The organism is Legionella sp. PATHC035 (assembly GCF_026191115.1).
Taxonomy (GTDB): domain Bacteria; phylum Pseudomonadota; class Gammaproteobacteria; order Legionellales; family Legionellaceae; genus Legionella.
In genome coordinates this window covers 979676-1095018 of the sequence record NZ_JAPHOT010000001.1, presented here as the reverse complement: position 1 = coordinate 1095018, position 115343 = coordinate 979676, and the positions used below count along the sequence as shown (strand labels likewise).

Sequence of the window (115343 nt, the reverse complement as noted above, 5' to 3'; positions counted from 1 at the left end):
AGAGCAAGGAGTACGACAAATCGAATCTACTCCAAATCTGGATGCCCCTGTTAAAAATCATATAAAAAGCCAGTTTACTGGAGAGGTTCAGGAAATCATTCAAGAGAAAAAGAACAACTCGAACCCCAACAAGCGTACAGTACGTTTACTGATGATTGAACTATCAAAGTTATTTGCTGAAAAGTCTCAATCCCTCAAGCAGGAACCCAATAAAAACGAACTTCATGAAGAAGAATCAGTTTTGGTCTGCAGTGTTACCTCTTAAAAAATTTAATCCAGTTTTTTAAGATTCAAGTTGTTCTTATATCTCGAGTCATTCCCGTATCGGCAATCCTGCGACGCTCACTATGAGGGTTTACATGTAATCCTCTGCAGTTATATAAAGGCAGAGGATATTTTAATGGAGAGAGCTATGAAGATTTTTACCCGCCAGTTTTTGGGAGTTACATTTGCCTTATCGTGCATCACAAGTTCGTATGCGTCCAGTCAATCGGATACTGATTCTTGGCATGCCAAAGCCGAGCAAATGCTGGAGCACGCAGTAAAGGTTCCAACTGTAGTCGGACAGAATCATGTACCGGAGTTAGCACAATATTTTGCTGATCAATTTCGTGCAGCAGGGATTCCTAATCAAGACATCCATATTATGCCTTACAACCAAACTGCAGCATTGATTGTGCGTTGGCGAGCCGCGATTCCTACTTCTGAGAAACCTATTATGGTTATGGGGCATATGGATGTTGTTGAAGCAAAAAAAGACGATTGGTCGATGGATCCATTCACTTTAGTTAAAAAGGATGGTTATTATTATGGCCGTGGAACAATTGATATGAAAGACGGTCTGGTAGCAACCACAGTTGCCATCATGAAGCTTAAGGCTCAGGGTTTTCAAAATAAACGCGATATCATCGTCTTTTTTACCGGAGATGAAGAAACAGGTGGTGTTGGTGCACAAAAAGGAGCCACTGAATGGAAGGATTTGCTGAATGCCGAATTTGGATTAAATGCAGATGCTGGTGGTGGAGCATTTGACACCAATAATCATCCGCTTGGATTTAAGATTCAAACTGCTGAAAAAACATACACTGATTACATGTTCACAGTCCGCAATTCTGGTGGACATTCTTCGAAACCCAGGGCCGATAATGCTATTTATCAACTGGCTGATGCTTTAAAACGTTTGGAGGCTTATCGCTTTCAACCGATGATGACTGAAACCACACGAGCTTATTTTGCGGCGAGAGAAAAATCAGAAGCGAATGCGTTAGGCGAAGCCATGAGAGCCTGGTTAAAAAACCCCTCTGATGGCAAAGCAGCTGATATCATTGAAGCGGATCCTGGCGAGGTAGGGCTAACACGTACTCGTTGTGTTGCAACCAGATTATTTGCTGGGCACGCCAATAATGCTTTGCCACAGCTAGCCCAAGCAACTATAAATTGCCGCCTTATGCCCGGTGTTTCACCTGATACGATAAAGAAGGAGCTTGAACAAATTGTTGCTGATCCTAATATCGTAGTCACTCGATTGGATGAGCATGTGGCCTCTCTAGATTCTCCATTGCGACACGATGTCCTTAGTGCCTATAGCCAATCCATTCATGCTCGTTTTCCTAATGCACCGATCATTCCGAGTATGAGTACAGGAGCAACTGATGCGCGACCCTTTCGTATTGTTGGGATTCCTGTTTATGGCGTCAATGGCACTTGGGTGATCAGTCCTGAAGATTTACGTGCACATGGCCGAGATGAGCGCTTACCGGTACAAGCGTTAAATGATAATGTGGATCATTGGGTACGAATGCTGACAACCCTAGCCGGATAGAGACTGTTTGATGGGCGGCTTTAGTCTTATTATTGAAATAGGGTGTACTTTTTCTGTTGCAATGGCATTGTTTTGACACGATATGATTATGAAAATAAATAAAGCAATCCCTATAAGTTTGGGGCTTGCTATCAAGGCTTTGCTGGGAATTTTATTGCCCATATCATTAAAGAATATCCTGTTTCATGAAAAGCAGCGACGAATAGAGCACGTTTTATGAACGTAGAATTGGCTCATAAAGAGGATCGGCCGGGATTCTGACGAAAAGGGCCATTTGCTGTACATGCTTAGCTCATCTTCTATGCAACGCGTAATTTCTCATGGCCGTTATTTAAATAGAATAATAAAGTGCTTGATTTTTAAGAACTCTATGTTTAAGTTCGTACAGACTATCTGCATTAAGGAGAATAAAATGTTCGGTTTTTTTAATACGGAAAATAAATGGCGTGCAACCATGCAAGTAGCAAATGGGCTTGCTCTGATGATGGCTGCTTATAATTTATTCTCAGACCCGGATACTGCTTGGGAAAATGGTTTTGACATAGCAATGTTTGCGCTTAACGTAGTTACTTTTAGCAGCAATGATAACGCGTTAACCAGCATAGGAAATTCTGCACTTAATTTTACAAGTTTGGGTGCCGTTTATGCAGGGATTACTTCGGGTTGTACTGCGAATCCGACGATAGTCAACATGGGCAAGGCAGTATTAAGTTTGAGCAATGCCGTCACGAGTATTTGTTATAAATATGATCCAAATCAAGACGCTGCTTCAGCAACCCCCACAAAAACCATGTAATCGAAATAGGTGGGGCTGAAAAGCCCCAAGTGATTGCTAAGGAAGATATGGAGGGAGTGATTTCCTCTACCCCCTCTCCATAGGGGAGAAGGGGTAGCCCTAAACCACTTTTTCTAAAACTCTTAGGGCGATTGACTGAAAATCAAGAAAAATCAATCCGCTTACAAATAAATCATATTCTCTATAAAAAAATCAGTTGCAATGAAAATTTTGAGCTATATTAAAAATACAGGATTTGAACAAAAACAAATAAGGACAAATCATGGGCTCTCTTCTGCTATTAGGTTTAGCAGTAACTTTTACCTATTTTCCGCAACTGCCGTTGGCGTTTCCACAGGCTCAAGCCATAGTAAAGGATGATGTTCGTTTAATTAGCGAAACAGCGCGGTTTTCGGTGCAAATTAACGATCAATCATTAAATGACATTCGGTTAATGTTAGCTCATGAAGCACCTCACTTAAATCCACTCGTGATCAATAAGGTACTTACTTCTTTAAAGTGTGCTATTGAATATAATGTGGATCACAATAATATTTTAACCATTATTGATTATTCATTACCCTCCAACGAAAAACGACTGTGGGTATTTGACTTAAGTGCCAAAAAGTTATTGTTTCATACCTATGTATCCCATGGCATTAAATCCGGTACCTTACTTACCAATTATTTTTCAAACAAGTTCAATAGCAAAGCCAGTAGTATAGGGGTTTATCAAACACAACAAGCGTATTATGGTCGCGATGGTCTTTCATTACGTTTAGACGGCTTAGACCGTAATTTTAATGATAATGCATCAGGTCGCTCGGTTGTAATGCATTCTGGGTGGTATGTAGAAGAGCGCTTTATCAAAAGATATGGAAGACCGGGGCGAAGTTGGGGCTGTCCCGCCCTTCCTTTAGAAAATTCTCAAGCAATCATTAATACCATAAAGGATAAGTCTTTATTGGTTGTTTATTATCCAAGTGATGCCTGGTTCGCAAAATCAAAATTTCTAAATTGTGATAAAAGTCCCTCCCCGCAATATACAAGTAATCCGACAATACAGGTACCTACATCTGCTCCTGATGAACATCGTGATGCAATCTTTTTTGTAGGGAGTGGGTATAAAGGCAAGCGTACTGAAACGAATCCTGTTGCAGTCATTTCCGCAGATACTTATCAACGTGTATTTCATACTACAGCGCCGTTATCACGCATGTTGCGTCGGCAAATCAATAATGCAGAATATGTGGCATTAAATGCTCAAGAGTTTAATTACTTGGCGAATCACAATAATCCAAACGATGCTGCTCAGGATGACGGTATTCGCGCTATCCGTTTTGTAATACCCACTCTTAAGGTCGTCCGAGGGGGATATTATGAAACGCAAATGGAAATTGTTGATCTAGGTAAAATCAAACAAGTTAAAGTAAATGGTGATTCAGCTCGCGAAAATATAACGGTTTATTTTGAGGGGAAACCTTCAGTCAATTTAAACCCGTCTGATGCATTTATTCGCTGGGTAGGACTATAAGTTTTACTGTCTTAGGCAAACTGCTCACGTCATCTCGAGCCTAGCAAGGGATCCCCAGGGGTTACTATCGTGCTCTTCGATAAAGATCCCTTGCTAGGCTCGAGATGACGTGGGATGGTTGTGACAACGGGTGTTTGATTCTATTTACTTTTTATCGGTATCATCCAGCTCAAGCCACATAGCATTTAAAATGGCAAAACAACACGCTAGACCAGTACCCAAAATCCAGGAAAAATACCACATAATAACCCCCTAATAGGCTGTATCTCGATTTTTAGTAACGGTATCTTCTGTTACTTTTCCGCGCAACACTCGATAGACCCAAGTCGTATAAAGCAGTACCACAGGTAAAAAGATAACAGTTGCTACCAACATAATAAATAAAGTTAAATGGCTTGAAGAGCTATCCCAAACCAGCAAACTTTGTTCTGGATTTGATGAAGAGGGCAGTATGAAGGGAAACATACTCACACCCACAGTGGCAATAATTCCAGCAACAGAAAGAGCACTACATATAAAAGCAGTTTTAATATGTTTTGCTGCAAAAAAGGCTAACAAAGCGCCAATAATTCCAACTGCCGGCACCAATAAAGTGATGGGTAGGTTTTGGTAATTCGAAAACCAAGCCGTTCCTTGACGAATAACCGTTTTGTAAAGCGGATTGGATGGACCATCATGGACTTGAGTTCCAGTCACACTGTAACCATCAATACCATAATGAAGCCAAAAACCAGCACCAATAAAGACCAATAAGGTCAATAGTGCAGCTATTTTTCCTGCACTCATGGCACGCTGCTGTAAGTGTCCTTCCGTCTTCAAGTTAAGGAAAAAAGCACCGTGCATAGAAAGCATCAATACCGACAAGATGCCACATAACAGGGCAAAAGGGTTCAACAACCCCAAAAAACTGCCCGTATAAAAAGGTCGTAAATATTCATCATAATGAAAAGGAACGCCTTGCAATACATTGCCTATCGCAACACCAAATATTAGTGAAGGTACGAAACCACCGACAAATAACGCATAATCCCAAAAAGTACGCCATCGATAATTGGTTAATTTTGAACGGTATTTAAATCCAACCGGACGTAAAATGAGTGCCAACAAAACCAGGAGCATTGCAAAGTAAAAACCCGAGAAAGAGAGGGCATATAAAGCTGGCCAGGCAGCAAAAATTGCCCCACCACCTAGAATAAACCAGACTTGATTCCCTTCCCAGGTTGGCCCGATGCTATTAATTAATACACGCCTCTCGATATCTGTTTTAGCAAGCCATGGCAGCCACATGGCAACACCTAGATCAAAACCATCCATGATTGCAAAACCAATGAGTAATACACCGAGCAGAATCCACCATATAATTCGTAATGTTTCATAATCCAATGGCATTTTGAATCTCCTAATGAGCCATATTATCTGGGCCAAGACGGATGTACTTCACCATCAAGAAAATTTCAACTACAGCGAGAATTGTGTAGAAGAGAATAAAACCGGTTATTGAGGTTAAAACTTGAGTCGCACTCAAACTCGAGGTACCCATCGCCGTGGGTAAGATATCCTGAACTACCCAAGGTTGCCGTCCGTATTCTGCGACTACCCACCCCAACTCTGCAGCAATCCAAGGTAGTGGAAGTGAAAAGAAAGCGGCACGTAAGTACCAGCGGGTAGTATGTAATTTACGCTTCATGGATAAGTAAAAACCTGTTGCGAATAAGAGGATGAAGAAGAAGCCACAAGCAACCATAATTCGGAAAGAGAAAAATAAAGGCGTTACTCGGGGTTTCAAATCTTGTGCTGCTTGATTAATTTGCGCCTCAGTTGCGTCAACTACTTTTTCAGTATATTTCTTTAAGAGCAGACCGTAACCTAAATATTTACTGTGTGCAGTAAAATCTGTTTTTGCTTGCACATCATTAGGATTTTTTTGCAATCGGGTCAACGCTTCATAGGCGAGCATACCTTCTTTGATTCGTTGTTTCCCCTGTTCTATTAATTCAGAAATTCCTTCCAGGGGCTCTGTGAAAGAACGCGTTGCGATGACTCCCAATACGAAGGGAATATCCAAGGCATAATTGGTTTTCATCGCGTGTTCATCGGGAATACCAAAGACGGTGAGAGGGGCTGGAGCTGCTCCTGTATGCCACATCGCTTCTATTGCTGCGAATTTCATTTTTTGATTTTCATTATCTAGACGGCCACTTTCATCACCTAATACAACCACCGCTAAGGCTGATGCAAGTCCAAAGCTTGCAGCAACGGTCATTGAACGTTTGGCAAAATTGATGTTTCTACCGCGTAATAAAAAGTAAGCGCTAATGGATAAAACAAAAATTGAGCCAGTAACATACCCAGCACTTATGGTATGAACGAATTTGGCTTGTGCCACTGGATTAAACATTACTGCCGCAAAATCAGTTACTTCCATACGCATGGTTTGGAAATTAAATTCCGCACCAACGGGGTTTTGCATCCAGCCATTAGCAATCAAAATCCATAGCGCAGAAAGATTTGTACCTAAAGCCAATAACCAGGTACAAACCATATGCTGGACGCGACTTAATCTATCCCAGCCAAAGAAAAACAAACCCACAAAAGTAGCTTCCAGGAAGAACGCCATAAGTCCTTCAATTGCTAATGGGGCACCAAAAACATCGCCAACATAGTGAGAGTAATAAGCCCAATTGGTACCGAATTGAAACTCCATGGTTAACCCGGTAGCTACGCCTAAAACAAAATTAATGCCAAAGAGAATCCCCCAGTATTTAACCATCTGTCGCCAAATATCGCGACCAGTCATCACATAAATGGTTTCCATGATCGCTAAAATTAACGACAAGCCCAAGGTGAGTGGGACAAAAAGAAAATGATAAAGCGCAGTTAGAGCAAACTGTAAACGGGAAAGATCGACCAGGTCACTGCCAGGAATCATTGCTCACCTCACATTGATGATTAATAAAAATCTTTAAATCCCCAGTTGTTTTAGAAAATATTGAGGATTTTCCTAAGTTATTGTTTTTTAGAAGAAAGATATTCTTTTGTTTGTACCGAACCTAAAAGCCACTGTTCATTGCTTTGATGTGGTTTTTCCACACCCTTAAAGCAAACAATCCATAATAAAATCAATAAGCTAAATTTAATAATTAAGGTGATTAGAATATCACGAGTGAGCGGCTTAATCATGTGCTTTAACCCTCTTCTCTTGACTCAGCATTCCAAATTTTAAAGATTCTGCAATCAATGTGGCTTTTTGAACGAGTTCCTCAGCAATCTCTTGAGGTAATTGATTTACCGCCTCTTCCTGAAATAAATTCAACCAACGGCTAAAGTGGGTCTCTCTGATATCGGTACATTGGTTTAAGAGGATATGCTTTTGATAGGCATTACCGTGATACTCATTGGTTTTCAACATAATGCTATTCCAAAATTGACACAACAGCGGGATATGTTTATCCCAATCAACTTGTGCCACATCATTAAAAATAGGAGCGAGGATCTCGTCTCTTTGTACTTTTTGGTAAAAATGAGTCACGAGTTTTTCAATATGAGTTTTATTCAGCTGAGTCATACTACTATCCGCTGATATAAATAAAATAATCATACTTAAGTTCCATTTTAAATACAACTTTAAAATAGTACCAAATCTGATTATTTTTTTCTTGCCCTCATGAGCTCAAGCAAGGCCAGTGCATTATTGTGTTGTTCATCTTGAGCACTGTATAACAAAGTAATGGTTTGATTTTTGGCTTTATCAATAATTGTTTGGAGTGATTCTTCTTTATCTTCAAGTTCCTTTGCATAACGTTTTTGAAACTCTTCCCATTTTTCGGGTTTATGATCAAACCATCGCCTTAATTCGTGACTTGGAGCCGTATCTTTTAACCATAAATCCACTCTTGCGTCCTCTTTTTTAACTCCGCGAGGCCATAATCGATCAACCAATATCCTACATCCATCTGAAGGCTCGGCTTGTTCATAAATCCGTTTGATTTTTATTTTGTTCATCGAATTCTCCCTGAGTTATTTGGAGTAATGGATAAAGTTCGACTTTGTTTTGAACGATATCCTCTAAACTAAATTGTTCTAAAAGGTAAAGAATGCCTTTTGTGCATCAAGGAGGAGCTTGCGTAATTTACATGTGGGGGCGATGCAACAATTTGCTTTATCTTTGTTGAAACACGGTACGAGATCAAAGTGCAGTTCAAGTTGCAAAACCAGGGCTTTCAAATTAATGTCGGCAGGATTTTTAGCCATCATAAGGCCGCCATTTTTTCCTCTAATTGTTTTAATAATTTCTAGTTTAGACAAATTATGGATTATTTTTATTAAATGATTGCGTGAAATAGCATACACACAGGCGATATCATCAATAGTGCACGTATTTTGTTTTATCGCGATATAAATCAAAGCGCGTAATGAATAATCAGTAAATTGAGTCAGTTGCATGATTCATCCCAACACTAAAAGAGGCCTATTATTTCTTTTAATTAGATGTATTTTAAATGCATATTTCAGGCGGCAAAAAATTGACAAACCTATTATTTTTGAAGCATATATAAGCTATAATTTAATATGGTCATTAGAAAATAGGGAATTATCATGAGCAGAAATATTATGAGTAAAATCATATGCACTACGGTTTTTGCTCTCGGCCTATTTACTGCTGGGACAAGTTTTGCACACGGTGGTTGGCATGGTGGTGGCTGGCATGGCGGTGGTTGGAACGGGGGTTATTACCATGGGGGCTATTATCATGGTGGCGGTTGGCATGGTGGTTATTATGGCGGCTGGGGAGGTGGCTGGTGGGGACCTGGTGTTGTTATAGGGGTTCCATACTACAATAATGATTACTACTATAATGATTATTGCCAAACTGTTCGGGTATGCAATAGATACGGACATTGTTGGTTACAAGAATCCTGTTATTAATTTGCAATCGTGATTTTTAACCGACAGAGAGGACGGTACACGAGATCATGAGCTCATGTGCCGTGTGGAGATGCCGGTAATTAATTTTTTTAAATGGATTCGCGAAGGGCCAACAGCCTTTATCTGATCAACCCTACGATTTATCTACTCTATGTTCCTTCAATACATTTAAAATAAATCCTACTATAAAAATTCTGAATCGATAGAAAAGCTTATGGTATCTATTGGTGAAAATTGATACTATTTTGTCTTTTCTGCATCTTGGTTTTGAGTCAATTATGGATTACACATTAGAATATTTGAAACACGTGGACTGGGAGCGTATTGCTTTTGCTGTATTTTTGATCTTTTTTGGCTATTTCCTTGCAAAGAAAATGAGTCATTTGATTGAAAAAATAATTGAAAGTAGATTCTCAAAGCATCACGCCATGTTATCAAGTCGCGTGGTCTATTACGGCTTGTTTTTGCTTTTTTCAGTTTCAGCATTGCACGAACTTGGGTTTAAACTAACTATCTTGTTAAGCACCGCAGGTTTGTTTACTGTAGCCTTAAGTTTTGCTTCGCAAACTGCCGCATCCAACCTCATTAGTGGAGTTTTTCTTTTGTTTGAACGTCCTTTTCAAGTAGGGGATGTCATTTCCATCAAAGACATTAAAGGGACAGTAGAAACAATCGACTGGTTATCAACTAAAATCAAAACCAGTGATAACCGATTGATCCGTATACCTAATGAAGGTTTGATTAAATCAGAAATTACCAATTTAAGTATTTATCCGCAAAAACGTGATGAGATAGTACTTCGAATTGATGCAGTACATGATGTCACTACGATTAAATCATTACTCTACAAAATTTGTGAAGAATGCAGCTACATTCTACCCAAACCCAGGACTCAAATTTTATTATCGCAGATGATTGATAGGGGGGGGGTTGAGCTCAAAATCTTGTATTGGTCAAAAAACGATTTGGCTATGGTGCGCGACGAAGTCCTTTCTGCAGTTAAAACCACATTTGAACGAGAAGCAATCACTTTTGTAAATGAACGAGTCTTTGTGGCGCCTATTCCTTCTTCATCGACACCACTGCCTTTATAAGATCTATTTACCCTCATTGAATTAGCATGCGGTGATTTTAAATGCTCCGATACCCGTATACTTCATATATGCCGGGTTTCGGCGTTCTCCAATCAGAGCATTTTGACTTAAACCGCGAACTGTAAAACGGACTTTTTGGTTTAGTGAAACGAACTGGAATAAAGTTCACTTATGCCTTGATCTTTTTTTGATCAGGTCTCGTTTTATTTTGCCTGGATTACAAATCCGAAGCCACTTGCGAGTCACGCATACTCGGTGTATGTTGAATATGAATGGATTGTAAGTTGGGAGTTGAAATGGAATCAACGATCGAAATTATTGGCTATATTGCTTGCTGTTTGGTTTTGGCGACTTTTTATGTCAAAAGGATTTTGACATTACGTCTTGTTGCAATCTGCTCCAATGTAGCATTCATTCTTTATGCTTTAGGGAGCACGCTTTATCCGATTTTTGTTCTGCATGCTTTATTATTGCCTTTGAACTTATATCGGATTTTTGAAATCAAGAGAGGCTCATCGCGTTCTTAATCATTTGTCAGTGGTATGGGATGGTTCTTCTGAAAACGGTGGAATGTACTCAAATAAATGGTTAAGAAAATGTAAATAATCGTTGCAAGAAGCTAAAGAGAGATGAGCGATTTGTTATGATTAACATTTGGATCATTATGACAATGATCGATGGAGAAATATGCCTTATTTAAAATACCGAGATAGTAGTAAATTTATAATTGAAGCCCTATCTCTTGAGCCAAACCGTCTCGGAATGAGAAATCAGCATGCGGACCAAAGCAGACCATTGGACGTCAGATTAAATGAGGAATTAACTGCAGCAGATAAAACAGCAATTGACTTATTTGATTTGGAAGAAATGATGGAGTTTTTGTTATTGAGCGAGGACCATGGACAAAATGCACTAACTATCCGTCCAAAGCCTAGTCTTTTACTCTATCAAGAAAAAGATGTCCAGGATATTGTGCGGCTTCTAAAAGTGCTTTTCGAGCAATTTAAAATTGCTTTAGAAAAAAGGGGCGTGCCAGTAGATAATTTCACGGTAACTCTTAATAAAAATGAACTTGTTGTGTGCAACAATTTTATTAAGGCACTGATGAGTAATAACTTATTTCCTAAAACAAACCTCCCGAATCAACAACTTGAAAATCAGTCCCCTCGTTTAACTCCTTTTACTACAAAGCCCTCACCATCGGCCCGTAACGATAAGAAAGAAAAAGAAGTTGAAGAGAATGCGGTGGAGTATGAATCAGAGGAAGTAAGTGGATTTAATCCATCTCCTTTTTCATTGACTAAATTTTTTGGTTGGGATTCCTAGTCTGAGTATAGGCACGCAGTTCACTCATCCGCCCTAAAGGGCAACTTCTCCCCCTGGGGAGAATGGAAATAATAGCAAGAGCAAATTGAGATGCATCTAGCCTCTCTGAGATTGAATTATTTATTTCTCTTTTCATGCTCAAGTAACCATTTTTTACGTGCGATCCCACCACCATAACCTCCCAGATTACCACTGGAATTAATGATTCGATGGCAAGGAACAATAATTGCAAGCGAGTTTGCACCATTCGCATTGGCTACGGCTCTATATGCGGTAGGTTTATCTAATGCTCGTGCTTGTTCTGCATAACTTCTGGTCTCTCCATAGGGAATCCGCGTTAAAGCATGCCAGGCCATTTTTTGAAAAGGACTACCCAGCATATGTATTGGGGTATTGAACTCTTTTAGGGTCCCCTCAAAATAAGCGTTGAGCTCTGCTTGAATAGAATGAAGTGGGGGGGCCTCTCCTGGGATAATGGCTGCGTTCATTTTTTTTCTCAGCCGTTCGACTTCTCGTTCTAGTCCTCTTCTATCTACGAATTCCAAAAGATATAAGGCCTCTTCATCCGCTACTGCAAGCATTGGTCCTAACGGTGAGTCAAACCAGGAAGCTTTTAAAACGATATGATGCTTGTCTAATTGTGAAGGGGCTGCACCCATTATTTTAGAAAAGGCATCACGAAAACCACTACTGGACTCATATCCCACATTCACTTGTGCTTCAATCACTATTTTACCCTCACGAATTTGTTTCATGGCAATACCCATTCTTCTTGCACGTGCATAAGCAACAAAGGTTATCCCAAAGCGTTTTTTAAATTGTCTCCGTACAGTGGATGTATCAACTCCTAACGCTACAAAGTCTTTGTCTTTCCATCTCTTTTCAGGATTGGCTTCTACCGCCGTAACTAATTTTTGAATTAGATGCGAAGCCTGGTTAGGATAGGACATCGGTTGGCAGCGCGCACAGGGCCTATATGAAGCAAGGAGCGCCTCTTGCACAGTATGAAAAAATTCACAATTTTCAAATTTAGGTTTTTTTGCGGGACAAGTTGGTCGACAAAATATTCCAGTCGATTTAACACCTACAAAAAATATGCCTTCATATTTGGAATTTTTAGCAAGTAATGCTTGGTAATACTCATTCTTTACCGAATTAGATAACATGGATCGCTCAAATCAGTTGTTTCATTTCTTACTATAGCTTTTTTAAAAAAAATGCGGCCGAAATTCAGGCATTGAATTAAATGGAAATCACATGATAGCACGATAAAGTATTGACCGGCTGCTCGCAAGCGCAGGGGTATGTGTTTTGTGCTCAAATTCGCTTTAGGTTGGGCCTTGGCCCAACAAAAGACGCTACACTTTTTTAAGACCACTGTAACAAGTCGGGCTTTTAATTTCTCCTTGAACGGGCAAGGTGATTTGTGTCATTCCACAATGGTCCGTTCTATAAAAGGGAATATTCAAGGATTTCATACGTGCTAATGTTTTAGCATGTGGAAAATGAAAGCGATTGTCAAAACCCAAAGAAGCTATTGCATAACGGGGAGCAACCTCTAGTAAAAATCGATAAGAAGAGGAGGTCTTACTCCCATGATGGGGAACAATTAAAACATCAGATGCGAGTTCGTCTCCATAGGTTCTTATCAAATAATCTTCGGCGGTCTTTTCGATGTCGCCGGTTAAGAGTACTGTTCCAGCTTCTGTACTTATTTGTAAAATACACGAATTGTTATTTTTATTTTTAAAATGAGTAGTGATAGGCAAAAAACGAAAATAGACGTTATCCCATCTCCATGGCGGGTAGTCATGACATCGCACCCCATGATTATTATAATAAAAAGGTTCATTTACTAATCGTTGCGCTACGAGTACCCCCTTCTCCAGCGAGTTAAGTCCGCCCCGGTGATCTTTATCTGGATGGCTAATCACCACAGCATCAATTTTATTGACTCTTAACGTTTTAAGATAAGGCAAAATCACCATTTTTCCTAAATCATTTCCTTGGAAAAATCGATCTCCAGTATCGTAGATCAGAACATGATTTTGAGTCCTGACGACTACTGCCAGTCCTTGGCCAACATCTAAAATATCAATCACAGCTTCCCCTGGGGAGCGTATCGTTTGATGTGGAAAAACGGCGAGTAGAACCCACAGTGGTGCAATCCATTGAAAGGGCTTAATTGGCAATAAGACCCACATCAACAGTACTCCCATCAGGATAATAACCCATTCCATACCTTGAATGGATCCATTGATATTAATGTGTGCCAAATGCTCAATTAAATTTAATCCTTTAAATAATAAGGCAATCAGTAAGGCCAACAGTTTCATCAATAAACCAGCAAAACTCCAAGAGCAGAACGTCATGGTGATTAATGCTAAAGGGACAATCAGTAGACCAACCAAAGGAATAGCAAATAAGTTTGCAATAAATCCATTTATGGAACCATAAGCATACCAGTATAGGGTTAAAGGCATGAGTCCAATCAAACAACTCAATTGTATGGCTAAATTTCCTCTATAACCTTTTAACCTCCAGCGCTGTTGTGTCAAAAGCAAACAAGCAACTGCGATGAATGAAAAATAAAATCCCTGCATGAATACTGCATGAGGCTCAATACATAAAACCCCAAACAAAGCATAACGCCATGTTTGCCAGGTAGAAAAGCGCAATTTTCCCAAGCGATAGAACGTATAAAAAAAACAACCGATTAATGCTCTTTGTACCGGTGGGGCAAATCCTGCTAAAAAGGCATAACATACCGCAGCCAAGAGACCCATAACGCTGGCTACGTAAGGGGCAGGAATCAATAAGCAGCAGCGCGCGCTTTGACGCCATAACCAGCGAACCAGCCAATAAATCATCCCGGATATCAATGCAATATGCTCCCCAGAGATTCCAAAAAGATGAGTTGTGCCTGTGCGTCTAAATAAATCCCAATTTTCTTGGCTAATATGGCTTGTTAAATTCAAAGTTAAGGCTTCAACAACACCTGCTGTCGATTGATCTGGAGCTAATTGGGTGAGTTGATTGCTTAAATACTCGCGTAATCGCAGCCAACTAAAATTAGAAGGTGATTCGGCAAGCAGTTTGTTTTCTTGGGGAAGAATATAACCAATCCAAAAGATATGCCGTGCTGCGAGCGAGCTCACGTAATCCATGCTTCCAGGATTAAGATAATTGCGTGGCCTTTTCAATTTGACCGTGAATCGCCATCGTTGTCCTGAATGTAACTTGGGGGCATTTTTATACCACGATAATTGAATTAAACCTTGTGCAGGAAGATGATCGTATTGTTCAAGAGTTAATAAAAATTGTGTTTTAGTAAAATCTTGAGTAGGAATGGACGCAATGGTTCCTTCTATGGTGACTTTAGGTATTACTTCAATAGACTCCTCTTGAAATGCTGCTCCAGAGGACAATTGTGTGGTTGGTATGTGTTTCGAGAGAGATGTAAGTGTTCTTATTCCTTTGGGTAAAACCAAAGATTGGTGCAGCCAAGCGAACAAGAGGCCAAAAATAAAAAAAGCAATTATTGAATATTTTGGACTGAGGTAAAAAATCAGTAAGTTGACTAGAGGTAAGAAGTAGTTTGAGGTGTATAGATAGAGAATGCCTAAAAAAAAGCAAAAAATTTCCATTTTATTTTCAGTTGGACTTTCCGTTGCGATGGATAGTAGAGAATAGGCTTTTCTTTGTAAAGTAAATTTTTTGGAACTTTTTTTCCGCCGGGGATAATGTTGCTATTACTTTTTATTAGAGTGTGTTGACAATTGATCCTCGTAGCCTACCTGCCTCGGCTTGTTCGAGGCATCCAATCAAAAGTTCAATTAAGAGCAAATTTTTCTTATTAGTCACGTAGGCGTGGGAAATCAATTGCCAACACGCCCTAGGATAATCACCCCAATACTCTTTATAAAATTTAAGTGGGATTCCAACAAATAGTTTGTGCAGTTCCTGATGAATCGACCGCAGTTTTTGTGTTGGCCTGATCTACAGTCATACTGGCACAGGTCGTATCTTCCGTTTGGCTGCCTATGGGGGTTGCCGTCAGCGTGTAGGATGTTGGACCTAAATTCGTTAGGGTAATACTGTAAAAGCCTTGTGCGGATCTTTGTGGAAAGGCGGGTAGTGAACCGCAAGCCGCATTATAGGAAAAATTTTGAGAATAACAGCGTTCAAGAGTGATCTGATCTTGCGCCAGAGTAGCTATCGCATCTGAACGGCGTGATTTTAGTAAAAAACTTACGTAATAAGGATAGGCGATTGTAGCCAGTATGGCCATAATAAGGATGGCCATCATTAATTCGATTAAGGTAAAGCCTTGCCTTCGTGTTTGATTCATTTTGGTATCCTTATTGCAGTTGCCACCACCCTGTTTTTCTTTGAGAAGTATTCGGGTTCAATATAGTCGATTGACTGCCATTCGCTTGGGTAATGAGCAGAACGGCATAATTATTTTGATTCGCTACAACAGTTGGTGCATTTGCAAAGTTATTGGATAATTGAATGCCTACAACCCCTGAGTATAAATATTGATTAGTAGGCGAACCACTGGCACTAACACCGGTAATTTGCGGATTAGGAAATGACCCTCCTGTCTTGAAGTTCAGTTCAAGCAGCATCGACGAAAAACTGGTTCCGCACGATTGTGGTGGGGTATTTAACGTGCTAATAAAGGCTCCATTGAATAGGGTGGGATTGGTAACAATACGCTGTCCTGAGGTAATCATATCAGTAAACCATCCAAATTGATTATTCCAGTTAACTGGAGTGGATGATGCGGTAACAACTGGGACGGATAAACCCGAGGTTGACGTAGAAACTAAATTCAGGGTTTGTTGTTGGAGATTAGTCCGGGTATAAGTAACACTTGATTGCGGTTTATCCAAGACACCATAAATTGTCTGTGTTTGGGTATTGAGCAGATCAGAGGTCTGGAGTAGTTGTCCGGTACCAAACATAACGAACAATCCGGGGATGCGTGGGTAATTAGGATTAAGGGTTACTACCGGCGCGGTAGTAATGGATTGGGCTGTGCCGGAAGAGTTTCTTGCTTGAAACAACAAGCGCACAGTCCAATTGGCGGGATTCGGATCGCTTACATTGACTGACCACATATTTCCTTGTAAATCTCCGGCATAGACATTAGTTATAGGAACTCCTTGAAAGCCATTTAGGTTGGCCACTGCAACTGAGGATAAGCCTTGCGGCGTTGAACTGCTGCATGTACCGGGCACCGCATTACACAGATTGATCTTACTGATCAAGGCACCTGTTTGTGGATTGATCGCATACAATATTGCTGTGTTGTTTGGATTGTTGTAGCCATTACCAAAAAAGACCGCAAAAGTAGCCGGGGTTGCACTGCTTGAACCAATTTGAGCGATTTGTGGTTGGCTGTAACCTAGGCCCATATCCGTATCAGTGAATTCCCAAAGTACCTTTTGAGCCAAATTGCTTTCACTAACAAAATTGATAGGATTGGTAATATCCAATCCAAAAATACTGTTGCCACCTCCATTTTCACTGCTAACCAGCACAGTATGCCAGCTGCTATCGGAAAATTGTACATCTGCTGATTGAGGTGAGCCATCCACATAAAAACGATGACTTAAGTTGTAAAGAGGAGAAGTAAGATAGACAAGATTATTAAATACCCCATTAGGAATAAAAGCGAATACCTCCTGACCATTCACGGCATTAAATGCATGCAACATCCCATCGTTTGCCCCAACATACACCATTGGCGTACGATTCGCTTGGGCCTGGGCAAAGGAGAGATAGCTTGAACTGGTATAAGGTGCTGATGGGGGGCCTACATACAAGACTTGGCTGTCTATGATATCACCAAGAATATGGGAGCGATTTCTAAAGCTTCCACCGTTGTGGAGCTCCAGGGCGGTATTACCACGCAGATACTGCAACCTTTGTTGGCCTAATGAATCTGAAGGTTGAAGCGCGGTTTGTTGGCTGGTGCTTATATTGGCCCATTCAAAAGGAACACCGGTATTGGTTGCCGGATTCCAGGTGGCAATAAATCGGTTGGATGACCATCCTGAACCAGCGACTAGAGTATCGAGTAGCGGTTGTGCATTCCAGTTGGTAGCTCCTGTTAAAATCCCTGTTGCCGGATCAAGAGGTAGGGAAACTAAACTTCCTGTCCAGTCGAGATAAGGGCTATCATTGGATACAAAACTGGCCTTATATTCCACACTGTTTGTACTCAGTTGGGTAGAACTTACTGATGCTGCAGTGGTTGTATAGGAACCATTTTGAATCGAAATCATAATGGAGTTCAGATCATTAACCAGATCGGTTGAGCTGGTGGCTGGGTAGTAGTTGGTGGTGCCTCCAGCGACAGCCATTGCCGTCAGTGTAGACGCTGCTTGGGGGTTTAATGAGGGATTTACTCCAGCCCCAAGGCCTATGACATAGGTTGGAATTCCATTTTGTTTTAGTGTAGTAATCGTATTTAGGGCATCGGTCAAGGCTTGGCAATTGGTACTTTTAAGCGAGCCATCTGCATTAAAGGTTGCAGTAATACCATAGCCCGTCGCAGCGGCACTGCCTAAGGGAGGCCATAGTTTGCCACTCAGATCTTGAGTTGGAAGACCATCAGAAATCAAAATAACGTATTTTTTTTGTGGGCAACCATTGCCACTGGTAGTGCCCAATGTGGTGAGGTATGAGTTAGCTTTTGTGAGCAGGCCTGCAATTGGTGATTGCACGGCTGACGCTTTAATTTCTTTGGTTGACGAGGAATTTGTTTCAGGCTGTAAGTAAGGCGTAAATACACTAATCGCATTGTTGATACTCGTCTGGGTTGGCGTTGTTCCAGCACTCGTCATAGGAACCAAAACGTTTCCTGTGGTAGCAGATTGGCTGCCGTTATATCCAAAACCTCGTTGAGCATAAAGCACTTGTGGGGAAAAGGGCACAAATCCCGCGTTGGTTGGGCTTGTACCAAAACCACCAATGTTAGGTAACGATTTGGAGTAAGAAATTAGCACGTTGCCACTGTTGTAATTGCTGATTGAAAAGTTAGGTGGATAGGGGGTCGCAGGTGAAGGTCCATTGTAGGTAAGAAATACTCCTGGGAGGCCAGAGCTCGCATAAAGTACGTCATTAATCGAAGGGAAGTCACTTGATGAACCAATTTGCATGTATAAGTTTGAAGAGACTACTGAAGAACCATAAAAGCTGGCGATTGAGCTGCAGTTACTTTGAACGGTTGAGGATGCAGTAGAATAGTTGTAGCAGGGGTTTTGTACGTAAGTATTCCCTGCAACCTGTGTGTTGGTGAATGAAAAATTACTGCTTTGAGGAGACATATAATAAACCCAGGTGTTGTAAACGCCGACACCACTGACACTGTAGGTTTCCAAAGCAAAGTCTGTGGATTCCATGTAGGTGTTGATAATGGCTTGAATGCCCGCTTTCGCCACATTTAAGCGGCTGGGGCTATTATCGACCAACACACCACTTTGATTGACGGTATAGGGTGCTTGCCCACTACTATTAGCTGCTTGGATTGGAGGGGTAAACCCTGTAGGTACGGTATAATTGATAGGGGAGCTGGAATTAGTCAATGAGGTTAAACCGCCAGTAAGTGAGCCGGAGCCTGTCATGATGGCACCAGCCAAGTTCCCATCCATGGATTCGGAATTTCCAATGGCAATTAATATCTGTGGATGAATCGGACTGGCTAAGATCAGTGGGACTTGAGGGATATTCAAGGTCGGTTGGCTCGCTGCAATGGCAAAAGTTGACAGCAAGATTAATAATAAAATCTTGAGTCCTTTACCAAAATATCTGCTTCGTGCATTGTTCATAATCAATCGTACCTATGGTTGAATTTGTACCGTCGTTTGTAACATGACCGATGTGTTTCCATTCGCGCCTAAAGAACGTGCTGTAATCCGATAAACGTAAGTCGGCATTTTCATATTTTGCCCCGGCTGAATAACCGAGGGCAGTTGTTCTATAATATAACTTGCTTGGGAATTGGAATATCCTTGAAAACTGGGAATTACTGATGTAGAACTGGACCAATTGACTGTGGTCCATAATGGTGGATTATTAGGATTTAATAGGTACAGTCCACTGTTGTTATTTAAAAAATTGTTTGCTTTGTAAGTTCCATTCAGTAAATTATTAACTGCCTGGTTTAATGCGCCTTCCGTTTTTTCCAAACAGATTTCGCTATCGGTAGCATTCGCTGCAATTCGTGTCTGTGTGGTATTGAGTGACACATCTGTAAGTGCCAAAACAGTAAGCATAATCAGCAAGATCATGGTGATGAGCAGAATATATCCTTTTTCATTTGCCGCGACATTCTTCCAAGACAGTTCGTGTATTGAGGCATGCTTATCCATCGGACCTTTTTGATTACCGTATTGTTCCCTAGATTTTTTATTTGGCGAAATAAGTTTCATGATCCCGCATTCCTTAACGCAATATTGACTTCATATACATGACGAAGACGATTATCGTTTGGTACAGTAACTACAGTATCTAAGACCGTGTATTGAGTGGTATTTTGATTACCTGAAGCAGCCTGCCCTTCAATTAAAAAACCCAGACGAATTGCATAAACTTGAGCCCAGTTTGGGACTGCGTCAGCAGTGACATATTGAGAGATTGTCCCATTGCCACCTATGCCATACTGGACTTTCATGACGTCAACACCAGGAACCAGCGGTTGAATAGTCCAGCCGGTCTGAGTCAGCGTTCCCCGCATTAATGAGCTTTGTCCACCTTGTCCTTGTCCTACAAAAAATGCAGTTTGTTGTAAGGGAATGAACTGAGAGCCAACCTGATAATTAACACTAAACGTAGACGTAGAATTGTCATATTGTCCTGAGCCTGCCGCATGGGAAATGGATGTACCAGCTACTCCAGTCATGACAAATACAGAGGATTTAACACAATCAGAGACCGCAGCAAATTGACCCGCAGCAAGGCTAAGACCGGTTGTACTTTGCACTGTAAAGGAACTACTGCTTGAGTCAATGGCCGTTACTGAAACAGGAAAACTCCCGGGAGCTGCGCCTAAGACAACCAAAACATCACTGGTATTTTCTACGCTTCCTGCCAAAGAGGAATCCAGAGAAGGTGTCCAATCACCCGCATTCGCGTCGTTGCTTGGGTTGTCCTGAGTAATGGAAATGGTTGTGCCATTCCGATTATACCCAGCGATGAGTGTTGGGTTCACATTCAGTGTTCCAAGCGGACTGGAACCGCCACCATTTAAATTAGACATTGCCGTACTGTCTGAACCACATCCTACAAATCCAGTGGAGCGAATAATCGGTACGACTAAGTTAGCAATCGCATTTTCGGTACTTTGAATCAGTGCTTGGGAATTGGTTGTTCTATAGACTTGTGTTTGAGTGACATAGACTTCCATAACTGCATAACTGAGTAGGAGACCTATCGCAGTGGCAATCATTAATTCGACTAACGAAAAACCTTGTTGATATTTGGTATATGTATTCATAATTGACTTTGTACGCTTAGTTGAACATAGTTGGGGTTAGTTGGCGATGGAGTACTGCTTGCCCCAACTTGATTTTGTGCCAAGCTATCGTCCCATTGTACCGTTACCGTAATGATCGTATTTCCTCCCGTCCCTGGCGCAGGAGCAGAAGTAATCGAACCGCTGCCATTAGGTAGCCTGCTCACATCAAAGCTTAACCAATACCAGGTATCATATGAAGCTAATTGAGCATTCGAACACGGGGATTGATTGCACATCACTCCAGGAGCTGCTGGAAGAGTAGGTGAGCCACTACTGTTGATATTACTGATATTGTAATTGCCATTGATCGCAGCCTGAGTATTTGCGCGAATTTTATCAAATATGTCATAAATACATTGTACTGCCTGTTGTTTGGCGTAACTCGAGTTATTGGCTTTGCTCGAAAGGATTAACATGCCTGCTATCCCTAACATGCCCACCGCCAAGATGACAAAAGCAATAAGGACTTCAATTAAGGACATTCCTCTTTGTAGCGTGTTATGTCTTCCTGAACCATTCATAAAGAGTCTCCATTAAGGGCATGCAAGTGCGCTGTTGTCCCAGACAGCTTGCCCGGGTGTTGAACCAGATTGGACAAATCCAGTTGCTAACACTTCTATGGAGCGTGCAAAAGTTCCACCTCGACTGTCACAAAATTTGAAATTACTGGGCGTGGAGGTTAATCCATGCGGATCAAAAGTTACGCTTGCCACCGTGCCTGAAAGTGTCGGATCTGAGGGAAAAAATTGTTGGCTTTGCAATAAGGTACTTGCACCTGCTGTAGGCTGGGTTACAACTATCCATCCAGATCCCCAATTTCCGCCACACGTAGTAGATTGCGCTGCTCCGAACGGGCAAACGATGACATTCATTGATTCATTAAGGGCATTGTTGCGCGCATAATTCAATGCATTCACAAACATATCGGTGTAAGCGGTTAAACGATTGTTCATGAGCATATTACTTAACGCAGGAAGCGCGATAACTAACGCAACACAGAGTACCAATAAGGTTACCAAAAGCTCAATTAAGGTAAAAGCTGCCTTTTTAACTAACATGGGTATCAGTCCCTTGTAACTAAAGCATGTCCACTATCTATTAGTTTAGGTGAAAGCTAAATTTTTTACCAAGAATTAGCGCGTTTAAAATGAATAAAAGGTGCAATACATGTGGAGTAGTTTTCGCAATACTTCCTGACTTATAGGTCGCGTCATCCTGGGTAGAGAAGGCTCCCCTACCGGTAGCCCTTATTGGAACAGGATATCCCCCGCCAAGCTTCGGTATGCCCTAAATTGTAGCCCATCTAATTCGCAGCCCTTATGGTCGATCGTGTGAATTCGAAACAGACTCCATAACCAGAAACATAATTGGTGGGGTTCAAATAGGCTTTTTTCCTAATTCCATTCAACAAATGTCCCCATATCCTGTCCAGTCTTTTGTGGTAAAGGCTTTTTTTTGTTTTGAGCAAAAATAGGCTGTTTACTGCATTGGATTGGTTTTTTAAAGGTTTTTAATGCATCCTCTAAAGTGACAAACTCATAGCCCTTTTGTTTATACAAATTGATAATATCAGGCAAAACATATGCATTAAGTAAATTTGCATGAATCAGTAAAATTTGTGACCGCTGATTATCGTGATGAAATTGGCTGTGCTCTTCGGCACGGAGCGTTTGTTGCCAAATAAAGTCGATATAAAAGGGTTTCAATTCTTCGAGATAAGCGCGTCTATTGAGCTCAGGTACGGATAACAAACGCTGATTAAAGACGAAATCTTTGGAATCTATGGTAATGGGCGCAACATGGTAATTTTTTTTGGCAAGATAGCACAGGATGTCTTCTTTTTTTTGTCCAGAGCTCATTGCTAAATAGGGGTAACGAAAATATTTAGGTTCAGTCAAAACAGGATGCAAAATATGGTCTGCTCCTTTAATTTCTTGGATATACTCTTGAGTGCTCATCTTATTTAGATTCGCATGCGAGAACGTGTGGTTGCCTAATCCAAAGCCTGCATCACGAAATTTACGGAGTATTTCCCAGCTGTCTTTGCGCACTTCTCTGGCAATAATAAATCCGGTCGCAGGAACTTGTTCCTTGGCCATAGTCTCGATCATCATATTCAAATGAAAATTTCGATATTCACCAACAAAAGGCAGATCATCAATGGTGATGGATACTGTTTTTTTGGATACTGCAGGTAATTTTTTCGAAAGCTCTGTTTTTTGTTCGCGATCCTCCTGGGATTGCTTTACTGAATGACTGAGGTCATGATTTTGATTGTCAGCATCTGCGGAAAAACTATCTCCCAATGCAAAACTGAGATTTTGACTCACCATTAAAAACATTAGGGAGAATGATATTTTTTTGATAATAAATTTAATTTTCATTAGAGTACGGCACAAACAAATTCGAGAAAGATGGCATTGTAACAAAAAATTAACTTAAATGGCTTATCTGAAGTGAGGCAGCGATTAAAATATTTAAAATAAGGCGACTCAATAACAATAATGCAGTCACCTTATTTTGATGATTAAAATAAAAAAGGCTCTAGGAGTTCAATGAGTTAGCTGTTAGTCACGCTACTCTTATGTTCCAGTTCTTCCTCATCTTCTTCTTCATCTTCTTTCTTGCTTCTGTTGTAGAAGCTTAAAGAGCCTAAAGCAGAGGACAGGCCGCCTAAGTATCCTTTAGCAGGTTTTTCAGGTCCTTTAGTTTCCTTTTTAAATTCTTCAACGACCACTTTTAATGCATCTAAACGACAAGAATGGATCATGTCTATAAGTAAATTAAAAATAGATTGTAAATTGAACTCGGGATTGAATTCAGTGATTGCTGAAAAAATATGGGCAGCACGAATCGCCTTTTTACCATTACTTTTCGGTGCTACGGTCATAAATTGAATGAATTGAGTTGCCGATGTAACCAGTGCTTCAACATCCTGTGGACTGACCTCATCAACAGCAAGAATTTGCTGTAATCCTTTCTTTTTCTTCTTGCCTGTCAAAATAACCGAGTTCTCTTCATGTGACATGTATGAAGAGGCATATTCATTCTTAATTTGTTGACGCACCAGATGCATTGAACCAGCCAGAATCGCCGTTTTTTCAGCTTCATCGATTGGCGCAGTTTTTAATGATTCTCTAATTGCATTGAGAAAATTAAGCTGACAGATACGCTCTTTTGACTTTAACTTTTCAATTTTTGCAACATTTTTATCTGCCAGTTCGTCTTTGATCAACTCATCAAGATCAGCATTGAGTTTTTCCCAGCCGCCAAATCGATTGGTTGCAGAAATTGGTGATTTTTTGGCTATTTTGAATTTAACCAGGTCAGTTTGCCCATCCGTAGTAAAAGAGGCAACGATTGCACGCTGAGCATCTTTTTCCAGCTTATATGAGGTTTGAATCAGCTTACTTAAATTATCTGTTGGGACTGCAGTCAACATGTGATCTTTTGCAAAGCCTTTACGCGAATCATGTTCTATAAAAATCTGGTTTAGAAATGTATTTAATGCAGTATGGAATTTAGCATTTTGGTATAAGTCAGGTTTGTCTTCGGCTTTGACTTCATCACCAATTCCCATCGCATCCTTTAAGCGATCATTGAGTAAGCCAGATGATTCCATTACTCCACGATTATTTTCGATATCTTGCATTACCGTCAGCATGGCACCATAAAACACGGTTGAGAGATAGGCTAAATTAGGAGATTTTTCTTTTGCTTGCTCTTCGAGCTTAAGAAGTATTGAGGTGAGAAATTGAAGTTCATATTTTCTGTTGGGGTTAGTAAGATCTTCAATTTTTCCCTTACTTTCGCGTTTCAATATGATATCTACGGTATCATCAAAATGTTTTCTTAATTCACTTAGTTCCTTTAATACAAACGTCATGTTAGTCTCCAAATGTCCAATGGATAAATAATGTAAGATCTTCTTACAAGGTCTCAGTGTAAACTAAAGTAATCCGCTCGTCATGTATTTTCATTATACAATTTATCCTTTATATGAAAATATTATAAAATTCAGTATCTTAATCCCCATATTTGGCCCAAAAGTTGAGCTATTTTTCATCGCAAAATATAAAAAATTTGTATTAATTTAAATAATGAGTAATATTTCTGTCATTTTTAACAAGGGCATTAATTCATGCCCTCTTGATGAAAGACATAGAACCTGAGTTTGTATCAATTTAATACATAGTGCTTGCTTGTGACAGGAAGCTTTTTTAATGAGGTCCGTTTTGAATATCGAACACGATAAACAGTTGCAACAACAATTTTATAATAATGCAGTGTTTGCATTACTCTTTCTACTTGTCTGTCGAATCATTTCGATGTGCTTTATTCCTTTGAATGATGTTTCTGAATCGCGTTATGCAGAGATTGCCCGTAAGATGCTGGAAACCGGGAATTGGGTCACTCCACTACATGATTATGGAGTACCTTTTTGGGCGAAACCCCCCTTGTCGACCTGGCTTTCTGCTTTTTCAATGAAGCTTTTTGGAATTAATGAGTTTGCTGTTCGTTTACCCGGTTTACTCTTATCTTTGGCCACCTTATGGCTTGTGTGGGACTTGGCTAAAAGACATAGTGGATCTTTTATTGCAATGATCACCACTTTAGTTCTAGCAGGAACATTATATTTTTTCCTTGATGCTGGAACGGTGATGACTGATCCGTCTTTGGTCTTTAGCATTACGCTTGTCTTAATTGCATTTTGGCGTGCGGTGGTTGATGGCAGCACATCTTGGTCTTATGTTTTTTTTATAGGCCTTGGGCTCGGATTGCTGGCAAAAGGTCCGGTTGCTGTTGTTTTATCAGGAATGCCAATCTTTTTTTGGGTTTTATTGAGAAATGAATGGCGTAATTTGTGGCAAAGACTACCTTGGATAAAAGGTATTCTATTGATGTTAGCTATTGCACTTCCCTGGTATATTTGGGCAGAGATTCGTACACCTGGGTTTTTAAATTATTTTATTGTGGGTGAGAATTTCAACCGATTTTTAAAACCGGGATGGAGTGGCGATAAGTATGGTTATGCGCATAAGCAGCCTTGGGGTATGATTTGGATTTATGCTGCAAGTGGTATTTTTCCCTGGTGTCTTTTAGGTCTTTCCTGGTTTATTAAATACCGACATAATCTACGTAAAGTATTCATAGATAACGATGGATGGTTGAGCTATTTCTTTCTTTCTACGATAGTTCCTTTATTCTTTTTTACGTTTTCCAGTAATATCATTTACACCTATGTTTTTCCCATCACTCCTGTTTTTTCGGTGTTCTTTGTAGAATATTGGCATCGAGTTGGCGTTGTAGTAAAAGCCCAGCAGCTTTTTATTCGAGTTTCTGTTGTTACCGGGGTAATTTTCTTGGTGGCAACCCTTGCATTTAATGCCATGCCACAAGGCGTTTCCAAAACACAAAAATTTGTAGTTGCCGCCTGGCTAAAGCAAAAACCAGTCGCAGGAAGTTATCTTATTTATTGGGATTATAAAGCAGATTTCTCAGCACAATTTTACTCAGGCGGCAGAGCGAAATTTGCTTTGAGTGATAAAAGACTTTGCGGCTTATTGAGCAATGGTCGAGAAAATTATTTGGCCGTTGAGCCTCACGATACCCACAACATTTCTCCTGACTTATTTTCAAAGATGGTTCTCGTGCAACGTGTTTATGCAGGAGATAAACCTTTATTTTTGATGCGGATTCCGGCTTCAGTAAAAGAAACCTGTGCAGAGAGAGCAGGAAAGTGATAAACAGTAGATTACCTAAAGAGAGTAATCCCCTATGTTAGCAAGAAATCCCCTCTACCGCTTTGGGAGAGGGGATAGGGTGATGGTTTATTTGTCCCAATTAAGTTCCTCATTCGTGCCAACGACCACTTTTTCCCCCACCCGTCACCCCGAGCTTTCCCAGGGATCTCCATGGTTGGCACACCGTTACGATAGGAGATTCCTCGTTGCACTCAAGAGTAGGAAATAAAGGATATTTTCCCTGGAATTCATGGCAGTGACCTAAGCGTTTGGCCTTATTGCGCTTAGGTGAAGGCTAAGTTTGTTCAATAAAGATACCAATTCATTTAGAGTTTTGATATAATCGGGCGCAATTTTTAAGCCATAAGGAGTAACTGTGTCGCAATCTATTACAGTGAATTCAAGCACTTTTGTGCCTCGTGGTGACTTAATGGCCTGGGCTGTGTGTCTGTCAGCTGGCTTATTTTTTTTATATGAATTCTTTCAGCTCAATATTTTCGATGTAATCAATCAGCCTTTACGCGATGATTTTGGTATCGATGCAACTCAATTAGGCTGGATGTCCAGCGCTTACCTGTGGGCAGATATCCTATTTCTCCTTCCAGCAGGAGTCATCCTGGATCGTTTTTCTACGCGAACTGTTATTCTAAGTGCTATGTTTATTTGTGTCCTGGGTACGGTAGGATTTGCACTAACTCACTCATTTATTTTGGCCTCTTTTTGTCATTTTCTCTCTGGAATAGGGAATGCGTTTTGTTTTTTATCCTGTGTGGTATTGGTATCACATTGGTTTCCACCAAGGAGGCAAGCACTTGTCATAGGCTCTTTGGTTACGATGGCTTTTGTTGGTGGAATGATGGCTCATACTCCTTTTGCTTATCTCTATGAATTATTTGGATGGCGTAAGGCTTTATTAATTGATGGTGCAGTTGGCGCTATTTTGCTTCTTTGGATTTATTGGATCGTAAGCGATAAACCTCAAGACGCACCCATCAAAATTAATACCAACGAAGGACAAGTATTTTCCGGATTTATTCAAGCATTATCTAACTCTCAAAACTGGCTAGCGGGATTTTATACTTCTTTTCTTAATCTACCTATTATGGTTTTATGTGCTTTATGGGGAGCCAGTTATTTACAAGTGGTGCATCAACTACCTGAAATGGCCGCCAGTAATGTGATTAGTCTGATTTTTATGGGGAGTGTCATTGGTTGCCCATTGGCTGGATGGCTGTCTGATTCCCAAGGAAGTCGTAAACCCCTAATGATCGTGGGAGCTATTGCGACGCTTATCACGGTTATTCCTCTGTTCTTGGACATCGCTTTATCACAAACGACTCTGAGTATTATCTTTTTTGCTTTAGGATTTTTTACAAGCACACAAGTAATTTCCTATCCTTTGGTTGCTGAAAGTAATTCCACTGAAAATACGGGGGCTGCGACAGGTATTGCCTCAGTGATTATTATGGGCGGCGGTGGCGTAGGACAAGTGCTTTTTGGTTGGTTAATCGCGCATCATGCTGGTGCGGCAGTGACAACGTATTCTGTGGCTGATTTCCAATACGCCATGTGGATATTCCCAATTACTACGATTGCGGCTTTAATTGCCGTGTTATTAACCCGCGAAACATATTGCAAGCGATAAGTGAGGAGTAAAAATGCAAGTGGTGGATGAGTTTCAAGGATATAGTGATCTAAAGTCGTCACTACTGCCCTGGATGGTGTGTTTTGCTGCAACCTTATTCTTTTTTTATGAATTCATCCAGGGGAATATGTTTGCGTCCATCGCTGCAAACATCATGCAGGATTTTAAAATCCAAGCGGATAAAATGGCTTGGTTATCAAGCATCTATTATCTTTCGAATGTATTGTTTCTCTTTGTTGCTGGAATGGTCCTTGACCGTTTTTCGATTAAAAATACCTTATTAGTCGCGATGTTTTTGTGTGTAGCCAGTACTTTTCTTTTGGCTCACTCTCATTCCTTTTATTTAGCTTTGTTTTGTCGATTTATCACCGGTATTGGCAGTGCATTCTGTTTCTTGGGCCCTGTGCGTTTGGCATCTCATTGGTTTCCTCCAAAGCGGATGGCTTTGGTCACTGGAGCTATAGTCACTATGGCAATGGCGGGTGGTATGTTGGCTCAATATCCTTTGACCAAATTAGTGATTCTAGTTGGATGGCGCCAAGCAGTCCAAAATGTGGGAATTCTCGGTTTTGCTATGCTGGTCTTAATGTTTTTTTGGATAAAGGAAAGGCCCCAACACACAGTAAAACAAATCGCTCAACCCATTAACGTTTTCTCAGCTGCTAAAAAAGCCTATTTTAATACTCAGTATATACGGGCGGCGTTTTATGCGAGTTTAATGAATATGGCCATCGCTGTATTTGGTGCGATGATGGGTACTTTGTATTTAGTACAACGATTGGATATTAGCTCTGCCCAGGCATCAATGGTGAATGGCATGTTATTTTTAGGAGCGATCATTGGTTCGCCGCTGGTTGGTTGGATATCTGATAAGATGGGTTTACGTATTATGCCCATGAAAATAGGGGTGCTTGCTTCCTTACTGACTTTGCTGGCGGTACTTTATCTGCCCGTTTCTTATAACGTCATGGCAATTTTATTTTTCTTGCTTGGTTTTTTTACCTCAGCACAAGTGATTAGTTATGCGCTAGTCGCTGAGAGTAGCCCACCTGCAATGACCGCAACAGCAGTCAGTGTGATTTCGATATTGACTCAGGGTGGTTACATTGTGTATCAAAATCTATTTAGTTATTTATTGACGAATCATAGCGGAATGCAATTGGTTAATGGAACACCTGTTTATCTACTGAGTGCCTATCAATATGCAGCAATTATTTTACCAGTGGGCTTGTTAATTGCCTTGTTCATGCTTTTTGGTTTAAAAGAAACACACTGCCAACAGATTAAGGACTGAGATGACAGGGCGAGTTTGTATATTACTCATGGATTCTTTTGGGATAGGCGCTAGTTTGGATGCGTCTCGTTATGGTGATGCAGGTGCCAATACTTTTGTTCATATCCATCAAGTGTGTGAACGGGGGGAGGGCGATAAAGCCGGGGTACGTCAAGGACCATTAACTTTGCCTAATCTGGCCAAATTAGGGCTATATCATGCTGCCCTGGCCAGTAGTGGATTGCGCTTTGTTGAATTATCTGCTTTTCCTGAACCTGTAGGTTATTATGGCTATGCTGTAGAGCAGAGTTTAGGCAAAGATACTCCGAGTGGGCATTGGGAGTTAGCTGGAGTTCCAGTGACGTTTGAATGGGGTTATTTTCCTGAACAAGCTTTTTGTTTTCCCAAAGAATTAATTGATACCTTAACTCAACAAGGTGGTTTACCAGGAGTACTGGGCGAGAAGCATGCCTCTGGAACTACAATTCTTGAAGAATTAGGTGAGGAGCATATGCGAAGTGGTAAACCCATAGTTTATACTTCTGCTGACAGTGTTTTTCAAATTGCGGCTCATGAAGAAAGCTTTGGTTTGCAGCGCTTATATGACCTCTGTGAAATTGCCCGTACTTTAGTCGATGAATATCAGATTGGACGTGTGATTGCGCGTCCATTTATAGGACAACCAGGAGCATTCAAACGTACTGGGAATCGCAAGGATTATGCTACTTTGCCGCCAGCAAAAACATTACTTGATTATTTAAAGGAGGCGGGCCGTGAAGTAATCGCTCTAGGAAAAATAGCTGATATTTATGCGCATCAGGGGATAACACAAACCATTAAGGCTGATGGTAATATGGCCTTATTTGACGCCACTTTGGCTGCGATGAACACTGCTCCCGAAGGAAGTTTGGTTTTTACTAATTTTGTAGATTTTGACTCTTCATTTGGGCATCGACGTGATGTAATAGGTTATGCGCATGCCCTTGAGGAGTTTGATGCGCGTCTACCAGAGCTTGATGCTTTATTAAGGCCTGATGATCTGATTGTTATTGCGGCAGACCATGGGTGCGATCCTACTTTTCCTGGCTCCGATCATACCAGGGAGCATATTCCAGTTTTAGTCTATGGGCCAAGCCTTAAGAGCCGTTTTATTGGTCGTAGAGATACTTTTGCAGATGTAGGGCAAAGTATTGCGCAACATCTGGGATTAGAGAATTTACCTCATGGCGTCTCTTTTTTAATCTAAGCTGTAGATTGGGTCCTTGGCTCAACAAAATTACACTCCATTTGCATTTAAAAAATGTTGGGCCAAGGGCCCAACCTACAATTCAGCAAAGCTTCCGGGATCAACGGATGAGTTCTGGCGAATTCCTATTAAGACATAGCTGCTTGCTCCGCTACGACGGTGACCGGTTAGCATGATTAATTACAATTTATCATTTTAAGCCCCTTGTTTTTTTGTTTATCATCCCCATGTATGCTATTCCGGTTTGATTTGAGGATTTAATTTTGGAACAATTTCGTGGGACAACTATACTTTCAGTACGACGCGGAGATCAGGTAGTTATCGGCGGAGATGGTCAGGTAACTTTAGGTAATACCGTGATGAAAGGTAATGCACGTAAGGTGCGGCGCCTCTACAAAGATCAAATTATTGCGGGTTTTGCTGGCGGTACTGCGGATGCGTTTACTCTTTTTGAACGTTTTGAGAGTAAGCTGGAAATGCATCAAGGTCATTTAGTCCGTGCTGCAGTCGAGCTTGCGAAAGATTGGAGAACGGACAGAATGCTGCGCCGACTCGAAGCGGTTCTTGCCGTAGCAGATAAAAAATCTTCCTTAATTATTACAGGTAATGGCGATGTGATTGAACCTGAACATAGCTTAATTGCTATTGGTTCAGGCGGACCTTTTGCGCAAGCAGCTGCACGAGCATTGATGGAAAATACGAAACTATCCGCTCTGGAAATAGTGCGTAAAGCGTTAACTATTGCTGGGGATATCTGTATTTATACCAATAACAATTTAACTATAGAAGAATTAAATAATGGCAACGAAAAATAGTAAAGTGATGACTCTTGAGAATATTCGAGAGGTAATGACTCCTCGTGAAATTGTCCAGGAATTAGATAAATATATTATTGGCCAGGATGATGCAAAAAGAGCGGTAGCAATTGCATTACGTAATCGTTGGCGACGCATGAACATTAAAGACTCTGCGTTGCGCAATGAAATTATGCCAAAAAATATACTCATGATTGGACCAACTGGCGTGGGTAAAACTGAAATTGCTCGACGTTTGGCTAAGTTAGCTCGTGCACCTTTTATCAAAGTAGAAGCAACAAAATTTACCGAAGTGGGATATGTAGGACGTGATGTAGATACCATACTTCGTGATTTAGCTGATATTGCGGTAAAACAAGAACGTGAATTTGCCATGAAGAAAGTGGAACATTTGGCCGAAGATGCAGCTGAGGAGCGAGTTCTCGATGTATTACTTCCGCCAGCACGTGGCAGTTTAACTCCAGGTGAAAAGGATAGCACGGCCAGACAAGTGTTCCGTAAACAATTGCGTGAGGGAATTCTTGACGATAATGAAATTGAAATAGAAGTTTCAGCAACACCTATAGGCATCGAAATTATGGCTCCTCCTGGTATGGAAGAAATGACAAGCCAATTGCAATCGATGTTCCAACAGGTAGGTACTCATAGAACAAAAACACGTAAAATGACTATTGCTAAGGCAATGCAAATTTTACGTGAAGAGGAGGCTGCTAAATTAATTAATGAAGATGACATCAAGATTCGTGCTATCGAAAATGTAGAACAAAATGGTATTGTCTTTATTGATGAGTTGGATAAAGTTGCACGACGTGCTGAAAATGGAGGTGGCGGAGATGTGTCGCGTGAAGGGGTACAACGCGATTTATTACCTCTAGTTGAGGGAACAACAGTGACGACTAAATACGGTATGATTCGTTCTGATCATATTTTGTTCATCGCATCTGGGGCATTCCATGTAGCCAAGCCCTCTGATTTGATTGCTGAATTACAAGGTCGATTACCCATACGTGTTGAGCTATCGGCTCTTTCTGTGGATGATTTTGTTCGAATTCTTACTGAGCCTACCGCTTCATTGACCTTGCAATACAGCGCTTTGATGGCGACTGAAGGATTAACGTTGACTTTTGATGAAACAGGAATTAGACGTATTGCTGAAGTCGCATGGCAAGTCAATGAGCGTACAGAAAATATTGGTGCGCGTAGGCTTTATACGGTGATGGAACGATTATTGGAGGTTGTTTCGTTTGAAGCGACTGATAAATCAGGTGAATCAGTCCATGTGGACAAAGCCTATGTAGAAAAAAATCTCGGACAGATTGTAGCGGATGAGGATTTGGCTCGTTATATTCTTTAATATGAAGCGCTAAGCCGTAACCCGAGAAGATTGTGTTTGAAAATCTCGGGTTCCGCTGTGCTGTCACTGGTCTAAATAATCGCTGACCCCACCATTCTATCTCATTAAAAATAAGTCAATCATTCAACTTGTTGCCTCGATTCTAAAATTAAAATACGCCTTTATTTGCTTTTTCTATCAAAAATTGTCAAAAATTAAGGAAATTGGACAGATGATTCGTCCTCGCTTCTTTAGTTTTAAAAAGACCAGCGGCCGTTGACATTTCGCTAGGCTGAGCAAAAACGACGAGATTTCAGATACCGAAACGCAAATACAGGAAGTAGGTGAGTATCGAACCCATCAGATCATGTCATTTTTGACCAGGACAGTAGAATGGTCATCAGGCACGAGATTCATCTTGAATTTTGGGAAGTGATTATCAACAGCTGTTCTCACGGAGGAGAAAAAAATGTCCTATGATTCGCGTTCTATTGCTACAATAATCAGTGACGATTCTGATTTTACAGAAAAAGGTTCTGAGGCTTCTTTGTTACCTTCTAAACCTCATTCTTTTTTTTCATCAGTTGGTCTAAGAGCATATTCTTTGTTTAATCGATCACAAGTTACTTTAGTTTTTCCTGATTCTTACAGCAAGATTTGGAATAAAATAGGTGGGGATTCTAATTACAGAAGAATTAAAGCATTGCTTATAGACTACACCAAAGAAAGTTGCTTCTTTGGTTCTTTTATTGGGCGTATTATTTTTGGCCATTGGAATAGACATCATGTTGAAGCAGTAAGTAAAATTATCGCGAATATATCAGTTAAGGATTATTATGAGTCTGCTGATGAAATTGTCGCTGACTTGAAAATATTGAAACCTGAAAAGGGAGGATCTTTGTATTATCGAATCAAATTTATTGAAATGAAATTAGAAGAACAACTAAAGTATGATTTTAAATTCACAGATAGAAGAAACAGTTGAGTTTATAGTGAGTAGGCTTAAGGTATTGGCCTGAACAAGAACTGTTTTTTCTAATTTTAAGGTAATGGAGCTGTTTTGATGTCTGATCCCTATATTTTGGTTTTATATTACTCGCGTACTGGTTCTGTAGCCCAGCTAGCCCAATACATAGGGCGTGGTGTAGAGCGTGTTGTGGGTATGGAAGCACGATTACGAACCGTACCGCCTGTGTCCACTACGTGTGAGGCGGTAGATAAAGCAATCCCAGATAGTGGCGCACCCTACGCCACTTTAGATGATTTACGTCATTGTCACGGACTGGCTTTAGGAAGCCCAACTCGTTTTGGAAATATGGCTGCGCCTATGAAATATTTTCTGGATAGTACATCATCTTTATGGTTGGCCGGTGATTTAGTGGATAAGCCTGCTTGTGTTTTTTCTTCTTCTGCCAGCATGCATGGTGGTCAGGAAAGTACTTTGTTAAGCATGATGCTGCCTTTGTTTCATCATGGCATGGTCTTATTAGGAGTTCCCTATTCTCAACCGTCTTTAAATGATACCGTTACTGGTGGAACTCCCTATGGGGTGACCCATGTTTCTGGAGTGGCCAATGATCGACCTCTGAGCCAGGATGAAATTAATTTAGCAAAACATCTAGGCGAGCGTTTGGCTCGGGCAGCGCTGCAATTAAATAAAGAAATGCGCTAACTTGGGTAATGGGGCTCAGAATTATTTGACCATGATATTCTGGGTCTCATTGTGTTTTATCAGGATACAATAAATATTAAGTGAAAAAAATGAAAGTAATTAGTTTTAATGCCAATGGAATCCGTTCAGCGGTACGTAATGGATTTAATGAGTGGCTTGCAATTCAAGATGCTGATTTTGTTTGTATTCAAGAAACGAAAGCTCAACCGGAGCAATTAATTCCAGAGGAGTTATATTATCCATGCGATTATTTTTGTGACTATTATTCAGCGCAAAAGAAAGGGTACAGCGGGGTGGCGATTTATGCCCGTCACAAACCTAATCGTGTCGTGAAGGGCATGGGCTTTGACTATTGTGATAATGAGGGACGATACATTCAATTTGATTATCCCAAATTCAGTATTATCTCACTTTATTTACCTTCAGGTACTAGTGGCGATGAACGTCAGACAGTTAAATATGATTTTCTCAAACAATTTGCCGAACATTTAATAAAACTAAAAAATGAAGGACGCGAGCTGATTTTATGTGGAGATTATAATATCGCTCATAAAAAAATCGATTTGAAAAATTGGCGCGGCAATCAAAAAAACTCTGGTTTTTTGCCTGAGGAACGCGCTTGGATGGATGAGTTGTTTGGGACTATGGGCTTTGTTGATGCGTTTCGTGTGCACAATCAGGAAGAAGATCAATATACCTGGTGGTCTTTTCGAGGACGTGCATGGGAAAAAAATGTGGGGTGGAGGATTGATTATCAAGTAATTACTCCTGGCCTTATTGCGGATGTAGTTGACAGTCGTATTTTTCGGGAAGCACGTTTTTCTGACCATGCTCCATTGCTGATTGAATATAAAGGAGATTGGTGTGCTTAAATTAGCAAGTTGGAATGTCAATTCATTGAAGATACGACTGGAGCAAGTATTACAGTGGCTTGAGTCTACTGGGGTGGATGTCCTTGCCATACAAGAAACAAAGTTACTTGATGAAAATTTTCCTGTAACCGCGTTTACTGAGAAAGGCTATCACGTAGTGTTTTCAGGGCAGAAAACATACAACGGTGTTGCTGTAATCAGCCGATATCCTTTAACTAATGTTCTTACCGATATTCCTGATTTTGTGGATCCGCAACGCCGCATAATCGCTGTTACCGTTGCGGGTATTCGTCTAATCAATTTGTACGTTCCTAATGGTTCGGAATTAACTTCAGATAAATATCAATATAAGCTGAATTGGTTGCAAAAAATTATCGGATTTATTCAACAGCAAATGAATGATTTCACGAATACAGCTGTAGTTGGTGATTTTAATATTGCTCCTGAGGATCGCGATGTGCATGACCCTAGTGAGTGGATGGGTTCTGTGCTGGTAAGTCCTGCTGAACGAGAGGCTTTCACGCAATTATTGCAACTTGGGCTTCATGACAGTTTTAGAAATTTTATTCAGGAGGAACAATCATACAGTTGGTGGGATTATCGTGCAGCCTCATTTCGACGTAATCGGGGTTTACGGATTGATCATATTTTATTGAGTAAACCACTGAATGCGCTATGCAGGCAATCAGTTATTGATAAAGAACCGCGCAAAGTAGAAAGACCATCTGATCATGCACCCGTTTGGGTTGAGTTGGATTTGAATGTGGGTTAGACAATGGGGCGGGCTCATTGGTAGCAGTCAATCCCTCATCTGCCCTAACGGGCACCTTCTCCCTGGGAGGGAGAAGGGAAAAATGATTCACTTCATGGTATTGCTCATGTCACACTGGCTACTCATGCATCATTTATTTTGCAACGTTTCAAATAAAAACCAAATTCGACGTTCTGTTTCATCAATATAAACTTCCAGGATGCTCGTGGTGGCAAAATCATTTTTTTTGCTGCACACTTCATGAACCTTTCTCATGTTTTTTAAAAAACTCTTATTATCTTCTAATAGATTTTGCAGCATATCGTCAGCAGACAGGGTTTCATTAGCATCTTTAAGTGTCTGTAATTGTTTGATTTGTCCTATTGAATGAATGGTTCTCTCTCCTAATTTGCGTACGCGCTCTGCCAAGACGTCCACCATTGCGAAAATTTGTTCGCTTTGTTCATCCAATAAAAGATGATAATCCCGATAGTGGGGACCCGTCATATGCCAATGAAAATTTTTGGTTTTAACGAATAAAGCAAATGTGTCGGCTAGGAGTGGATTAACAGCTTCAGCAATTTTACGACGATCCCGGATATCAAGGTCGTTTGGTGTTTCAAGCTTATATAATTCCAATTTTTTCATTTTAACTCCCATTAAATTAATTCATTGATATAAGCGTAGACCATCAATGCTAATTTGTACCGCAGATTGGTGAAAAAAATTACTAAAAAATACAATTAACCCAAGAAATGGAATATAATTAATTTGGTAAAGATTATCAGCATTATCACATCCTACAGTGATTAATTATTGACTTATATTTGTACTTTGTGTTTTTTTGTTGCAAGTCAAGTGAGAAATAGTATCCGCACTGTTTTGATATAAAAAATTGCTTTACGCATATTTTTCTGCTATTGTCTTGCGTCATTTGTCGAGTATGGTGCTTGGCCTTGGGTTCAGGTGGCGATACTCATTATTATAGAGAGTAGTATTATGAAGGCATCAATTCATCCTGAATATAAAACAGTTAAGGTTACATGCAGTTGTGGCGAACAATTTGAAACTCGTTCAACTTTATGTAAAGATTTGAATATTGAAGTATGTTCACAATGTCACCCTTTTTATACTGGTAAGCAAAAACTCGTAGATACTGGAGGACGTGTGCAGAAGTTCCGCGATCGTTACAGTCAGCGTTCTACGCAAGCGAAAGACGAAAAGAAATAAGGCGCGTGATTTTGCGCCTTATTTATGTATACTTCACTCGAAGTATAGCTTATTGACAGATTGCTCCTGCAGTGCTAATTTGCGTTGATTGTAGGTTCTTGTCGTTCAATTCTTGTTTCTATCCTCATCATTTTATGGCTGTTTCTCTTAATTACTTGAGAGTTTCTTAGTCAGATGTTTGTGTGTGTCTATGACACTTCGGTTAGAGAGAATTGATAAGGGTTTGGTAGGATTTTTAGACCTTACTAAGTTTTTGTTTTATATGTAAGAGAGTGAGTATTTTGGATAATGAAGTTTTAAAGCAGTGCGCATTAGATTATCACGAGTTTCCAACCCCTGGAAAACTTGGTGTTCATATTACCAAATCAACTGACTCTCAGAGTGATTTGTCTCTGGCTTATACGCCTGGTGTTGCAGCTCCAGTGATTGCAATAGCAGAAAATCCCGAAGATGCTTATCGTTACACGAATAAAGGAAATTTAGTCGCGGTAATGACCAATGGCACTGCGGTGTTGGGTTTGGGAGATCTTGGGCCTCTCGCCAGTAAGCCCGTTATGGAAGGTAAAGCAGTATTATTCAAGCGTTTTGCTGGCATTGATGTATTTGATATCGAAATTGATGCCCATGATTCGCAAGCTTTTATTGCTACGGCAAAACGTATTGCCCCCACTTTTGGTGGGATCAATCTGGAAGATCTTAAAGCTCCTGAATGTTTTGAAATTGAGCAGGCTTTAATTGAGCAATTGAATATTCCAGTATTTCATGATGACCAGCATGGTACAGCCATTGTAGTTGCGGCGGCGTTGCTCAATGCGCTTGAGTTACAACAAAAAAAATTAGCTGATGCAAAAATTGTGTGTATTGGCGCAGGAGCGGCAGGAATTGCTTCCATGCGATTACTGGTTGCTTTAGGCGCTCATAAAGAAAACATGTTGCTTTTAGATACTAAAGGCGTCATCCATTCAGGTCGTGCTGATCTAAATGCTTATAAATTCGCTTTTGCACGTACAACTGAATGTCGAACTTTAGCTGATGCATTGGTTGATGCCGATGTATTTATTGGTGTTGCTAAGCCCGATTTATTAGATGCTGATTTATTGAAATTAATGGCGCCTAACCCCGTTATTTTTGCTTTGTCTAACCCTGATCCAGAAATTAGACCTGAATTAGCTTTTCAGGTACGTGATGATTTAGTCATTGCGACAGGGCGTAGTGATTATCCTAATCAGGTTAATAATGTGTTGTGTTTTCCTTATATTTTTCGTGGTGCGTTGGATGTCCGCGCTAAGTGTATTAACCAATCAATGCAAATTGCGGCAGTTGAGGCTATTCGCCAACTGGTGCATGAGCCCGTTCCCCAGGTAGTAAAGGACAATTACCCAGGTGTTACGCATTGGGAGTTTGGCCCCAACTATATTATTCCCAAGCCCATAGATCCTCGTTTAAGAGAACGAGTTCCCGCTGCTGTAGCTCAGGCTGCAATAGCGAGTGGCGCTAATCAAATGAGTTGTAATTTAGAATAAAAGTAGTCCTGCGTGTAATCAGGTATCTCAAGGTGTAACTCTATGCCGGATGAGCCATGCCTGATAACATTGAGGATAACAATAGGTGAATTATAAAGATAAGAGTTTTAACTGTTGCATTGAAAACAGTGAATGCTCTTGCTTTACAAATATTAAGGAGATTGCCTTGATTTCTGAAAACCGTAGAAATTACGCATTAATTGGATGGCTTATTTGTGGTCTTGGAGCCTTGTTTTACAGTTATGAATATTTGCTTCGAATAGCACCTAGTGCAATGGAAAGCGCTCTCCGTGAGCATTTTAATTTGTCAGCTACCGGGTTTGGACACATTTCATCGATATATTATTATGCCTACGTCCCTATGCAATTACCTGTAGGGATTATGATGGATCGATATGGCCCGCGAAGATTATTAACCTTTGCTTGTTTAATCTGTGTCATTGGAACTTTTTTATTTACAGGGACAACTTCTTTTTGGGTTGCCGCCTCTGGACGTTTTTTAGTTGGTTTAGGTTCTGCGTTTGCATTTGTGGGAGTATTGAAGTTGGCAACAATCTGGTTGCCTGAGAACAAACTCGCTATGGTCTCGGGGCTCACTTCGGCGTTGGGAACCGTAGGAGCAATGCTCGGTGATAATTTTTTAGAATTGTTTGTTAATCAATTAGGATGGATTAAAACCTTAAATATGACCGCATTCTTCGGGATTGTCTTAACCTTTCTTTTATGGTTAGGAATTCACGATAAAAAAGGTCGATACAGACAAAGTGGTACTGTTTCTGATTTGAAAACCGGTTTAGTTGATTTAAATATAATAGTCAGTAACAAGCAGATATGGATCAATGGATTATACGGTTGTATGGTGTATCTCCCTACAACCGTGTTTGCTGAATTATGGGGTATTCCTTATTTAAGAAATGCTCATGGGTTATCTGCGCATGGTGCTGGCCTTGCAAACTCATTGCTCTTCTTAGGTTTTACTGTTGGTGCTCCACTGATGGGTTATTTTTCTGACCGAATTGCGCGCAGAAAACTACCTATGCTTGTAGGAGCTAGTGTGGCTACGGTGCTTATGCTGGTTATCTTGTATTTCCCTGGTTTGACCGAAACGAATGTGCAGATACTTATGTTTTTCCTGGGTCTATTTTATAGTGCTCAAGCAATCGTATTTGCTGTTGGAAGAGAGTTGAGTCCTGGGGAAGCAGCGGGTACAGCGATGGCGTTTACGAATATGATTGTGATGCTCGGTGGGATGTTATTGCAACCTTTAGTAGGACATTTATTGGATTTCAGCTATTCCTTACGGAGTGGCGCGTCAATCTCTTCAGCATTGGTTGTTGAAAATGTTAATCGGTTATACAACATGACTGATTACCGCATAGCGCTGGCTTTTATACCGCTCAGTATGTTAATTGCCGCTTTATTAACCTTCTTTTTAAGGGAAACTCACGCTCATGCACCTAAATAATATCGTTTCAAGAAAACAATTGCTCTATGGCATGTTCATCTGCTTTGTTGGGGCTGTTTTTTATTGCTATGAGTTTATCTTACGCATTATTCCTGGTGTTTTACAGACTGAGTTAAGCATTGCTTTGGGGCATATTTCTGCGACTACTTTTGGTCAGATATCTGCCTTATATTACTTTGCATACTCTCCCATGCAAATGCCTGTAGGCATGCTTATGGACCGATTTGGCCCCAGACGGCTTCTAACTTTTGCCTGCATCTGTTGTACTGTGGGTTCCTGGATGTTTTCCCTCACTTCGTCCATGTTTTTGGTAGGAGCAGGGCGTTTCTTAGTGGGCTTTGGTTCGTCTTTTGCGTTTGTAGGTGTATTGTCTCTTGCTTTACACTGGTTGCCCAGACGTTATTTTTCTTTAGTCGCTGGTCTGATGACTACTTTAGGCATGTTAGGTCTTGTCTATGGTGAAGTGAAGATCACTGAATGGTCTCAGAGTATAGGTTGGGAACAGGTATTATTCCTAATCGCAATAGTAGGGGCTGGATTGAGTGTATTAATGTTGCTTGTGGTTCGTGATGGGCCTGAGGGACATCATCCTAATCGACATCCTTTGCCAGAATTCTTTCAAAATGTGCTTAAAGTATTAATGTCTCCTGAGGTTTGGGTGATCGGGTTTGTTGGTGCTTGTTTGTATACTTCTTTGTCTGTATTTGGTGAGCTGTGGGGAAAAACTTATTTAGAACAAGCACACGGTTTGACTAAAGTTGAGGCTGCTAAAACGGTTTCTGCCGTTTTTCTAGGTTGGGCAGTTGGTGCTCCTATTGCTGGTTATTTATCGGATCATACAGGAAGACGTTTGTTGCCTTTGGTTTTAGGCGCAATTTTAGCCTTGATTTGCATTAGCATTGTATTGTATTGGCCGGGTCTATCCTACGTCAGTTTGAACGTTTTATTGTTCTTGTATGGCGTATTTAGTGCCACCGAAATTATTGTATTTATCATGGCTAAAGAATGCAGTGGTGCTTTGTTATCTGGTACGGTATTTGCCGCAACAAATATGATAGTAACGCTTGGTGGAGTAATTTTCCAACCTTTAGTTGGTAAATTACTGGATACTTTTGGTGACAGTGGTATTGTGGAAGGAGAGCATATTTACACGGTAGTAGACTATCAGGTCGCTTTATCTATATTGCCGCTCTCATTATTGCTCGTTACTATTCTTGCTTTCTTTATCAAAGATCATAAAGACCATCCAATTAATTAGAGTGAAATTGACCTAGCCTGGCAGCTTGCGACCAGGCTTTATATCACCTAGACATTAATTAAATATAGCGATTAATTCTTTTACCGGTCGGCGTAATGAACCCTGACAATTAATGAAACGTGATACCGGAAAACTTTTGATTTCTGCTTTCCTATAGTGGTATCGAGTAAATTCGGTGTCGTGGTTGGACAAAATAACTGGGATACCTTTTGCTGCTGTTTCTTTAGCCAACTCAGTGAGTTCTATTTGATCTTCTGTGGTAAACAGTTTTTTAGTATAGGGCAAATGGTGTGACTTCTCTGAGAGGAGTACGTAAGGAGGGTCGCAATAAATAACATCACCCCGCTCTGCATATTCAAATGTTTTTCTAAAGTCATTGTGGATGAATTCGGCGTGTTGGCTTTTTTGGTAAAAAAGCTGCATTTCCTTATGTGGGAAATAAGGTTTGCTGTACAGCCCAAAGGGTACATTATAAAACCCCTTGGAATTATATCGACATAATCCATTATAACCATGCCGGTTTAGGTAAAGAAAAAGTGCGGATTTTTGGGGTGAATGGGATGAGCCATTAAAATCAGCTCTGATTTGATAATATTTTTCTTTCTGATTGAATTCAGGTCGAAAATAGGTTTCGCAAAACTGAATAAACGCATCTCCTTGTTGTTGTAACGTGGTATAAAGATGAATTAAATCAGGATTACTTTCTGCCAACAGGTAGGACGAATAATTCGCATTCATGAAAACAACGCCTGAACCAGCAAAGGGCTCAATTAAACGTTTACCCTGAGGAAGAAAGGGAATAATCTTTTCCAGGCAGTTGTATTTACTACCTGCCCATTTAAGAAAAGGTCTTATTTTCACCATAGGTTTTACCACGATTTATTCAGAAAGAAGTATTGCTTATTTTTAAGAAAAAAAACAGAATTTTTTTTGTTGAACGATTAGTAACGGTTTCCATAATTGCTGATCACTACTCCCAAATTATAGGAAATAAAGGGTGATCCATGGGCGCTCCTGCTGGGAGTTGTTCGAACAAACCTGGGAAATCAGGCGAGGTAACCCATTTTCTTGGGGCATGAGTTATATCATCACCGAGAAAACGTACCGAAAACACTCTTCGTCGTTGATTATAATTTACTCCATTTGCAGCATGGAGTGTGAGCATATGAAAGCAAACCACATCACCAGGACTTATGGCCCAACCGATAATAGGGTAATCTTCACGTTTTGCATCAATATCAGGTAGCTCAGCGAGGCTTCCCTCAGGAAACCATTTTGCTTGATTATCCATAAAAGAGCGAGGCATAAGCCAAGGTCCTAAATGAGACCCCGCAACGAACTCTAAAGTGGAAGTGCGTGGTACTGGATCAACAGGTATCCATAGACTGCAATTTTGTCTTCCTTCAATGTTGTAATAAGGCTGATCTTGGTGCCAGGGAGTTCTTTGTCGAGTACCTGGTTCTTTGACTAAAAGATGATCATGATAAAGTCGAGTTTTTTTACTCCCCATGAGTTTCTTTGCAATAAGACTAATCGGTGATGTAAAAATAAATTGCTGGTAATGAGGATTGGTTTGCCAAGTGCAAAAATCCTCAATAAATAGCCCTGGATCATCAAGGTTACTTGCAATTTTAACCCTAGGGCTGGGTGATTTTAGGTTGAGTTCAATGCCTTCGCGAAGTAATTCCATTTCTTCAGCGCTTAAAATTTGGCGAATGCAAACGGCCCCGTCCTTTTTATAAGCACCAATCTGAGCCTCGGTAACAGCCGCCTCAACACGCTGGATAATTTGTTGAGATATGGAATAGTTTTTCATGGATAATCAGAACAATGTGCTACTTCCATTGATAATACTAAACTTTTAAAAAAAGAACTATTTCTGGAGGAGTTTAGTGTAAGAGGAGCAATTTTCCTAACCTATACTGGTTTTTTTCAGCCAAGCTGCAGAAAAATAAAATAGGAACAAATACTTAATTTAAATAATTCATGAGCGTAGTGCAAAGTTATGATATTTTAAAGCTTTGCTAAAAAAAAGGATGTGTAAGTGCATGAGCTGAGACTAAGTTCTAGTGAGCGAAAAATTATTTTCCTTGCTTCTTTGGGTGGTGCTTTGGAATTTTATGATTTTGTCATTTACGTTATTTTTGCACCGATAATCAGCCAAATTTTTTTCCCAGCAACGGACCCAATCGCTTCTCTGATGAGTGTGTATGCCATTTTTGCAATTGGTTATTTAATCCGTCCCCTAGGCGGAATTGCCTTTAGCCATTTTGGAGACAAATACGGTCGTAAGAAAACGTTTATTTTCTCAGTTATCCTTATGGCTGTCCCAACAGTCCTTATTGGCTTTTTACCCACTTATCAGCACCTAGGAATCTTATCGAGTATTCTTTTGATTTTTTTGCGGTTATTGCAAGGATTATCGATTGGAGGTGAAATTCCTGGGGCATTAACTTTTGCTTGTGAACATGTGAATCCGCGTTCTCGAGCATTGGCCTGCGGTGTGATTTTTTCTTTTCTTAATCTAGGTATTTTTTTAGGGGCTCTGATTAGTTTAATCCTCACGAATCAACTTTCAAATGCGCAATTGCTAAACTTTGGTTGGCGCCTCCCGTTTATACTGGGTGGACTGCTGGGCATATTCAGTTTCTACATTCGTAAACGGTTGGCTGAAAGCCCCTTATTTCTCGCATTTAAGAATTCAACAGAGAATACGCGAATTCCTTTTATTGAAGCAATTACCTTACACTGGCGAAAGATTTTACAAGGTATCGGTTTAACCTGCCTGGGTTCCGTAATGATTAATTTATTATTCTTGTATATGCCCACATATCTTTCAACAATCCTTGCTTATCAGAAACAGCAAGCGACCTTGTTTAATACGATTAATTTGGGTTTCTTCTCTTCACTATTGGTATTTTTTTGCTGGTATAGTACTCGAGTAGGGCGTAAGTTAGTTCTTTTGGTGGGTGCGATTGGTTTTATTTTATTAAGTTATCTCTTATTTATCCTTTTAGCCAAGCAAACCACTTTATCTCTTGCCATTGCTTTAGCTATTTTTGCTATTTTGAGTAGTTTTATTATGGTTTATCCCAGCTTGCTGGTTGAATTGTTCCCAGTCTCAATTCGATATACTGGGATCGCTATTTCTTATAATCTTGCGTTTGCTTTTTTCGGAGGTTTAACCCCGTTTATTGCTACTTATTTAATCGAAAAATTGAACACGAATCTTGCCCCCAGCTTTTATTTGATGGTGAGTGCAATTCTGTGTTGTATCGCCCTAGTAACTATTAAAAAACTTGATGCAGAAACGGAGGTTTCATTGTGAATTTGGCAGTAAAAGCGTTTGTCTTTTTCAGTTTATTTTGTTTGTTGCCTTTAGCAAATGCAATGAGGCCTTTTATTATTGATACGGATGTGGGGGTGGATGATGAATTGGCAATTCTTTATTTGTTAGCACAAAAAGATATCGATATTAAAGCGATAACCGTAGTCGGTACTGGCGAGGCTCATTGTGCTTCAGGATTAAGGAATGTTGCTGGATTGCTGGCCTTAATGCATCATGAAAAAATTCCTCTAGCCTGTGGGCGTAATAACCCAATGACTGGAACGCATCAATTTCCTGATTGGTTACGGAAACTCGCTGATAATTTAGTGGGTGCTGCAGATTTACTGCCTAAAGTTAACGTGATGCCCACGCAGAATGCAGTACAATTATTGGAAACTACTTTAAAAAATGCAAAAGAGCCTGTTGAGATTTTAGCAATTGGTCCGTTAACCAATCTGGGAGAGCTGGTGGCCAAAATACCAGAAATAAAAAATAAAATTAAAATGATTTATATTATGGGGGGAGCAGTAGCGAGTCCAGGTAATTTGGTGGAAGTGGAGCACTCAATTAAAAATACCACTGCAGAATGGAATATTTATATTGATCCTTATGCTGCAGATAAAGTATTTCGGTCAGGCATCCCTATTACCCTGGTTGGCCTGGATGTGACTAATCAGGTTCCTGTGACAAGGGCTTTTTATGAAAAATTGAAACAAAACCAAACGAATCTGGCCAATCATTTTTTCTATGAGCTTTTTCATCATAATGAGGCGGAAATCTTTGAGCATAAGTGGTATTTTTGGGATGTACTTTCTGCAGTAGTGGCCTATGATAATTCAATTGTTAAATCCCATTACAAAAAATTGAGCGTGGTATTAAGTCCAGAGGAGCGATCGGGGACTACTGTAGTGGATAAAAAGGGTAATACGGTGCGAGTCTGTACGTCAATCAATCAAAAACACTTTGAAGATATTTTAATGGATACATTAAAGAAGAAAATGTCCTAATGTGGTGTGTCGCGTAACTCCATCATCCCGGGCATCACGAGAATCTCCATGACCTGACACAGAGTCACGAGAGGAGATCCCTGGTGGCTTCGGGATGACAGCATAAAATCCAGGGCTCGCTACGCTTCACCCCGGTTACAAAACAGATCCTAATGAGGAACAGAACGTTCTTCCTCAAAAAACTCTACTTTACCTGTTTTGATATCATGTACACCAGCGACAATGCCAATTTGTTTTTTACTAATTAAATCGTTAATTATTGGACTTCTATTTTGTATTTCTCTAACGATCCTTAAGGCATTGGCTTTAGCGATTGCATCGATTAGTTTGGGATCAGCACAATTTTTTGTTTTTTGTTCGTCCATACTTTCTTGGACAACGGGCTTAATTTTGTCTAAAACATCAGTCAGATGTCCTAGTTGCACTCCACTGCATGCGCCAGCTACCGCGCCACATGAAGTATGCGCCAAGACTACAATGAGGCGAGATCCCGTTACTTTGGTTGCAAACTCCATACTGCCAAGAATATCGTCATTGAGTACGTTTCCAGCGACGCGTAAAGTAAATAAATCAGCCAATCCTTGATCAAAAAATAATTCAGGAACACTGCGTGAATCCATGCAATTGAGCACTACAGCAAATGGGTATTGGCCGTAAGAGGATTGGTGTGCTTGCTTTAAATAATCTCTCGTTACTTGGGTGTTGGTTAAAAAGCGTTGGTTTCCCTCTTTCAAGCGTTGCAGGGCTTGTTTCGGTGTCATTTGTTGTTGTTTGGCTTGAGTTATTGTCTTACCTAAAATCGGTACTTCTGATGAATTGGCAAAGCTTGTGGAAACTCCAATAAAACCCAATATTAAAACTCGTATCAGATACTGCATCGTCATCCTCCGTTTATTATTAGAAATCGTCCTTCTATGGATAATAAACTTAATCGCGCATCGAGTACATGTGTTTGTAAAAATAACGATTCAATACCCCTTGAAATTTAATAAAACGCCTCTATTTTTGGAGTATGTCAAATAACAATTAGGAGAAAGTGATGAGTATCGTAAGACGTGATTATTTCCCTGTATACAATGAAATTGGATCCTTATTAGACAATTTTTTCAGAGGGCACCAAACAGACTCTTCAATTGTTGATACCAGTACTTGGGCGCCTCCTGTAGATATCAAAGAAGAAAAAGATCGGTTCTTAGTACTTGCTGACATTCCTGGAGTGAATAAAGAGGACATACAAATATCCTTAGAGCATAATATTTTAACCCTCCGTGGAGAGCGTTACTTTGAGAAAACAGAAAACAAAGATGACTATACACGTATGGAGCGTTCACAAGGACATTTTTACCGTCGCTTTAGCTTACCGCAAACTGCTGATGACGCAAAAATAAGTGCTAAATACAAACAAGGTGTTTTGGAGATTTCAATTCCTAAAAAGGAAATGGCGGTAGAGAAAAAAATTGATATTACTGTAGAAGAGTAATGAGGCGACAAAGCCTGGAAAGTTGTAATGGTAGTCTGGGTGTAAGCGAAATCCGAGTCAGGTTTCGCTGCATCCCGGTTGATCTTGAACTTTATTGAGCCAGTTGTGTCCTTGACCGTCATTCCGAGTTTGATGAGCGATCTCCACCCGTGGAGCACGGTGTAACTGGAGAGATTCTTGTTGCACTCGGAGTGACCCTCGAATACTTATTAAAAACTGGCAGGTTTGTTGGTCATCAGGTAAAAAACAATAATCAAACTAATAAAGGCTGGCCAACCTAAGCAAAACCAATATTTAAAATAACGGAAGTAGAGAGCAGGTAAAGGCATATTTTTTTGTGCCGACTCCCTCGCAAAATCGCGCATCTTAATCTGAAGATAGACTACAGGAAACCAACAAAAAGCAGCAATTAAATACCCAATAATTGATCCCATCACCCACAATGAGGTCCATGCATAACCGGCTAAATAGACCATCCAAAGCCCAGTAAGCGGTTGAATAAAACCAGAGGTTCCAGTAAAAATCCAATCTGCAAGCACGACATAGCGGGTTGTAGCCGCAATCACTTCGGTTTTTCCTGTTTGATGTCCATACAACATAGTACAGGCAGTTCCTATACCCGTTCCAAAGAGAATAGTCGAGCTGATAACATGAATAAATTTGAGCCAAAAATAGAGCATTATCGATCAGACTCCAAGGCTAAATAAACCAAGATCGCAGCCAAAAGGGGGATATTTTTCGCTAAAGGCGCAAACGGTTCAAACCATAGGTTAGGAAGTTTCCAGGTTAATAAAGCACTATAACCTAAAATAATTACCATTTGTACCATGGTGATTTTTTTTAAGCGATTGCTACTCAACACAGCCAAGCCGATAACTGCATCCAGGATGCAGGCACCATAAAATAAAACAGGTTGCCAGAACGGATCCACTCCAATTTGTGCCAAAAGTCCATACGAAGCCGCTTTGGGGTAGAAAAAAAGGCAACTGATTGCAGTAAATAACCAAATAAACGCAATACTAAACCGTAATATTGGTTTAAGAAAATAAAGTCGTGCATGCCAACGATCTTGAATCGAACTAGGATGGCGATACATTCCATTAGGAAATTCTTGAGGAGTAAAACCAATTTTATCTTGAAAAGCTTGGGCCTCTTCAGGGCTTGTGATGCTGTTTTGCACAAGTAGCTTATACGAGTTAGTATTTAAAACGGAATAGGGGATTAAATCGCCAATAAATGATGCCAGCTGGATAAATTTTTCAGGGACAAAAAACAATTTTGATTTTGCAAAACCCAGCCATGCACGCAGGTGATACAACATATTACTTAGGCTAATCCGTTTTGCGCTTACAGCGTGTAATAGCAAATTTGGACCTGCAGGGAGTTCTATCAGTTTGATGGTGGCTTTAGATAAGTCTTCAACATGAATGGGTTGAAACTCCTGCCTTCCTTTGCCGGGCACAGGGGTAATCCAAGGTAATCCGCAAAGACCACGGAATAAAGAGGAACCGCCATAAGAACCACGTCCATAAACTAAGGATGGACGTAGAATAATTGATGGAATAGGAAGGGAAAGTAAATAGTCATCAGCTGCTTTTTTACTTTGAGCATAGGCGACTTCAGATGTCTCAATGCCAAGAGCAGAGATTTGAATAATCTTTTTAACCCTGGCCTGGACGCATGCATCAAATAAGATTTTTGGTGTCTGATAATGAATTGACCATATTATCTTGTTATTAGGATGGTAGAGAATTCCTACGCAATTAATGACGATATCAATATGCTGCAAACGCTCTACCCAGAGACTGATGGATTGATCACGGATAAAATCACAGGCTATCACCCGTGCCGTAGGGAACAATTTTTGGGTGAATGCCACATCGCGCACACAACACGTGACTGCATGCTCAGCCGCAATGAGATCCGTTACAATGTGTGAGGCAATAAAACCTGATGCACCAGTAACCAATACATTCATTGTAGGCCCTTTAGTTTTTTATTCTGTGAGCTAATCATAATTTATTTGAGGTTTTTTTTCAGCTGGAGTTTTAAGTGAAAATCTGCTCTTCCATTTGTGGGGAGTTAAAGCATCCCCTCTCACACTTGTGGGAGACGGGTAGGGGTGGGGGCTCATTGACTTTGATTAATCCCCTAATCCGCCCGGATGGGCACCTTCTCCCCAAGGGGAGAAGGGAAGCCCTCAATGAGGCAATGAAACAACTCAAGATCCCCTCTCCTACATTGGAGAGAGGGATAGGGGTGAGGGCTCATTAATTTTGATTAATCTCCTCATCCGCTCTGATGGACACCTTTTCCAAGGGGAAAAAGGGAAAAGTATTGGCATAATTCCTCAACGTTATTTTCCTTAAGCCGCTTTGAGCTGAGGATTCAAAGAGACAATGCGAATCCGATGATTATCTGGATCAAGTGCTACAAAAGTGTAACCAAAATCCATTATTGCTGGCATTTGCGCAATCTGGATTCCTTGCTTTTTCCAGAGTGAATAAAGCGCATCAATTGCACCATCATCGTCCACTTGCAGTGAAAGCTCATTTCCACCCCCAAAAAGAGTAGCATGGGGTTCAACATCGTGTTTCGACCATAAGCCCAAACGCATGCCTGCTTTCAATAAAAACATGACAAAAGTAGGGGATGATTGAATCGGTTGACTCCTAAGTATCCTCTCATAAAAAGGTGCACTGACTAAAGGATTATCGACGTAAAAAATTACTAAATTGGGATCAAGATGCATAATAAACTCCTTTTGATTGAACGGAGATATGAGTTTAAAAGATAGTGCTGACAGTTTTTGTCAGCAGTGATTGGTTGCGATAATGCAAGATATGGATAACCCAAGTGATTGGTGTTTTAATATCGCCAAAGTGCCTTGCCCAATCGGTAAGGCTTTATTGAAAAATCATCGCTTATCTCGCATCGGTACGGGAAAGACAAAGAGGTTTTTTGTACTTATGGTATCGATTCCAACAATTTTTCAATAATAAGTTTAAAGATAGGAATATTTATAAGGAAGTTTGATCATGAATAAGTTTTACGTCGATCCTGATATTGCACAAGCCGCTACTTTACCTGCACATTTTTATACGTCTTTAGAATGTTTCGAACAAGCAAAAGAAAAAATATTTGCCAGGACTTGGCAGTTTTGCTGCAGCACTGAAGATTTGCGATTAGAGGGGCAGCTGGTACCTTTTACCTTATTACCAGGATTGTTGGATGAGCCTTTGTTATTGGTACATGATGAACAAGACCGCTTCCGTTGTCTCAGTAATGTATGTACTCATAGAGGTAATATCCTGATCGAGGCGCCCTGTTCTGCCGAGAAAATTAAATGCTCCTATCATGGCCGCAGGTTTAACCTTAATGGTGACCTTTTGCATATGCCTGAGTTTGAGAAAACCTGCAACTTTCCAACTCAAAAGGACAATTTACCGCAAATTCCATTGGATTGTCTTGAGCCCTTTCTTTTTGCTTCATTGGCGCCACAGATGTCATTTAGCGATGTATTTGCGGAGATTAAAGAACGTCTTTTTTGGTTACCCATGGAAAAAATGCGTCTCGATAGCAATCGTTCCCGTGATTATCTAGTCAAAGCGCATTGGGCATTGTATTGCGAAAATTATCTGGAAGCATTGCATATCCCCTTTGTCCATCATTCATTAAGAAAGGTGATTGATTGCACTACTTATACCACAGAGCTTTATCGTTATTGCAATTTGCAATTAGCCCTAGCCAGTCAGGGTGAAGAATGTTTTGATTTGCCCAAAGACTCCCCTGATTACGGGAAACAAGTAGCGGCTTATTATTATTGGATTTTCCCAAATACGATGCTTAACTTCTATCCGTGGGGATGCTCTGTAAATGTAGTAAAGCCCTTAGGACCTGAATTAACTAAGGTGTCATTCTTAACATACGTTCTTGATGAATCCAAGTTAGGTAAAGGAGCTGGGGGCGATTTGGATAAGGTGGAACGTGAAGATGAAGCCGTCGTCGAGTCGGTGCAACGGGGGATCCGTTCGCGTTTTTACGATTCGGGTCGATTCTCACCCACAAAAGAACAAGGAACCCACCATTTTCAGCGTCTACTTTGTGAGTTTCTTAATGATTAATGAATAAAACCATTAAGAATAAATGTGTCGCAGGAGGTCAAGCGAATTATTGGTAGCGTGAGAACCTTCTTTTTACTGGATTCAAGGATTGAATGATGCATGATTTAACTTCCGAACCGTCGCTCCAGCGAAAGCTCAATGCGCGTGTATTGGGAATGATCACCTTGGGTGGTTCTATTGGAACGGGTATTTTCTTAGCGAGTGGCAATGCTTTATCCTTGGCTGGGCCTGGTGGTACCTTGCTAGCTTATTTGATTATGGGGGTTATGGTCTATTTCTTGATGGCCAGCCTTGGTGAAATGGCAGCATTAATACCGACTAGTGGATCATTTTATGTGTATGCAGCCCGTTTTTTTGATCCCTCTTTAGGGTATGCACTGGGATGGAATTATTGGTATAGCTGCGCTGTTTATATTGCATCAGAAATTTCTGCTTCTGCATTAATCATGCATTTTTGGTTTCCTGAGAGTTCATCTTTGCTTTGGTGTTCTATTTTTCTCTTATTGATTATCGGATTTAATGCAATCTCAACTAAAGCATTCGGCGAGATGGAATATTGGCTATCATTGATTAAAATTTCAGTCGTTGTCTTGTTTATCATCACTGGATTTTTCTTGGTTTTCGGTTTTACAGAGTATCAAGCAGGTGGTTTTCAAAATTGGCGCATTGGTGATGCCCCATTTCATAGCGGATGGATCGGTATTCTTGGTGCTTTTGTGGCAGCGGGTTTTTCTTTTCAAGGAACGGAACTTATCGGGGTCGCTGCAGGGGAGAGTGTTCATCCTGATAAAACGATTCCCAAAGCGATAAAAATGGTCTTTTGGCGGATACTGATTTTTTTCGTTTTATCACTTTTTGTGATTAGTCTTTTAATTCCCTACACTGCACCACAGTTGATCAGTTCTGATGTGGTAATGAGCCCTTTTACCTTAGTGTTCCAACAATACAATAAAGCATTTGCAGCAATGATTATGAATGCGGTGATTCTTATTGCCGTTATATCGACCGCTAATTCAAGTATGTATGTGGGTAGTCGAATGCTATGGTATTTAGCCAAGGAGGGACATGTGCCCCGAATTTTTTCTCTAGTCAACCGAAGAGGAATACCGATTTATGCTTTAGCCTTAACGAGCGCAGTAGCCATGTTGGCTTTTTTGTCTTCCATTTTTGGTAATGGCACTGTTTATTTTTGGCTCCTCAATGCAACAAGCCTTTCGGGTTTTATAGCGTGGATGGGAATAGCAATAAGTCATTATCGCTTTCGCAAAGCTTATTTGCATCAAGGAAAAGATCCTGCCCAGCTTCCTTATTTGGCTAAGGGATATCCTTTCGGCCCCTTGTTTGCTTTTGGCGTATGCCTCATTGTGATTGGCGGACAGAATTATACTGCGTTAATGGCGACCCCTATTGATTGGTATGGTTTGCTTATTTCTTACATTGGTTTGCCACTTTTTATCATGATCTGGGTTGCACATAAATGGATTAAAAAAACTAAAATCATCCCATTACATGAGTGTCAGTTTCACAGTGATTAAACGGGAAAAAAACGTTCAGGCTCAGGCGATACAAGTGATCGACGCAGGTTGGTAAAAACTCTCCCCAGGAACTCATACGTTTACGGAAATTGAAAGAGGAGTTGTTTAAAGCTTACTATAATAATAATTTATTTCACGGAAGAATTTTTATGCCAAATAAAGTTCAGATACCGAACATCATTATTGTAGGTGGTGGTGCAGGAGGAATGGAGTTAGCAGCATTACTTGGGAAGAAGTTTGGAAGAACAGGTAAAGCATCTATAACTTTAGTTGATTGCACACCCACTCATATTTGGAAACCGTTATTGCATGAGGTTGCTGCAGGTAGCTTGTTTACCAATGAAAACGAAGTTGATTATCTTGCTTATGCAGCGACTCATCATTTCCATTTTGTTTTAGGAGCTCTTGAAGGTCTAAATCGAAGCAAAAAAGAGATTTATTTGTCCCCTTTTTACAGTCACGAGCAAGAAGTTCTGCCTAAGCGAGCCGTCTCATACGATATTTTGTTTATTGCGGTGGGAAGTGTGGCTAATGATTTCAATATTCCTGGGGTTCGCGAGCATTGTTTGTTTTTAGATAACATAGACCAGGCAGCCTATTTTCATCGCGAATTATTGAACCGTTTCATGCGTCTTTCCCAGCAGCCACAGCAAGGTCCATTTCATCTTGTGGTGGTGGGCGGTGGGGCTACGGGAATTGAACTAATCGCTGAATTAAATAACACAATCCATGAAATTATAAATTATGGCATCGGTATTCAGCCTGACCTTGTTTCGTTTACCCTAATTGAGGCGGCAAGCAGATTATTGACCGCGCTACCAGAAGAACTCTCAGAAAAAGTAACTGCGGAATTAACACGCATGGGAGTAAAAATTTGTGTCAACGAACAAGTTGATAAAGTGACAGAATGTGGTTTGCAGACTAAGTCGACCCCATTTATTCCCGCCGATCTGGTGATTTGGACTGCTGGTATTAAAGCCCCAGATTTTTTGCAGCACATGGATGGTTTGGAGGTGAATCATATGAATCAGCTTTTAGTGAAGCAAACCTTGCAAACAACACTTGATGACTCTATTTTCGTTCTTGGTGATTGTGCAAGCTGCCCTCAAACCAATTTAGATAAAACGGTTCCCCCACGGGCGCAAGCAGCGCATCAACAAGCATTTTTTTTATATAAAATTTTGGATAAATATTTAGAAGGGAAGCCTTTACCTGTTTATCATTATCGTGATCATGGCTCTTTAGTGACATTAAGCCATCATGTCATTGGTAATTTAATGGGTAAAATTACCAAGCGATTTATGATAGAAGGCAAGTTAGCACGCTTATTTTATTTATCTTTATATAAGCAACATCAAATGGCATTATATGGAGGGTGGCGAGTTTTTTTGCTGACCTTGTCGAATTTGTTAAGTCGCAGAGTGAAGCCGCGGCTCAAGTTGCACTAACGATACCCAAGAAACGCCTAAAACCTAACTTTTAGACGTTCCCAAGGCATCTATTCAAAATATAATAACGCAGGAAGCAACAATGTGGGACCAGAATAAAAAAGAATACCTAAAGCGTCTGTCCAAGATTCAATCTTATCTTAAAAACAACAAATTTGTTGAGGCGCAAGATTTAGTCTCTGTGCTTTCTTTGCTCATACGCTCAGGAGACCGAGTATGTATTGAAGGCGATAACCAAAAACAAGCGAGTTTTTTGGCTACGGCAATGGCTCAGCTAAATCCTGAAGAAATCAATCACTTACATATGATTCAATCAGCAATTGCTTTGCCAGAACACCTTGATGTTTTTGAAAAAGGGATTGCCAATCGAATTGATTTTTCTTATTCAGGTCCACAATCGGTGCGACTTGCAAAAATGGTGTACGATAAAAAAATTGAGATAGGTAATATTCATACCTACAATGAACTGTTTGGGCGATTAGTTGCAGATTTAACACCTAATGTGTGTTTGTTGATGGCTGATAAGGCAGACAAATACGGAAACTTATTTACCGGGGCGAATACAGAGGAAACACCAGCGCTTATTGAAGCGACTAATTTTAAAAACGGTGTGGTTGTGGTGCAAGTCAATGAACTGGTTGAGCACCTACCGCGCGTGGATATCCCTGGAGATTGGGTTGATGTGATTGTTCAAGGTCCGGAAATAGCTTATATCGAACCACTGTTTACCAGGGATCCTGCGCAAATTGATGAAGTCAAAATATTGATGGCGATGATGGTCATTAAAGGAATATATGAACCTTATCAAGTGAATATCTTAAATCACGGCGTAGGATTTAATACCTGTGCTATTGAATTGCTTTTACCCACCTATGGTGAATCATTGGGCTTAAAGGGAAAAATATGCCAACACTGGGTGGTTAATCCTTTACCTACTTTGATTCCTGCTATTGAAGCGGGATTTGTGAAGACAATCTATCCGTTTGGAGGAGAAGTCGGCATGAACCGCTATGCTGCGGCTCGCCCCGATATTTTTTTCACAGGTAAAGAAGGGGAGCTTCGTTCGAATCGGATGTTAGGCCAGTTAGCTGGGCATTATGCATGTGATGTTTTTATCGGTGCCACATTGCAGATGGATCTTGAGGGAAATAGTTCTACAGCAGTTGAGGGGCGCATAGCTGGTTTTGGCGGCGCGCCAAATATGGGCTGTGATGCTCCTGGTCGACGCCATTCTTCTTATGCTTGGTTAAAGGCAGGGCAAGAACGCAGCCAAGCACTGGGAACTAAAATGCCTCGAGGAAGGAAATTGGTGATTCAAATGGTAGAAACGTTTCAGAGTGCAACACAACCTACCTTTGTGGAAAAATTGGACGCTTGGGCTTTACAAAAATCGATGAATGCTGATTTGCCTGCAGTAATGATTTATGGAGAGGATGTAAGTCATGTAGTGACTGAAGAGGGAATTGCTAATCTCCTGATGTGCCAAACTCTTGAGGAGCGCGAACAAGCCATTCGCGGTATTGCCGGATATACTGAAGTTGGAGTCATGCGCGATCGGATGAAAGTGGAGGAGTTACGGCATCGAGGCGTAATAAAACGGCCGGAAGATTTGGGGATTAAAGTTTCCGATGCAACTCGAGATTTATTGGCGGCCAAATCTATTCGTGATCTTGTTGCTTGCTCCAAAGGTTTATATGAACCGCCTGTAAAATTTAGAAATTGGTAGGGCAAAGATATGGAACAGATGGAATTTCGTTTTACACTTTCTGGTGAACGTCTTCAAGGTAAAAAAACAGTTTGTGGCGTGGTTGGCTCAGGGAATCTGGAAGTTATAATTGAAACCAATTCGACGTCAGAAACAATTTTTACTGTCCAGACGGCAATTGAGCACTATAAACCCGTTTGGAAAATGGTTATTGGAGATTTTGTGAATCAATACCAGCCTGTGGGTTTGCAATTTACCATCAATGATAATGGAGCAACTCCAGCGGTTGTTTTATTACGTTTAGGGCAAGCGTTGGAAGAGTTTCAAGGCAATCACAAAATAGGAACAAATTATGAAGAGCTTGATGCTCGAGAACGAATCCAGGTTCTATTTGATGAAGATTCGTTCACGGAGTGGCTTGCTGACGAGAAACTATACAGTCCCTATTTGGCTGCTTTAAATTTACCTGGTGAATCAGACGATGGCATCGTCATTGGTTCTGCTCTGCTCCATAAAAATAAAGTGCTTGTCGCGGCGCAACAAAAGGATTTTATGGGCGGTGCTGTGGGCGAAATTCATGGGGCGAAGCTTACTGGTCTATTCCAGGCAGCAATTGCAACTGAGACTAAGGCTGTGATCCTGCTCATTGATAGTGGTGGTGTACGATTGCACGAAGCGAATGCAGGGGAAATTGCAATTTCAGAAACAATCCGCTCTATTTTTGAGGCAAGACTTCATGGAATAACCACAATAGGAGTTATTTGCGGTAGAAACGGTGCTTTTGGCGGTATGGGAATCATTTCTGGGTGTCTGGATTATCTCATTACTAATGAAACAGGGCGGATTGGCGTATCTGGCCCCGAGGTGATTCAAGCTGTCGCAGGTGTCAATGCCTTTAATTCACAGGATAGAGCCTTGGTTTGGCGTGTATACGGCGGAAAAACCCGCTATTTACAGGATATTGCTCATAGCTATGTAGGTTCAGATGTTGCAGCGATACGCGCTCAATTGCTTGCTGCTCTTGATAAGCAAGTGCCGCTGAATCTTAACTCTTTGAAACTAAAACAGGCTCTGTTAAAAAAACGCTTTCAAGAAACGCAAGGATATCAAGAAGAGGGGGCTTATCTGAGTCACGTAGCGCCAAAGTATGCTGCAACGCTTTTTGATATGGACGAGCAAACCTTTTTACAGGCAGCTAAAGATATAAAATCGTAGTCGAATGACTTGTCGCTCGGGTGTTTGATAGCCGGGATTCGCTGCAAGGGTATTTAGTCTGCGATAATACAAAAGGAATAAGAAATGATCGCTTTAAAGGGCCTTCTCAAACAGATATTTTCTCAGGATATTCAGTTGACAGAAAACCAATCCGTTATTTATGGGTATGCGACGTTGAAGAATCAGCCGCTTCATCTTCTTGGAGTCAAGGAATCTACATTTTTGGGAGCAGAGCAAGCCTTGATTATGGCCCAGCATGTCATTGATATTCTTGAGAGTCAATCACAAGATCCTGTTTTGCTTTTAGTTGATGTTGCTGGACAGGAGTTAACCATGCGCGATGAATGGCTGGGGATGCAACAATATTTTGGTCATTTACTTGAATGTTTGGAGTGTCTGCGACAGCAAGGAAATGCGTTGATATCTCTCGTTTATAACCAGGCATTAGGGGGCGCTTTTATTGCTTATGGCTTGACTGCAGATACCATTTTAGCCTTACCGGATGCCGCCTTAGCGGTGATGTGGTTGGAAGGCATTGCAAAAGTAACCAAAATAGAATTGGATACTCTCAAGGAACTCAGTAAAACATTTCCCGTTTTCGCCCCGGGAGTGCAAAATTTTTATGAATTGGGTGGGATACATGAAATCGTAAATCCATCTGAATTGGCTGAGAAAATTAATTTAGCGATCCAAAAAAATAATACAAAGGACGAGCGGGCACTCTTGGGTAGTGAGCGGGGGGGCAGAAAGCTTGCATTCTCGATTATCAATAAAGTGGCCAATCATTTATGAATGCACAACGGCATCATTTAATTTATCTTAAGCCTCATGCTGATTTTGTGATTAAGTCATGTCATGAAGATCGGAAAATGATTGCCGAAAAGACTGCTCTTTGGCTTGCACGAGGACTGCCTTGTATTTATGCCAAACAATTTGCCAGTCAAGAAACAATTAATTTAGGATTAACTCTGTTGCACGACAATCAAAAACATCGGGTTGGTTTACAAGTTGCTCCCTCGTTTGTGCAAACACAAAAGTTCCTTCCTCAACTTATCGAGATGCATGAATTTTTCTCACGGCATTATCAGATTACGGATTTACAGCGTATTGCTGATTTATATCCCGTTTCGGATATTGCCGTTTATGGCTCATTTTTATTTCATTATTTATCTGGATACACTTTTGTTAACCAGACTTCAGATCTTGATTTACTTATCTATTATCAAGGATATTCTTGGAGTGATTTACATGAAACAATTCAGGCATTAACCAAAAAATTTAAGCGAACGATAGATGGTGAGGTACGTTTTCCTCATTTTGGTGATATCCCAATTAAAGAGTTACTCGATTTATCTGCAAAAAAACTGTTGTGTAAGAGTAAGGACCAAGTTGCCCTATTATCACGAACTGAACTTTATGAATACTACACCATGCTGTGAAAGAGCACTCGCCAAAATGGCAGTCAGAGCACTTTATTTTGAAGTGAAAGCTTACCCAAAACCAGGATTAGTCAGTTTTGTGGATGCCGGTGCCCATCACGATATGAACGGCGGTACGTTTTATCGCAGTCTTTTTACCTTGCGTCATTATTTTTATCACATAACAAAAAAGGGATTAGTCACCCGTTCTTTTGACGAATTAAAACACATTGCGATAGAAGCGGAAGAGCGCATGCTCAAAAAAACTCGGGGAGTGAACACACATCGTGGTGCTATTTTTGCTTTGGGTATTACCTGTGTCTCAGTGAGTCGTTTAGGTCAAGAAAAGAAATGGTTTACACCGGCTGATGTGCACCAGCAGTTATTGAATGATTGGCCAAAGCATTTACAAAATCATCAAGGAAATCCAGACAGTCACGGGGCCATTGTACGTCGACAATACGAAGTCATTGATGCCAGGCAGATGGCAATACGTGGTTATGATTTAATTTTTCATTTGCTTCCTGATTTCATTGCACTTTTTGTTGATACTCAATCCCTGGATGCTGCGTGCTTATTCGCTTATGTGGCACTTTTACAGAATATGGATGATACAAATATTCTTTATAGAAAAGGAAAACCTGGCCTAGATTACGCAAAATCCAGAATCAGAGAGCTATCAGTTACAGATAGTTTGCCAGCACAACGACAGAAGGCCTTGGAAATCCATCGACTTTTTTCCGAGTCTGGGATTAGTCCAGGCGGGGTAGCCGATTTGATTGGTCTTTTATTGTTTCTAAGTCAATTATTTTGCCAACCGTTGAGAAATTATTATCCGCGTCATCAATTAGATAAAAAAATCGACTGGACATGTGCTTAATTTAAACAATCATTTTGCTGCAAAGGATTCACCATCACCGAAAAGAGCAGTTAAAAAACAATGGGTAAGCAATTAACTCAACTCGGATTATCTCTGTTGTAAGTCAAATTTTTTGTAGCGACGAAATTTGATTATCCAGAAATCAGGCCAATTAGGACGAATTGTAACACTTAATTCATTGAGTCCCCCTTACTTAATTCCTTTAAAGTTTAATAATTTGAGATAAATCAATCTATACTGTAATTAGAGTCTTATAGAACATACAAAGGAGAAAGTACTATGGAACTGAGTCATAATCTACCTCAAGCAGATCTAATTCCCATACTTTCTCGCGCGACTATTTTTACAGGTATTGGTCTTATTGAACAAAAAATGCTAGCCGATAAATGTGTTATTGCAAACTATAGGCCTGAAGAAATCGTCATAGAGCAAGGTGAAATAGGTGATATGCTCTATATTATTATTCGAGGCACTGTGCAAGTTTCCATAAAAACGCAATCTATGGGATGGAAGCGTATTAACACTTTAGGTCCAGGCGATGTGTTCGGGGAAATTGCCATTTTACGCAATATTCGCAGAACAGCGCGCATTAGTACAATAACTGCTTGTCAATTCCTTACGATTAACGCTCGAGATTTTTTAGCGGTTTATCAATACTTTCCTGCGCGAGCCAGAGACAATATTCAACTAGTCGTTGCGAAACGGTTACAGGAAAGTGGGGCGCATGTACGTTTATAAGTACATAGTCCATTAGGTAGACCTGTGATAAATTTTCTGCTTACTCTAACCTTGATCCAGGGCTAGGGGAGAAGAGAAAATTTCTAAATGAATAACAGAGAGTATTGATTTCCGGAATTATAAATGGAAGCAAATTTTCTTAATATTATTTTGGGATTTATTGAAGGATTTGGCCTTATTATTTCCCCTTGCATTCTGCCCATCTTACCCATTTTTTTAGCGAGCTCACTGAGTGGATCCCAAAAAAGGCCTATTGGAATAATTATTGGTTTTACTTTGTTTTTTTCTTTCTTTGTATTTTTTTCACATCAATTGATCCATTACTTAAATATTGATTTTAATTTAGTGCGTCATATCGGTTATGGCATTTTGCTTCTTTTAGGGGTCATGATGATCTCCAATTATTTAACAGAGCAATTTGGCAAACTAACGCAAGGGTTTACCCGCATTGGCAATTTTTTTTCAGTAGCCAATAAATCCGAAGGAGGGTTTTGGAATGGCCTTTTATTGGGCGGAATCATTGCCATTATTTGGACTCCTTGCGCAGGACCGATTTTGGCTGCAATTATCGTACAAACCGCATTACAAAAAACAACCCTGTCCAGTTTCTTTGCTTTAATGGCTTTTGCCCTGGGAGCGTCCATCCCTATGTTTATTATTTCCCTTTATGGGAAAAAACTAATAAATACGTTCGACTTTTTTAAAAAACGCGCCACCCTTTTTCGTAAATTTTTAGGCGGGGTAATTATTGCCAGTGTGGTTTATATGATCTACTTTGAGGGAGCGGTTGTTTCCTCTTCCGTTACTCCTCAAACAGGAATTAAAACGTCGAACTCACTCATTAATGGTTTATGGTTTCCTTATCCGGCACCACCGATACAAGGTATTGATGCTTGGATTAATTCAGCTCCATTACGTTTAGTCGATTTGCATGGAAAAGTCGTTTTAATCGATTTCTGGACTTATTCGTGTATCAACTGTTTGCGCACTTTGCCCTATATCAAAGACTGGTATACTCGCTATCATGATAAAGGATTGGTTATTATTGGAATTCACACCCCTGAATTTGATTTCGAAAAAAATCTGGATAACGTCAAAGCGGCAGTGAGTCGATATGGGATTTTATATCCTGTAGCACTTGATAGTCAGTTCGTTACCTGGCGCAACTATCAGAATCATTATTGGCCTGCACATTATTTAATTAATAAGCAAGGCAAAGTGGTTTACAGACGTTTTGGTGAAGGAGATTACGATGTTATGGAAAACAATATTCGCTTTTTATTGGGCATTAAGGATTTAAGCACCTTAAAATCGTTGCAAAACGCCTCTTTCAATCTCACCCAAACACCAGAAACCTATTTAGGATATGCGAAGGCTGACTCTAATTACAGTCCAGAACTGATTAAAGGTAAGACGACCCAATATCATTTTGCTGATATATTATCGACTAATGCATGGAGTTTAGAAGGATTATGGCAAGTCAATGCAGAGTTTCTTCTCGCAGAAGACGTCAATGCAGCGATCAAAATACAATTTAATGCACGCAAAGTCTATGCCGTTATGGGAAATAGCGCTGCAAAACCTATTAAGGTTAGAGTCATTTTAACCGATGCACAGTCCGGTAAAAAGCTCCAAGAAAAAAGTATACTAATCGATAAATACTCTCTTTATGAGCTCGTTTCCCAAGAGAAATTCACCCGCGGCTATCTAGAGATTATTGCGAATGAGCCTGGAGTCAAAGTATACACTTTTACCTTTGGAAGTTGATGTTTGATTTCTATACCATGAATTATGGTTTATCCATTCGGTTTTATCTCTGGCAAGACACACGAGAGGCTTGGCCATCAATGAGGGAGGGTTCCTTTTTTTCCTCCTTGAAGAACGAGGTTGTTTTGAACCGGGTGAGTTCAGGTGTTTTTGCAGGGGGCTCATGAATTACTTCTATCGCTTTGAGCGCATTGGGTTTGAGTTCCGGGTATCGCTTTTGGAGCTCCAAAAAAGGTTCAATTTTGAATAGATTTTTAAATAATGCGATTACCTCCGCATCTTTTACTTTTTGTTCTAAAAACATTCCTAAATCAATAAAAATTTGACCATTGTGAAAAACAGCAACCTCAGGGTTAATTGCTTCTTCAATTTCTTTTTGTGTATATTCGGACTCAGACCATCCGTCAATCGCTCTGAGCGAAGCCCCTTTTTTTAATGCAAATGAAAAGCTATGAGTCAACGCATCGCGAAATTGTTTTGCATTTCCCTCGGGAAGCACAACATTTAAATTTTTACCGTAAAATCCTGAATTACTGGAAATTGTAATTCCCCATTTTTTGTGGTGAATACTGTAGGATTTTAAAAATGAATGGATATTATCCGCTTTAACGAATTCTCTTTTGGGGTGTGGAGGAAAAGGGATACTTATTTCCATACTTCCGGGGATTTTTGTTAAAAGACTTGCAAAATTAAATGCACCAATGTAGAAGAAATGACAATTTCCCCCGCCTAATACGGGGAGATACTTAATCGGATCGGCCGTATCTTGAGTCACACTGAACAGGCTTACTTGCAAAAGGGGCCAGCCAGAGTGGTAATTGCGTACCAAGGAAGGAATTTTATTTTTATCTGTTTTAGTCTCGTTATAGATTTTTAAGAGGGTGGTCTGTTCTTCTTCTGAAAAAGAATCAATTGGCATGTTATTTCCTTTTAACAATGATTATTTGATTAAATAACCCTTTATTTTTTGATAATCGAGAGAATCTTTTTTACTTCTGCAACGACTTTTCCTTCTTTGTCGGTTATAGGAACAATAAATTCTGACTCAATTTTTTGCCTTTCGTTGACTTCAAGTCGAATTTTTTCGACCTGTTCTCGGGATAATTCAAATCGTGCATAAATAGTTCCCTTAGCGGGTATTTTATAGCGTATAGACGCTGATTTATCCCAAACAACGTATCCTTTGCCTAATAAATGCATGAGCATCAACATATAAAATGGATCGGTCATGGAGTACATCGAACCACCATAATGCGTTCCCACATAATTTTTATTCCAAAAGCGCATTTTCATTTGAACAACAATATGAGTGCCATCAGGATGAAAGTTTTTTACACTAATTCCAGCGCCCCAAAAAGGTGGCCAAAAGCGCATCATTCTTAATAATGTGGAGAATTTCATTTGATTATCCCTGTAGCATGGTCGCTAGTTACAGATCTTATTTTTCATTTTAAGTCTATTTCAGTCAACAAATATTATATACTCTTCGCTTTTCTTAACGGATTAATTAGGTTCCATGATGCATCATTTTATCGCAAGAAAATTTTTGGTTCTCACTACGCTATTCCCCTTGGTTGCAATCAGTGAGAACAACTCCTACCTGCCACCCGTTTTTACTCAGAATAATCGACTTGCAGCCATTCAGGCAACATTCCCAATCATTGATAAGATGTATCAGCAGTATGCAGAAAAGAATCATGTCCCTGGCTATGCTTATGGGATTATTCTAGATGGTCGTTTGGTCCACACAGGAAGTGGTGGTTACACGAATATTGCAAAAAAAATTCCTGCTACCCCTCAGTCGATGTTTCGTATCGCATCGATGACTAAAAGTTTCACCGCCATGGCCATTTTAAAACTGCGCGATGAGGGCAAATTAAAGTTAGATGATCCTGCATCACTTTATATTCCTGAATTAAAGGATCAAAAATTAACTCAAGACGCACCAGAGATTAGAATTCGTGATTTATTAACTCATTCTGCCGGATTCCCAGAAGATAATCCCTGGGGAGATAGAAATCTGAATAAAACTGATGAAGAACTGATTGCTTTGGTTAAGCAAGGAGTTTCACTATCCAATGTCCCTGGGACATCATTTGAATACAGTAATTTGGGATTTGCCCTCCTAGGGTTGATTGTTAAAAAGGTATCAGGAGTACCCTACCAAGAATATATTGCGGCAAACATTTGGCAGCCCCTGAATATGAAAGAGGTGGCTTGGGAATATGCTCGGGTTCCACCCAATCAATTAGCACATGGTTATCAATGGATTAATGGAGATTGGCAGGAAGAGCCTATCTTACATGATGGTAGTTATGCTTCTATGGGGGGAATGATTGCTTCCATTGAATCGTTTAGCCATTACCTTACACTGCATCAGGCCGCCTGGCCTGCGCGAGATGATGCAGAAACAGGCCCAATAAAAAGAAGTTCAATACGTGAAATGCATCAACCTTGGCGATTTTATGCAGTCGATTCAAAAGATGAAGTATATGGCAGAGCGTGCCCAACAATAAGTGCTTACGGCTATGGATTAAGATGGTCAAGGGACTGTAATGCCAAGGTAGCAGTGGGACATAGCGGTGGATTACCAGGTTTTGGAAGTAATTGGCTTCTATTGCCCGAATACGGTATGGGCGTGGTTCTATTAACCAACGTGACCTACGCTTCTGCAGAGACCATTAACATTCAAGCCGTTAATCAGCTTATTAATCAGGCACATCTTAAACCCAGAGAGTTACCGCCTTCACGAATATTGAATGAGCGACAAAAAGCATTGCTGAAATTACTGCCTACATGGAGGGATGCAAAAGCCAGTGGCGTATTTGCTGAGAATTTCTTTTTGGATTCATCCATTGCATCGTTGCAAAAGAAAACCCAAGAACTGTTTGCGAAGGCAGGAAAAATTCTCAATGTTGGTAGGGTAATTCCAGAAAATCAATTACGAGGATATTTTATTCTTAAAGGTGAACATGCGGATCTTAAAGTGAGTTTTACATTATCACCCGAACATCCTGCATTAATTCAGGATTATGAAATAGAAGAAACAGTTTGAGTGTATTGCCATTAAGTTAAGAAGGTATTTCCCTTCTCCCATTGGGGAGAAGGTGCCCGTTAGGGCGGATGAGGGGATCTAAATGATACTTTGTGCCGATACTGCCTTCTCACAAAGCATGCGCAAAGCGGTTGCGATTTGTTTTAATTCTTTATTGTGTAAATGATATTCCTTACCCAATTGTATTGGATCGGTGAAACTTAACCATACCTGGCCATCGGCGTCTTCTGTAGCCATTATTCGCAAGGGTAAATCAAGTGCGACTGCTGCATTTTCTTGCATCAATGGGGTCCCTTTCGCGGGATTACCGATGATAAGAACCTCTGTTGGAAGTAGTTTTTGATTCACCTTTTGCGCTTCACTACTGTGATCAATATGAGCAAATATTTTTCCACCTTGCTGAGTAATGATATGAATGAGTCGTTCTATCGTTTTTGAGACAGAATAAGGACTTTGTAGTGTTTGTGATCCCGAGCCCTCAGGAGCGCCTAGCTTCATGTCAAATGCTGCAGCGATTTTTCGGGCAAGTATATCTAAATCGGTTAAATGTTCTTTGTTGGCCAACAAAGTGACACATAAGAGTTCGTTTGCTGCGGTAAAACGACTTAAGAATGCTGAAAATCCTGGAATAGCTCCTTTGATTTCCATTAATCCGGGATGTCCAGGGAATAGCCATCCTGCATTCCCAGGAATGATCGTTTTATTATCTAAAGTTATGCATTGATAAAGAAAATCTCTGTGCTCCTTTTCTTTGACTAAGATAGAACCTGCCAGGCTGATATCCCATAGGCTAATATCCTCCGCAGAAGCAATAACACCGCCGTGTGAAAAAGTAGTTGTCCAGGTGACGTCCGGGACTGCTTCCTGCTCGGCATTATAACCTTGAGCCACTTCAACAGGGTCTATGTAGCTGGGATTATGCAAAAAATCGCTGTGTTTAAAGGGTAGGGTGTCTTTGTTCAATTCATTATCAATCGACGATTTATTTTTGACAAAAAAAGTTCGTTTTAAGCCTACTCGATTGATTTGATTTTTTGTTACATAGTTCTCGTAACTCATGCCACTGATTTTTTCAATAAGAAGACCCAATAAGTAATAATTTGTGGCACTGACTTGCATTTGGGTACCTGAAGGAAAATCTAAGCCTGGATTCTTAAATAATCTAAAAAGGTCCTCAGGTTTATAGTCTTGGTGGAACGAAAAATTATCACATTGGGTATAATCGGGTATTCCTGAACTGTGGGTTAATAAGTGTCGAATGCTAATTTTTTGCCATGTTTGCGGAAGTAAGTATAAATAATTCGAAACGGAGTGATCTAACTGCAGTTTTCCCTCTTCGAGTAACTGCATTATGGCTACAGCAGTATAGGCATGGGTTAATTGCCCCACGTGGAAGAGTGTGCGTGTCGAAACTAAAAGTTTTTTTTCGGTATCAGCAAATCCATAACCGACTACTCGGGTGATGTAGGGTGCTTGAACAATTGCCAGCGACATTCCAGGAATATGATTTTCTTCCATGTACTCAATAATCAGGTCATCTACAGATTGTCCTCGATAAAGAGTATGGAAATCGCCACGACCGCTACCAGAATGAATGCTCATTATTATTCCTTATTTGGCTCACAAACAACTCTTCTTAGTATAGATGAGTATGGATGGATTGCTTTGGTGTAAGAGGAAATGGAACCAAGGAATCCTATTGCCAACCCCTTGGCTGCTCATATTTAATCCGCTTGCATGTTCTGCTTGCAGTGGAGTTCTATAAATGAATCTGCTCCGCAGTGAATGGTGTTACGACAAAAATAAGGCGGAACTGCTGTATATGGAACAATGAAACCTTCTTTCATGCTGACATACAATTGATCACTGCGGCTGGCAATTTCTAATAGCAAACGATCCCCCTTTTTATAGGAGGCTGCCACTGGGGTCATACTAAAGCGCAATAAAACAGGAATATTAGGTTCAAGAGACGTCACTATAGAGGTGTTAATTACTATTTCACAGCGAGAACCATTGGTTTGGTCCAGGGTACGGGTTGCCGGTCGAAGGTGTCCCATAGACAAAGGATGATAGAGTCCCTCACTATCGATTTTCCCTAATCGGGCGATTATATAGGAGTCGATTTCATTACAACTGTATCGAATCTGGAGGGTAATTGGGCCAGCAATTGTTGTTTCTTGCTGAAAAATTAATTCATAAGCCAGTTTTTGTTTTTCGAATTGCTCTATTCCCGGTAATACTTCAATTCCTGGAGGTATAGAAATCCAGGAATCGTTTTCTTCATCGGGTATTTGATGGTGTAATGTTCTAAGCTCCGCGTGATTCGATTTTTTTTGAAGATAAAGCTTATGTACCTGAGTCTCTGGATTAGGGAAATTTGTGGCTGATTCAAACTGATTTTTCCCTTCAACCCAATAGCGTACGGGAGGCAAACTGGCATAACCATTATCAACCCCTTTGACAATATGATCAAAAAAAGCAAGAGCCTCTAATTGCCAGGAGTAAACGGGCAACTCATATTCAGCCGGACCAAGAATCATCCATTTTTTATTTGACGGGGTACCGGCATGTTCAAACAGGTCGTAACAGCCAAATTGGTGTAATGCGATATTGCCTAAGTTTTGCACGACAACAAAAGGAACATCAATCTGGTTTAATTTTTGAAACGGTCCTTGTGCAATTTGAGTCTCTTCCCTTGAATTACTATCTACCATAAGATGAATGTACCAACGAAGCGCCTCGGGAATGACCTGATTTTTTTTAAATCTACCAATAATTTTATCTAAGTTGGGCTTGATGAGCTTTTTCCATAACCCAGGATAACTGATGGCATAGCTGAGTAAAGCTCTTTTCCAGGGAGCGATGTAACGATGGACAGTGGGTGGATTAAAATTAGCTCCCACCCATAAATTTAAAAAATCAGCATTAAAAACACCACCATAATGGAAAACATGTCTGTAAAAATCAGTACAAATTTCATTAGCAAAAAAGGCACGTAAGGAGGGCGGGTTAAGTACTGCCACGCTCGCTTGATTCATACCGTAATACGAAGTGCCAAATAAGCAGACATCTCCATTTGACCAGGGTTGCTGTGCTGCCCATTCGATACAATGATAATGATCTTGTGTTTCTTGCTCATTTTGCCAAGATTGAAAATCACCTTCAGAACGTCCAATTGCCCTCGCAGTGACAATGACCTGCACATAGCCTCTATCGGTAATAATTGGGGGGGAGCCAATTTCATTATTTCCAGTAGGAAGTCCTGTGGTATGCAAATCGCGATTGTAGGCAGAAAATTGAAGAATGACTGGATATCTCCCCGGTTTTTTAGGTAGGTATACATCTGCAGAAAGATGTACTCCATCGGGCATCGGAATCATTACATCTGCAAAAAGCTTACAACCAAGACCTGATTCAGCAACCCGATGAGGCGTCCATCCTGCTAATTGATAGGGATTCAAACGTGCGCGAGGTATCAATAAACTGTTTAGCCATTTTTTCATTATGTAAAACTCTATTTAATATCTTGTTTTTAAATGAAATATTTTAGCAAAACAAATGATGATTTTTAGATAAATAGATAAAATAATGCAAATAAATTCTTATTTGAAGTGGTGTTGTTTACAATCTGCAGCAGATCAAATATAAAGTGTGGTAAATCTTGTTCTAAAGGCTCGAATACGGCATGGATATTAAAATTGATCTATTAAAAAATAATCTTAATGTGATTCCTGACCTTGCCCGCATGTGGCGAGAAGGTCTTGGAAAAATTTGGCTACCTGATGTGCCGCTTGAAGTTGTAGAACAACGTTTTCGTAACCATGCAAACTACGACACGATGCCTCTCACCTTTGTCGCTTTCGATCAAGAAAAACCGATAGGTATGTGCAGCTTACGTGAAAATGATGGAATTCGTCCAGATTTGATGCCCTGGTTAGGTTCTTTAACGGTAGCACCCGAATATCAAAACCAGGGACTTGGCAAACGACTTGTGGAAGTAACTAAAGAACAGGCCAAAAGAATGGGGTATGAAATACTTTATCTTTTTGCTTTTGATCGCACGATACCCAATTACTACCAATCCTTAGGATGGAGAATCATAGATACAGACCATTTTAAAGGACATCCTGTTACCGTTATGGAAATTATTATTTAAAAACATCGAATCACTCCAAAAGAATGATCTCAAGTTCCCTAATGAATTTGCCAAAATTTCAAATATTTTGTGCAAATATTTTGCATTATTAAGAATTTTTGTCTAGGATTTACTTGCCTATAAAATTCTATATAGGTTTCTAATTTTAGGGAGAAAATAATGAATCGAAATATTTTTCAAGGCAAATGGATGGAAATCAAAGGTGAAATGAAACAATTTTGGGGAAAACTCACAGACGATGACCTCAAACAAATAGAAGGGAATCAGCAAGAAATTTTTGGAAAACTTCAAAAGTATTATGGTTATACCGAAGAACAAGCTAAAAAAGCAGTGCATGATTTCCAAAAAAAATACATCATTAATTAAAAGGTATTTATTTGATTAAAGGGAGTTTAATTATGGAAAACAGAGGAATTGTTAAATCTGGCGAGCTTACAGGCTCCAAAGTGATGAATCCAGCACATGAAAATCTGGGCGAGATTGCAGAAGTTGTTATCGATAAACAATCCGGAAAAGTAAACTATCTAGTATTAGATTTTGGTGGCTTTCTGGGATTCGGAAATAAATATTTTGCGGTGCCCTGGAACCTTTTTTTGTATGATAATAAAGATGATTGCTTCATTCTCAATGTTGAAAAACAACATTTGAAGGATGCTCCTGGCTTTGATAAAAATCATTGGCCAAATTTTTCAGCACCTGAATTTAAAACGACAATAACCGGATTTTATACAGGAGGTAAAAAACTATGAATATTTTACCAAGTATATTATTCAGCGGTTTCGTTTTGATCTCTGCAAGCTCATTTGCTCATGATGATTCTATGAGTTCAAATCCAGGTAGTTCTTCTAATAGCACTACGAGCTCCAGTTCAAATGCTAATAGTAAGACATCAATGGGATCAAATTGGGTATGTACCACTAATGCGAGTTCCAGTGAAAAAAGAGCAGATCAAGATGCGGATAAAATAATGTCGGAAAAGGCTGCTTCTGCTGCCAAATCATTTGCTTTTGCAAAAAAGCATTGTCGAGATTGCACACAAATCACTTGCACTGTTAAGAAATAATTAAACTACCTGTGTTCCCTGACAAGGAATACAGGTACCTTTCTTTTAAAAACTTCATTTAACTAATTAAGTATTTTCCACAGTTCACCATCGCTCATGAATCAATTATTTTTTAATTTACGTTTGAAGAATTAAATAATTCTTCCTATGCTAAAAAGAGTTTTTAGTAATTCATTTTATGCCAAGGAATGCGAATGAACATTTTAAAAACCCAAGTCTTGAATGGGCCTAACTATTGGTCAAATTTCAGAAAGGAACTCATTGTCATCAAGCTCGATATAGGCAAATATGAGGAGCTTCCTACAAGCTGTTTAGCTGGATTCAAAGAAAGGCTGATTCAGGAGTTACCGAGTTTAAAGAGTCATCGTTGTTCTTTAGGCGTCGAAGGCGGATTTTTAAAACGAATAGAAGAAGGCACTTGGCTAGGTCACGTGATTGAACATGTGGCTTTGGAGTTGCAGTATCTCGCAGGGATGGATTGTGGTTTTGGTCGAACTTATGGAACCAAGGACTATGGTGTCTATCATGTTATCTTTGCCTATCAGATTGAAGAAGCTGGTTTGTATGCAGGAAAGACCGCTGTCGATTTTGTAAATTCCATAGCTGAAGGCAACAAATATCCTCTTGATGAAGCAATCAATCATTTAAAGGAGATTTTTAAGAAACAAGGTTTGGGCCCAAGCACTCAGGCTCTAGTAGATGAAGCTAAAAAAAGAAATATTCCTTGGAAACGCCATGAGCACAGCTCCTTAATTACCTTAGGATACGGCCGAAATCAAAAAAAAATATGGGCCTCAGTGTCTTCGAAAACCAGTTCAATTGGTGTTGATATCGCTTCTAATAAAGAGCTGACCAAGAGTATTCTTAATTCAAATTTTATTCCAACGCCAACAGGATTGATTATTACTTCTGAGGAAGAACTGAAAGCGGCGGTGGAACAGTTAGGGTTCCCCTTAGTGATAAAGCCAGTGAATGCCAATCATGGAAAAGGAGTAACGACGAATATCACCGATCATAACAAAGCAAGATTTGGTTATGAGCTCGCAAAAAGAATTTCCAATGAATTGATTATAGAGCGTTCTATACCTGGGAATGACTATCGATTTTTAGTTGTTAACTATAAGGTGGTTGCGGTAGCTAAACGTACTCCAGCTCAAATTGTAGGGGATGGAGAACGTACAATTGATCAATTAATCCAGCAGGCAAATGAGGATCCCAACCGAGGTGAATCCCATGAAAAGATACTGACCAAGATCAAAGTAGATGAATCCACTTTCTCTATTTTAAGACAGAATAATCTGACGCTGGAGAGTATTTTGCCCAAAGGTCATATCTTAAATTTAAAAGAAACGGCAAATTTAAGTTCTGGTGGCACAGCTAAAGACGTTACAGATGCAGTTCATCCTTTTAATATCATTCTTGCAGAACGTGTAGCAAGACTTGTGAATTTGGATATTTGTGGAATTGATGTGATTTCAAAAGACATTAGTTGCCCTCTTAATGAGAACCATGGAGCGATTATCGAGGTAAATGCTGGGCCAGGATTAAGAATGCATCTATCGCCCAATGAAGGTGCGCCTCGTAATGTAGCCGAACCTATTTTAAAAATGCTTTATCCAGAAAATTTAACTTCAAGAATTCCAATAGTGGCGGTTACTGGCACTAATGGAAAAACAACTGTAGTTCGGTTGATTGCCCATCTTGCACGTTTTGCAAATCATCATACGGGTTATACAACCACAGAAGGTATTTACATCAATAATAAATTGATCTACAGCGGCGATTGCAGTGGCCCTGCAAGTGCACAAGCTGTTTTGTATGATCCTGAGGTCGATTATGCAGTATTAGAATGTGCTCGAGGTGGCATTCTGCGCTCAGGCTTGGGATTTGATGAATGTGATATGAGTGTGATAACGAATATTACAGGGGATCATCTGGGGTTAAATGATATTCATACGCTTGAGGACATGGCACAGGTCAAAGCAGTTGTTGCGCGGAGCACCAAAAAAAACGGATATAGTATTTTAAATGCAGATGATTCGCTCACTTATGATTTAAGGAATGATTTACAGTGCAATATTGCTTTGTTTAGTTTGTTTGATGGCCCGAGGATTAGAAAACATTGCAGCTTAGGTGGATTAGCTGCTTTTCTTGATCAAGGAAATATTGTCGTACAAAGAGGGTCTGAACGAATAGTTCTGGCCGATATAAAATCGATTCCGCTCAGTTTTCAAGGTACTGCAACCAGCATGATCCAAAATATCTTAGCGGCAACATTAGCTGGAGTGATTAGTCATTTCTCCTTAGAGAAAATAAAAGAAGCACTCCAAATTTTCTATCCCACAGTTGAAAATCTTCCAGGCAGAATGAATCTTTTTCAATTTCCTCATTGCCAAATTATGGTCGATTATGCACATAACGAAGGTGCATTTTGTGAGCTAAAAAATTATCTTGATTCTATTCATTGTGCTAAAAAAATCGGAATTATAGGCGTAGTAGGCGATCGACGCGATGAGGACATAGAAAAGTTGGGCTATCATGCTGCCTCTATGTTTGATGAAATTGTTATTCGTCATGATAAGGATGGGCGAGGGCGAACTCATCATGAAATTAACCGTCTTCTGGTTGCCGGAATTCTTCGTTCTGATTTTAAACCGTCTATCAATATCATTTCAGATGAGATTGAGGCGATTGAACATATGATGGGAATAGCAGAACCTAATACTTTTATCTTTTGTGCCGTTGAAGATGTATTTGAAACAACTAATTTTCTCAAGAAAAGGGCAAAACAATTGATGATGGTGAATGAGGTTTATAATGACACCCAAAGCTAAGTTATTGATTATCGGTGGTGCCGAGGATAAAGGGCACGATGAGCCAATGGATATTTCAGAGCAAAAAAGAGAATTTACTCGCTATGAAATTTTGAGTGAATTATTGCCTCCATCGAATAAGAAAATAGAAATTATTACCACAGGTTCGGAAATTCAGGATGAAGTAAAAAAAATTTATCAAAAAGTTTTTCATAATATGGGCTACAACAATATAGGATTTCTTCCCATAAAAAAAAGAAGCGAAGCACGTGCTAACGAATATTTAAAAAGAGCAGCAGATGCTGGCGCTATTTTTTTTACAGGAGGAGATCAATTTCGTTTATCAACCATATTAGGGGGCACTCCTATTGTTGATATTATTAAAGAGCGATATTTGAAAGACAGTGATTTTATTATTGCTGGAACCAGCGCTGGAGCCATGGTTATGGGTACGGTGATGATTACAGGCGGCGGTTTATCAGAAGCTTTAAGGTATCGAAATTTGTTAACTTCCTCCGGATTAGGAATTTTACAGTCTTGTATTATTGATACTCATTTCATCAAAAGAGGACGATTTAGTCGTCTTGCACACGCCATTATTATGAACCCAGAACAATTGGGTATTGGTTTAGGCGAGGATACTGCACTGGTCATTCGAAATGGATCTGAGGCCGAGTGTTATGGTTCAGGTATGGTAGTTATTATTGACGGCAGGAATATTGATCAAACGAATATCACTGATGTTGAAGAGGGGGAGCCCGTATTCGTTGAAAATTTAATTGTTCACCTTTTGGTAAAAGGCTGTCAATTTTCAATTGCTGACAGAACTTTAGCGAACCCTGCAATCCCTATCAATAAACAATCTAAATGATGGAATAACGTGATGAATAAAATTGCAATCGCAGTACACGGTGGTGCTAGTGAAAACTATTCTTTTTTACAAGAACATCAAAAGGAATTTAAACAGGGCTTGGCTAAAGCGGTTGAAATGGGTTATTTAGTACTTGATAAAGGTGGCTCTGCTTTAGATGCTGTACAAGAGGCAGTTGGAATCCTTGAGGATAATCCACTATTTAATGCAGGAAAAGGTTCCGCATTAAATTCTCGGGGCGAAGTGGAAATGGATGCTTCGATTATGAGTGGCCAAGATTTGCAAGCCGGTGCTGTGTCTATGGTTCGCACCGTAAAAAATCCAATTCGCTTGGCAAGGTTGGTGATGGAGAAAACCAGACATGTCTTTCTTTCAGGATATGGCGCTTTAGAAATAGCAAAAAAATATGGTCTGGAACTTGAAAAAGAGTCTTATTTTATAACCCCAAATCAATATGAGACCTATCAAAATCTCAATAAAATAGAAACCATGGAAGACATTCAGCACAAGAAAATGAAAGGAACGGTCGGTGCTGTGGCTTTAGATGTACAAGGAAATCTTGCCGCAGCAACTTCAACAGGTGGAATCAGCAATTGCCTTCCAGGGAGAATTGGTGACAGCTGCGTGATTGGCGCGGGATGTTATGCCAATAATGCAACCTGTGCGGTATCTGGAACAGGGGAAGGTGAATATTTAATACGGGGCGTGGTTGCTCATACGATTTCTATGATGATGGAATTTGATATGCCTTTACAAGAGGCGTGCGATCATGTGATTCACGAACGCAATAAGCAGTTAAATGGCGAGATGGGAGTCATTGCCCTGAATCGAAATGGTGATTTTGGAATTTCTTTTAATACAGAAATCATGAAAAGAGCTTGGCAAAGTTCCTCTCAAGCCATGCAAATTAAACTATTTGATTAACTTTCAATCATTAAAATAAAACTCTTTGCCATTCCGAGGTATCTCATTGGGTACCTGTTTACGCTCCATGTACGGGACAAGTACTTGGCATCTGTTGTTGTCGTGATGAACGAGGGAAGCTCCCTCGTTGCAATCGGGGTAATGGTAAAGCTCATTACTTGTTTGTTGTCTTATTTCATAGTGGGGGAGGTGGGGGACGTCGAGCAAGTAGCCCCATTACAAGAAATACGACAAAGATAACAAGAAATAAGAAGAATAAAATTTTTGCAATTCCTGCAGCTGCTACTGCAATTCCACCAAATCCGAATGCTGCTGCAATGATTGCAATAATAAAAAATATGAGGGCCCAATATAACATAACAACCTCCTTGTATGCATATAGAACAAGTTGTTCATGTAAATTATAGCTGGTATGAGATAACTTGAAAAAATACTTCTGCTTCTTTAGAGAAAAGAAGGGCGGAGGGGGAGGGGCATGAGCCGCAATTAACTCCTTCTGCGGCTCAATAGGGTATCTAATGGCAGTGCTGCCGTACCCAGACATCACGATCTTTATTGGCTTAATACATGATCGCGATGATCAGTAAACCAGTAGCAATACAACCAATTAATGCGAGACTGGAATTACCTCCAGGAACCAAGTGACTTTCAGTTGTCACTAAGGTGCGGCGCCCTCGCCAAGCCATAATCGCAGGCAATAATAACAATAAAATAACACAACATATGCCGGCATAGCTTAATGCATGCAGATAAATCCCTGGATTGAGCAAAACTACTGCGAGTGGAGGAAGGAACGTTAAGACCAAAATATATTTTCCTTGATTACCCGATTTCTGCAGCTTTAATCCATCTGCCAGAAAATCAAATAATCCTAATGAAACCCCTAAAAAAGCGGTGAGCATACATATGGAAGTGAAAAATCCAAAGAATCCGCTAATCCATTGATTTTGAACAGCTTGGCTTAAGGCCTCAGTTAATCCACTGGTTGCATGGTCTGAGTTCATGAGTGCAAGCAGTCCATTTTCTCCCTCACGTGAGACAACACCCATAATTACCGCATCCCATACAATGTAGCAAGCAAGAGGGATAAGCGAACCTAATAGAATAACCCGTCTGAGGTTTCGTATATCATCCCCGAAATAGTCTCGTAAGCTGGGTATTATTGACGCATAACCAAATGAAGTGATTAAAATCATTAGAGTGCCTGTAAAAGCACGTGCAGAACCATCAGTTAGGCCCAGCGTAGAAGCATGAGGGCTAATAATTGCGACTAATAAAATGTAAATGCCTAATTTCCCAAACATTAAACCACGATTAACATAATCTACAGAGCGTATTCCTTTATACACAATTAAGCTGAATAAAAGGGTAAACAAGATTGCAGTGATACTGTTGGGTAAATCAATATTCATTTTATGCAATAAGCTATTGAATACGTCGCTACCCCCTGAAATATACGCTGAGAGGAGAGTGTACAGTAAAAACAAATAAGTGATCCAAGCAATAATTTGTCCTGGTAAACCTAGCGTGGATTTTGCCATCGAAATCATATTACTGCCTGCTGGGAGACGTAAATTGACCTCCAGCATTAGTAATGCTCCTGCAGTCATGATCAGCCAGCAAAAGAATAGGAAGAAAATTGAATTGCTAAAGCCTACTTCGGCTGTAGAGACAGGCAAGGCTAGCATTCCTCCACCTATTGAAGTTCCTACTATCAGTAATATCCCACCTATTAGTTTTGAATTGATCATAAGATATAATCCAAAATAGTATAAAAATAATTCAATATGATACTTTGTTATTCATTTCAAGTCAATCGTATCACGGCCTTTGACATTTAGAGTTGATGTATGAAATTTCCCCTCACCCCTCTCCCAAAGTGGGGGAGGAGATTCTCTCCTGAGTCAAGAAAATATCCCTTCTCCCTCCCAGGGAGAAGGAGCCCGTCAGGGCGGATGAGGGCGCTTCCTTAAGGGGTACCTACATCAAATTCCAAAATTCATGTACTAATAGTCCGACCGAAACAGCAATGACCGCGACTTGAGTCCATTTGCCGCCGGGTACTATAAAAACAGCATGATGTTTTCTTCTGCCAAAATAACACATTAGAGCAGGTAAAAGTAGTAGCAGAATGATACAAAAGATACCTGCGTAGCCCAAAGCATGGATGTATGCGCCTGGATAATAAACCACGATAAGTAGAGGGGGGGCAAAAGTAAGTAAAAACAACCCAATACCATGGCCTCCTTGCTCGCGTAATTTTAATCCATCCGCAAGAAAACTGTATAAGCATAAGGAAACGCCAAGGAATGCAGTGAGCATGCAAATGGATGTGAAGAAATTAAATAAAGCACTAATTGTTGTATTTTGTACCTTATCGGAGAGCATGCTTGCCAACGCGCTGGTGGTGTGCGGATTATGCATGAGGCTCTCAAGGTTTTGACTTCCTTCAGAAGGAAGGGCACCCATAATCACAGCATCCCAAGCTAAATAACAGAATAAAGGAATTAACGAGCCAATAAAAATAACTTTTTTCAGCTTTTTCACATCATCATCAAAATAGTCTCTAAGATTGGGTACAATGATGGCAAATCCAAAAGAGGTAATTAAAATCATAATCGCGCTGCCGATATATCGCATATCACCATGCTGCAAATGTTGTATTTCTATATGGGGGGCGATAAGGACTACTAACAAAAAATAAACCGCTAATTTTCCAAACATCAGGCCTCGATTAACATAATCCACATAGCGAATACCGCCATATACAACCATACCAAAAATCAGCGTAAAGACTAAACTTGCCTGCCAATCAGTCAAATGCAAACCTATTTTAAAAAGAAGGCTATTTAAGACATCTGCTCCACCAGAAATATAGGCAGACAGGAGTGTATAAAGCAAAAAAAGATAGCTTACCCAGGCAGCAAGCAAACCATAATTACCTAAAGTGGCTTGAGCCATAGACACCATATGCTTGCCTCTGGGTAAATAAAGATTTGCTTCAAGAATAAAAAATGCGCCTAAAGTCATAAATACCCAGCACAGAAATAAAACAATTGAAGATTGCCAAAACCCTGTAGCTGCATTGGCAACAGGCAGGGCAAGCATCCCCCCGCCGATTGAAGTACCAACGATTAAAAGAATTCCACCGATAAATCTTGAACGCATTAATTTTGCCTTACTTGGTTGCATAAACTACAGGTGATGGTACTGGAGCTGGGCAGTTTGCACAAGTCTTAGTACCATAACTATTGAACCATTGAATCTCAATGCGTCGATTAAATGCGCTGCCATGAATCAGCTTATTATCACCTACATCATTTTTATCGCCATAACCCTCTGCTTTAAGAAGTTGAGCAGGAATATTATTAGCCCATAAAAAGGTCATCATCGTTTCAGCCTGTGCTTGGGACAATAGTTTTTTATGGTGAGCTGAACCTACATCATCTGTGAATCCCGCAACGTAAACAGGACTCAATGGGTAAAACTTTAATAACCTGATAATATTTTCCAAACCGGGATAACAAATTTCATTAAGTCGGGGGCTTTCAAACATAAAATATTTATCAACAGGTACGATTAAGGTCATCGTATCGCCGTACTGTACGTATTCAATGTTTTCTTTGTTCAATTCTTTGATGATGCTGCGTCGACTGGCTTTATTAAGGCCTACAATCGCACCGACAGTACCACCAACAACAGTGCCAGCCAGTGCGCCAGCCACATGTCCAGTTGTCGCTGCACCTACGGCAGTTCCCATAACTGCTCCAGTAACCACTCTCTTGGGCATCGGATGTACGGGTTTAAAATTATTGTAAGGCGGATGAAAACAACTACTCAGTAAACAGGTGATTAAGCCAAAGCAGAGAATTCGTGTTTTAGTTCGTTTGAGTGACATGTTCACTCCCTAGTCCAGTGGTTTTGTCATTATTAAACATCTACTTAAATTTCGCAATTGTAATGACTTAATACTTAGAGCCTATGGACTCAGAATTGCAACAATGGAATGATATTTTAAAAGGTTTTGTTGCCCGGATTCTCCTGAGTTAATCCGGGGTACGTACTGTACGTAGGCTGGAATATGATTAGCAACAAGAAAGTTCTAAATCATCATTCACTGTAATTGGATTAAGTTTTTCTGTTTGTGGTTCTGGTTTAAAGAAACGAATTAAACCTGACTCATTGGTGTATTCAGCATCATGGCGGCTGAATGATCTAAATTCGGAAAAGCACGATAAGGCTTTATATGCCGCTGCAAGCATACCTCCAACAATGGTTATTCCTACTGCAACCCCTAAAACAGGTTGGACAATCAGCACCGGAAGTGCGATCCCAAAAATTCCTGCATACAAGGAAAATGCGGTTGCTGCATAGAACATTAACTCACATGCTTTGGCGAGATTATGAAATAAAACACCAATTTTTCTTGATTCACAGGCACTTGCCACTGTCTCTAATGCCTTTTTGGGGGGCAGATTCCCTTTTTTTACCTGATCTAATTGTTGTATAAAGGTTTCATAACTGCTTACAATCGCTTCGACTTTTTGGGGTGAAATAGCTTTGGTATAAGAAAGGTTATAATAATTTTTTACAGCTTCTATTTTTTGCTGCATTTTTGTACTAATTTCAGCATCATTAAATAGAGCTTGTAAGTCTTGGTCACAGGTGTTTAAACGTGCTTCAAATTTACTATGATTAACTGGCATGATTCGTCTCTATATTATTATTGTCGGGTAACCATGGTTTAACCATTTCAATTGAGTTGAATGGTCTTAGTGTCTTATATCATAATTAACCTGAGTCCGACATCATTAAGTGCCCTTATTTTTTAAGGGCTGTTTCCGTTTTGATTCTCTTGGCTAAACTACGCCGCGTCACCCGAGCGCAGCAAGGGAGCTCCAGTCGTAACACGGTGCTCTAGCGTGGAATCCCCCTCACTCTAGCTCTTTCCCCAAGGGGTGAGGAAATTTTTGATCCAATGCGAGTCTGAGATAGTGAAAATCCGCTCGCCGGCGCAAGGAATTTGAGTAAAAAAATAAATGGTTCCATCGCGGGAAAGGGCTGGGTTGAGGAATTGAGTGTGAGTTTTCCTTAACCTGATGGCTATGGGATGATTCTGGGTTATTCTTCCACTTGAAATCGACATAAATTTTGAAAATCACAGTGTTGGCAAATGGTTAAATGAGCGGGTTGCGGTGCACAATAACCCTCTTGAAATTCTTTAACTAAATCAGTGAGTTGCCTTTGCCAAACTTCCCGATACTGAGGCCATGTCTCTCCTTTTTTTAAAGGGGTAATTCCAGTCATACTTAGTTTTTCTTCACTGAGTCCCATTGAGTTTATTCTTCCAGTTTTCACTTGTAGGAGTAATAAAGTGTTAATCTGGTCATCCAATAGCGCATAAAGTAATAATTGCGATTCTGTTGGCCGTTCTTCATTCCATGGTTTGCTGGCGGGAAGGGTGCTTTTATAATCAATAACCCATTTTTTATCTTCTACTTGATCCAAGCGATCGACGCGGACTTGGAAATCAAGGCCCGCTAAATGAATTGTATAAGATTGTTCTATGGCGGCGACGGCAAAAGGGGGCCGTTGTTTTTCCCATTCAAGACACGTTTGCACCAGTCGTTTCAAGCGAGTGTACTCCACGTCTTGAATCGAATCGAAGAATAATTCGTAAAACTGTTTTTGAAGTGGGGCTAAAGCTGTATGAATGGCTTCTTCAATGTACTGTTCCAAAATTTGAGGCGCTAGATGAAGTAACTTATGCTGAGTTTCCAATTTTTGCCATAACAACTCCATTACCTTATGAATAATTTGTCCTCTTTTTTTATTGTCCAAACCATCTGTTGTTTGTAGGGATGCCTTGGCACGGAGTCTATGTTCCGCGAATGCTTTGAAGGGACATTTGGCTTGATTGGAAAGAATTGCTGTGCCTCCATGAATGCGCTCATCGGGGAGTATAGGCACATTAAAACACTCATCCAGAAATAGTAAATCAGGTGTTGGTTTTAATAGGTAATCTGTTGGTAATCGTTCAAAAGCAGGTAAATCAGTGATTAATGAACACGGTAAATTGGGTGTATCCGCCTGCAGCTGAGCGTAGCTAAATACAATGGAATCAGCGCTTTTTTGAAATCGTTGCAGAATCTGACGAGCGAATTGCAGTTCACGAGCTGGTAAGCTATGGGGCATACATAATTCACGTTGTAACTGGGGCGGAATAAAAGCAGATAAATGTACCTTTTGTGGCAAACATTGATCGGTTAAACCAGTGATCCATAAACTGTCGAACTCACACCCTGATGCCTCCAGTAAACCACAAATTTGAATGGGTGCACTGGTTTTTTGTGCTTGAAAAATAGTGTTTGCGACAAGATGGTGCACTACCTCAAGTACCTCTGCTTTTGTGAAAACAGGACGAATCAAAGCAAATTGTCTCAGCTCATCAAAAACCGTGATAAAACGATTAAGACACTGATAACTTTCGGAGTTAAGACTATAATCGCCGGGAAAGCCTAAATTATTGAGACGTTTTTGAAAGAAGTGTATCCATTCTTGTACCGTAGCCTCCTGAGGATATGGAGTCAGATGGTTCAATAAATTAGCAAGTTTCGGGGCATGAACACGGAGTTCTTCGATTAAATGATTTAAGGGAATCGAATGATTTGCGAGTAAAGTTCCTTCTTGCAAATATTCAGAGCGTGCGATGAATTCTTCTTTGGAGTGGCCTAGGTAAGGCGATTGCAGCAGCAAGTTTGCTTGATGTGGATTCAGATGGGTGTCATCCAAGTTAAGCCAACATAAGGCATGGGCCACTAACGGGAAATGAATCAAAGGCTGTCCTAAGGAAATATTAAAATCTGAAGTCTCAAAATGATGGGCTAAGCTTCTTTGTAATGAATGAAATTCTTGCTCTAAATTCGGTACTACGACACCAATATTTTGCTTTCCTTCTTTTATTTTTATATGCAACCATGCCATGAGCTGTTGGTATTCTTCTTCATTGTCTTGAGCAGCTAAGACTTCGATTTTTGATAATTTTTCCTTTAAGTCGTATTGATATTGAAGGACACCTTTTTGAGCTAAATTATTCTGCAAGAGTACTTGTTGGGGTGTAAAATCATCAAAACAAACCCACACAACTTTTGGGGAAAACAAAGAACGGTTTGCTTGGAGTAAATAGGGGATGAGTTCACATTCAGTAATTAAATTTTGTTGTTTTAATTGTGTATCAAATAATTGCCACCAGCGTTGGAACTGTCGCGTTTGTGCCGTGTGATGAAAGAGTGGGTCGTGCAAATTAACTTGCCACTGCTGGCAACGTTCCCAAGCACTAATCACTGCCTGAAGAAGTCCGTCGCTATATACAATATGAGATTCTGCTTGGATTATTCTTCGCCATAAATAGTGACATTGAGCGTCGTTTAATAAGGTAGGATGGTTAAGATGCGCACGGCTAAAATTGAGTTGTTCATAGGCTTTAATTAGAGCAACTCGAAAAGGCATACATGCTGGTTTCTCTACAGTCTGTTTCTTACACTGGGCAAAGTAATGCTGCAGTAAGATATCGCTGAGTCGATTATTGGGGGTAAGAACCGTGGCTTTTTGTGCCAAAAGAAGAAAAAGGTGTTCTTTATCCGTTAAAGTATGTATGGGCATAAAAATCCAGAGCAAAGGTGATTCATTGTAGCCTGAGGTGCCGTCATTAGAAATACCCTCTCCAGTCGTGCGAGAGGGTGGGGCGAGGGTTCTTTAGGTCACTACTCCCTAAGAGGGGAAGAAAAATTAGTTCACTTAATCCCAATGTTCTTTTTTATTGTACCTAGGCGATAAGGATTTTACTTAAGTTTTTTTGCGCTGCAAAGCCTGGGGTTTGGCTGCTGGTTTTTTGCGGGCGGGTTTAGGTTTGGTTCTGTCCGCGGCACCTACATAGCGAGGTAAACTATGACTGTCTCGTCTATCGGTTCGCAGGACTTGATAAACGAATCTGCCACGTAAAAAAATTGAGGCGAAACCTGATGCAATGGCGAGCCAAACACCAAAAAGAATATAGCTGTAACCAAGGACGACGAGATACGCATAGACAAAATCATTGAAATTGTTTACCGGCAGCACTTGGTTGCCTGATGTCTCCATTGATAGTACGAGCCCAAGATCAAAAAAGGGTAAGGAGACCAAGACCATAATAAAACCCAATAAAAAAGTTTTACGTTTGTAGGGCCTGGGGCAGTGGATGATGTTTTTTCCAAAAAGAGCTCCGGTTACAGAAGCGACAATCATTCCGAGAATAATTGCTTTATAAAGAGGCACAAGTTCCTCTATGCCAATTGTTGTGAGAAAACCGTCGATAAGTATCGTTCCGACAACGGAAAGTAATCCATAGTAAAGGGCTGCCAGTAAGCGTGAATTAGAAAAAGTAAGTGCAGGATCTTGTTTATTCATTTGGCACTCCATAGCTCCACCTGTATATGTATCATTTTAGTATAAAATATGGGCTACAGAGAGATCGCTCCATTTTTTTTATTATTATTAGCTTAGAGTGATCTCAATGAATTAGATTCATTTGCAATGGAGGTGAATCAACCCAATAATTTGTATATACTAAAACAAATAATTATTGACTTTGATTATGAAGAAATTTGGACGCTTTATTTTAAAACTGTTTGGCTGGAAAGTTGTCGGTGAACTACCGCAAGATAAAAAATATATGGTCGTTGTTGCTCCTCATACCAGCAATTGGGATTTTGCAGTGGGCTTATTTGCTCGTTTTTCGATAGGTGTTAAAATTAACTTCTTAGCGAAAAACCAATTGTTCTTTTTTCCTCTTGGATTATTTTTAAAAGCGTTAGGAGGGGCTCCCGTTGATCGCTCTAAAAAAAGTAAGACTGTGGAGCAAGTAGTAGAAATATTCCGTTCTCGTGATGAGTTTAAACTGGCCATTACCCCAGAAGGGACACGTGGTCCTGTAACACGTTGGAAAGAAGGGTTTTATCATATTGCCTGTCAAGCAGGGCTGCCAATAGTCATGGTCGGACCCGATTATGCATCTAAGGAACTCCGCATTCATGAGAAGTTCGAACCTACAGGCGACATCGATAGGGATTTTCCCAAAATTCTTGAGTTCTTTAGAACTATAAAAGGTTGTTATCCTAAGGAAATCCCAGAGTATCACTCCAAGAAGTAATGGGTCTTATGGTCTGTAACCCCAGTAATTTGTAGACTGGGGCAGTGCAGCGTAACCCTTCATCATCTTGAGTTCAGCGAGAGAGCTCTTGATGGAACACCTGTTATCATGGGAGCTACCTCCTACCCTCGCGATGACGATAAAAGAGCCCTGGGCTCTTTACCAGGCTCGAGCTTCAGTCGTTCTATGTTAAAAATGTTTTATCATTTTGAGCATTTTAAATTGTTTACCACCTGGGAGAGCAAAATATTCTGCCTTAATCGTTTGATATCCACATGCCTGATACAACTTTACTCCGGGTAAAGTTGCCATCATTTCCATTTTTGTAAATCCATAGGATAACGCTTGCTGTTCACAATAGCGCAGGAGCATCGTTCCATGTCCTTGTCGAGCATGGTTTGGATGGACAAAAAAAGCTCTGATTTTGGCATAATCTGTGTGCGGATTTAAAAATCCCTCCGCCCGGGTTTTGCATTGTTCCCCTCCAAAAAGAGTTTTCCGTTTACTCCATCCACCACAGGCAACAATGCTCCCTTCCTGTTCCATTACATAGTAGGTTTGATCGGTAATGAGCTCTTTATCCACTCCAAATATGGAGTGAATCGCACCTTCAATTTCCTGATTTGTATAGTCTTCTTGGCTTAACTCACGTGCTGAATGCTCAATGAGTTGGTTTAAGAGATTAATCTCATCAATCTGCGCTGTTCTTATCATCATAGTTTCCTTTTTGGTCTTTATTGACAGGGTGATGAATCTATCATGAAATAAAAATAAATAAATTTTTAATTTGATGATGTTTTATTTCATTTTATAATGCCCAATTTTGACTTTAGGGTAATATATGAAAAAATACGGAGACAGATATTCGCAAGAAAATAGATCAGAGCCGGTATATTTAGATAAAATTGATAGAAAAATTTTAAATTTATTGCAAAAAGACAATCAAATTACCAATCTGGCTCTTGCTGAAAAAGTAGGGATTTCTGCTCCTCCTTGTTTTCGTCGTGTTAAACGATTGCGTGATGAAGGCATCATTGTGAATGATGTTGCCCTGGTCGATCCTTTTAAAGCTGGGCGGGGGCTTATTGTCTTTGCAAATATTACTTTGGAAAAACAAAGAGAGGACTTACTCGCTCATTTTGAACGTAAAATGGCCGAACAAGAAGAAGTAAAACAATGCTATTTTGTTTCTGGTGAGACCGATTATTTGCTCATAATTCATGTTGCAGATATGAATCATTACAATGAGTTTGCGCGTAGAGTGTTCGCAAATGAAGCAAATATTAAAGTATTTCGCAGCAGTTTTTGCCTTAATCGCACCAAGTACAATACGAATATCCATTTTTCTGAGGATTAAAATATTGTGGAATTGAATCAGCGAAAACGCGGCGTTGCATTAAGTATCCCTTCTCCCCGCGGGGAGAAGGAAAAGTTTTGAGTGGATCGCTTCGGCGCCGTATTCCAGCTAGCAATGATTTCACATTTACTTTTTCAGTGCCGCTTTTCCTGCATAAGGCAATGAGGCCATTTCATTGATACGTAACAGTTGATTGTATTTTGCGATGCGATCGGTACGGCAAAGCGAACCGGTTTTAATTTGCCCACAGCCAGTAGCCACTGCAAGATCTGCGATAAAGGTATCTTCTGTTTCACCAGAGCGATGTGACATGACGCAACGATATCCGTTTCGATGGGCTAACTGAATCGTTTGGCGGGTTTCACTTAAGGTACCGATTTGATTGACTTTAATGAGTATGGCATTCGCCACTTTTTGGGTGATGCCTTCTTGCAGAATTTTTGGATTGGTAACGAATACATCATCACCTACCAATTGGATTGTCCCTCCTAATTGGGTAGTCAATTGTTTCCATCCACTCCAATCTTTTTCATCCAAACCATCTTCGATGCTGACAATTGGATAACTTTTAACAAGATTGTCATAATAATCAATGAGTTGAATTGCAGTGAATTTTTGATTTTCCGACGCCATATGATACATGCCTTGATCATACAACTCGGAGGCTGCAACATCTAGGGCAAGTACTATTTCATCACCCAACTTATATCCAACTTTTTCAATTGCCTCACAGAGGAGATCCAACGCTTGACGGTTCGATTTAATATTGGGCGCAAAACCCCCTTCATCTCCCACTGCAGTATTTAATCCTTGTTTTTTTAAAACGGATTTTAATCCATGAAAAATCTCAGCACCCATTTGCAATGCCGTTGGAAAATCAGCAGCACCTACAGGCATAATCATGAATTCCTGAATATCAACATTATTATCAGCATGTGCCCCGCCATTTAAGATATTCATCATGGGGACGGGCATGCTCATTTTTTCACCTTGATTTAATGTGGCATACAGGGGTAAGTTATGTTCATTTGCCCGAGCTCGAGCAGCGGCAAGCGACACAGCAAGAATCGCATTGGCTCCAAGACGCGATTTATTTTCTGTGCCGTCTAATTGGCACAATTGATAATCCAAAGAATCCTGATCTTCAACAGAGAAAAGATGGAGTGCTTGATTAATTTCTTGATTCACATGAGCAACAGCTTCTTTTACCCCTTTACCGTTATAACGGTTTGCATCATTATCGCGTAATTCACACGCTTCACGACTCCCGGTAGATGCCCCGGAGGGAACACTCGCTCTTCCTTGCGTTCCATTTTTTAAAATAACATCTGCTTCTACAGTAGGATTACCGCGGGAGTCTAAAATTTCACGGGCTTGAATTTTTGTTATTTGCATGTTGGGTCCTGATTACGATTAAAATTTTTCAATCTGAGCAAGCGATGGATTTTCACCACTTAAAAATTTGAATATTGTTTTGATCCGCAACTAGTTTGTCAAGGGATAGATTGTTTCCCTGTGGTGACTTGCTCAAGATATTCATATTCATCAGCAGTCTCTTGGGATTGAGAGTATCCAAAAAGATAACTGATCAAACGTTTAAACTGCATCAATACCGACTCATCCTTTCTTTCCAGGTTTTTGTTCTGCAGTATATCCTGCATTTTGGTCAAGATTTCCTTTGGAGGACGTGTACCGAGTTGCAGTAATTGTGTTTTTAGCTCATAGACCCCTTGGGGTACAGGTACTTTTTTGCCATCACTGTCTATTTTATGGCGCGAACCAAAATATCCTAGAGCCCAGGGATTAGAGTTTCCTTTTAAGGCCTGCTCTATTTTTTTATCCAGATAATGATTAATTTTGAGTAACAAATTACGGGTTGCTGCATCTTCCTTTGCTGCAATAAATTGTGTGTCCGACTTGGCCTGAGCGTGTTGATTCAAGGCAGCAAAAATAGTAGGTGTTTCAAAAGTGTACTCGCGAGTCGCTACAATAGAAGCTAGAGATTGAACAATTTCACTGTCTTCATGGGTAATATGTTCTAGTTGATCATGAGCAATCTGAGCAATTAATTCAGGGGTTTGAGTAATGAGCAAAGCAGAAGACTTATTTTTAACTGCTTCTTGAAATAATTCATTTGGAGGTAAAGAGAATAAAAATTTTAAGGAATTTAGCTGAGGTAATTTTAATTGTAGTTTTTCCTGGTAGCTGGTTTGTCGAGCAATTTCTCCAATAATGCGGGACTGTAATCCTTCCTTTTCATATTCATCATAATGCTCTGCATCTTTATATAGCTCTTGATAAACTGCAACATATTTTTTAATCGTTTCAATCATCTGTTCATGTAGCTTGATAAGAGCACCATGATTATTTTTTAATTCTGATGAGTCAATTTGCATTGAAAAAGTTAATTTTGAAATGGCACATTCTTTCATGGTGTTTGCGAATTTAGTTTTAAATTCAAACAAACTTAGTGCATTCTGCGTTGGGACTATAGGGTGTTCTGTTTTAGCTTCCATTTCATTTCCTCAATGGATTGGGTAAAGAATCATAACAAAATGCTCGTAATAAATAAAAAAAATCATTCAGCAGATGTTTGGTTTTTTTGATGTACGTACAGCCTGGGGTAGCGAAATGAATCTCATTTTTTGGACGGGAACTGCCTACAAGCTAAATACAAAAATAATTAGAAACTAACCGCGCCAAGGTTCATTAGGGCTTGGGTTAAAGGAAACAAAGGTAAACCCAAAATGGTATCTTCATTTCCTTGAACTTCTCTAAATAACCATTTTCCTTGGTGCTCATATTGGTAACTACCGCAACTGTGATAGGGTTTTTCAATTTGCAAATAGGTTTCGATTGTTTTTTTGCTTAAATGATGCAGTGTTAAGTAGGCTGTTTCATGATGTTGCCAAAGTAGTTCATTATTTTTTGCAATGCAAAGGCAGGCAATTTGCAGGTGTTCTTTGCCGCTTAGTAAACTTAACTGTTCTACGGCAGTCGGATGGTTCAAGGGCTTATTCAATAGGGTTTGGCCAAACAAGCACAGTTGATCTGCAGCGATAATAAAATGGTCTGGATGATGTTGGCTCACCTCTAAAGCCTTGCTGGCGGCAAGTGCGTAACCTAAGTCAAGAGTGCTCTGTGATTTGAAGGACGCTTTAATTGCGTCTTCATCACACTGTGAAGGAACAACGGTAAATTCGATCCCAAGCGATTGCAGCAACTGCAATCTTATGGCTGAGCTTGAAGCAAGAATGATAGGTTTTTGTTGTAAAAACTTAGACATACGTCGCGACCAAAGCCATAAGTGAAAAACCGATTATCACAAAACTAAAATCTTTGAGATTGCAACAACGCTCCACCATAACGCAGCGTTCTAGACCATGAAGGGTTCCTAAATAAAGGAATGTTCCTGCGGAGGCGGCCATTAAAATGGGATCAAAAAGAGATTTTGTTTCGACACTATGACCAAAATACCAGCCCAAGTAGATTCCAAGTGGGGTCATAAAGCTGAATAAAATGAAAAAGAACAGACTGCTGTTCATACTCATCGTACTTTTATTTAATTGAACTGCAATGGCAAAACTTTCTGCCCACTTATGGGTGATAATTGCAAGAAAAATCATAATAATCATTGAGTTATATTGTGCCAACCCTAGGGCGGCACCCAGCATTATCGAATGAACAGAGAGCATTCCCCAAGCTAAAAGGGCAAAAGCAGGATGTTTCGTATTATGATGGTGATAAAGTTCTTTACCCAAATGTTCAAACCAAAGAAAAATCAGGAATACTGCGCCAGTAATAATAAAGGCAAAAGGGTAGTTGTACCCCATTTTTTGAAATAAAGAATTTGCCTCTGGAAGCATATGTAAAAGGCCTGCTCCCAAAAAAACACCCGTTGCCAGGGTCTCACCGACAGGAAAATCAATATGTTGATCGTCTTTAATACGTTTTCTAAAGGGATACCAGCCCGCGATTAAAATGACAATAAAAATAGAAATTGCAAAAAATATTTTTAAACTGGTAGTTGATACCATTGTTTATCCTGTTATTTATTCTAGATTTTTATAACTTAAAGGTAGCTTCGGTCTAACCTAAACCACATAGTTTAGTTGTGATGCATGGTCTCATGCAAGCTAAATAAGCGAACTTCTACATTATCAGACTGCAGCTTCAATGCTAAAATCACTCGTTCATGCAATTCTTGCCATTGGTTGAATGTGTCATCACAGACTATATCAATCCCTATTGTTCCATCCAGGTAATGTAAATTCCAAAATAAAATCTGAGGGAAATCCCTACGGACTTCACTGGAGAGCAGTTCTTGTAAGACCTTGCGGCTGGGTAAGTGTAACGAGGGACAGGAGCTCTCATCATCTTCGGGGTCAACATGCACAATCACATCATTGACGCTTTCTATCTGATCCATAAGCGCATGATGTACGTGTTGCGCAATGTAATGGCCTTCAGACACCGATATTTTAGGTGAAACTAAAATATGGACATCGATTAATACATTTTCTCCCATAGAACGACTGCGTAATTGATGAATTTTTTCAACCCCGTCCACATTTTGGATTACTTCTTCAATACGTGTTAATAGTTCTGGACTGACTGCAGTGTCTACTAATTCTTTAACACTATTCCAGGCATAATCCCAACCCATCTTAACAATCATCAATCCAACGATAATTGCAGCCGCAGCATCAAGATAACTGTAACCAGCGATACTGCCAATTAAACCAACGAATACAACAAGCGAAGAGGCTGCATCTGAGCGATGATGCCATGCGTTGGCAGTAATCAATTTAGAATTAATACGTTTTCCAATATACAGGGTGTAGTGAAATAAAATCTCATTGCTTAGGATGGAAATGCAAATAATTGGCAGGGTGAGCCAATTTGGCATGAGATAATTCGAGTGGAGCAAGTCATATATTGAATCCCACGCGATACCAACACCTGCAAAAATGAGTAAAAGCGACAACAATAAGGTTGCTGCCGTTTCGATACGTTGATGTCCATAAGGATGACTGGCATCAGCATCAAGGCTTCCGTATTTAGAAGCAAATAATACCATCGCGTCTGTTATGAGATCAGACAGGGAGTGGACACCATCTGCGACAAGAGCATGGGAATGAAAAAAGTACCCACCAATGAGTTTTATAATGCCTAAAAGAGCATTAGAAATAGCTCCCAAAAGTGTTACTTTTTTTGCTTGCCAATATCTGTCGTGTTGGGTCATGTTGTTTTTAAGTAATGGAATCAGGTGAGACAAAATCAGAATTTGAGTTTTATAGTGAAAATTCCAAGTCCATTTTGTCTATCGGCTCTATTTAAACATGGTTATGATTTTTTTTATAGATTAATACTTACATTAAATCGAGTTGTTCGGACTCTTGAGAGCCCAGGTTAGGCTAAGGTCCAATGATGGAAAGGGTAATTGTCTAGTACATTTTATGCCCGGTATGAAACAGGCTGATTTTATAAGGTGTTTTACATCATGTTCACAGGATTATCCACAGATTTTGTGGATAAATGCTTTTGGGGTAATAAAAGGTTAAATAAGTACTAAGCCTTGTGGAGTAAGGGTATTTGGGCGCTAGAAGGAAGTTTGAGTTGTTATTAACCGATATGGTCGGTAAAGTTATCCACAGGATGTGCTTTGAAAGCATAAGGAGATTACCCGTCTATCTTAACAAAGAAAAAAATTAAAAACAGTCTTGACTTGGTATTTTTTAAAAACTTTTATTCTCAATAAAATTGATTCATGATGATGTTTAAAAAATTTACTGATTAAAAACTGAAGAAGAATAAAAATTAAAAGGTTTTTTATCGATGCAAAATTTTAGAAGCACTTTGGAAAGTTCAGAAGCAGGGGCAAAACAGGCTGATTTTATTAGGTGTTTTACATCATGTTCACAGGATTATCCACAGATTTTGTGGATAAATGCCTTTGGAGCAAAAAAAGAGTAAATAAGTGCTGAGCCTTGTGGAATAAGGGTTTTGGGGCGCTAGAAGGAAGTTTGAGTTGTTATTAACTGATATGGTCAGGAAAGTTATCCACAGGATGTGCTTTGAAAGCATGATGAGATTGCCCCTCTATCTTAACAAAGAAAAAAATTAAAAACAGTCTTGACTTGGTATTTTTTAAAAAATTTTATTCTCAATAAAATTAATTCATGATGATGTTTAAAAAATTTACTGATTAAAAACTGAAGAAGAATAAAAATTAAAAGGTTTTTTATCGATGCAAAATTTTAGAGGCACTTTGGAAAGTTCAGAAGCAGAGGCAAAACAGGCTGATTTTATAAGGTGTTTTACATCATGTTCACAGGATTATCCACAGATTTTGTGGATAAATGTTTTTGGAGCAAAAAAAGAGTAAATAAGTGCTGAGCCTTGTGGAATAGGGTTTTGGGAGTACCAGAAGGAAATTTGGGTTGTTATTAACCGATGTGACCAGGAAAGTTATCCACAGGATGTGCTTTGAAAGCATGATGAGATTGCCCCTCTATCTTAACAAAGAAAAAAATAAAAAACAGTCTTGACTTGGGGTATTTTAAAAAAATGATGCTGGTCATTTCAATTGATGATGGTTTGATTTTGTTCGGTTGGCTAAGTCACTCATTATCCCGGGTGCAACGAGCAAAGATAAGAATTCTTACAGGTCAAACTTTAGAAGCAATTTGGAAAGTTCTGAATCACGCTTCAATGAGACTGATTTTATAAGGTGTTTTACATCATGTTCACAGGATTATCCACAGATTTTGTGGATAAATAATTTTTTGACTAAAGGATAGAGAATGGTCGATAAGTCTTTTACAATAAGGGTTTTTAGGATTGTGATCTAAGAGTTTGATTGGGAGTGTAGATTATATTAAATGAAGTTATCCACAATTGGTGTTTTGGAGGATAACCTAATCGGGTCGAGTATATTAACAAAGAAAAAAATAAAAAACAGTCTTGACTTGAGTATTTTTAAAAATATTTTTATCCTTGCAAAAATTGTTCAAAATCACCCAACCATCGTTGGGTCAAATCGTAAGCAGTTTGAGGTGAGTCTTCTATTAATTGTTTTGCTATCGAGGGCAAAAGAGGGAGCAAGTCGCGATCGCGCTGTAGGTCAGCAATTTTAAATTGACGATAGCCTGTTTGCCGGACTCCTAGTACTTCGCCAGCACCTCTTAACTCCAGGTCTTTCTCTGCAATAATAAATCCATCATTGGTTGCACGCATAATTTTTAATCGTTCCGCACCGTGTTGCGAGAGAGGGGATTGGTAAAGCAAAATGCAATGAGATTGTGCACTACCTCTTCCTACACGACCCCGTAATTGATGCAGTTGAGATAAACCCAAACGTTCAGCATTTTCTATAATCATTAGGCTGGCGTTGGGGACGTCTACTCCAACTTCAATCACTGTCGTGGCCACTAGTAAATTAATTTCACCACTTTTAAATGCAGCCATAGTCGCTTCTTTTTCTATGGCTTTCATTCGTCCATGGACCAGACCTACGCGAGCAGCAGGCAGTTGCTCTTGTAACGCCCGGGCTGTTTCAGTAGCTGCCATACATTGCAATTTTTCTGATTCTTCAATCAGGGTACAAACCCAATAGATTTGTCGTCCACTGGCTATAGCAACCTCCAATCGTTCAATGACTGATTCTCGTTTATTTTGGTTCAATACGGCAGTGGCAATGGGTATACGTCCAGGAGGTAATTCATCAATTATCGAAATATCCAAATGGGCTAAGTGGGTCATCGATAAGGTACGTGGGATAGGGGTAGCTGTCATTAATAACTGATGAGGAATAAGTTGTTCTTGTTGCCCTTTTTGTTGCAAAAGCAATCTTTGTTCTACGCCAAATCGATGCTGTTCATCGATAATGACTAACCCTAAACGAGCAAAATTAACGGCTTCCTGAAATAAGGCATGCGTACCAATAACCAGCTGGCAACTATGATCTGCAAGTGCAGCAAAGGCCATGCGACGCTCACTTAGCTTCATTTTTCCACTTAATCTTAATATTTTTATACCCAAAGGTTCCAACCAACGGATTAGATTGTTGGTGTGTTGCTCACTCAGTAAATCTGTTGGTGCCATAAATGCAACTTGTTGTCCATTTGCAATGGCTTGTAATGCGGCAAGAGCAGCAATAACAGTTTTCCCGGCGCCCACATCTCCCTGTACTAAGCGCAGCATGGGTTTTGTTTGTATTAAATCTTGGCTGATTTCCTCTGCAACTCTTTGCTGCGCATTGGTGAGTTTAAACGGAAGCGAGTTTAAAAAACGTTGCTTTAAGTTTTGTTCAACAGGCAACGCGACTGCACGGAGTGCATTTCGTGATTTCCTTGCAAACTGCATGCTAAGGCGTTGTGCAAGCAACTCATCGAAAACTAATCGTTTCAGTGCGGGATGTTGCCCTTGTTCAAGGGCTTCTATGGAGATATCTGGGGGGGGATTATGCAGTAACTGAATTGACTCGCCCACCGGGATAAAACGATAAGTCCGCAATTGTTCGTCACTCATCCATTCCAATTGCTGAAGCTCTTGTTCACAACGTTTTAAAGCGATATTCACCAGTTGTCTTAATCGAGTTTGGGTTAACCCTTGTGTGCTCGGATAAATTGGAGTCAGCGTTTCATTAACCTGGCATTCTTCTTCATCATCAAGTAATTGATATTCGGGGTGGGTCATGGTCAGGGTATTATTGAACTCACGGACTTCACCAAAGGCGTGAATCGTTGTACTGTTCTTTAGGTTATTGATTTGACTTTTATTAAAATGGAAAAACTGAAGCTTAATGATTCCTGTTTTATCTTCGACATAACAATGCAGCATTGCCCGTTTACCGGGTTTAATTTCTGTTTTACACACGCGTCCTGCAATGACACTCCAATCATTGGGCCTTAAATCTTGAATGGGTGTTACACGAGTTCTGTCTTGATACCGATAAGGGAGGTGGAACAGCAAATCACGCACAACATGGATACCGCATTTAGCAAGTTTTGCGGCAAGCGTTGGTCCGATTCCGGTTAGCGATTCACATGGGTTAAATAACACGCTATTACTGATATTGAAAGAGCTAATGTTTTAAGTGTAACTCAGATGCAGGACTCAATAAATATCTAGAAATTTCTTCATCCTGGTTGAAACCCACCTTTTTGATTTGGTTCCATCAAAAAATGGGTACCTTGAAAGGTCCGCCCGCACTCCGTCTCTCAATCACCAAAGTACACTCTGTGCATCATCCTTGCGAGTAATCGCATCGATAATTATGGCGTCCTATTTTGTTTGTACAGTAACAATGTGCTACTTTTTAGCTCGACAGCACATTGTACCACTATGAGGAGATATAAAACCTTTTCATATGGTGCAAAAAAGCGCATAATAGCATCATTTTTTGATGGAAAACTGAGAAGCATGAAACATACTGTAGAGCAGCTTTTAAAACAGGCTTTAATGTCCTTACAAAAATCGGGTGAAATACCTGCTGATTTAGATATTGAGCTTAAGGTTGACCGTACAAAAGATTCTGCTCATGGTGATTTTGCCAGTAATTTGGCTTTAATTTTAGCAAAACCATGTCGCCAGGCACCTCGCAAAATAGCCGAGCTTTTAGTGCAGGCTTTACCTGCTGACTCTGCCGTAGAAAAAGTAGAAATTGCTGGGGCAGGGTTTATTAATTTTTTCATACGCAATAGCTCTCGTTCTCAAATTATTGGTGAAATATTGGAAAAAGGGGAGCATTTTGGACGAAGCACTATTGGTCAAAATCAAAAAGTATTGGTTGAATTTGTTTCTGCGAATCCAACAGGTCCCCTGCATGTAGGGCACGGACGGGGAGCAGCTTTTGGCGCTACTTTAGGAAATGTTTTAAAGGCAGCCGGTTATGATGTTACTTTAGAATACTATGTGAATGATGCTGGCCGGCAAATGAACATTCTTGCTGCCAGTGTGTGGTTGCGCTACCTGGAACTTGCTAGTGAACCTGTGGTTATTCCTGCCAATGCGTATAAAGGGGATTACGTTTCTGAAATTGCACAGGAATTTTTATCCGAGCACGGGAAGGAATATGTGCATCCATGGGCTACTGTCATTGAAGGTTTACCCCTTGATGAACCGCATGGTGGAGACAAAGAAGTTTATATCGATGCTTTGGTGGTCCGTGCAAAACAATTATTAGGTACCGATGTTTTTGCTCTGTTTCATCAACATGCATTAAATACGGTTCTTGATGACATCAAAGATGATCTCGCCGAATTTGGCGTGAACTATAATAGTTGGTTTTCCGAACAGTCTCTTTTTGAAGATGGTTCCATTCAAAAAGGGATTCAGGCGCTTAAGGACAGTGGTCATACTTTTGAAAAAGAAGGTGCTCTATGGTTTAGAGCAACTGATTTTGGCGATGAAAAAGATCGCGTACTGGTGCGTGCTAATGGTCACACTACTTATTTTGCCTCTGATGTAGCTTACCATTGGAATAAATACGATAGAGGTTATGATCGGGTAATTGATATTTTTGGTGCGGATCATCATGGGTATATCACTCGCTTACGTGCCGTGGTTAAAGCTTTAGGACATGATGAGAGTGCACTGGATGTATTGCTGGTGCAATTTGCTATTTTATATCGTGGCTCTGAGCGGGTACAAATGTCCACACGCAGTGGTTCTTTTGTCACGTTAAGAGAGTTGCGTCATGAGGTAGGCAATGACGCAGCGCGTTTCTTTTATGTGGCGCGTAAGTCAGAACAACATATGGACTTCGATTTGGATTTAGCTAAGTCAGAGTCCAGTGATAATCCGGTTTATTATATTCAGTATGCTCACGCAAGAATATGCTCTGTGTTACGACAATTGAAGGAACGAGGCTTATCTTGGGATAAGGCTCTGGGCCTAAAACATATCGATTTGTTAGAACAGTCACATGAAACTCATTTGATTTCTTTAATTGGCCGTTATCCTGAGATTGTCGAATTAGCAGCTGTACATTGTGAGCCACATCAAGTAGCTTATTATTTACGTGAAGTAGCCAATGGCTTGCATAGTTATTATAATGCTGTTCCACTTTTGTGTGAGCATGAGCAATTACGATGCGCCCGGCTTTGTTTGCTCGAGGCAGTGCGTCAGGTATTAAAGAATGGTTTGGACTTATTGGGCGTATCAGCTCCTGAGAGTATGTGATGACAAGAGAATATGGTAATAGGCGTTCTTCACGGTCGCGCGGTAATGGGCCTCACCAGCTTCTAGTGATTACTTTTACCTTTTTATTAGGTTATTTAACCGCTTCTTTTTTTGATTTTGAAATGCTAAGCAATTGGGTCAATACTCAGGTTTTGGCTCATCATGAAATGAAAAAAGAAGCATCCAAACCAGAAGCACAACGCGCAGCAATTCCCCCTAAACCAAAATTTGAGTTTTACACACTCCTCACTAATGAAAAAGTTCCTAGCTCACAACCCAATGCTAACCCTACAGCTTCGGCTCAGCCTACGACAACAAATGCCCCTGTCACTACCGTAACGGCGGCAGCGACAGTATCTACAGCAACCCCAAAAACTGCATCAGGTAGTATTTCCAACACAACACCCTCAGTAACGCCAGCAGAGAGACAGAATGCGGCAAAAGCACCACCGCAATCAAATGCTTCTTCAACTGAGAAAGGAAGGTTTTTAGTGCAAGTGGCTTCTTTTAAAGCACGTAAAGATGCAGAACAAATGAAAGGCTCTCTGATTCTTAAGGGTTTTGGCGCATACATCATCCCTGTAAGCCATCCTGTAAAAGGGAATTGGTTCCGTGTAGTGGTAGGACCCTATTCTAATCGAGCCCTTGCACAGCAAGCGCAGGTGAATTTGGCTAGAAATGAACGTCTAAACGGTATGGTTACTCGAGGCGGCTAAAAATCTTTAGCCTGGGTTGGGCGAAGCCTTAAACAGGTTCCGGGCGCATGATTTTTTATCTGAAACCCGGGTTACGGCTTCGCCTAACCCAGGCTAGACTTGAAGAATTCCCCAATATGTGTTCAACGCCGCACAATGACCTGAATGGTTCCTGCATTTTTGATTGCATGAGGTTTGCTGACTCCCACTGTAACTTGAGAAGCATTGAATTGTTTTTTGATTAACTCCGCAACTTCATTGGCAACTGTTTCAATGAGTTGAAAGGATTTTGATTCTACATAAAGAGTAACATTCTTACAAAGTGCTTCGTAGTCTACGGTCTTACTTAAATCTTCCTGACAGTCACTGAAATCGGTATCAATACTGATATCAATTAATAATTGTTGAAGAATACGTTGTTCCCATGCATAAACACCAATTTTGGTGCTTACATTAAGGGCTTTGATATTTAAGGTATCCAATGTGATTCCTGCTAATCCAAAAGTTTATTTACGGGTAATTTTAGCTAAATAATTAGTATGCTGTATAGAGCGACAAAACAGGATGTATTGTAGCCCGGATTAGCGAGCATAATCGGGAAAAACATGTCCCCCTGTCATCAGAATGACGATAAAAGATCCAGGATTACGCTATGCTAATCCCGGCTACAATGTACCCTGATGCATTTCGGGATAACCAATTAGCTATACCTGCAGTCCCTTAGTCTCTGAGTCCTTGTTTTGATCCGTATTCGGGTCTGCAAGTACGTGCGCTGCTTTATCGTATCCAAGTATGGGCAGGGAAAGTGTGAGCATGGATGATAAACCAAGAACCGTTTTCCCTAATAGAATTGGGGAAGCAACGCTACCTGCGATTACTCTCAAGGAGAAATGAACGTTTTCATTTACGGCAACCCGCCATAAATAAGAAGCCATTATGGGCACTAAAGTTATATCCAATAAACCAAAGGCTGGCAAGCCGGTATATTCATCATCAAATTGCTTGCCTGTAATCGTGTGATAAGCGCTTTCAAGACGCACAGCTAAACTGGATTTTGGGGAAAATAATAAGCCTAAATGGCGATATCGGTTTTCACTGATGAATTGTCCTATACTTTTGACACTAAAAGTTTCTATCTCTTTTTTACTTAAAACCTGTGTTTGAATCTGTCGTTCATCAGCACTCAGATAAATTCTAGGGATGGATTTTTCATCCTGTTCCATAAGAAGCTCTGGAAATTTATATTCAATCGCGCCGGCAATCAATCGTCCCATGATCTCAGAACCTTGTTCATTTGGCTCAATCTGCAAGGTATGCTTTCCGCCTAAAGGGTTTAATGAAGAAGTTGTATCAACAAAAACAATCTCTTTATCTTTAGTCGCTGCATAGTCTAGGATTTGCCGATAGAGTTCATTCATCGTTTCTTCAACTACAGTAAAAGGAGCGCGGCCTTTTCCTTCAGCACGTGCCAAATGCGAAAATCCAGTATAAATAAAATAAGGAGTTAATTGAGTAATCGAAGGATAATATTGAGACAAAAGAACAATACGGTTCATTTGTGGATTATTCTCAATTAATTCATCAATTATTTTTTTATAATCTTTTAATATGTTTGTTTTGACTTGTTCAAACGCTGAGTGAATGGTTGGTTTTGCATGCTCTGGAGTAATTCTTAGAAGGAGTTGAGGATAATTCATTTCCTGCATTAAGGTGTTTGCCAGGGCTTCTCGATAATTATTTCCTCCTACGCTTATCACCACAACATCGGGTTTCCATTCCGTCACTGCGTTCAGTTGGTGTACTTTAGAGCTGTTATGATCTTCATCTCTGGGCAGTACTTTATCCAATGCACAATAAGACAATAAATCATCGGTAGTTGCGCCATCAACGGCAAAATTTCCTATATCGTAAGAATCTGAGGTAAGAGAAAGTGCAACTGCAGTTTGATGGGTGACTGTACCTGATTTATCTGCATAAGATTTATTTTTATTCACCCAGTTTCCATTGTCTATTGTAGAATCGCCTATAAGAGCAACTCTTATGGGGAGTTTTTCAGAACTACCCACCACGTGTTTTAACCTGCCAGTGTTCTTGGGGTATCCTGCTCCAATCGATTGCGAAGAATTTTTAATTAATCCCATCATAGACTCTAACTGATAAATAGCTACCGATTATGTGTGCAAGTCTTATCCGAGTCAAATTCAGAAACAATTCTGGCTATATTTATGATAGCATTAAGGCCTTTTGATTCTGTTGGGATACTATGATGTATGATTTGGATCACTCTTTGTTCCTACGTGCTTTAAGACGACAACCTGTAGAGCGAACTCCAGTATGGATGATGCGTCAAGCAGGGCGTTATTTACCTGAATACCGCAAGACCAGAGAACAGGCTGGTGATTTTTTAAGTCTTTGTAAGAATCCTGAACTGGCTTGTGAGGTCACCTTACAGCCGTTGCGTCGTTACGCATTGGATGCAGCCATTTTATTTTCTGATATTTTGACTATTCCTGATGCGATGGGGCTCGGTTTATATTTCGTCGAAGGCGAAGGACCGTGTTTTCAACATCCAATACGAGATACCCAAGCAATCGCCAACTTACGAATCCCGGAGCCTGATTCTTTGGCTTACGTGATGAATGCGGTGCGTTTGATCCGCAAAGAAATGCCTAAAGAGCTTCCGCTAATCGGTTTTGCAGGCAGTCCATGGACTTTAGCATGTTATATGGTTGAAGGGAAAAGCACGAGAGAGTTTAAGCGCATTTTACCTTTGATCTACACTGAAAGTGAGGCTGCTCATATTTTACTGAGTAAATTGGCAGCATCAGTTGCAGATTATCTGATGGAGCAAATCAAAGCGGGAGTTAATTCAGTCATGCTTTTTGATACTTGGGGGGGGATTTTAACTCCAGAGAATTATCAAAATTTTTCTCTCCAGTATATGCAGAAAATTGTACACCAAATTAAAACCAACTTCCCTGAAATCCCGGTTATAGTATTTACTAAAGGGGGAGGGCAATGGTTAGAAAAAATGCTTGTTACCCGATGTGATGCACTAGGACTCGATTGGACGTGTGATCTAGGTGAAGCTCGACGCAGAGTTGGGGATCGCGTTGCGTTACAAGGGAATCTTGACCCTTCGGTATTATTAACCTCAAAGCAATGTATTCGAGAGCAAGTAAAAAAGGTTTTAGCATCTTTCGGAGCGGGCTCAGGACATGTGTTTAATCTAGGCCATGGGGTTACTCCTGACGTCCCTCCTGAACATGTTGCCGCTATGATCGAAGCAGTTCAGGAATTGAGTCCTTATTATCACCAAAATTAAGATCGTTTATAGCCTGCTTTTTGCGGTAATCAGGCTATAATAAATGAAACATGGGGTGGACTAATGGCGATGCGGTAGCTCTTTTTTGACCCGGATTTTTTGGGCCTTTGTCTAGGTTAGATCGAATGGATTATGTGATGATGGATTGCAATACTTGATACAATCCAATGAAGAAATTTCTCTCCCGCTTGTAGGAGAGGGCAGGATCGGATAGGGTTCTTTAGCCATCATCAAAACCCCCATCCGCCCCATGGAACACCTTCTCCCTAAGGGGGAAAGGGAAATTTCATTTAGGGCAATAAATTGTTGCTTATGAAGAGATGGATTCTTCAATAATATAATCAAAGAAATGGATGTCTTACATTATGGCTCACTCTCAAAAAATAGCTGATGAAATTCTTGTTGATTTAGCATTACAAGGCGGTGGCGCTCATGGTGCGTTTACCTGGGGCGTACTCGATCGTTTATTAGAGGAAAGGAAGCTCGGAATTGATGGTATTTCGGGTACATCTGCAGGAGCCATGAATGCGGTGGTTCTTGCTGACGGATATATCAAAGATGGTCCTCGAGGGGCACGCGATGCGCTCGAATTGTTCTGGAAGAATGTTTCTGATGCCGCGCGCTTTAGTCCCCTGCAACGCAGTCCTCTAGATATGATGCTAGGGCAATGGTCTTTGGATCATTCTCCTTTTTTTATTACCATGGATGTACTGTCTCGATTGTTTTCTCCATATGATCTCGACCCATTTGGGGTTAATCCACTCCACAATATTTTAGCAGAACTCATTGATTTCAAAAGGTTATCACAAAGCTCAATCAAATTATTTGTGACCGCAACCAACGTGAGTACCGGTAGAGGCAGAGTATTTCGCAACAACGAAATTACCCCTGATGTGCTTCTTGCCTCGGCATGTTTACCCACCATTTTCAAGGCTGTGGAGATCGATGGAGAGTATTACTGGGATGGAGGATATTCAGGAAATCCGACAATTACACCGCTTGTTCGAGAATGTCAATCACAAGATACGATTTTAGTACAAATTAATCCCGTAACACGACCAGGTTTTCCTCGGTCCGCCCGAGATATCCTAAACCGCCTGAATGAAGTGTCATTTAACACTGTATTACTTAAAGAGCTTCGCATGATTGCTTTGTTACGGCAATTGGCACACCCTGGTAATTCCGAAGGGGCTAAATGGGCGGGCATGCGAATACACCGAGTGAGCAGTGACCTGATGCTGGAACTCAGTTATTCGTCCAAGCTCAATGCCGAATGGGACTTTTTGCTCATGTTGCGAGATGAAGGACGTCGTGCTGCTGAAGCGTTTCTCACTGAGCATGGGAAAAAGCTTGGAAAAAGTTCATCACTTGACCTCGATGTGTTACTCGAGGGAGTTTAATTCATCGGAATTCCTGGGAATCAGTCGGTGAAGGTGGTTCTGTTGTAGTCGGCCGTATAGTGAATGATCAACTTATCCGAGAAAGAGCTACGACAGCTGATGAATTTGAGTAGAGGGCTCAATACCCCTCACCCTAACCCTCTCCTCAGAGGGGTAATGGGATAGAAAAAGAAAATTTACAAAGTCACTTTTTGCCAGAGGGGTGAGTCGATAAAAAAATAAAATTTACTATCATCCCCTCTCCCGATTTCGGTAGAGGGCTTGGGTGAGGGAGGTTAAATTAGCTTTTTCCTTCGCCTGACCCAGGCAGTACAAGAGTTATAGTAAGCAAGATCCTGGGTATTGCGCCTTTGTCACTTTATTTATTGCTGCAATCAGACTTGAACGAATAAGCCAACGCTCTGCCTGTTTCTAAGAAGCTCTTAAGACTGCTAAGAACAAGTGGCCAGCCGTAACTGATTTTGGGTAATATCTCGGACTGTTCTGGGAAGCCGCTGTGTGTGACGGTTAATTTCACCAGATTACCTTCGGGTTCAAGTTCAAAAATAACAGTGGATGCGGGTTCGTCAGGCATCGATTCCATTAACGGCTTCCAACTGTATGAAAGTACCCTTGGTTTATCTGCACGTAATACCTTATCTGAATGGATCAAACTGCCGTCGGGTGCATAAAACCTCATAGATGATCCTACAGTCCAATCACTTTCTATGCGAAAACCACCCCAGTATTCTTTAGTAAATTCGCCCTTCGTTAAGGCTTCCCAGAGTTTTTCAGCGGTAGTTTGAATATAAGTTGTATAAACGAATTGTGGTTTGCTCATGTTCATTTTCATTTCCTTTTTTTAGGTGACGATGATGACTTGTCGTGTTCTAAAATATTTTTCAAGTTATCTAAAGCGAGTAGTCGATTACGTTCGTACTTTGCGATCCAGCGCCCAAAGGTTTCTTGCAATGGTACTGGATTGAGATAGTGCAACTTTTCTCGGCCTTCCCAATGAACAACAACCAAGTTCGCATCTTCCAGAATATGAAGATGTTTCATAACTGCCTGCCGGCTCATGCTCAAATGTTCGCACAGCTCATTAAGGTTTTGGCCATTGCGAGCACATAATGCGTCAAGCAAGGTACGTCGACTTTTATCTGCCAGTGCTTTAAAAATAAGATCGTTGTCCATATTCATATTATATGTAACCAAATGGTTACATGTCAAGGAGATGGATGGTGGAAAGATTTTCGATGAGAATTAAAAATAATGCTAGAGAAAAATGATGGGCTTAAAACGAAGTGTGCCATGCATCAGGGATACATACGGAAGTCCCTTTAGCTTCGCTGTCCAACACATCCATCTGCCAAGAGTATTGTGCGCTGACATTATTTAATTATTGTGATCAATGTGTTATATTATTGCGCAATATGATCCTGCCATTAAACAGCTTATGCAAAGTAAATATCCAGCATTTTTTCCTAATAACAAGATGAAATCCTTTTCATGTGTGGCGTTTTCACATGTTGAAAAAACTTCTCCTGCAATCAAAACATTATATCGAGGTGATGAGCATCTTCCCGAAATAATTTTTCTCATGCCTACCCTAATTACCGGGGTTTTTTGTCAATGTTTCCCTGAAGTAATTGATATGGAGCAAATAAGACTGCATAAATTAACTAACTTATCTAATGATTTTCATATGGTGAGTATGTCAGAAGATGTTCGGATTGCATCAAAGTGGGGAAGGGAAAGCATTATTACTATCGACCCTACTTTATTCTCTGATTATATCGTTGATGTCCATGCAAGTTATCGTGAAAATAACCGCACTTTACCTGCTCGAATGGAACAAGAAAAAGAGCATATCGCCTTAGCTGTACCGTTTTGTAGCATAAAGAAAATAACGATTCAAAATAAAGAGTTTCTAAACCCTTTTTATCTCAACCTATCTGCTGATAATCAGGAAGCAATAATCGCGTTTGATTCACTTTATTGTCAATTAGTGTCACTGTTAAGAAAAAAATACACTCAGGAAGTAGATAAGAAAGAAGAGAAGCGTGCCTTACGCGCTTATACTGAAGCGTATTTAGTGTTTTATAATCAATTCAGTGGTAGTGAAAACCCTTTTAATAAAAGCCTATCGGAGCTCTGTACTCTTTATCCGGAATTTACAGCAAATTTTTTAAAATCAAATCCAGTTACATCACAAGCAGATTTGTTAAAGAATCTTATTCTAAGTGCGTCCGAGAACTTATTTGAAGAGCATCTTTATACGAAAACAATTGATGCTTCTTATATTTATAGAACTATGGTAAGCACTACTTGTGATGAAGATGAGTGGGCTAGACCAAATTATAATTAGCGACAAGAACGATGTCATGTGTAGGAACGAAAGGTTCTACGACTCATAGAGCGCTATTCGTTCCTAAATTGTCGACTCAATTGAATGGCCATTTCTATTGATTGTTCATAGTTTAACCGGGGATCAACAAGGCTATGATATGCCTTTTTTAGATCATCAGCGGCTAACCCGCGAGCGCCACCAATACACTCTGTGACGTTATCCCCTGTTAGCTCAAAATGAACGCCACCGAGATAACTGCCCATATTGCGATGAATTTCCAGAGCTTGTTTCAGCTCTAAAAGAATGTTGTCAAAGTGACGGGTTTTAATGCCATCCAATGTAGTCTCTGTATTGCCATGCATAGGATCACAAGACCAGGTAACTGGAACTCCTGTTTTCCTTACCGTTTCGATAAGAGGGGGCAGTAACCTATCTATGTGCTTTGCTCCTAGACGAGTGAATAACAAAAGACGTCCTTCTTCACGTTTGGGATTAGATCTTTGCAATACTTCTTCCAACCATTCTGGAGTTGCTCCTGGTCCAACCTTGATCCCAATAGGGTTCTCTACACCACGTAAAAATTCCAAATGGGCGCTATCGATCTGTGCTGTACGCATCCCAATCCAGGGCAGGTGTGTAGAGAGGTTATACCATAAACCATCTTCCATCTGACGTGTCAATGCTTGCTCATAGTGCAAATGCAGAGCCTCATGAGAAGTATAAAAGTCCACCTTGGATAAATTACTGGACTGTATTCCATCAATGGTATCCAAAAAATCTAAAGCATCAGCGATTGATTTAACCAGCGTTTGGTACTCTTCTTTTTGTTTGGAATGTTCCACAAAGCCTAAATTCCATTGTTGAGGATGATTGAGGCTGGCAAAACCACTGTCGAGTAGGCCGCGAATAAAGTTTAAAGTAATGGCCGAACAGCTGTAGGCTTGCAACAATAATTTGGGGTTAGGCTCACGTGCTTCTTGGGTGAATTCCGGGGAGTTCACGAGATCACCCCGATAGCTAGGTAAAGTAATACCCTCAATTGTTTCATAATCTGAAGACCGAGGCTTTGCATATTGGCCTGCGATTCGTCCCACACGAATGATAGGTTTTCGCAAGCCATGCAATAGAATCAAACTCATTTGTAAGATGATTTTTAATTTATTGCTGATGATTTCTGATCGACAATCATTAAATGATTCAGCACAGTCGCCACCTTGAAGAATAAACGCCTCTCCACGCCCGGCACGTGCAATTTCTTTTTTCAAATTGTTTACTTCACTGCTGGTAACAAGTGGGGGTAAAAGGCTCAGTTGCTCTACAATTTTATTTAACTGTTCTTCATCCGCGTAATTTGCAGCTTGTAAATAAGAATATTGGAGCCAAGAGTTAGGCGACCATTTTTGCATAAAAAACCCATGTAACTTTTTTGAGTCTAAGTATGGAATAAATGAACACATACTGCAAGCAAACGGCTTATTATTCTAATGATTATTCTCTAAGGTAGGTAGCTTGGACCCTGCTGCTGGAGTGCTCCTCATCTCTGATTGCCTTCGGGATGACCATAAAAAACAGGGTTATGGATTAGCCTTCACCAGGCTACAATAAAATAAAAATAATTAAGGGCTTGAAATCTTATTGGTTGCCCCCATCTGTGGTTTTTACGTTGCTAGGCTGTGGAGAGGAGTAATTTGCATGAGTAAACAAGACAAAAAAAATTGGCATCAATTTAAAGAACAACATCAAAATGAAGAACATCAATCGAAAGAATCGGAACACAGTGATCATGAGGATACTTTGGAATTAACCGAAGAAACAGCACATCCTGAACCTTCTTTGGACCATCCAAGCTATATCGAGTTGAGTGAAAAACTGACTCTTGCGGAACAACAGGCTCATGAAAATTGGGAAAAAGCAGTGCGTGCTCAAGCTGAGCTCGATAATGTACGTCGCCGTGCCGAGCGTGAAGTAGCTAATGCGCATCGCTATGGCGTTGAAAAGTTGATCTCGGATTTGTTACCTGTAATTGACAGTCTAGAGCAAGCGTTACAATTGGCTGTTAAAGCGGAAGACTCATCGATGAGGGAAGGTTTAGAATTAACTTTAAAGCTTTTTACGGATGTATTGAAAAAATTTGAGGTGCAACAAATCGATCCTGTAGGTATGCCTTTTGATCCACAGCTTCACGAAGCGATGTCGATGCAAGATGCCCCTGGTGCTGAACCCAATACAGTCCTCGCGGTATTCCAAAAAGGATATAAATTGAGCGATCGAGTGATTAGACCGGCGCGTGTTGTCGTAGCAAAAAAATAAAAATGTGAATTATATGGGTTGAAATCGACAGGTTATGCCCCATATAACATTCATCGCATTAGAAATTACTTTATTTGGAGCATGAATAGAATGGCTAAAATTATAGGAATCGACTTAGGTACCACCAACTCATGTGTTGCGGTAATGGAAGGTGATAAACCTAAGGTAATTGAAAACAGTGAAGGCCACCGCACCACGCCTTCCATCGTTGCTTATACTGATGATGGTGAGGTATTGGTTGGGCAATCTGCAAAACGCCAAGCTGTAACCAACCCTGATAACACTTTATTTGCAATTAAGCGATTGATCGGTCGTCGTTTTGAAGACGCTGTAGTGCAAAAAGATATCAAAATGGTACCTTACAAAATCATTAAAGCGGATAATGGTGATGCTTGGGTTCGTGTGAAAAGCCAAGACAAAGCGCCACCACAAATTTCAGCTGAAGTATTGCGTAAAATGAAAAAAACTGCAGAAGATTACCTCGGCGAAGAAGTGAAAGAAGCGGTAATTACCGTACCTGCTTATTTCAATGACTCCCAACGTCAGGCTACCAAAGATGCAGGACGGATTGCTGGTCTTGAAGTCAAACGTATTATTAACGAACCGACTGCCGCAGCTCTTGCCTACGGTATGGACAAAAAACGTGGTGATTCAATCATTGCTGTATATGACCTCGGTGGTGGTACTTTTGATATTTCAATTATTGAAATTGCAGAAGTTGATGGAGAACACCAATTTGAAGTACTCGCAACCAATGGTGATACCTTCTTGGGAGGTGAGGACTTTGACTTGGCTTTAATTGATTATCTGGCTTCTGAATTCAAAAAAGATACTGGCATTGATTTGCATAACGATCCATTGGCATTACAACGTCTGAAAGATGCAGCTGAAAAAGCGAAAATTGAACTGTCTTCAGCACAACAAACAGATGTGAACTTGCCTTACATTACGGCTGATGCTACAGGACCAAAACACTTAAACATCAAATTGACTCGCGCTAAGTTGGAGTCTTTGGTTGAGAAATTGGTTGAGCGTACTGTTGAGCCTTGTAAAATCGCATTGAAAGATGCTGGATTGAATGTATCCCAAATTAACGAAGTGATTTTGGTAGGCGGTCAAACCCGTATGCCTTTGGTACAAAAAACAGTAGAAGAATTTTTTGGTAAAGAACCACGCAAAGACGTTAACCCTGATGAAGCAGTTGCTGTGGGTGCTGCGATTCAAGCCGCAGTTTTATCTGGAGAAGTGAAAGATATTCTGCTACTTGACGTCACTCCTTTATCTTTAGGTATCGAAACTATGGGTGGGGTGATGACAAAGCTCATCGAGAAAAATACCACAATTCCTACTAAAGCCAATCAAGTATTTTCTACTGCTGATGATAATCAAACAGCAGTGACTGTACATGTATTGCAAGGTGAAAGAGAGCAAGCCTCAGCGAATAAATCTTTAGGTCGATTTGACTTAGGCGATATTCCTCCAGCGCCACGTGGTGTACCACAAATTGAAGTGACTTTTGATATTGATGCGAATGGTATTCTTAATGTTTCTGCTAAAGATAAAGCGACTGGCAAAGCACAATCGATTGTGATTAAAGCATCCAGTGGTTTGAGTGATGAAGAAGTAGAAGCCATGATTAAAGATGCTAAGTCTCATGCTGAAGAGGACAAGAAATTTAAGGAAATGGCAGAGCTACGCAATCAGGCTGATAGTTTGATTCACAGCTGTGAAAAATCCATGAAAGACTTGGCTGCTGAGCTCGCTGAAGATGAGAAACAAGGTATAGAAAAAGCCATTGCTGAGTTAAAAGAAGCAACCCAAGGCAGCGATAAAGCACAAATTGAAGACAAATTAAAAGTGTTAAGCGATGCCTCTGCAAAAATGGCTGAACGAGTTTATGCTAAAAAAGCATCTGAAGGTCAAGCAGGACAAGGTCAAGCGCAGCAAGAGCACGCATCAGCTCAAGAATCAACCAAAGCGGATGAAGGGGTTGTTGATGCTGAGTTCGAGGAAGTTAAAGACGATAAGAAATAATCAGTCATATGGTGACTTAATCGTCTAGGAATGTAGCCTGGGTGCGCATAATGTCACTGCCATTAAGTTAATGAATTTCCCTTCTCCCTGTGGGAGAAGGGATTCTTAGCTTGAGGCGGTGACATTGTGCGTATCACGCTACATTGTCCATTTTAATTTTTAATATGTGAGTAGTTATGGAACAGCGGGATTATTATGAACTTTTAGAGGTAAGTCGAACTGCAAGTGATGCCGAAATTAAAAAGGCATATCGTAGATTGGCAATGAAGTATCACCCAGATCGTAATCCTGACGATTCTGCTGCTGAAGAAAAGTTTAAAGAAATCCAATACGCTTACAGCATTCTTTCTGATCCACAAAAGCGTGCAGCCTATGATCAATACGGTCATGCGGGTGTTGATCCTTCCATGAGAGGTGGTCCTGGCGGTTTTGGCGGTTTTGGTGGTTTTGGCGATGTCTTTGAGGATATTTTTGAAAATATCTTTTCAGGTGGACGCAGTGGCGGACGGCAATCTCGTGGCCAACGCGGCGCTGATTTACAATTCAACGTCCAATTAACCCTTGAAGAGGCTGCGCTGGGTAAAGAAGTACAAATTACTGTTCCTCGACATGGTACTTGTGCTACGTGCAGTGGAAGTGGTGCTAAAAAAGGAACTCAGCCAAAGACCTGTGAAACCTGTAATGGTATGGGACAAGTCAGAATTCAGCAAGGCTTTTTCTCCATTCAGCAAACCTGTCCTAGCTGTCATGGTGAAGGAACTATTATTTCTGATCCTTGCTCCGATTGTCATGGTCAGGGGCGAATCCGTGAAAGCAAAAAACTGACAGTTAAAATTCCCGCCGGGGTAGATAATGGCGACCGCGTTCGTTTAAGCGGAGAGGGCGAAGCCGGTATGCATGGGGGAGGACCAGGCGATCTGTATGTACAAGTCAGCGTAAAAAAACACACTATATTCGACCGTCATGAAAATGATTTGCATTGCGAAGTACCCATAAGTTTCATTATCGCTGCCATGGGTGGCTCTATAGAAGTACCAACCCTTGAAGGACGCGTTACTTTAAAGATTCCTGAAGAAACACAAACCGGTAAAGTGTTTCGTTTAAGAGGAAAGGGGATGAAATCCGTACGCGGGCACGGTCAAGGCGATTTATTATGTAAGGTAGTTGTGGAAACCCCAGTGAATTTATCACGCGAGCAGAAAGATTTATTAACCAAATTTCAAGAATCACTGGAAAATGCTAAAGGAAAACACTCGCCACGCTCTAATTCTTGGTTCGCAGGTGTGAAAAAATTCTTTGAAGACATGAAATTTTGAAGCAAGTAAGTTACAATTGCACACATTTGTCTAAATGTGTATTTTTTGAGCTTTCTGGCTGCGGGATTTTTAATCGTTATTGATTGTGGTCCAGGTTGAAGCGAAACGAAATCGGAATCTTTTAGACCTCATGGCACATGCAATGAGGGATAACAGTAGTTGCGCTTCGATTACCTAAGCTACGGATTCGCCAAGGCCGCTCAAAAGACACTTTGAATAACTAACAGAGTAGAGCATGATGAACCAACCAGCAATTTTAGTGTTAGCCGATGGCACCATTTACGAAGGAATTTCGGTAGGAGCAACAGGCGATTCTGTCGGAGAGTTGGTTTTTAATACGTCTCTAACCGGTTATCAGGAGATGCTTACGGATCCTTCCTATGCACGCCAAATCATTACCTTGACTACAGCCCATGTAGGCAATACAGGATGTACTCATGAAGATATGGAATCTAATAAAATTTGGGCTGCGGGCTTGGTGATTCGTAATTCGTCTATAATCCATAGTAATTATCGTGCAGAATTATCTCTTCCTGATTGGCTCAAAAAAAATAATGTAGTTGCCATTGCAGGCATCGATACCCGCGATTTGACTCTTCGCTTACGAGAGCATGGTGCGGTCGGTGCATGCATTAGTACCGATGTAGCCAATCCCGAGCTGGTTTTGGCAAAAGCACGCTCCTTCGCTGGTTTACAGGGAGTTGATTTGGCTTTAGAAGTTTCTAGAAAAACCATAGAGCGCTGGCATGAGGGACAAGGCGAATGGGGTAAAGGCTCTCAGCCGCAACAATACCACGTGGTTGCTTATGATTTTGGAGTAAAGCACAATATTTTACGTATTTTGCATGACAAAGGGTGTCATTTAACTTTAGTACCAGCAAAAACCTCTGCTGCAGAAGTTTTAGCGATGAATCCTGACGGGGTATTTTTATCAAATGGCCCAGGAGATCCACAAGCTTGTGACTATGCCATTCGGGCAACCCAAGAATTTTTGGCTCGTAATATTCCTTTATTTGGCATTTGCTTGGGTTTTCAGATTTTGGCTTTAGCCTGTGGCGGAGTGACCAAAAAAATGAAGTTTGGCCATCACGGAGCAAATCATCCTGTCATTGAAACTGAAGGGCAAAAACGTGTTTTTATAACCAGCCAAAACCATGGATTTGCAGTAGATGAAGAGAGTTTGCCTGATTGCCTTGCCATTACGCATCGTTCGTTATTTGATAATACCCTGCAAGGTATCAAACATAAGGAAAAGCCAGCATTCGGCTTTCAAGGACATCCTGAGGCTAGCCCTGGACCCCATGATATAGAAATAATATTTAATGAATTTATACAGTTGATGAAATAGGATATATAAAAATTTAAAGAGGATTAACTAATGAATGACAGTCACGTCTTTACTTCAGAGTCGGTTTCTGAAGGGCATCCTGACAAAATCGCGGATCAGATTTCTGATGCAATTCTAGATGCCATTTTACAACAAGATCCCGCTGCGCGTGTCGCTTGTGAGGTGTTCGTTAAAACAGGAATGGTATTAGTTGGTGGAGAAATTACTACCAAAGCGTGGGTGGACGTTGAAGCAGTAACGCGGCAAGTAGTCAAAGACATAGGTTATAACAGCTCACAAATGGGATTTGATTGGGAATCTTGTGCCGTACTTTCTGCTATAGGGAAACAATCTCCTGATATTGCCCAGGGTGTTGATAATCAAGAAACACGAATTCTTGGCGCTGGGGATCAAGGTTTAATGTTTGGTTATGCCAGTCGTGAAACGGATGTCTACATGCCTGCTCCTATTGCTTACGCTCATCGTTTGATGGAAAAACAAGCTCATTTACGTAAATCAGGCGCATTACCCTGGTTACGGCCTGATGCGAAATGTCAATTAACTTTAAAATATGAAAAGGGAATTCCTGTTGAAGTGGATACGGTAGTATTTTCCACGCAACATGCGGCTGAAATTCGATACAGTGATTTAATCGAGGCGGTACGGGAGGAGATTATTAAAACAACGTTACCCGCCGAATGGTTAACTCATAAGACCCGCTATTTCATCAACCCAACAGGTCGTTTTGTTATAGGTGGTCCTTTGGGAGATTGTGGACTTACTGGCCGCAAAATCATTGTAGATACCTATGGCGGTATGGCGCGACATGGAGGCGGATGTTTTTCGGGTAAGGATCCTTCTAAAGTCGATCGATCTGCAGCTTATGCGGCACGACATGTGGCAAAAAACATCGTTGCAGCAGGATTGGCCGATAAGTGCGAGTTACAAATTTCTTATGCAATTGGTGTGGCTGAACCGACCTCTATTTTTGTTGAAACTTTTGGTACAGGCCGTTTAAAAGATAGTGAAATCATTGAATTAATACATACCCATTTTGATTTAACGCCACAAGGCATTATTGAACACCACGATTTACTTCGCCCAATCTACAAACAAACAGCAACTTACGGCCATTATGGACGTGAGAATTTTCCATGGGAACGATTGGATAAAGTGACGGAGTTACGTAAAGCCCTATAAAGGAGACTCTAATGGAATTAGCCAATATAGCAGGAGCAGGAAGCACTATGGTAAACGATTATAAAGTAGCAGATATGTCTCTGGCTTCTTGGGGGCGCAAAGAAATAGCGATCGCTGAAACTGAAATGCCCGGATTAATGGCTTTGCGTGAAGAATTTGCTGCAAAAATGCCTTTAAAAGGCGCCCGTATAGCAGGTTGTTTGCATATGACGATTCAAACAGCCGTATTGATCGAAACATTAATTGCTTTAGGTGCTGAGGTTCGTTGGTCGTCTTGTAATATATTTTCTACTCAGGATCATGCTGCCGCAGCCATAGCAGCCAAGGGTATCCCTGTCTTTGCTTGGAAAGGTGAAACTGAGGAAGAGTATTGGTGGTGTGTTGAGCAAACGCTTTCCGGGCCGAATCATTGGACTCCTAATTTATTGCTGGATGATGGGGGTGATTTGACCCAAATCGTACATCAAAAATTTCCGGAGTTATTATCAGGAATTAAAGGAGTTTCTGAAGAAACAACCACTGGTGTCGCCCGATTGTATGAAATGGCCAGAAACGGTACCTTACAAATTCCTGCGATTAATGTGAATGATTCAGTTACTAAATCCAAGTTTGATAACATGTACGGTTGTCGTGAGTCTTTATTGGATGGAATAAAACGAGCTACTGATGTGATGATTGCTGGCAAAGTAGCTCTAATTTTAGGTTATGGAGACGTAGGTAAGGGCTGTGCGCAGGCATTGCGTGGCCAGGGTGCGATTGTTTTAATCGCCGAAATTGATCCTATTTGTGCGTTGCAAGCGGCAATGGAGGGATATCGTGTTGTGACTCTGGATGATGTTGCCGAGCAGGTAGATATCGTGGTTACTGCTACCGGTAATTACCATGTAGTGACTCATGAGCACATGCAGCGTATGCGTAATCAGGCTATTTTATGTAACATTGGTCATTTTGATTCCGAAATTGATGTTCAGAGTTTAAAGAAATACCAATGGGAAAATATTAAGCCACAGGTTGATCATATAATATTTCCAGACGGTAAGCGTTTAATTCTTCTGGCTGAGGGACGCTTGGTTAATTTAGGATGTGCTACAGGTCATCCAAGCTTCGTGATGTCGGCCTCTTTTTCCAACCAAATTTTGGCTCAAATCGAATTATTTAAAAATGCGGCTCAATATGGCCGAGATGTCTATGTTCTTCCCAAATTATTAGATGAGAAAGTAGCCCGTTTGCATTTAGGAAGAATCGGAGCAAAATTGACTCAACTCACCAAGGAACAAGCAGACTATCTAGGTGTGGCGATTAATGGTCCTTATAAACCTGAGCAATATCGATATTAGTTGAGGGTTTAGCCCAACATCACCGCATTGATTTGTTGGGCCAAGGCCCAACCTACTCCAGATAAAATAAGTCACCACCTATCGGAGCGTGCGCTTTGTGCAAAATATTCATCAAGCCTACGTTTCGTTCCTGGGCTTACCCTCTCAGGCAACTGGTCGTAATCATACCAAGCCATCTGTTCAATTTCGTGAGAATAGGCGTTTACAGCGGTAAAGCTTTTAACGATAAAGATGACCGGATAGTCGTTGACTCCCATGTACGTATGGAAATAAATACCAAATAATTGCGGTGCCTCAGTAGGAATTATACCAACTTCTTCTTTTAATTCACGTATCAGGGCTTCTTGAGCCGACTCGCCTCTTTTGACGCCACCGCCAGGTAAATGCCAATGCGGCTGATAAGTGTGTTTTACTAAAAGGATCTGATGATCAGGATTTAAAATAATAGCCCGCGAACCAAGAGTGATTAGGCCAAACCATGATTGTAACTTTCGTATCAAGCGTGTGGCTGATTGAAAAAAAAGCGATCGCAAGTCCATGACATGGTTTAATAAAAACAAAGAGATAGATACAGTATATCGAGCGTCCCAGGAATTTCAATGCAGTTTTTATTTACATAGATTAGGCATAGGAGAGTAACATTTTTGGACAAGTTTGCCCTTGTTTTGCCCTGTGTCTTATAGCATACTGAATTGCGATGTATATTATAAGGAGATTTTTGTATGTTTAAATCAGGGATTTTAGGTCTAGGTCTTTTATCAATAGCTCATGGCGTTTTCGCTGCACCGGAGCAAAATGCAGTTCGAGTAATTATCAAATATAAAGAACAAATAACCAGCGTTTCCTCTTTAAAGTCACAGATAAAACAAGTAACCCAACTGCCTGTCAAAGAAGTTAATCCTATGGCGAATGGTGCTTTTTTATTAATTTTAGACACCACAAACAGTCCCTCAGCTAAAGCAAATGATGAAGATGAAAC

General features: G+C 40.3%; 104 protein-coding genes and 1 pseudogene (2 of these 105 running past the window's edge). 57 read left to right on the top strand and 48 right to left on the bottom strand.

Going from position 1 to position 115343, the window contains the following annotated elements:
- The 4 genes from OQJ13_RS04910 to OQJ13_RS04895 form a co-directional block, all read left to right on the top strand.
- A protein-coding gene (locus OQJ13_RS04910) for a hypothetical protein (RefSeq protein WP_265709580.1) crosses the window boundary here: on the top strand, positions 1 to 265 show its 3' portion. The gene continues 1652 nt to the left of window position 1, outside the view; 265 of the gene's 1917 nt are visible here — the last part of the coding sequence; the start codon falls outside the window, past its left edge; it ends in the stop codon at positions 263 to 265.
- Between the two features lie 147 nt (positions 266 to 412).
- On the top strand, positions 413 to 1822 hold the full coding sequence (locus OQJ13_RS04905; protein ID WP_265709579.1) for a M20/M25/M40 family metallo-hydrolase: 1410 nt from the start codon (positions 413 to 415) through the stop codon (positions 1820 to 1822).
- 412 nt (positions 1823 to 2234) lie between these two features.
- Entirely contained in the window at positions 2235 to 2618 is a 384-nt protein-coding gene (locus tag OQJ13_RS04900) for a hypothetical protein (protein ID WP_265709578.1), read from the top strand.
- Positions 2619 to 2880: 262 nt separating this feature from the next.
- Entirely contained in the window at positions 2881 to 4131 is a 1251-nt protein-coding gene (locus OQJ13_RS04895) for a murein L,D-transpeptidase catalytic domain family protein (RefSeq protein ID WP_265709577.1), read from the top strand.
- Between the two features lie 144 nt (positions 4132 to 4275).
- On the opposite strand, the gene cydX is transcribed toward OQJ13_RS04895, so the two are convergent.
- The 7 genes and pseudogenes from cydX to OQJ13_RS04860 all read right to left on the bottom strand — a co-directional run bounded on the left by cydX (position 4276) and on the right by OQJ13_RS04860 (position 8574).
- The gene (cydX, locus tag OQJ13_RS04890; protein ID WP_265711890.1) at positions 4276 to 4377 is read right to left on the bottom strand and encodes a cytochrome bd-I oxidase subunit CydX; all 102 of its coding nucleotides are present in this window, start codon (positions 4375 to 4377) and stop codon (positions 4276 to 4278) included.
- Positions 4378 to 4383: 6 nt separating this feature from the next.
- Positions 4384 to 5520 (bottom strand): cytochrome d ubiquinol oxidase subunit II, encoded by a 1137-nt coding sequence (gene cydB, locus OQJ13_RS04885; RefSeq protein WP_265709575.1) that lies wholly within the window; start codon positions 5518 to 5520, stop codon positions 4384 to 4386.
- A gap of 10 nt (positions 5521 to 5530) precedes the next feature.
- Positions 5531 to 7060 (bottom strand): cytochrome ubiquinol oxidase subunit I, encoded by a 1530-nt coding sequence (locus tag OQJ13_RS04880; protein ID WP_265709574.1) that lies wholly within the window; start codon positions 7058 to 7060, stop codon positions 5531 to 5533.
- Positions 7061 to 7137: 77 nt separating this feature from the next.
- Positions 7138 to 7311 (bottom strand): cytochrome oxidase putative small subunit CydP, encoded by a 174-nt coding sequence (gene cydP, locus OQJ13_RS04875; protein ID WP_265709573.1) that lies wholly within the window; start codon positions 7309 to 7311, stop codon positions 7138 to 7140.
- On the bottom strand, positions 7304 to 7729 hold the full coding sequence (locus OQJ13_RS04870; protein WP_265709572.1) for a group III truncated hemoglobin: 426 nt from the start codon (positions 7727 to 7729) through the stop codon (positions 7304 to 7306). The genes cydP and OQJ13_RS04870 overlap by 8 nt, the downstream gene beginning before the upstream one ends.
- 47 nt (positions 7730 to 7776) lie before the next feature.
- Entirely contained in the window at positions 7777 to 8133 is a 357-nt protein-coding gene (locus OQJ13_RS04865) for a DUF488 domain-containing protein (RefSeq protein ID WP_265709571.1), read from the bottom strand.
- Positions 8102 to 8574, bottom strand: a pseudogene (locus OQJ13_RS04860) (Rrf2 family transcriptional regulator). The gene OQJ13_RS04865 and the pseudogene OQJ13_RS04860 overlap by 32 nt, the downstream one beginning before the upstream one ends.
- Positions 8575 to 8727: 153 nt before the next feature.
- Here OQJ13_RS04860 and OQJ13_RS04855 point away from each other — a divergent pair.
- From OQJ13_RS04855 to OQJ13_RS04840, 4 genes are all read left to right on the top strand, one after another.
- Positions 8728 to 9057, top strand: a complete 330-nt coding sequence (locus OQJ13_RS04855; protein WP_265709569.1) for a hypothetical protein — start codon at positions 8728 to 8730, stop codon at positions 9055 to 9057.
- 227 nt (positions 9058 to 9284) lie between these two features.
- Positions 9285 to 10151: a mechanosensitive ion channel family protein gene (locus OQJ13_RS04850; RefSeq protein WP_265709567.1), complete on the top strand. Its 867-nt coding sequence runs from the start codon at positions 9285 to 9287 to the stop codon at positions 10149 to 10151.
- A 296-nt stretch (positions 10152 to 10447) separates the two neighbouring features.
- Positions 10448 to 10678 carry a hypothetical protein gene (locus OQJ13_RS04845; RefSeq protein WP_265709566.1) on the top strand — a complete coding sequence of 77 codons (231 nt, stop codon included), beginning with the start codon at positions 10448 to 10450 and terminating at the stop codon, positions 10676 to 10678.
- Positions 10679 to 10838: 160 nt separating this feature from the next.
- Complete coding sequence (locus tag OQJ13_RS04840) at positions 10839 to 11477, top strand: hypothetical protein (RefSeq protein ID WP_265709565.1); 639 nt, start codon at positions 10839 to 10841, stop codon at positions 11475 to 11477.
- Between the two features lie 116 nt (positions 11478 to 11593).
- Here OQJ13_RS04840 and OQJ13_RS04835 read toward each other — a convergent pair whose 3' ends face one another.
- The 10 genes from OQJ13_RS04835 to OQJ13_RS04790 form a co-directional block, all read right to left on the bottom strand.
- Complete coding sequence (locus OQJ13_RS04835) at positions 11594 to 12643, bottom strand: bifunctional transcriptional activator/DNA repair enzyme AdaA (RefSeq protein ID WP_265709564.1); 1050 nt, start codon at positions 12641 to 12643, stop codon at positions 11594 to 11596.
- Positions 12644 to 12835: 192 nt separating this feature from the next.
- Positions 12836 to 15124: a DNA internalization-related competence protein ComEC/Rec2 gene (locus OQJ13_RS04830; RefSeq protein ID WP_265709562.1), complete on the bottom strand. Its 2289-nt coding sequence runs from the start codon at positions 15122 to 15124 to the stop codon at positions 12836 to 12838.
- A 281-nt stretch (positions 15125 to 15405) separates the two neighbouring features.
- Entirely contained in the window at positions 15406 to 15828 is a 423-nt protein-coding gene (locus tag OQJ13_RS04825; protein ID WP_265709560.1) for a type IV pilin protein, read from the bottom strand.
- A 10-nt stretch (positions 15829 to 15838) separates the two neighbouring features.
- On the bottom strand, positions 15839 to 19318 hold the full coding sequence (locus OQJ13_RS04820) for a pilus assembly protein (RefSeq protein ID WP_265709559.1): 3480 nt from the start codon (positions 19316 to 19318) through the stop codon (positions 15839 to 15841).
- A 12-nt stretch (positions 19319 to 19330) separates the two neighbouring features.
- Positions 19331 to 19861 (bottom strand): pilus assembly PilX family protein, encoded by a 531-nt coding sequence (locus OQJ13_RS04815; protein ID WP_265711889.1) that lies wholly within the window; start codon positions 19859 to 19861, stop codon positions 19331 to 19333.
- 56 nt (positions 19862 to 19917) lie between these two features.
- Positions 19918 to 20985, bottom strand: coding sequence for a PilW family protein (locus OQJ13_RS04810; RefSeq protein WP_265709558.1), 1068 nt, complete (start codon positions 20983 to 20985; stop codon positions 19918 to 19920).
- The gene (gene pilV, locus OQJ13_RS04805; protein ID WP_265709557.1) at positions 20982 to 21527 is read right to left on the bottom strand and encodes a type IV pilus modification protein PilV; all 546 of its coding nucleotides are present in this window, start codon (positions 21525 to 21527) and stop codon (positions 20982 to 20984) included. Before pilV ends, OQJ13_RS04810 begins: the two co-directional genes overlap by 4 nt.
- Positions 21528 to 21539: 12 nt before the next feature.
- Positions 21540 to 22064 carry a GspH/FimT family protein gene (locus tag OQJ13_RS04800; protein ID WP_265709555.1) on the bottom strand — a complete coding sequence of 175 codons (525 nt, stop codon included), beginning with the start codon at positions 22062 to 22064 and terminating at the stop codon, positions 21540 to 21542.
- Positions 22065 to 22400: 336 nt separating this feature from the next.
- Entirely contained in the window at positions 22401 to 23390 is a 990-nt protein-coding gene (locus tag OQJ13_RS04795; protein ID WP_265709553.1) for a polysaccharide deacetylase family protein, read from the bottom strand.
- Between the two features lie 176 nt (positions 23391 to 23566).
- Entirely contained in the window at positions 23567 to 24892 is a 1326-nt protein-coding gene (locus tag OQJ13_RS04790; RefSeq protein WP_265709551.1) for a hypothetical protein, read from the bottom strand.
- 337 nt (positions 24893 to 25229) lie between these two features.
- On the opposite strand from OQJ13_RS04790, the gene OQJ13_RS04785 reads away from it, so the two are divergent.
- The 10 genes from OQJ13_RS04785 to xth all read left to right on the top strand — a co-directional run bounded on the left by OQJ13_RS04785 (position 25230) and on the right by xth (position 36378).
- On the top strand, positions 25230 to 26750 hold the full coding sequence (locus tag OQJ13_RS04785; protein WP_265709549.1) for an ArnT family glycosyltransferase: 1521 nt from the start codon (positions 25230 to 25232) through the stop codon (positions 26748 to 26750).
- A 376-nt stretch (positions 26751 to 27126) separates the two neighbouring features.
- Positions 27127 to 28395: an MFS transporter gene (locus OQJ13_RS04780; RefSeq protein ID WP_265709546.1), complete on the top strand. Its 1269-nt coding sequence runs from the start codon at positions 27127 to 27129 to the stop codon at positions 28393 to 28395.
- A 13-nt stretch (positions 28396 to 28408) separates the two neighbouring features.
- The gene (locus tag OQJ13_RS04775) at positions 28409 to 29689 is read left to right on the top strand and encodes an MFS transporter (protein ID WP_265709544.1); all 1281 of its coding nucleotides are present in this window, start codon (positions 28409 to 28411) and stop codon (positions 29687 to 29689) included.
- A gap of 1 nt (position 29690) precedes the next feature.
- Entirely contained in the window at positions 29691 to 30914 is a 1224-nt protein-coding gene (locus OQJ13_RS04770; protein WP_265709543.1) for a phosphopentomutase, read from the top strand.
- 263 nt (positions 30915 to 31177) lie between these two features.
- Positions 31178 to 31729, top strand: a complete 552-nt coding sequence (hslV, locus tag OQJ13_RS04765) for an ATP-dependent protease subunit HslV (RefSeq protein WP_265709541.1) — start codon at positions 31178 to 31180, stop codon at positions 31727 to 31729.
- Complete coding sequence (gene hslU, locus OQJ13_RS04760; RefSeq protein WP_265709540.1) at positions 31713 to 33083, top strand: ATP-dependent protease ATPase subunit HslU; 1371 nt, start codon at positions 31713 to 31715, stop codon at positions 33081 to 33083. The genes hslV and hslU overlap by 17 nt, the downstream gene beginning before the upstream one ends.
- 448 nt (positions 33084 to 33531) lie before the next feature.
- Entirely contained in the window at positions 33532 to 34047 is a 516-nt protein-coding gene (locus tag OQJ13_RS04755; protein ID WP_265709538.1) for a DUF5617 domain-containing protein, read from the top strand.
- Positions 34048 to 34125: 78 nt separating this feature from the next.
- A complete protein-coding gene (gene wrbA / locus OQJ13_RS04750; protein WP_265709536.1) occupies positions 34126 to 34734 on the top strand; it encodes an NAD(P)H:quinone oxidoreductase in 609 nt (202 codons plus the stop codon).
- Between the two features lie 89 nt (positions 34735 to 34823).
- A complete protein-coding gene (locus tag OQJ13_RS04745) occupies positions 34824 to 35606 on the top strand; it encodes an exodeoxyribonuclease III (RefSeq protein ID WP_265709534.1) in 783 nt (260 codons plus the stop codon).
- On the top strand, positions 35599 to 36378 hold the full coding sequence (xth, locus tag OQJ13_RS04740; RefSeq protein WP_265709533.1) for an exodeoxyribonuclease III: 780 nt from the start codon (positions 35599 to 35601) through the stop codon (positions 36376 to 36378). Before OQJ13_RS04745 ends, xth begins: the two co-directional genes overlap by 8 nt.
- 129 nt (positions 36379 to 36507) lie before the next feature.
- On the opposite strand, the gene OQJ13_RS04735 is transcribed toward xth, so the two are convergent.
- A complete protein-coding gene (locus tag OQJ13_RS04735; RefSeq protein ID WP_265709531.1) occupies positions 36508 to 37005 on the bottom strand; it encodes a Dps family protein in 498 nt (165 codons plus the stop codon).
- Positions 37006 to 37356: 351 nt separating this feature from the next.
- Between OQJ13_RS04735 and rpmE the strand changes: the two genes are divergently transcribed.
- The 4 genes from rpmE to OQJ13_RS04715 all read left to right on the top strand — a co-directional run bounded on the left by rpmE (position 37357) and on the right by OQJ13_RS04715 (position 41833).
- Positions 37357 to 37587, top strand: a complete 231-nt coding sequence (gene rpmE / locus OQJ13_RS04730) for a 50S ribosomal protein L31 (protein WP_265704501.1) — start codon at positions 37357 to 37359, stop codon at positions 37585 to 37587.
- Between the two features lie 281 nt (positions 37588 to 37868).
- Positions 37869 to 39110: a malic enzyme-like NAD(P)-binding protein gene (locus OQJ13_RS04725; RefSeq protein WP_265709529.1), complete on the top strand. Its 1242-nt coding sequence runs from the start codon at positions 37869 to 37871 to the stop codon at positions 39108 to 39110.
- Positions 39111 to 39276: 166 nt separating this feature from the next.
- On the top strand, positions 39277 to 40575 hold the full coding sequence (locus OQJ13_RS04720) for an MFS transporter (protein ID WP_265709528.1): 1299 nt from the start codon (positions 39277 to 39279) through the stop codon (positions 40573 to 40575).
- Complete coding sequence (locus OQJ13_RS04715; RefSeq protein WP_265709527.1) at positions 40562 to 41833, top strand: MFS transporter; 1272 nt, start codon at positions 40562 to 40564, stop codon at positions 41831 to 41833. The genes OQJ13_RS04720 and OQJ13_RS04715 overlap by 14 nt, the downstream gene beginning before the upstream one ends.
- A 54-nt stretch (positions 41834 to 41887) precedes the next feature.
- On the opposite strand, the gene OQJ13_RS04710 is transcribed toward OQJ13_RS04715, so the two are convergent.
- Both OQJ13_RS04710 and OQJ13_RS04705 read right to left on the bottom strand, forming a co-directional pair.
- Complete coding sequence (locus OQJ13_RS04710; protein WP_265709525.1) at positions 41888 to 42697, bottom strand: Dam family site-specific DNA-(adenine-N6)-methyltransferase; 810 nt, start codon at positions 42695 to 42697, stop codon at positions 41888 to 41890.
- 106 nt (positions 42698 to 42803) lie between these two features.
- The gene (locus OQJ13_RS04705) at positions 42804 to 43649 is read right to left on the bottom strand and encodes a phytanoyl-CoA dioxygenase family protein (protein WP_265709524.1); all 846 of its coding nucleotides are present in this window, start codon (positions 43647 to 43649) and stop codon (positions 42804 to 42806) included.
- Between the two features lie 228 nt (positions 43650 to 43877).
- On the opposite strand from OQJ13_RS04705, the gene OQJ13_RS04700 reads away from it, so the two are divergent.
- Complete coding sequence (locus OQJ13_RS04700) at positions 43878 to 45161, top strand: MFS transporter (protein ID WP_265709522.1); 1284 nt, start codon at positions 43878 to 43880, stop codon at positions 45159 to 45161.
- On the top strand, positions 45158 to 46168 hold the full coding sequence (locus OQJ13_RS04695; protein ID WP_265709520.1) for a nucleoside hydrolase: 1011 nt from the start codon (positions 45158 to 45160) through the stop codon (positions 46166 to 46168). Before OQJ13_RS04700 ends, OQJ13_RS04695 begins: the two co-directional genes overlap by 4 nt.
- A gap of 149 nt (positions 46169 to 46317) precedes the next feature.
- Here OQJ13_RS04695 and OQJ13_RS04690 read toward each other — a convergent pair whose 3' ends face one another.
- A complete protein-coding gene (locus OQJ13_RS04690) occupies positions 46318 to 47073 on the bottom strand; it encodes a carbonic anhydrase family protein (protein ID WP_265711888.1) in 756 nt (251 codons plus the stop codon).
- 134 nt (positions 47074 to 47207) lie between these two features.
- Here OQJ13_RS04690 and OQJ13_RS04685 point away from each other — a divergent pair, with 134 nt between their 5' ends.
- The gene (locus OQJ13_RS04685; RefSeq protein ID WP_265709518.1) at positions 47208 to 47648 is read left to right on the top strand and encodes an Hsp20/alpha crystallin family protein; all 441 of its coding nucleotides are present in this window, start codon (positions 47208 to 47210) and stop codon (positions 47646 to 47648) included.
- A 209-nt stretch (positions 47649 to 47857) separates the two neighbouring features.
- On the opposite strand, the gene OQJ13_RS04680 is transcribed toward OQJ13_RS04685, so the two are convergent.
- From OQJ13_RS04680 to OQJ13_RS04670, 3 genes are all read right to left on the bottom strand, one after another.
- Positions 47858 to 48328 (bottom strand): DUF2269 family protein, encoded by a 471-nt coding sequence (locus OQJ13_RS04680; RefSeq protein WP_265709516.1) that lies wholly within the window; start codon positions 48326 to 48328, stop codon positions 47858 to 47860.
- Complete coding sequence (locus OQJ13_RS04675; RefSeq protein ID WP_265709515.1) at positions 48328 to 49626, bottom strand: NAD(P)H-binding protein; 1299 nt, start codon at positions 49624 to 49626, stop codon at positions 48328 to 48330. Before OQJ13_RS04675 ends, OQJ13_RS04680 begins: the two co-directional genes overlap by 1 nt.
- 387 nt (positions 49627 to 50013) lie before the next feature.
- Entirely contained in the window at positions 50014 to 50400 is a 387-nt protein-coding gene (locus OQJ13_RS04670; RefSeq protein ID WP_265709513.1) for a VOC family protein, read from the bottom strand.
- 286 nt (positions 50401 to 50686) lie between these two features.
- Here OQJ13_RS04670 and OQJ13_RS04665 point away from each other — a divergent pair, with 286 nt between their 5' ends.
- The 10 genes from OQJ13_RS04665 to OQJ13_RS04620 all read left to right on the top strand — a co-directional run bounded on the left by OQJ13_RS04665 (position 50687) and on the right by OQJ13_RS04620 (position 62478).
- Complete coding sequence (locus OQJ13_RS04665; RefSeq protein WP_265709511.1) at positions 50687 to 51772, top strand: SRPBCC family protein; 1086 nt, start codon at positions 50687 to 50689, stop codon at positions 51770 to 51772.
- 92 nt (positions 51773 to 51864) lie between these two features.
- Positions 51865 to 53307, top strand: coding sequence for an amino acid permease (locus OQJ13_RS04660; RefSeq protein ID WP_265709510.1), 1443 nt, complete (start codon positions 51865 to 51867; stop codon positions 53305 to 53307).
- A gap of 149 nt (positions 53308 to 53456) precedes the next feature.
- Positions 53457 to 54755, top strand: a complete 1299-nt coding sequence (locus tag OQJ13_RS04655) for an NAD(P)/FAD-dependent oxidoreductase (protein ID WP_265709509.1) — start codon at positions 53457 to 53459, stop codon at positions 54753 to 54755.
- An 82-nt stretch (positions 54756 to 54837) separates the two neighbouring features.
- The gene (gene mdcA, locus OQJ13_RS04650; protein WP_265709507.1) at positions 54838 to 56481 is read left to right on the top strand and encodes a malonate decarboxylase subunit alpha; all 1644 of its coding nucleotides are present in this window, start codon (positions 54838 to 54840) and stop codon (positions 56479 to 56481) included.
- Positions 56482 to 56490: 9 nt separating this feature from the next.
- Positions 56491 to 57675 carry a biotin-independent malonate decarboxylase subunit beta gene (locus tag OQJ13_RS04645; protein WP_265709505.1) on the top strand — a complete coding sequence of 395 codons (1185 nt, stop codon included), beginning with the start codon at positions 56491 to 56493 and terminating at the stop codon, positions 57673 to 57675.
- A gap of 84 nt (positions 57676 to 57759) precedes the next feature.
- Complete coding sequence (locus OQJ13_RS04640; RefSeq protein ID WP_265709503.1) at positions 57760 to 58467, top strand: biotin-independent malonate decarboxylase subunit gamma; 708 nt, start codon at positions 57760 to 57762, stop codon at positions 58465 to 58467.
- The gene (mdcG, locus tag OQJ13_RS04635; protein WP_265709502.1) at positions 58464 to 59114 is read left to right on the top strand and encodes a malonate decarboxylase holo-[acyl-carrier-protein] synthase; all 651 of its coding nucleotides are present in this window, start codon (positions 58464 to 58466) and stop codon (positions 59112 to 59114) included. Before OQJ13_RS04640 ends, mdcG begins: the two co-directional genes overlap by 4 nt.
- Positions 59092 to 59973: a triphosphoribosyl-dephospho-CoA synthase gene (locus tag OQJ13_RS04630; protein WP_265709501.1), complete on the top strand. Its 882-nt coding sequence runs from the start codon at positions 59092 to 59094 to the stop codon at positions 59971 to 59973. Before mdcG ends, OQJ13_RS04630 begins: the two co-directional genes overlap by 23 nt.
- A 279-nt stretch (positions 59974 to 60252) precedes the next feature.
- A complete protein-coding gene (locus OQJ13_RS04625; protein WP_265709499.1) occupies positions 60253 to 60711 on the top strand; it encodes a cyclic nucleotide-binding domain-containing protein in 459 nt (152 codons plus the stop codon).
- Between the two features lie 123 nt (positions 60712 to 60834).
- Positions 60835 to 62478 (top strand): cytochrome c biogenesis protein DipZ, encoded by a 1644-nt coding sequence (locus tag OQJ13_RS04620; RefSeq protein ID WP_265709497.1) that lies wholly within the window; start codon positions 60835 to 60837, stop codon positions 62476 to 62478.
- A gap of 43 nt (positions 62479 to 62521) precedes the next feature.
- Here OQJ13_RS04620 and OQJ13_RS04615 read toward each other — a convergent pair whose 3' ends face one another.
- Together OQJ13_RS04615 and OQJ13_RS04610 are read right to left on the bottom strand one after the other, a co-directional pair.
- On the bottom strand, positions 62522 to 63397 hold the full coding sequence (locus tag OQJ13_RS04615; protein ID WP_265709496.1) for a hypothetical protein: 876 nt from the start codon (positions 63395 to 63397) through the stop codon (positions 62522 to 62524).
- Positions 63398 to 63438: 41 nt separating this feature from the next.
- Positions 63439 to 63879: a DUF4442 domain-containing protein gene (locus OQJ13_RS04610; protein WP_265709495.1), complete on the bottom strand. Its 441-nt coding sequence runs from the start codon at positions 63877 to 63879 to the stop codon at positions 63439 to 63441.
- A 115-nt stretch (positions 63880 to 63994) separates the two neighbouring features.
- On the opposite strand from OQJ13_RS04610, the gene OQJ13_RS04605 reads away from it, so the two are divergent.
- On the top strand, positions 63995 to 65533 hold the full coding sequence (locus OQJ13_RS04605; RefSeq protein WP_265709493.1) for a serine hydrolase domain-containing protein: 1539 nt from the start codon (positions 63995 to 63997) through the stop codon (positions 65531 to 65533).
- 78 nt (positions 65534 to 65611) lie between these two features.
- Here OQJ13_RS04605 and OQJ13_RS04600 read toward each other — a convergent pair whose 3' ends face one another.
- Both OQJ13_RS04600 and OQJ13_RS04595 read right to left on the bottom strand, forming a co-directional pair.
- On the bottom strand, positions 65612 to 67135 hold the full coding sequence (locus OQJ13_RS04600; RefSeq protein WP_265709492.1) for a serine hydrolase: 1524 nt from the start codon (positions 67133 to 67135) through the stop codon (positions 65612 to 65614).
- Between the two features lie 122 nt (positions 67136 to 67257).
- Entirely contained in the window at positions 67258 to 69036 is a 1779-nt protein-coding gene (locus OQJ13_RS04595) for a CocE/NonD family hydrolase (RefSeq protein ID WP_265709490.1), read from the bottom strand.
- 182 nt (positions 69037 to 69218) lie between these two features.
- Here OQJ13_RS04595 and OQJ13_RS04590 point away from each other — a divergent pair, with 182 nt between their 5' ends.
- The 7 genes from OQJ13_RS04590 to OQJ13_RS04560 all read left to right on the top strand — a co-directional run bounded on the left by OQJ13_RS04590 (position 69219) and on the right by OQJ13_RS04560 (position 75360).
- Positions 69219 to 69689, top strand: coding sequence for a GNAT family N-acetyltransferase (locus tag OQJ13_RS04590; protein ID WP_265709488.1), 471 nt, complete (start codon positions 69219 to 69221; stop codon positions 69687 to 69689).
- 159 nt (positions 69690 to 69848) lie between these two features.
- Positions 69849 to 70055 carry a CsbD family protein gene (locus OQJ13_RS04585; protein WP_265709486.1) on the top strand — a complete coding sequence of 69 codons (207 nt, stop codon included), beginning with the start codon at positions 69849 to 69851 and terminating at the stop codon, positions 70053 to 70055.
- Positions 70056 to 70087: 32 nt separating this feature from the next.
- Positions 70088 to 70438 (top strand): PRC-barrel domain-containing protein, encoded by a 351-nt coding sequence (locus OQJ13_RS04580; protein ID WP_265709484.1) that lies wholly within the window; start codon positions 70088 to 70090, stop codon positions 70436 to 70438.
- Positions 70435 to 70752: a hypothetical protein gene (locus OQJ13_RS04575; RefSeq protein WP_265709482.1), complete on the top strand. Its 318-nt coding sequence runs from the start codon at positions 70435 to 70437 to the stop codon at positions 70750 to 70752. Before OQJ13_RS04580 ends, OQJ13_RS04575 begins: the two co-directional genes overlap by 4 nt.
- Positions 70753 to 70946: 194 nt before the next feature.
- The gene (cphA, locus tag OQJ13_RS04570; protein ID WP_265709481.1) at positions 70947 to 73586 is read left to right on the top strand and encodes a cyanophycin synthetase; all 2640 of its coding nucleotides are present in this window, start codon (positions 70947 to 70949) and stop codon (positions 73584 to 73586) included.
- The gene (locus tag OQJ13_RS04565) at positions 73570 to 74436 is read left to right on the top strand and encodes a cyanophycinase (RefSeq protein WP_265709480.1); all 867 of its coding nucleotides are present in this window, start codon (positions 73570 to 73572) and stop codon (positions 74434 to 74436) included. The genes cphA and OQJ13_RS04565 overlap by 17 nt, the downstream gene beginning before the upstream one ends.
- A gap of 12 nt (positions 74437 to 74448) precedes the next feature.
- Positions 74449 to 75360 carry an isoaspartyl peptidase/L-asparaginase family protein gene (locus OQJ13_RS04560; protein ID WP_265709479.1) on the top strand — a complete coding sequence of 304 codons (912 nt, stop codon included), beginning with the start codon at positions 74449 to 74451 and terminating at the stop codon, positions 75358 to 75360.
- A 175-nt stretch (positions 75361 to 75535) separates the two neighbouring features.
- Here the strand turns inward: OQJ13_RS04560 and OQJ13_RS04555 are convergent, their stop codons facing one another.
- From OQJ13_RS04555 to OQJ13_RS04525, 7 genes are all read right to left on the bottom strand, one after another.
- The gene (locus OQJ13_RS04555; protein WP_265704536.1) at positions 75536 to 75718 is read right to left on the bottom strand and encodes a DUF1328 family protein; all 183 of its coding nucleotides are present in this window, start codon (positions 75716 to 75718) and stop codon (positions 75536 to 75538) included.
- A 202-nt stretch (positions 75719 to 75920) separates the two neighbouring features.
- Entirely contained in the window at positions 75921 to 77111 is a 1191-nt protein-coding gene (locus tag OQJ13_RS04550) for an amino acid permease (RefSeq protein WP_028379845.1), read from the bottom strand.
- 229 nt (positions 77112 to 77340) lie between these two features.
- Positions 77341 to 78528: an amino acid permease gene (locus OQJ13_RS04545; protein WP_265709478.1), complete on the bottom strand. Its 1188-nt coding sequence runs from the start codon at positions 78526 to 78528 to the stop codon at positions 77341 to 77343.
- Between the two features lie 10 nt (positions 78529 to 78538).
- Complete coding sequence (gene cmpA / locus OQJ13_RS04540; RefSeq protein WP_265709476.1) at positions 78539 to 79258, bottom strand: C-OmpA-like family protein CmpA; 720 nt, start codon at positions 79256 to 79258, stop codon at positions 78539 to 78541.
- 187 nt (positions 79259 to 79445) lie between these two features.
- On the bottom strand, positions 79446 to 80066 hold the full coding sequence (locus tag OQJ13_RS04535; RefSeq protein WP_265709474.1) for a DUF5638 domain-containing protein: 621 nt from the start codon (positions 80064 to 80066) through the stop codon (positions 79446 to 79448).
- Positions 80067 to 80481: 415 nt separating this feature from the next.
- On the bottom strand, positions 80482 to 83022 hold the full coding sequence (locus OQJ13_RS04530; RefSeq protein WP_265709473.1) for a PD-(D/E)XK nuclease family protein: 2541 nt from the start codon (positions 83020 to 83022) through the stop codon (positions 80482 to 80484).
- A gap of 183 nt (positions 83023 to 83205) precedes the next feature.
- A complete protein-coding gene (locus tag OQJ13_RS04525) occupies positions 83206 to 83805 on the bottom strand; it encodes a hypothetical protein (protein WP_265709472.1) in 600 nt (199 codons plus the stop codon).
- Between the two features lie 187 nt (positions 83806 to 83992).
- Between OQJ13_RS04525 and OQJ13_RS04520 the strand changes: the two genes are divergently transcribed.
- Entirely contained in the window at positions 83993 to 84547 is a 555-nt protein-coding gene (locus tag OQJ13_RS04520) for a lysophospholipid acyltransferase family protein (protein WP_265709471.1), read from the top strand.
- A 189-nt stretch (positions 84548 to 84736) separates the two neighbouring features.
- Here OQJ13_RS04520 and OQJ13_RS04515 read toward each other — a convergent pair whose 3' ends face one another.
- Positions 84737 to 85264: a GNAT family N-acetyltransferase gene (locus OQJ13_RS04515; protein ID WP_265709470.1), complete on the bottom strand. Its 528-nt coding sequence runs from the start codon at positions 85262 to 85264 to the stop codon at positions 84737 to 84739.
- 124 nt (positions 85265 to 85388) lie between these two features.
- Here OQJ13_RS04515 and OQJ13_RS04510 point away from each other — a divergent pair, with 124 nt between their 5' ends.
- Entirely contained in the window at positions 85389 to 85904 is a 516-nt protein-coding gene (locus OQJ13_RS04510; RefSeq protein WP_265709469.1) for an Lrp/AsnC family transcriptional regulator, read from the top strand.
- Between the two features lie 126 nt (positions 85905 to 86030).
- Here the strand turns inward: OQJ13_RS04510 and eno are convergent, their stop codons facing one another.
- The 6 genes from eno to recG form a co-directional block, all read right to left on the bottom strand.
- Positions 86031 to 87299 carry a phosphopyruvate hydratase gene (gene eno / locus OQJ13_RS04505; protein ID WP_265709468.1) on the bottom strand — a complete coding sequence of 423 codons (1269 nt, stop codon included), beginning with the start codon at positions 87297 to 87299 and terminating at the stop codon, positions 86031 to 86033.
- A gap of 98 nt (positions 87300 to 87397) precedes the next feature.
- On the bottom strand, positions 87398 to 88420 hold the full coding sequence (locus OQJ13_RS04500) for a hypothetical protein (protein WP_265709467.1): 1023 nt from the start codon (positions 88418 to 88420) through the stop codon (positions 87398 to 87400).
- 167 nt (positions 88421 to 88587) lie between these two features.
- On the bottom strand, positions 88588 to 89190 hold the full coding sequence (locus OQJ13_RS04495; protein ID WP_265709466.1) for a Maf family protein: 603 nt from the start codon (positions 89188 to 89190) through the stop codon (positions 88588 to 88590).
- On the bottom strand, positions 89183 to 89941 hold the full coding sequence (locus OQJ13_RS04490) for a ZIP family metal transporter (protein ID WP_265709465.1): 759 nt from the start codon (positions 89939 to 89941) through the stop codon (positions 89183 to 89185). Before OQJ13_RS04490 ends, OQJ13_RS04495 begins: the two co-directional genes overlap by 8 nt.
- Positions 89942 to 90012: 71 nt before the next feature.
- Positions 90013 to 91149 (bottom strand): cation diffusion facilitator family transporter, encoded by a 1137-nt coding sequence (locus tag OQJ13_RS04485; RefSeq protein WP_265709463.1) that lies wholly within the window; start codon positions 91147 to 91149, stop codon positions 90013 to 90015.
- Positions 91150 to 92897: 1748 nt separating this feature from the next.
- On the bottom strand, positions 92898 to 94970 hold the full coding sequence (recG, locus tag OQJ13_RS04480) for an ATP-dependent DNA helicase RecG (RefSeq protein WP_265709462.1): 2073 nt from the start codon (positions 94968 to 94970) through the stop codon (positions 92898 to 92900).
- Between the two features lie 360 nt (positions 94971 to 95330).
- Here recG and argS point away from each other — a divergent pair, with 360 nt between their 5' ends.
- Positions 95331 to 97091, top strand: coding sequence for an arginine--tRNA ligase (argS, locus tag OQJ13_RS04475; RefSeq protein ID WP_265709460.1), 1761 nt, complete (start codon positions 95331 to 95333; stop codon positions 97089 to 97091).
- Positions 97091 to 97807 carry an SPOR domain-containing protein gene (locus tag OQJ13_RS04470; RefSeq protein ID WP_265709459.1) on the top strand — a complete coding sequence of 239 codons (717 nt, stop codon included), beginning with the start codon at positions 97091 to 97093 and terminating at the stop codon, positions 97805 to 97807. The genes argS and OQJ13_RS04470 overlap by 1 nt, the downstream gene beginning before the upstream one ends.
- Positions 97808 to 97929: 122 nt before the next feature.
- Here the strand turns inward: OQJ13_RS04470 and folB are convergent, their stop codons facing one another.
- Both folB and OQJ13_RS04460 read right to left on the bottom strand, forming a co-directional pair.
- Complete coding sequence (folB, locus tag OQJ13_RS04465; protein WP_265709458.1) at positions 97930 to 98268, bottom strand: dihydroneopterin aldolase; 339 nt, start codon at positions 98266 to 98268, stop codon at positions 97930 to 97932.
- Positions 98269 to 98490: 222 nt separating this feature from the next.
- Positions 98491 to 99927, bottom strand: a complete 1437-nt coding sequence (locus OQJ13_RS04460) for an SGNH/GDSL hydrolase family protein (RefSeq protein ID WP_265711887.1) — start codon at positions 99925 to 99927, stop codon at positions 98491 to 98493.
- Positions 99928 to 100052: 125 nt separating this feature from the next.
- On the opposite strand from OQJ13_RS04460, the gene hemE reads away from it, so the two are divergent.
- Together hemE and OQJ13_RS04450 are read left to right on the top strand one after the other, a co-directional pair.
- Positions 100053 to 101111: a uroporphyrinogen decarboxylase gene (hemE, locus tag OQJ13_RS04455; protein ID WP_265711886.1), complete on the top strand. Its 1059-nt coding sequence runs from the start codon at positions 100053 to 100055 to the stop codon at positions 101109 to 101111.
- A 365-nt stretch (positions 101112 to 101476) separates the two neighbouring features.
- Entirely contained in the window at positions 101477 to 102511 is a 1035-nt protein-coding gene (locus OQJ13_RS04450; protein WP_265709456.1) for a patatin-like phospholipase family protein, read from the top strand.
- Between the two features lie 358 nt (positions 102512 to 102869).
- On the opposite strand, the gene OQJ13_RS04445 is transcribed toward OQJ13_RS04450, so the two are convergent.
- Entirely contained in the window at positions 102870 to 103337 is a 468-nt protein-coding gene (locus tag OQJ13_RS04445) for an SRPBCC family protein (RefSeq protein WP_265709455.1), read from the bottom strand.
- A gap of 2 nt (positions 103338 to 103339) precedes the next feature.
- Positions 103340 to 103690, bottom strand: a complete 351-nt coding sequence (locus tag OQJ13_RS04440; RefSeq protein WP_028379867.1) for an ArsR/SmtB family transcription factor — start codon at positions 103688 to 103690, stop codon at positions 103340 to 103342.
- A 256-nt stretch (positions 103691 to 103946) separates the two neighbouring features.
- Here OQJ13_RS04440 and OQJ13_RS04435 point away from each other — a divergent pair, with 256 nt between their 5' ends.
- Complete coding sequence (locus OQJ13_RS04435; RefSeq protein ID WP_265711885.1) at positions 103947 to 104858, top strand: hypothetical protein; 912 nt, start codon at positions 103947 to 103949, stop codon at positions 104856 to 104858.
- A gap of 53 nt (positions 104859 to 104911) precedes the next feature.
- Here the strand turns inward: OQJ13_RS04435 and OQJ13_RS04430 are convergent, their stop codons facing one another.
- On the bottom strand, positions 104912 to 106246 hold the full coding sequence (locus OQJ13_RS04430) for a 3-deoxy-7-phosphoheptulonate synthase class II (protein WP_265709453.1): 1335 nt from the start codon (positions 106244 to 106246) through the stop codon (positions 104912 to 104914).
- Positions 106247 to 106532: 286 nt separating this feature from the next.
- On the opposite strand from OQJ13_RS04430, the gene grpE reads away from it, so the two are divergent.
- The 6 genes from grpE (at position 106533) to ahcY (ending at position 114364) form a co-directional block, all read left to right on the top strand.
- Positions 106533 to 107150 (top strand): nucleotide exchange factor GrpE, encoded by a 618-nt coding sequence (gene grpE / locus OQJ13_RS04425; RefSeq protein ID WP_265709452.1) that lies wholly within the window; start codon positions 106533 to 106535, stop codon positions 107148 to 107150.
- Between the two features lie 90 nt (positions 107151 to 107240).
- Positions 107241 to 109184: a molecular chaperone DnaK gene (dnaK, locus tag OQJ13_RS04420; RefSeq protein WP_265709451.1), complete on the top strand. Its 1944-nt coding sequence runs from the start codon at positions 107241 to 107243 to the stop codon at positions 109182 to 109184.
- A 176-nt stretch (positions 109185 to 109360) separates the two neighbouring features.
- Positions 109361 to 110500 carry a molecular chaperone DnaJ gene (gene dnaJ, locus OQJ13_RS04415; RefSeq protein WP_265709449.1) on the top strand — a complete coding sequence of 380 codons (1140 nt, stop codon included), beginning with the start codon at positions 109361 to 109363 and terminating at the stop codon, positions 110498 to 110500.
- 235 nt (positions 110501 to 110735) lie between these two features.
- A complete protein-coding gene (carA, locus tag OQJ13_RS04410) occupies positions 110736 to 111848 on the top strand; it encodes a glutamine-hydrolyzing carbamoyl-phosphate synthase small subunit (RefSeq protein ID WP_265709447.1) in 1113 nt (370 codons plus the stop codon).
- 30 nt (positions 111849 to 111878) lie between these two features.
- Entirely contained in the window at positions 111879 to 113027 is a 1149-nt protein-coding gene (gene metK / locus OQJ13_RS04405) for a methionine adenosyltransferase (protein WP_265709445.1), read from the top strand.
- Positions 113028 to 113038: 11 nt separating this feature from the next.
- A complete protein-coding gene (ahcY, locus tag OQJ13_RS04400; protein WP_265709443.1) occupies positions 113039 to 114364 on the top strand; it encodes an adenosylhomocysteinase in 1326 nt (441 codons plus the stop codon).
- A gap of 71 nt (positions 114365 to 114435) precedes the next feature.
- On the opposite strand, the gene OQJ13_RS04395 is transcribed toward ahcY, so the two are convergent.
- On the bottom strand, positions 114436 to 114864 hold the full coding sequence (locus OQJ13_RS04395) for an NUDIX domain-containing protein (RefSeq protein WP_265709440.1): 429 nt from the start codon (positions 114862 to 114864) through the stop codon (positions 114436 to 114438).
- 222 nt (positions 114865 to 115086) lie between these two features.
- Here OQJ13_RS04395 and OQJ13_RS04390 point away from each other — a divergent pair, with 222 nt between their 5' ends.
- On the top strand, positions 115087 to 115343 hold the 5' portion of the coding sequence (locus tag OQJ13_RS04390) for a S8 family serine peptidase (RefSeq protein ID WP_265709439.1). The gene runs 1423 nt beyond the window's last position; 257 of the gene's 1680 nt are visible here — the first part of the coding sequence; it begins with the start codon at positions 115087 to 115089; the stop codon falls past the right edge of the window.

Excerpts from the sequence above, each read along its gene's own strand:
- OQJ13_RS04580 (WP_265709484.1), top strand. The coding sequence starts at position 70,088 with ATGGAAAACAGAGGAATTGTTAAATCTGGCGAGCTTACAGGCTCCAAA.
- OQJ13_RS04530 (WP_265709473.1), bottom strand. The coding sequence starts at position 83,022 with ATGCCCATACATACTTTAACGGATAAAGAACACCTTTTTCTTCTTTTG.
- OQJ13_RS04515 (WP_265709470.1), bottom strand. The coding sequence starts at position 85,264 with ATGATGATAAGAACAGCGCAGATTGATGAGATTAATCTCTTAAACCAA.
- OQJ13_RS04715 (WP_265709527.1), top strand. The coding sequence starts at position 40,562 with ATGCACCTAAATAATATCGTTTCAAGAAAACAATTGCTCTATGGCATG.
- OQJ13_RS04710 (WP_265709525.1), bottom strand. The coding sequence starts at position 42,697 with ATGGTGAAAATAAGACCTTTTCTTAAATGGGCAGGTAGTAAATACAAC.
- OQJ13_RS04525 (WP_265709472.1), bottom strand. The coding sequence starts at position 83,805 with ATGAATAAACAAGATCCTGCACTTACTTTTTCTAATTCACGCTTACTG.
- OQJ13_RS04665 (WP_265709511.1), top strand. The coding sequence starts at position 50,687 with ATGAATAAGTTTTACGTCGATCCTGATATTGCACAAGCCGCTACTTTA.
- OQJ13_RS04460 (WP_265711887.1), bottom strand. The coding sequence starts at position 99,927 with ATGGGATTAATTAAAAATTCTTCGCAATCGATTGGAGCAGGATACCCC.
- OQJ13_RS04825 (WP_265709560.1), bottom strand. The coding sequence starts at position 15,828 with ATGAATCAAACACGAAGGCAAGGCTTTACCTTAATCGAATTAATGATG.
- OQJ13_RS04835 (WP_265709564.1), bottom strand. The coding sequence starts at position 12,643 with ATGTTATCTAATTCGGTAAAGAATGAGTATTACCAAGCATTACTTGCT.
- OQJ13_RS04905 (WP_265709579.1), top strand. The coding sequence starts at position 413 with ATGAAGATTTTTACCCGCCAGTTTTTGGGAGTTACATTTGCCTTATCG.
- OQJ13_RS04430 (WP_265709453.1), bottom strand. The coding sequence starts at position 106,246 with ATGCAAAAATGGTCGCCTAACTCTTGGCTCCAATATTCTTATTTACAA.
- OQJ13_RS04620 (WP_265709497.1), top strand. The coding sequence starts at position 60,835 with ATGGAAGCAAATTTTCTTAATATTATTTTGGGATTTATTGAAGGATTT.
- OQJ13_RS04575 (WP_265709482.1), top strand. The coding sequence starts at position 70,435 with ATGAATATTTTACCAAGTATATTATTCAGCGGTTTCGTTTTGATCTCT.
- OQJ13_RS04660 (WP_265709510.1), top strand. The coding sequence starts at position 51,865 with ATGATGCATGATTTAACTTCCGAACCGTCGCTCCAGCGAAAGCTCAAT.
- OQJ13_RS04555 (WP_265704536.1), bottom strand. The coding sequence starts at position 75,718 with ATGTTATATTGGGCCCTCATATTTTTTATTATTGCAATCATTGCAGCA.
- hslU (WP_265709540.1), top strand. The coding sequence starts at position 31,713 with ATGGCAACGAAAAATAGTAAAGTGATGACTCTTGAGAATATTCGAGAG.
- OQJ13_RS04600 (WP_265709492.1), bottom strand. The coding sequence starts at position 67,135 with ATGAGCATTCATTCTGGTAGCGGTCGTGGCGATTTCCATACTCTTTAT.
- ahcY (WP_265709443.1), top strand. The coding sequence starts at position 113,039 with ATGGAATTAGCCAATATAGCAGGAGCAGGAAGCACTATGGTAAACGAT.
- OQJ13_RS04865 (WP_265709571.1), bottom strand. The coding sequence starts at position 8,133 with ATGAACAAAATAAAAATCAAACGGATTTATGAACAAGCCGAGCCTTCA.
- OQJ13_RS04535 (WP_265709474.1), bottom strand. The coding sequence starts at position 80,066 with ATGCCAGTTAATCATAGTAAATTTGAAGCACGTTTAAACACCTGTGAC.
- wrbA (WP_265709536.1), top strand. The coding sequence starts at position 34,126 with ATGTCTGATCCCTATATTTTGGTTTTATATTACTCGCGTACTGGTTCT.
- OQJ13_RS04705 (WP_265709524.1), bottom strand. The coding sequence starts at position 43,649 with ATGAAAAACTATTCCATATCTCAACAAATTATCCAGCGTGTTGAGGCG.
- OQJ13_RS04625 (WP_265709499.1), top strand. The coding sequence starts at position 60,253 with ATGGAACTGAGTCATAATCTACCTCAAGCAGATCTAATTCCCATACTT.
- OQJ13_RS04485 (WP_265709463.1), bottom strand. The coding sequence starts at position 91,149 with ATGACCCAACACGACAGATATTGGCAAGCAAAAAAAGTAACACTTTTG.
- OQJ13_RS04500 (WP_265709467.1), bottom strand. The coding sequence starts at position 88,420 with ATGGAAGCTAAAACAGAACACCCTATAGTCCCAACGCAGAATGCACTA.
- OQJ13_RS04675 (WP_265709515.1), bottom strand. The coding sequence starts at position 49,626 with ATGAATGTATTGGTTACTGGTGCATCAGGTTTTATTGCCTCACACATT.
- cydP (WP_265709573.1), bottom strand. The coding sequence starts at position 7,311 with ATGATTAAGCCGCTCACTCGTGATATTCTAATCACCTTAATTATTAAA.
- OQJ13_RS04820 (WP_265709559.1), bottom strand. The coding sequence starts at position 19,318 with ATGAACAATGCACGAAGCAGATATTTTGGTAAAGGACTCAAGATTTTA.
- OQJ13_RS04855 (WP_265709569.1), top strand. The coding sequence starts at position 8,728 with ATGAGCAGAAATATTATGAGTAAAATCATATGCACTACGGTTTTTGCT.
- OQJ13_RS04550 (WP_028379845.1), bottom strand. The coding sequence starts at position 77,111 with ATGATCAATTCAAAACTAATAGGTGGGATATTACTGATAGTAGGAACT.
- OQJ13_RS04770 (WP_265709543.1), top strand. The coding sequence starts at position 29,691 with ATGACAGGGCGAGTTTGTATATTACTCATGGATTCTTTTGGGATAGGC.
- dnaJ (WP_265709449.1), top strand. The coding sequence starts at position 109,361 with ATGGAACAGCGGGATTATTATGAACTTTTAGAGGTAAGTCGAACTGCA.
- OQJ13_RS04630 (WP_265709501.1), top strand. The coding sequence starts at position 59,092 with ATGAATACTACACCATGCTGTGAAAGAGCACTCGCCAAAATGGCAGTC.
- OQJ13_RS04495 (WP_265709466.1), bottom strand. The coding sequence starts at position 89,190 with ATGTCTAAGTTTTTACAACAAAAACCTATCATTCTTGCTTCAAGCTCA.
- OQJ13_RS04685 (WP_265709518.1), top strand. The coding sequence starts at position 47,208 with ATGAGTATCGTAAGACGTGATTATTTCCCTGTATACAATGAAATTGGA.
- OQJ13_RS04510 (WP_265709469.1), top strand. The coding sequence starts at position 85,389 with ATGAAAAAATACGGAGACAGATATTCGCAAGAAAATAGATCAGAGCCG.
- OQJ13_RS04775 (WP_265709544.1), top strand. The coding sequence starts at position 28,409 with ATGCAAGTGGTGGATGAGTTTCAAGGATATAGTGATCTAAAGTCGTCA.
- cmpA (WP_265709476.1), bottom strand. The coding sequence starts at position 79,258 with ATGTCACTCAAACGAACTAAAACACGAATTCTCTGCTTTGGCTTAATC.
- OQJ13_RS04490 (WP_265709465.1), bottom strand. The coding sequence starts at position 89,941 with ATGGTATCAACTACCAGTTTAAAAATATTTTTTGCAATTTCTATTTTT.
- OQJ13_RS04560 (WP_265709479.1), top strand. The coding sequence starts at position 74,449 with ATGAATAAAATTGCAATCGCAGTACACGGTGGTGCTAGTGAAAACTAT.
- argS (WP_265709460.1), top strand. The coding sequence starts at position 95,331 with ATGAAACATACTGTAGAGCAGCTTTTAAAACAGGCTTTAATGTCCTTA.
- OQJ13_RS04755 (WP_265709538.1), top strand. The coding sequence starts at position 33,532 with ATGTCCTATGATTCGCGTTCTATTGCTACAATAATCAGTGACGATTCT.
- OQJ13_RS04895 (WP_265709577.1), top strand. The coding sequence starts at position 2,881 with ATGGGCTCTCTTCTGCTATTAGGTTTAGCAGTAACTTTTACCTATTTT.
- cphA (WP_265709481.1), top strand. The coding sequence starts at position 70,947 with ATGAACATTTTAAAAACCCAAGTCTTGAATGGGCCTAACTATTGGTCA.
- OQJ13_RS04800 (WP_265709555.1), bottom strand. The coding sequence starts at position 22,064 with ATGTTAGTTAAAAAGGCAGCTTTTACCTTAATTGAGCTTTTGGTAACC.
- OQJ13_RS04445 (WP_265709455.1), bottom strand. The coding sequence starts at position 103,337 with ATGAACATGAGCAAACCACAATTCGTTTATACAACTTATATTCAAACT.
- metK (WP_265709445.1), top strand. The coding sequence starts at position 111,879 with ATGAATGACAGTCACGTCTTTACTTCAGAGTCGGTTTCTGAAGGGCAT.
- OQJ13_RS04785 (WP_265709549.1), top strand. The coding sequence starts at position 25,230 with ATGAGGTCCGTTTTGAATATCGAACACGATAAACAGTTGCAACAACAA.
- OQJ13_RS04680 (WP_265709516.1), bottom strand. The coding sequence starts at position 48,328 with ATGCTCTATTTTTGGCTCAAATTTATTCATGTTATCAGCTCGACTATT.
- OQJ13_RS04610 (WP_265709495.1), bottom strand. The coding sequence starts at position 63,879 with ATGAAATTCTCCACATTATTAAGAATGATGCGCTTTTGGCCACCTTTT.
- OQJ13_RS04795 (WP_265709553.1), bottom strand. The coding sequence starts at position 23,390 with ATGAAAATTAAATTTATTATCAAAAAAATATCATTCTCCCTAATGTTT.
- hemE (WP_265711886.1), top strand. The coding sequence starts at position 100,053 with ATGTATGATTTGGATCACTCTTTGTTCCTACGTGCTTTAAGACGACAA.
- mdcG (WP_265709502.1), top strand. The coding sequence starts at position 58,464 with ATGAATGCACAACGGCATCATTTAATTTATCTTAAGCCTCATGCTGAT.
- cydB (WP_265709575.1), bottom strand. The coding sequence starts at position 5,520 with ATGCCATTGGATTATGAAACATTACGAATTATATGGTGGATTCTGCTC.
- OQJ13_RS04790 (WP_265709551.1), bottom strand. The coding sequence starts at position 24,892 with ATGACGTTTGTATTAAAGGAACTAAGTGAATTAAGAAAACATTTTGAT.
- OQJ13_RS04745 (WP_265709534.1), top strand. The coding sequence starts at position 34,824 with ATGAAAGTAATTAGTTTTAATGCCAATGGAATCCGTTCAGCGGTACGT.
- OQJ13_RS04870 (WP_265709572.1), bottom strand. The coding sequence starts at position 7,729 with ATGATTATTTTATTTATATCAGCGGATAGTAGTATGACTCAGCTGAAT.
- OQJ13_RS04640 (WP_265709503.1), top strand. The coding sequence starts at position 57,760 with ATGATCGCTTTAAAGGGCCTTCTCAAACAGATATTTTCTCAGGATATT.
- OQJ13_RS04590 (WP_265709488.1), top strand. The coding sequence starts at position 69,219 with ATGGATATTAAAATTGATCTATTAAAAAATAATCTTAATGTGATTCCT.
- eno (WP_265709468.1), bottom strand. The coding sequence starts at position 87,299 with ATGCAAATAACAAAAATTCAAGCCCGTGAAATTTTAGACTCCCGCGGT.
- OQJ13_RS04585 (WP_265709486.1), top strand. The coding sequence starts at position 69,849 with ATGAATCGAAATATTTTTCAAGGCAAATGGATGGAAATCAAAGGTGAA.
- OQJ13_RS04565 (WP_265709480.1), top strand. The coding sequence starts at position 73,570 with ATGACACCCAAAGCTAAGTTATTGATTATCGGTGGTGCCGAGGATAAA.
- OQJ13_RS04735 (WP_265709531.1), bottom strand. The coding sequence starts at position 37,005 with ATGAAAAAATTGGAATTATATAAGCTTGAAACACCAAACGACCTTGAT.
- OQJ13_RS04520 (WP_265709471.1), top strand. The coding sequence starts at position 83,993 with ATGAAGAAATTTGGACGCTTTATTTTAAAACTGTTTGGCTGGAAAGTT.
- pilV (WP_265709557.1), bottom strand. The coding sequence starts at position 21,527 with ATGAATGGTTCAGGAAGACATAACACGCTACAAAGAGGAATGTCCTTA.
- OQJ13_RS04655 (WP_265709509.1), top strand. The coding sequence starts at position 53,457 with ATGCCAAATAAAGTTCAGATACCGAACATCATTATTGTAGGTGGTGGT.
- OQJ13_RS04900 (WP_265709578.1), top strand. The coding sequence starts at position 2,235 with ATGTTCGGTTTTTTTAATACGGAAAATAAATGGCGTGCAACCATGCAA.
- OQJ13_RS04840 (WP_265709565.1), top strand. The coding sequence starts at position 10,839 with ATGCCTTATTTAAAATACCGAGATAGTAGTAAATTTATAATTGAAGCC.
- OQJ13_RS04815 (WP_265711889.1), bottom strand. The coding sequence starts at position 19,861 with ATGGATAAGCATGCCTCAATACACGAACTGTCTTGGAAGAATGTCGCG.
- dnaK (WP_265709451.1), top strand. The coding sequence starts at position 107,241 with ATGGCTAAAATTATAGGAATCGACTTAGGTACCACCAACTCATGTGTT.
- OQJ13_RS04440 (WP_028379867.1), bottom strand. The coding sequence starts at position 103,690 with ATGAATATGGACAACGATCTTATTTTTAAAGCACTGGCAGATAAAAGT.
- carA (WP_265709447.1), top strand. The coding sequence starts at position 110,736 with ATGATGAACCAACCAGCAATTTTAGTGTTAGCCGATGGCACCATTTAC.
- OQJ13_RS04435 (WP_265711885.1), top strand. The coding sequence starts at position 103,947 with ATGCAAAGTAAATATCCAGCATTTTTTCCTAATAACAAGATGAAATCC.
- OQJ13_RS04450 (WP_265709456.1), top strand. The coding sequence starts at position 101,477 with ATGGCTCACTCTCAAAAAATAGCTGATGAAATTCTTGTTGATTTAGCA.
- OQJ13_RS04545 (WP_265709478.1), bottom strand. The coding sequence starts at position 78,528 with ATGCGTTCAAGATTTATCGGTGGAATTCTTTTAATCGTTGGTACTTCA.
- OQJ13_RS04810 (WP_265709558.1), bottom strand. The coding sequence starts at position 20,985 with ATGAATACATATACCAAATATCAACAAGGTTTTTCGTTAGTCGAATTA.
- OQJ13_RS04645 (WP_265709505.1), top strand. The coding sequence starts at position 56,491 with ATGGAACAGATGGAATTTCGTTTTACACTTTCTGGTGAACGTCTTCAA.
- OQJ13_RS04595 (WP_265709490.1), bottom strand. The coding sequence starts at position 69,036 with ATGAAAAAATGGCTAAACAGTTTATTGATACCTCGCGCACGTTTGAAT.
- grpE (WP_265709452.1), top strand. The coding sequence starts at position 106,533 with ATGAGTAAACAAGACAAAAAAAATTGGCATCAATTTAAAGAACAACAT.
- OQJ13_RS04670 (WP_265709513.1), bottom strand. The coding sequence starts at position 50,400 with ATGCATCTTGATCCCAATTTAGTAATTTTTTACGTCGATAATCCTTTA.
- OQJ13_RS04830 (WP_265709562.1), bottom strand. The coding sequence starts at position 15,124 with ATGGAAATTTTTTGCTTTTTTTTAGGCATTCTCTATCTATACACCTCA.
- OQJ13_RS04845 (WP_265709566.1), top strand. The coding sequence starts at position 10,448 with ATGGAATCAACGATCGAAATTATTGGCTATATTGCTTGCTGTTTGGTT.
- OQJ13_RS04605 (WP_265709493.1), top strand. The coding sequence starts at position 63,995 with ATGATGCATCATTTTATCGCAAGAAAATTTTTGGTTCTCACTACGCTA.
- OQJ13_RS04880 (WP_265709574.1), bottom strand. The coding sequence starts at position 7,060 with ATGATTCCTGGCAGTGACCTGGTCGATCTTTCCCGTTTACAGTTTGCT.
- OQJ13_RS04615 (WP_265709496.1), bottom strand. The coding sequence starts at position 63,397 with ATGCCAATTGATTCTTTTTCAGAAGAAGAACAGACCACCCTCTTAAAA.
- mdcA (WP_265709507.1), top strand. The coding sequence starts at position 54,838 with ATGTGGGACCAGAATAAAAAAGAATACCTAAAGCGTCTGTCCAAGATT.
- rpmE (WP_265704501.1), top strand. The coding sequence starts at position 37,357 with ATGAAGGCATCAATTCATCCTGAATATAAAACAGTTAAGGTTACATGC.
- OQJ13_RS04470 (WP_265709459.1), top strand. The coding sequence starts at position 97,091 with ATGACAAGAGAATATGGTAATAGGCGTTCTTCACGGTCGCGCGGTAAT.